Origin of the sequence: Burkholderia sp. Ax-1719 (assembly GCF_011753055.1) — a bacterium.
Classification (GTDB): domain Bacteria; phylum Pseudomonadota; class Gammaproteobacteria; order Burkholderiales; family Burkholderiaceae; genus Paraburkholderia.
Window position 1 is genome coordinate 57672 of the sequence record NZ_VWWJ01000004.1, and the last position, 115343, is coordinate 173014.

The 115343-nt window shown below is 62.6% G+C and carries 102 protein-coding genes (2 of these 102 cut by a window edge); 60 read left to right on the forward strand and 42 right to left on the reverse strand.

Annotated features, from left to right (window positions below):
* A protein-coding gene (locus F3J17_RS09805; RefSeq protein WP_345891160.1) for a hypothetical protein crosses the window boundary here: on the forward strand, window positions 1-741 show its 3' portion. 612 nt of this gene lie to the left of the window's left edge; 741 of the gene's 1353 nt are visible here — the last part of the coding sequence; its start codon lies beyond the left edge, outside the window; the stop codon is at window positions 739-741.
* Between the two features lie 666 nt (window positions 742-1407).
* Window positions 1408-2220 (forward strand): WecB/TagA/CpsF family glycosyltransferase, encoded by an 813-nt coding sequence (locus tag F3J17_RS09810; protein WP_167056785.1) that lies wholly within the window; start codon window positions 1408-1410, stop codon window positions 2218-2220.
* 99 nt (window positions 2221-2319) lie between these two features.
* On the opposite strand, the gene F3J17_RS09815 is transcribed toward F3J17_RS09810, so the two are convergent.
* On the reverse strand, window positions 2320-3732 hold the full coding sequence (locus tag F3J17_RS09815) for an undecaprenyl-phosphate glucose phosphotransferase (protein ID WP_240160885.1): 1413 nt from the start codon (window positions 3730-3732) through the stop codon (window positions 2320-2322).
* A gap of 760 nt (window positions 3733-4492) precedes the next feature.
* Between F3J17_RS09815 and F3J17_RS09820 the strand changes: the two genes are divergently transcribed.
* On the forward strand, window positions 4493-4873 hold the full coding sequence (locus tag F3J17_RS09820; protein ID WP_167056788.1) for a hypothetical protein: 381 nt from the start codon (window positions 4493-4495) through the stop codon (window positions 4871-4873).
* Between the two features lie 100 nt (window positions 4874-4973).
* Here the strand turns inward: F3J17_RS09820 and F3J17_RS09825 are convergent, their stop codons facing one another.
* The gene (locus tag F3J17_RS09825) at window positions 4974-6368 is read right to left on the reverse strand and encodes a 3-deoxy-D-arabino-heptulosonate 7-phosphate synthase (protein WP_167056791.1); all 1395 of its coding nucleotides are present in this window, start codon (window positions 6366-6368) and stop codon (window positions 4974-4976) included.
* A 143-nt stretch (window positions 6369-6511) separates the two neighbouring features.
* Between F3J17_RS09825 and F3J17_RS09830 the strand changes: the two genes are divergently transcribed.
* Complete coding sequence (locus F3J17_RS09830; protein ID WP_167056794.1) at window positions 6512-7009, forward strand: YbaK/EbsC family protein; 498 nt, start codon at window positions 6512-6514, stop codon at window positions 7007-7009.
* A gap of 10 nt (window positions 7010-7019) precedes the next feature.
* Here the strand turns inward: F3J17_RS09830 and F3J17_RS09835 are convergent, their stop codons facing one another.
* On the reverse strand, window positions 7020-8252 hold the full coding sequence (locus F3J17_RS09835; RefSeq protein WP_167056797.1) for an MFS transporter: 1233 nt from the start codon (window positions 8250-8252) through the stop codon (window positions 7020-7022).
* A gap of 312 nt (window positions 8253-8564) precedes the next feature.
* On the opposite strand from F3J17_RS09835, the gene F3J17_RS09840 reads away from it, so the two are divergent.
* Complete coding sequence (locus F3J17_RS09840) at window positions 8565-9716, forward strand: MFS transporter (protein WP_167057740.1); 1152 nt, start codon at window positions 8565-8567, stop codon at window positions 9714-9716.
* Window positions 9717-9753: 37 nt separating this feature from the next.
* Here the strand turns inward: F3J17_RS09840 and F3J17_RS09845 are convergent, their stop codons facing one another.
* The 3 genes from F3J17_RS09845 to F3J17_RS09855 all read right to left on the reverse strand — a co-directional run bounded on the left by F3J17_RS09845 (window position 9754) and on the right by F3J17_RS09855 (window position 13373).
* Window positions 9754-11388, reverse strand: a complete 1635-nt coding sequence (locus F3J17_RS09845; protein ID WP_167056800.1) for a bifunctional 3-(3-hydroxy-phenyl)propionate/3-hydroxycinnamic acid hydroxylase — start codon at window positions 11386-11388, stop codon at window positions 9754-9756.
* Between the two features lie 95 nt (window positions 11389-11483).
* Window positions 11484-12440, reverse strand: a complete 957-nt coding sequence (locus tag F3J17_RS09850) for a VOC family protein (protein ID WP_167056803.1) — start codon at window positions 12438-12440, stop codon at window positions 11484-11486.
* 84 nt (window positions 12441-12524) lie between these two features.
* On the reverse strand, window positions 12525-13373 hold the full coding sequence (locus tag F3J17_RS09855; protein WP_167056805.1) for a fumarylacetoacetate hydrolase family protein: 849 nt from the start codon (window positions 13371-13373) through the stop codon (window positions 12525-12527).
* Window positions 13374-13570: 197 nt separating this feature from the next.
* Here F3J17_RS09855 and F3J17_RS09860 point away from each other — a divergent pair, with 197 nt between their 5' ends.
* From F3J17_RS09860 to F3J17_RS09870, 3 genes are all read left to right on the forward strand, one after another.
* Complete coding sequence (locus F3J17_RS09860) at window positions 13571-14245, forward strand: TetR/AcrR family transcriptional regulator (RefSeq protein ID WP_167056808.1); 675 nt, start codon at window positions 13571-13573, stop codon at window positions 14243-14245.
* 72 nt (window positions 14246-14317) lie between these two features.
* Window positions 14318-14947: a hypothetical protein gene (locus F3J17_RS09865; RefSeq protein ID WP_167056811.1), complete on the forward strand. Its 630-nt coding sequence runs from the start codon at window positions 14318-14320 to the stop codon at window positions 14945-14947.
* A 207-nt stretch (window positions 14948-15154) separates the two neighbouring features.
* A complete protein-coding gene (locus F3J17_RS09870; RefSeq protein WP_167056814.1) occupies window positions 15155-16834 on the forward strand; it encodes an ATP-binding cassette domain-containing protein in 1680 nt (559 codons plus the stop codon).
* 11 nt (window positions 16835-16845) lie between these two features.
* Here F3J17_RS09870 and F3J17_RS09875 read toward each other — a convergent pair whose 3' ends face one another.
* Complete coding sequence (locus tag F3J17_RS09875; RefSeq protein WP_167056817.1) at window positions 16846-17490, reverse strand: glutathione S-transferase family protein; 645 nt, start codon at window positions 17488-17490, stop codon at window positions 16846-16848.
* 140 nt (window positions 17491-17630) lie between these two features.
* On the opposite strand from F3J17_RS09875, the gene F3J17_RS09880 reads away from it, so the two are divergent.
* Window positions 17631-18482, forward strand: coding sequence for a substrate binding domain-containing protein (locus F3J17_RS09880; RefSeq protein WP_345891173.1), 852 nt, complete (start codon window positions 17631-17633; stop codon window positions 18480-18482).
* Window positions 18483-18508: 26 nt separating this feature from the next.
* Here F3J17_RS09880 and F3J17_RS09885 read toward each other — a convergent pair whose 3' ends face one another.
* From F3J17_RS09885 to F3J17_RS09915, 7 genes are all read right to left on the reverse strand, one after another.
* Window positions 18509-19267 carry an amino acid ABC transporter ATP-binding protein gene (locus tag F3J17_RS09885; protein ID WP_167056820.1) on the reverse strand — a complete coding sequence of 253 codons (759 nt, stop codon included), beginning with the start codon at window positions 19265-19267 and terminating at the stop codon, window positions 18509-18511.
* Window positions 19267-19944, reverse strand: coding sequence for an amino acid ABC transporter permease (locus tag F3J17_RS09890; protein WP_167056823.1), 678 nt, complete (start codon window positions 19942-19944; stop codon window positions 19267-19269). Before F3J17_RS09890 ends, F3J17_RS09885 begins: the two co-directional genes overlap by 1 nt.
* A 12-nt stretch (window positions 19945-19956) precedes the next feature.
* Window positions 19957-20736, reverse strand: a complete 780-nt coding sequence (locus tag F3J17_RS09895; protein WP_103705218.1) for an amino acid ABC transporter substrate-binding protein — start codon at window positions 20734-20736, stop codon at window positions 19957-19959.
* Between the two features lie 166 nt (window positions 20737-20902).
* Entirely contained in the window at window positions 20903-22051 is a 1149-nt protein-coding gene (locus tag F3J17_RS09900) for a porin (RefSeq protein ID WP_167056826.1), read from the reverse strand.
* Window positions 22052-22385: 334 nt separating this feature from the next.
* Window positions 22386-22955, reverse strand: a complete 570-nt coding sequence (locus F3J17_RS09905; protein ID WP_167056829.1) for a thioredoxin — start codon at window positions 22953-22955, stop codon at window positions 22386-22388.
* A gap of 72 nt (window positions 22956-23027) precedes the next feature.
* Window positions 23028-24848, reverse strand: a complete 1821-nt coding sequence (locus tag F3J17_RS09910) for a tannase/feruloyl esterase family alpha/beta hydrolase (RefSeq protein WP_167056833.1) — start codon at window positions 24846-24848, stop codon at window positions 23028-23030.
* Between the two features lie 167 nt (window positions 24849-25015).
* On the reverse strand, window positions 25016-25693 hold the full coding sequence (locus F3J17_RS09915; RefSeq protein ID WP_167056835.1) for a TetR/AcrR family transcriptional regulator: 678 nt from the start codon (window positions 25691-25693) through the stop codon (window positions 25016-25018).
* Window positions 25694-26029: 336 nt separating this feature from the next.
* Between F3J17_RS09915 and F3J17_RS09920 the strand changes: the two genes are divergently transcribed.
* From F3J17_RS09920 to katG, 7 genes are all read left to right on the forward strand, one after another.
* Entirely contained in the window at window positions 26030-27586 is a 1557-nt protein-coding gene (locus F3J17_RS09920) for a DHA2 family efflux MFS transporter permease subunit (protein ID WP_167056838.1), read from the forward strand.
* Window positions 27587-27638: 52 nt separating this feature from the next.
* On the forward strand, window positions 27639-29216 hold the full coding sequence (locus F3J17_RS09925) for an efflux transporter outer membrane subunit (protein WP_167056841.1): 1578 nt from the start codon (window positions 27639-27641) through the stop codon (window positions 29214-29216).
* A 26-nt stretch (window positions 29217-29242) separates the two neighbouring features.
* Window positions 29243-30412 carry an EmrA/EmrK family multidrug efflux transporter periplasmic adaptor subunit gene (locus tag F3J17_RS09930; protein ID WP_167056844.1) on the forward strand — a complete coding sequence of 390 codons (1170 nt, stop codon included), beginning with the start codon at window positions 29243-29245 and terminating at the stop codon, window positions 30410-30412.
* A 400-nt stretch (window positions 30413-30812) separates the two neighbouring features.
* A complete protein-coding gene (locus F3J17_RS09935; RefSeq protein WP_240160886.1) occupies window positions 30813-31070 on the forward strand; it encodes a hypothetical protein in 258 nt (85 codons plus the stop codon).
* A 96-nt stretch (window positions 31071-31166) separates the two neighbouring features.
* The gene (locus F3J17_RS09940) at window positions 31167-31325 is read left to right on the forward strand and encodes a hypothetical protein (RefSeq protein WP_167056847.1); all 159 of its coding nucleotides are present in this window, start codon (window positions 31167-31169) and stop codon (window positions 31323-31325) included.
* A 54-nt stretch (window positions 31326-31379) separates the two neighbouring features.
* The gene (locus F3J17_RS09945; protein ID WP_167056850.1) at window positions 31380-31682 is read left to right on the forward strand and encodes a hypothetical protein; all 303 of its coding nucleotides are present in this window, start codon (window positions 31380-31382) and stop codon (window positions 31680-31682) included.
* 100 nt (window positions 31683-31782) lie between these two features.
* The gene (gene katG / locus F3J17_RS09950; protein ID WP_167056853.1) at window positions 31783-33957 is read left to right on the forward strand and encodes a catalase/peroxidase HPI; all 2175 of its coding nucleotides are present in this window, start codon (window positions 31783-31785) and stop codon (window positions 33955-33957) included.
* A 31-nt stretch (window positions 33958-33988) separates the two neighbouring features.
* Here katG and F3J17_RS09955 read toward each other — a convergent pair whose 3' ends face one another.
* From F3J17_RS09955 to F3J17_RS09970, 4 genes are all read right to left on the reverse strand, one after another.
* Complete coding sequence (locus F3J17_RS09955; RefSeq protein WP_167056856.1) at window positions 33989-34477, reverse strand: cupin domain-containing protein; 489 nt, start codon at window positions 34475-34477, stop codon at window positions 33989-33991.
* A gap of 76 nt (window positions 34478-34553) precedes the next feature.
* Window positions 34554-35438, reverse strand: coding sequence for a transglutaminase family protein (locus F3J17_RS09960; RefSeq protein WP_167056859.1), 885 nt, complete (start codon window positions 35436-35438; stop codon window positions 34554-34556).
* The gene (locus F3J17_RS09965; protein WP_167056862.1) at window positions 35435-38122 is read right to left on the reverse strand and encodes a circularly permuted type 2 ATP-grasp protein; all 2688 of its coding nucleotides are present in this window, start codon (window positions 38120-38122) and stop codon (window positions 35435-35437) included. The genes F3J17_RS09960 and F3J17_RS09965 overlap by 4 nt, the downstream gene beginning before the upstream one ends.
* A 62-nt stretch (window positions 38123-38184) precedes the next feature.
* On the reverse strand, window positions 38185-41676 hold the full coding sequence (locus F3J17_RS09970) for a transglutaminase family protein (RefSeq protein WP_167056864.1): 3492 nt from the start codon (window positions 41674-41676) through the stop codon (window positions 38185-38187).
* A gap of 176 nt (window positions 41677-41852) precedes the next feature.
* Here F3J17_RS09970 and F3J17_RS09975 point away from each other — a divergent pair, with 176 nt between their 5' ends.
* Window positions 41853-42938: a putative zinc-binding metallopeptidase gene (locus tag F3J17_RS09975; RefSeq protein WP_167056867.1), complete on the forward strand. Its 1086-nt coding sequence runs from the start codon at window positions 41853-41855 to the stop codon at window positions 42936-42938.
* A 26-nt stretch (window positions 42939-42964) separates the two neighbouring features.
* Here the strand turns inward: F3J17_RS09975 and F3J17_RS09980 are convergent, their stop codons facing one another.
* Window positions 42965-43942 (reverse strand): alpha-E domain-containing protein, encoded by a 978-nt coding sequence (locus F3J17_RS09980; protein ID WP_167056870.1) that lies wholly within the window; start codon window positions 43940-43942, stop codon window positions 42965-42967.
* 67 nt (window positions 43943-44009) lie between these two features.
* The gene (locus F3J17_RS09985; protein ID WP_167056872.1) at window positions 44010-45482 is read right to left on the reverse strand and encodes a circularly permuted type 2 ATP-grasp protein; all 1473 of its coding nucleotides are present in this window, start codon (window positions 45480-45482) and stop codon (window positions 44010-44012) included.
* Window positions 45483-45912: 430 nt separating this feature from the next.
* Here F3J17_RS09985 and F3J17_RS09990 point away from each other — a divergent pair, with 430 nt between their 5' ends.
* Together F3J17_RS09990 and F3J17_RS09995 are read left to right on the forward strand one after the other, a co-directional pair.
* Window positions 45913-46059 carry a hypothetical protein gene (locus F3J17_RS09990; RefSeq protein WP_167056875.1) on the forward strand — a complete coding sequence of 49 codons (147 nt, stop codon included), beginning with the start codon at window positions 45913-45915 and terminating at the stop codon, window positions 46057-46059.
* A 189-nt stretch (window positions 46060-46248) separates the two neighbouring features.
* Complete coding sequence (locus F3J17_RS09995; protein WP_167056879.1) at window positions 46249-47817, forward strand: FAD-dependent monooxygenase; 1569 nt, start codon at window positions 46249-46251, stop codon at window positions 47815-47817.
* Here the strand turns inward: F3J17_RS09995 and F3J17_RS10000 are convergent.
* From F3J17_RS10000 to F3J17_RS10025, 6 genes are all read right to left on the reverse strand, one after another.
* Window positions 47804-48133 carry a DHCW motif cupin fold protein gene (locus F3J17_RS10000; RefSeq protein ID WP_167056882.1) on the reverse strand — a complete coding sequence of 110 codons (330 nt, stop codon included), beginning with the start codon at window positions 48131-48133 and terminating at the stop codon, window positions 47804-47806. The two genes, F3J17_RS09995 and F3J17_RS10000, sit on opposite strands and share 14 nt — an antisense overlap.
* Before the next feature lie 119 nt (window positions 48134-48252).
* Window positions 48253-48663 carry a hypothetical protein gene (locus F3J17_RS10005; RefSeq protein WP_167056884.1) on the reverse strand — a complete coding sequence of 137 codons (411 nt, stop codon included), beginning with the start codon at window positions 48661-48663 and terminating at the stop codon, window positions 48253-48255.
* A 42-nt stretch (window positions 48664-48705) separates the two neighbouring features.
* Window positions 48706-50751 (reverse strand): transketolase, encoded by a 2046-nt coding sequence (gene tkt / locus F3J17_RS10010; RefSeq protein WP_167056886.1) that lies wholly within the window; start codon window positions 50749-50751, stop codon window positions 48706-48708.
* A 123-nt stretch (window positions 50752-50874) separates the two neighbouring features.
* Window positions 50875-51027 (reverse strand): DUF6496 domain-containing protein, encoded by a 153-nt coding sequence (locus F3J17_RS10015; RefSeq protein WP_167056889.1) that lies wholly within the window; start codon window positions 51025-51027, stop codon window positions 50875-50877.
* A 383-nt stretch (window positions 51028-51410) separates the two neighbouring features.
* Complete coding sequence (locus tag F3J17_RS10020; RefSeq protein ID WP_167056891.1) at window positions 51411-53828, reverse strand: GGDEF and EAL domain-containing protein; 2418 nt, start codon at window positions 53826-53828, stop codon at window positions 51411-51413.
* 145 nt (window positions 53829-53973) lie between these two features.
* Complete coding sequence (locus F3J17_RS10025; RefSeq protein WP_167056894.1) at window positions 53974-55275, reverse strand: sensor domain-containing diguanylate cyclase; 1302 nt, start codon at window positions 55273-55275, stop codon at window positions 53974-53976.
* A gap of 195 nt (window positions 55276-55470) precedes the next feature.
* Here F3J17_RS10025 and F3J17_RS10030 point away from each other — a divergent pair, with 195 nt between their 5' ends.
* The 4 genes from F3J17_RS10030 (at window position 55471) to infA (ending at window position 58219) form a co-directional block, all read left to right on the forward strand.
* Complete coding sequence (locus F3J17_RS10030) at window positions 55471-56067, forward strand: TetR family transcriptional regulator (protein ID WP_167056896.1); 597 nt, start codon at window positions 55471-55473, stop codon at window positions 56065-56067.
* 141 nt (window positions 56068-56208) lie between these two features.
* Window positions 56209-57090: an NAD(P)H-binding protein gene (locus tag F3J17_RS10035; RefSeq protein ID WP_167056898.1), complete on the forward strand. Its 882-nt coding sequence runs from the start codon at window positions 56209-56211 to the stop codon at window positions 57088-57090.
* 210 nt (window positions 57091-57300) lie between these two features.
* A complete protein-coding gene (locus tag F3J17_RS10040; RefSeq protein ID WP_167056900.1) occupies window positions 57301-57504 on the forward strand; it encodes a cold-shock protein in 204 nt (67 codons plus the stop codon).
* Window positions 57505-57958: 454 nt separating this feature from the next.
* Window positions 57959-58219: a translation initiation factor IF-1 gene (gene infA, locus F3J17_RS10045; protein WP_167056902.1), complete on the forward strand. Its 261-nt coding sequence runs from the start codon at window positions 57959-57961 to the stop codon at window positions 58217-58219.
* Between the two features lie 163 nt (window positions 58220-58382).
* On the opposite strand, the gene F3J17_RS10050 is transcribed toward infA, so the two are convergent.
* Complete coding sequence (locus tag F3J17_RS10050; protein ID WP_167056905.1) at window positions 58383-59015, reverse strand: GNAT family N-acetyltransferase; 633 nt, start codon at window positions 59013-59015, stop codon at window positions 58383-58385.
* 17 nt (window positions 59016-59032) lie between these two features.
* The gene (locus F3J17_RS36570; RefSeq protein ID WP_345891177.1) at window positions 59033-59257 is read right to left on the reverse strand and encodes a hypothetical protein; all 225 of its coding nucleotides are present in this window, start codon (window positions 59255-59257) and stop codon (window positions 59033-59035) included.
* Here F3J17_RS36570 and F3J17_RS10055 point away from each other — a divergent pair.
* Window positions 59159-60025, forward strand: a complete 867-nt coding sequence (locus tag F3J17_RS10055; protein WP_345891174.1) for a LysR family transcriptional regulator — start codon at window positions 59159-59161, stop codon at window positions 60023-60025. The two genes, F3J17_RS36570 and F3J17_RS10055, sit on opposite strands and share 99 nt — an antisense overlap.
* An 18-nt stretch (window positions 60026-60043) precedes the next feature.
* On the opposite strand, the gene F3J17_RS10060 is transcribed toward F3J17_RS10055, so the two are convergent.
* Window positions 60044-60955, reverse strand: a complete 912-nt coding sequence (locus F3J17_RS10060; protein ID WP_167056911.1) for a LysR family transcriptional regulator — start codon at window positions 60953-60955, stop codon at window positions 60044-60046.
* Between the two features lie 207 nt (window positions 60956-61162).
* On the opposite strand from F3J17_RS10060, the gene F3J17_RS10065 reads away from it, so the two are divergent.
* Complete coding sequence (locus F3J17_RS10065; RefSeq protein ID WP_167056914.1) at window positions 61163-61912, forward strand: SDR family oxidoreductase; 750 nt, start codon at window positions 61163-61165, stop codon at window positions 61910-61912.
* A gap of 224 nt (window positions 61913-62136) precedes the next feature.
* On the opposite strand, the gene F3J17_RS10070 is transcribed toward F3J17_RS10065, so the two are convergent.
* Window positions 62137-62457 carry a hypothetical protein gene (locus F3J17_RS10070; protein WP_167056917.1) on the reverse strand — a complete coding sequence of 107 codons (321 nt, stop codon included), beginning with the start codon at window positions 62455-62457 and terminating at the stop codon, window positions 62137-62139.
* Between the two features lie 338 nt (window positions 62458-62795).
* Here F3J17_RS10070 and F3J17_RS10075 point away from each other — a divergent pair, with 338 nt between their 5' ends.
* The 4 genes from F3J17_RS10075 to mhpT all read left to right on the forward strand — a co-directional run bounded on the left by F3J17_RS10075 (window position 62796) and on the right by mhpT (window position 67449).
* Window positions 62796-63887, forward strand: a complete 1092-nt coding sequence (locus tag F3J17_RS10075) for a porin (protein WP_167056920.1) — start codon at window positions 62796-62798, stop codon at window positions 63885-63887.
* 82 nt (window positions 63888-63969) lie between these two features.
* The gene (locus F3J17_RS10080; protein ID WP_167056923.1) at window positions 63970-65643 is read left to right on the forward strand and encodes a tannase/feruloyl esterase family alpha/beta hydrolase; all 1674 of its coding nucleotides are present in this window, start codon (window positions 63970-63972) and stop codon (window positions 65641-65643) included.
* Window positions 65644-65662: 19 nt separating this feature from the next.
* A complete protein-coding gene (locus tag F3J17_RS10085) occupies window positions 65663-66181 on the forward strand; it encodes a DUF3237 domain-containing protein (protein ID WP_167056926.1) in 519 nt (172 codons plus the stop codon).
* 41 nt (window positions 66182-66222) lie between these two features.
* Complete coding sequence (mhpT, locus tag F3J17_RS10090; protein WP_345891161.1) at window positions 66223-67449, forward strand: 3-(3-hydroxy-phenyl)propionate transporter MhpT; 1227 nt, start codon at window positions 66223-66225, stop codon at window positions 67447-67449.
* A 106-nt stretch (window positions 67450-67555) separates the two neighbouring features.
* Here mhpT and F3J17_RS10095 read toward each other — a convergent pair whose 3' ends face one another.
* From F3J17_RS10095 to F3J17_RS10110, 4 genes are all read right to left on the reverse strand, one after another.
* The gene (locus F3J17_RS10095) at window positions 67556-67969 is read right to left on the reverse strand and encodes a MarR family transcriptional regulator (protein WP_240160887.1); all 414 of its coding nucleotides are present in this window, start codon (window positions 67967-67969) and stop codon (window positions 67556-67558) included.
* A 321-nt stretch (window positions 67970-68290) separates the two neighbouring features.
* Window positions 68291-69634, reverse strand: coding sequence for a sigma-54 dependent transcriptional regulator (locus tag F3J17_RS10100; protein WP_167056932.1), 1344 nt, complete (start codon window positions 69632-69634; stop codon window positions 68291-68293).
* A 188-nt stretch (window positions 69635-69822) separates the two neighbouring features.
* Window positions 69823-70896, reverse strand: coding sequence for a glycosyltransferase family 2 protein (locus F3J17_RS10105; RefSeq protein WP_167056935.1), 1074 nt, complete (start codon window positions 70894-70896; stop codon window positions 69823-69825).
* Window positions 70897-70969: 73 nt separating this feature from the next.
* A complete protein-coding gene (locus tag F3J17_RS10110; protein ID WP_167056938.1) occupies window positions 70970-72226 on the reverse strand; it encodes a glycosyltransferase family 87 protein in 1257 nt (418 codons plus the stop codon).
* A 985-nt stretch (window positions 72227-73211) separates the two neighbouring features.
* Between F3J17_RS10110 and F3J17_RS10115 the strand changes: the two genes are divergently transcribed.
* From F3J17_RS10115 to F3J17_RS10170, 12 genes are all read left to right on the forward strand, one after another.
* Complete coding sequence (locus tag F3J17_RS10115; protein WP_167056941.1) at window positions 73212-73382, forward strand: Flp family type IVb pilin; 171 nt, start codon at window positions 73212-73214, stop codon at window positions 73380-73382.
* Window positions 73383-73469: 87 nt separating this feature from the next.
* Entirely contained in the window at window positions 73470-74012 is a 543-nt protein-coding gene (locus tag F3J17_RS10120; RefSeq protein ID WP_167056944.1) for a prepilin peptidase, read from the forward strand.
* A 26-nt stretch (window positions 74013-74038) separates the two neighbouring features.
* Window positions 74039-74860 (forward strand): Flp pilus assembly protein CpaB, encoded by an 822-nt coding sequence (gene cpaB, locus F3J17_RS10125; RefSeq protein WP_167056946.1) that lies wholly within the window; start codon window positions 74039-74041, stop codon window positions 74858-74860.
* Window positions 74861-74972: 112 nt separating this feature from the next.
* The gene (locus tag F3J17_RS10130; protein ID WP_167056949.1) at window positions 74973-76670 is read left to right on the forward strand and encodes a type II and III secretion system protein family protein; all 1698 of its coding nucleotides are present in this window, start codon (window positions 74973-74975) and stop codon (window positions 76668-76670) included.
* Window positions 76671-76688: 18 nt separating this feature from the next.
* Window positions 76689-76997, forward strand: coding sequence for a hypothetical protein (locus F3J17_RS10135; RefSeq protein WP_167056952.1), 309 nt, complete (start codon window positions 76689-76691; stop codon window positions 76995-76997).
* 71 nt (window positions 76998-77068) lie between these two features.
* Window positions 77069-78280, forward strand: a complete 1212-nt coding sequence (locus F3J17_RS10140; protein WP_167056954.1) for an AAA family ATPase — start codon at window positions 77069-77071, stop codon at window positions 78278-78280.
* Entirely contained in the window at window positions 78267-79631 is a 1365-nt protein-coding gene (locus tag F3J17_RS10145) for a CpaF family protein (protein WP_167056956.1), read from the forward strand. The genes F3J17_RS10140 and F3J17_RS10145 overlap by 14 nt, the downstream gene beginning before the upstream one ends.
* 56 nt (window positions 79632-79687) lie before the next feature.
* Window positions 79688-80665 carry a type II secretion system F family protein gene (locus F3J17_RS10150; RefSeq protein WP_167056958.1) on the forward strand — a complete coding sequence of 326 codons (978 nt, stop codon included), beginning with the start codon at window positions 79688-79690 and terminating at the stop codon, window positions 80663-80665.
* A gap of 33 nt (window positions 80666-80698) precedes the next feature.
* Window positions 80699-81685 carry a type II secretion system F family protein gene (locus F3J17_RS10155; RefSeq protein WP_167056961.1) on the forward strand — a complete coding sequence of 329 codons (987 nt, stop codon included), beginning with the start codon at window positions 80699-80701 and terminating at the stop codon, window positions 81683-81685.
* A gap of 16 nt (window positions 81686-81701) precedes the next feature.
* Window positions 81702-82175: a TadE/TadG family type IV pilus assembly protein gene (locus F3J17_RS10160; RefSeq protein ID WP_167056964.1), complete on the forward strand. Its 474-nt coding sequence runs from the start codon at window positions 81702-81704 to the stop codon at window positions 82173-82175.
* Window positions 82176-82207: 32 nt separating this feature from the next.
* The gene (locus tag F3J17_RS10165) at window positions 82208-82645 is read left to right on the forward strand and encodes a TadE family protein (RefSeq protein WP_167056967.1); all 438 of its coding nucleotides are present in this window, start codon (window positions 82208-82210) and stop codon (window positions 82643-82645) included.
* A gap of 31 nt (window positions 82646-82676) precedes the next feature.
* Window positions 82677-84044 carry a pilus assembly protein TadG-related protein gene (locus F3J17_RS10170; protein WP_167056970.1) on the forward strand — a complete coding sequence of 456 codons (1368 nt, stop codon included), beginning with the start codon at window positions 82677-82679 and terminating at the stop codon, window positions 84042-84044.
* A gap of 42 nt (window positions 84045-84086) precedes the next feature.
* On the opposite strand, the gene F3J17_RS10175 is transcribed toward F3J17_RS10170, so the two are convergent.
* Window positions 84087-85136 (reverse strand): polyamine ABC transporter substrate-binding protein, encoded by a 1050-nt coding sequence (locus F3J17_RS10175; protein WP_240160918.1) that lies wholly within the window; start codon window positions 85134-85136, stop codon window positions 84087-84089.
* A gap of 836 nt (window positions 85137-85972) precedes the next feature.
* Here F3J17_RS10175 and F3J17_RS10180 point away from each other — a divergent pair.
* Entirely contained in the window at window positions 85973-86542 is a 570-nt protein-coding gene (locus F3J17_RS10180) for a hypothetical protein (protein ID WP_167056973.1), read from the forward strand.
* Between the two features lie 47 nt (window positions 86543-86589).
* Window positions 86590-88188, forward strand: a complete 1599-nt coding sequence (locus F3J17_RS10185; RefSeq protein ID WP_167056976.1) for a hypothetical protein — start codon at window positions 86590-86592, stop codon at window positions 88186-88188.
* Here the strand turns inward: F3J17_RS10185 and F3J17_RS10190 are convergent.
* Complete coding sequence (locus F3J17_RS10190; protein ID WP_167056979.1) at window positions 88185-89159, reverse strand: helix-turn-helix domain-containing protein; 975 nt, start codon at window positions 89157-89159, stop codon at window positions 88185-88187. The genes F3J17_RS10185 and F3J17_RS10190 overlap by 4 nt on opposite strands.
* A gap of 208 nt (window positions 89160-89367) precedes the next feature.
* Between F3J17_RS10190 and F3J17_RS10195 the strand changes: the two genes are divergently transcribed.
* The 3 genes from F3J17_RS10195 to F3J17_RS10205 all read left to right on the forward strand — a co-directional run bounded on the left by F3J17_RS10195 (window position 89368) and on the right by F3J17_RS10205 (window position 92760).
* Window positions 89368-90144, forward strand: a complete 777-nt coding sequence (locus F3J17_RS10195; RefSeq protein ID WP_167056982.1) for an SDR family oxidoreductase — start codon at window positions 89368-89370, stop codon at window positions 90142-90144.
* Window positions 90145-90210: 66 nt separating this feature from the next.
* The gene (locus tag F3J17_RS10200) at window positions 90211-91758 is read left to right on the forward strand and encodes an amino acid permease (RefSeq protein ID WP_167056985.1); all 1548 of its coding nucleotides are present in this window, start codon (window positions 90211-90213) and stop codon (window positions 91756-91758) included.
* A 207-nt stretch (window positions 91759-91965) separates the two neighbouring features.
* Entirely contained in the window at window positions 91966-92760 is a 795-nt protein-coding gene (locus F3J17_RS10205) for a metallophosphoesterase (protein ID WP_240160888.1), read from the forward strand.
* Window positions 92761-92788: 28 nt separating this feature from the next.
* Here the strand turns inward: F3J17_RS10205 and F3J17_RS10210 are convergent, their stop codons facing one another.
* Window positions 92789-93499 (reverse strand): FCD domain-containing protein, encoded by a 711-nt coding sequence (locus F3J17_RS10210; RefSeq protein WP_167056988.1) that lies wholly within the window; start codon window positions 93497-93499, stop codon window positions 92789-92791.
* Between the two features lie 259 nt (window positions 93500-93758).
* On the opposite strand from F3J17_RS10210, the gene F3J17_RS10215 reads away from it, so the two are divergent.
* The 3 genes from F3J17_RS10215 to F3J17_RS10225 are packed head-to-tail and all read left to right on the forward strand — an operon-like array spanning window position 93759 to window position 96689.
* Window positions 93759-95093 carry a C4-dicarboxylate transporter DctA gene (locus tag F3J17_RS10215; RefSeq protein ID WP_167056991.1) on the forward strand — a complete coding sequence of 445 codons (1335 nt, stop codon included), beginning with the start codon at window positions 93759-93761 and terminating at the stop codon, window positions 95091-95093.
* 38 nt (window positions 95094-95131) lie between these two features.
* The gene (gene alc / locus F3J17_RS10220; RefSeq protein ID WP_167056994.1) at window positions 95132-96151 is read left to right on the forward strand and encodes an allantoicase; all 1020 of its coding nucleotides are present in this window, start codon (window positions 95132-95134) and stop codon (window positions 96149-96151) included.
* A gap of 13 nt (window positions 96152-96164) precedes the next feature.
* Window positions 96165-96689, forward strand: coding sequence for an ureidoglycolate lyase (locus tag F3J17_RS10225; protein ID WP_240160889.1), 525 nt, complete (start codon window positions 96165-96167; stop codon window positions 96687-96689).
* A 27-nt stretch (window positions 96690-96716) separates the two neighbouring features.
* Here the strand turns inward: F3J17_RS10225 and F3J17_RS10230 are convergent, their stop codons facing one another.
* Complete coding sequence (locus tag F3J17_RS10230; RefSeq protein WP_167057000.1) at window positions 96717-97499, reverse strand: substrate-binding domain-containing protein; 783 nt, start codon at window positions 97497-97499, stop codon at window positions 96717-96719.
* 263 nt (window positions 97500-97762) lie between these two features.
* On the opposite strand from F3J17_RS10230, the gene F3J17_RS10235 reads away from it, so the two are divergent.
* The 4 genes from F3J17_RS10235 to dsdA all read left to right on the forward strand — a co-directional run bounded on the left by F3J17_RS10235 (window position 97763) and on the right by dsdA (window position 103027).
* The gene (locus tag F3J17_RS10235) at window positions 97763-99034 is read left to right on the forward strand and encodes an MFS transporter (RefSeq protein WP_240160890.1); all 1272 of its coding nucleotides are present in this window, start codon (window positions 97763-97765) and stop codon (window positions 99032-99034) included.
* A 61-nt stretch (window positions 99035-99095) separates the two neighbouring features.
* Complete coding sequence (locus F3J17_RS10240) at window positions 99096-100013, forward strand: LysR family transcriptional regulator (RefSeq protein ID WP_240160891.1); 918 nt, start codon at window positions 99096-99098, stop codon at window positions 100011-100013.
* Between the two features lie 115 nt (window positions 100014-100128).
* Window positions 100129-101658: an amidase family protein gene (locus F3J17_RS10245; RefSeq protein WP_167057006.1), complete on the forward strand. Its 1530-nt coding sequence runs from the start codon at window positions 100129-100131 to the stop codon at window positions 101656-101658.
* Between the two features lie 7 nt (window positions 101659-101665).
* Window positions 101666-103027 (forward strand): D-serine ammonia-lyase, encoded by a 1362-nt coding sequence (dsdA, locus tag F3J17_RS10250; RefSeq protein ID WP_167057011.1) that lies wholly within the window; start codon window positions 101666-101668, stop codon window positions 103025-103027.
* 24 nt (window positions 103028-103051) lie between these two features.
* Here dsdA and F3J17_RS10255 read toward each other — a convergent pair whose 3' ends face one another.
* A complete protein-coding gene (locus F3J17_RS10255) occupies window positions 103052-104614 on the reverse strand; it encodes a methyl-accepting chemotaxis protein (RefSeq protein WP_240160920.1) in 1563 nt (520 codons plus the stop codon).
* 410 nt (window positions 104615-105024) lie between these two features.
* Here F3J17_RS10255 and F3J17_RS10260 point away from each other — a divergent pair, with 410 nt between their 5' ends.
* The 4 genes from F3J17_RS10260 (at window position 105025) to F3J17_RS10275 (ending at window position 108031) form a co-directional block, all read left to right on the forward strand.
* Window positions 105025-105627, forward strand: a complete 603-nt coding sequence (locus tag F3J17_RS10260; protein ID WP_167057017.1) for a DUF1326 domain-containing protein — start codon at window positions 105025-105027, stop codon at window positions 105625-105627.
* Window positions 105628-105667: 40 nt separating this feature from the next.
* The gene (locus F3J17_RS10265) at window positions 105668-106459 is read left to right on the forward strand and encodes a DUF2182 domain-containing protein (protein WP_167057020.1); all 792 of its coding nucleotides are present in this window, start codon (window positions 105668-105670) and stop codon (window positions 106457-106459) included.
* A gap of 17 nt (window positions 106460-106476) precedes the next feature.
* A complete protein-coding gene (locus F3J17_RS10270; RefSeq protein ID WP_167057023.1) occupies window positions 106477-107394 on the forward strand; it encodes a DMT family transporter in 918 nt (305 codons plus the stop codon).
* A 190-nt stretch (window positions 107395-107584) separates the two neighbouring features.
* Window positions 107585-108031 carry a hypothetical protein gene (locus F3J17_RS10275; RefSeq protein WP_205194721.1) on the forward strand — a complete coding sequence of 149 codons (447 nt, stop codon included), beginning with the start codon at window positions 107585-107587 and terminating at the stop codon, window positions 108029-108031.
* Here the strand turns inward: F3J17_RS10275 and F3J17_RS10280 are convergent.
* Window positions 108028-111225: an EAL domain-containing protein gene (locus F3J17_RS10280; RefSeq protein WP_167057029.1), complete on the reverse strand. Its 3198-nt coding sequence runs from the start codon at window positions 111223-111225 to the stop codon at window positions 108028-108030. The genes F3J17_RS10275 and F3J17_RS10280 overlap by 4 nt on opposite strands.
* Before the next feature lie 377 nt (window positions 111226-111602).
* On the opposite strand from F3J17_RS10280, the gene F3J17_RS10285 reads away from it, so the two are divergent.
* From F3J17_RS10285 to F3J17_RS10295, 3 genes are all read left to right on the forward strand, one after another.
* Entirely contained in the window at window positions 111603-112751 is a 1149-nt protein-coding gene (locus F3J17_RS10285) for a ParB/Srx family N-terminal domain-containing protein (protein WP_167057032.1), read from the forward strand.
* A 124-nt stretch (window positions 112752-112875) separates the two neighbouring features.
* Entirely contained in the window at window positions 112876-113763 is an 888-nt protein-coding gene (locus F3J17_RS10290) for an EamA family transporter (RefSeq protein ID WP_345891162.1), read from the forward strand.
* Window positions 113764-113832: 69 nt separating this feature from the next.
* A complete protein-coding gene (locus F3J17_RS10295; protein ID WP_167057035.1) occupies window positions 113833-114054 on the forward strand; it encodes a hypothetical protein in 222 nt (73 codons plus the stop codon).
* Window positions 114055-114078: 24 nt separating this feature from the next.
* Here F3J17_RS10295 and F3J17_RS10300 read toward each other — a convergent pair whose 3' ends face one another.
* Window positions 114079-114879, reverse strand: coding sequence for a PhzF family phenazine biosynthesis protein (locus tag F3J17_RS10300; RefSeq protein WP_167057038.1), 801 nt, complete (start codon window positions 114877-114879; stop codon window positions 114079-114081).
* A gap of 142 nt (window positions 114880-115021) precedes the next feature.
* Window positions 115022-115343, reverse strand: partial view of a helix-turn-helix domain-containing protein gene (locus F3J17_RS10305; protein WP_167057041.1) — the end only. Its footprint extends 617 nt past the window's final position; only the last 322 of its 939 coding nucleotides appear in the window; the start codon falls outside the window, past its right edge; the stop codon is at window positions 115022-115024.

Sequence of the window (115343 nt, forward strand, 5' to 3'; positions counted from 1 at the left end):
GTGGTGGGGGGCGTGCTGCTCAAGCGCGCGCTTGCCGTCGTGCCCGCGGGCAGTCCCTCTGCCAGCGACGTTCCGCACCTCGTCAAGCCGGGGCTTTCGCTGTTCGCACTGGAATTCACCAAGCTGCTGATCACGTCCGCGCCCGCTATCGTGCTGGGCATCGTCGCGACGTCGCGCGAGACGGGGCTGTTCGCGCTCGCATGGCGGCTCGCGCTGGTCGTCAATCTGTTGATCAGCGGCGTGACGGGCATGGCTGCGCCGCGTTTCGCGAGCCTCTTTGCGCGTCAGGATATCGAAGGCCTGCAGCGTAGCGCGGCGCAGGCGGTAGGTATCGTGCTGTGCCTCGCGTTGCCGTTTACGGCCTGCATGCTGGTGTTTCCGGAGCGCCTGCTCGCGCTGTTTGGCGCAGGTTACGGCGCGGGCGCGACCGCGCTGCGCGTGCTCGCGCTCGGTCAACTGGCGGCCGCCTGTTTCACCGCGATGCCGGAGTTGCTCGGCATGACGGCGCACACGTCCGTGCTGTACCGCATCAACTTCTATTCGGTGACCGTGCTGCTGATTGGTCTTGCGGTGCTCGCGCCGCTGGGCGGCAGCGTGGGCGCGGCGGCTGCGGCGTCGCTCGCCCTGGCCGTGAATGGCGCGATTGCCGCGTGGGCCGCCCATCGGCTGCTGGGCGTCGCACCGTTGGCGGCGTTGTGGCGCAAGCTCAGCGCCCGGCTGAAACCGGCAGCGGGTAACTGATCGAATACGGAAGTCGCGGTGCAATCCGGCTCTTTCATCGAGCCAGGTCGCACCGCGCAACTGGGCAGTAATTGAAGCGCACACCAAAGAAAAAAGCGATTTTATTGTGCGCGCAAACGTTAGCGAGTTTGCTTTATTCGGATATTAAGGCGGATCGGTCGATATTGCCGGATTTACCTTGCGCCGCCCCGACGTTTTAAATTGCGCTAATCGTTTACGTGTAGCCAACACGATAGGGAAACTCCCTTACCGAACATTTCGCGGCAGCAGCGAAGTTAGCCGTCTCGCGCTTCGAATGCGCTGCGCGCGCCGGGCACGCTGGTTTTTCAGGGGTTTTACGTATTTTTCTCTGCGTGCCCAGAACGATTGTCGCGCGCTTCTTCTGTTTCCTCTGATGAATTGAAATATGACCCGTCATGTTTCAATCGCGCACGCCCGTCTTTTCTTTTAAGTTTGTCGCTGAAAAAACACGACAGGCCGCGCGCATTTTGAGATGCGCTGGTACTATTCGTTTGCAGATTTTTTGCGAATAAAACCAAACGCTTCTTGGCATCGCCAGGAGACCAAACAACATCACGTCGGACGAATCGCGCTTTATGTCGCGAGCCCGCTTTGCGGGCGCGCGTGCGTGTCGCATCCGGGCGGGAAGTCGGGGCTACAAAAACAATGAGCACTGCGCTCTATCAGACGGCGGCGCCAGAGGCGGCCGCGCGGGCGGATTCCCTGCCCAGTATCGCGTTGTTCGGACTTGATATCGCTGCGGTCTCGTTCGACACCGCGCTCGACGTGTTGTGCGACGCTGCGCTCAAACGCGATGGCCGCGCGCGCGTGGCGGTGACGCCGAACGTCGACCACCTCGTGCGCCTCGACCAGCAACCCGACCTCAAGACGCTTTATCGCACCGCCGACTTTCTGTTCGCCGACGGCATGCCCGTGGTGTGGGCGAGCCGCATGTTCGGCATGCCGTTGCCGGGTCGCGTGACGGGTGCGGACCTGTTGCCGGGTTTGTGCGAACGTGCGCGCGTGAATGGCTGGAAAGTGGTCGTCGTAGGCGGTATGCCGGGGCACGAGCAGACGCTGATCGACGGGATCGCCGCGCATTATCCCGGCCTCGATATGCAAGTCATCGCGCCTTCAATGAATTTCGATCCGACCGGCGCGGAAGGCGATGCGATTGCGGAACGCGTGCGCGAGATGGCGCCCGATATCATTTTCGTATGCATCGGCATGCCGAAGCAGGAGCGTTGGGCGCTGCGTCACGCAGCGTCGATGCCCGGCGGCCTGATGCTGTGCGCGGGCGCGGCGATTGAATTCGCGGCCGGTCTGCAAAAGCGCGCGCCGGTCTGGATGCAGCGTACGGGCGTCGAATGGTGCTGGCGCATCATGCAGGACCCGGCGCGTCTGTGGCGCCGCTATCTGGTCGACGATCGTCGCTTTATTCGCATCTGCTGGCGTCAATGGCGTCTGGGCCGCTCCTGATCGCGGCTTGCTCCGTCAGCGCGTAACAAAAAACGCCGGTGCCTTTTCAGGCACCGGCGTTTTGTATTTGAGGCCGTGTTTCAGGCCTCGTTCCATCCATCAGATGGCGTTGCGACCGGAGATGATCTCGGGAATCGTGCGCATCAGGATCTGCAGATCGAGCCACAACGACCAGTGCGTGATGTAGTAGCGGTCGTATTCGACGCGGCGCTGCATCTTGTCGGGCGTGTCGGTGATGCCGCGCAGGCCATTGATCTGCGCCCAGCCGGTGATGCCGGGCTTTACGCTATGACGCAGCATGTAGCCGGGAATCAGGCGTCGATACAGTTCGTTGTGCTCGGCCGCATGCGGGCGCGGGCCGACCAGACTCATCGAACCGCCCAGCACGTTGAGGAATTGCGGCAGTTCGTCGAGCGAACTGCGGCGCAAAAAGCGGCCGATCGACGTGATGCGGTCGTCGCCCGCGACGGCCTGATGCACGACACCCTCATTGGCCGCTTCTTCGTCGTGCGTGAAGACGCGCATCGAACGAAACTTGTGCACCACGATCGGTTCGCCGCGTTCGCCGTAGCGCAACTGGCGGAACAGGATCGGGCCCGGCGAATCAAGGCGGATCAGGATCGCGATAACGATCATGACCGGCGAAAGCAGCAGCAACATGACGATGGCGCCGATGAGGTCGACCGTGCGCTTGAGCATGCGCGAGAGGCCGAGGATCGGCATGTCGTGCAGGGCGAGCAGCGGTACGCCGGCCAGATCCGTGCTGTAAGTCGCGAGATCTTCGACAAAGCGCGATTCGGGCACGAAGTAGATCGCCGCCGTGGAATCGTAGAGTTGCTGGACGATCTCGTTGGTGATGTTTTCGGCGTCGAGCTTGCCGGTGGCAATAAATACCACTTCGAAATCGTTGGCCTGAATACGGGCGGTGGCGTCGGCGAAGCGGCCCAGATACGGCGGCAGCGTTTCACCGGCGCGCGGCACCACGGGCGCGTCGTTGTAATAGCCGATCACGCGCACGCCGAGAATCGGCGAACGGCGCAGGCGCAGGTTCAGCTTGCGCGCTTCGCTGCCCATGCCGAAGAACACGGCGTCGCGCTGGTTTCCGGGTGCATTGTTGATGCTATGGGCTGCGCCGCGCAGCACCGCGAGGCCGACCAGTTGCAGGGGCAACGCAATCACGGCCCATTTGGCGAGCAGCACGAGACCGTTTTCGCCGCCCAGACGCGCGAGAAGCGCAAGCAAGGCGATGGCCACGAACAGGCGCGCCCAGCGCAGCGCGCCGCGGCCGAGCATCCACCACAGATCGCGTGCGCTGGACAGCAGGTGAAAGCGCGCGAACAGGATGAACGCGGCAACGGCCAGCAGGCCCGCAAGCACGCGTAAATAGAGCAGCTCGCCGCCAGCAACGTGCGGCGGCAACAAGGCGAGCAAGGCGCCCGCATTGAGGGTCGCGCTTAGGCCGCCGGCCAGCGCCATGAAAAGGCGATGATGGTGGCTAGACTGGGTGGACATGGCGGCTTCGGCTGGTTCGTGCAGCTAACGACTCGACAGCGTTCATCGGGCCCGGCAACGAAACCGTAGCCGGGGCTCAAGTGGTGCATGGGGAGTACGTCTGCGCGAAGCAATCGCCAGATGCCGCAAGCGGTGGCAGGGCGGTTAGCCTGCACAACACAGCTTGAGCCTGAACGACTTGCGCTCGGATGTATGTTGCGAACGGGCGCACTCTTTTGAATGGCGCGCCTTGTGTTCTCGCATACGGGCGGATGGCCTTTCCCCGATGGCCGATGGCGCATGCTGTTCTATCCGGCAACCCGAGTGGTCTGGATTCGGGCCGATATTCCGGAGCAGCACACTGCCATCCAATATTCGCGCTCATCTTACCAGCGACTTATGTATTTTGCTTAGCTCAATTGGAAGCTGCGATAAAAAGATCAGTATGTGTCGCCAATTCGTCACGACGTGTCATCGCGCGTAATTTCAGCGCGCGGAAATCGGAATGCGCGCGTGTCGTTTTTTTGAAAACGACTGCGCGGTTTGGGACGAATCATTAAGCCGTTCGAGCATGCGCAAACGTTTTTCTTTCAAATCCAAAGCGTTTTATTCCGACGAATGTTTTTGCGCCGGATTCCAGATGCGCCAGGCTCGCACGAGGTCGCCATGCGTGCGGAAGAAAGGGCTCAAGTTACAATGCCACGCGCCGTTATTAGAGGCGTCGTCCATCTGAATAATCTGCGGGCCGTCATGTTGACGCGCCCCTTTGCCGGAGCCGTAATTGAAGCGTATCGCACTGAGTCTTTGCATGGCCGTCATGGCCTGCGTTTCGACGGCGAACGCCGCGGCGCCCGACGCGCCTGCCGTTTGTTCGGGTAGCCACGTGATTCAGGATTGCATCGACGAATCCGGCAATAATTACACGGTGCAGCATTTCGGTAATACCACGCCAATCAATGAAAAACCGCCGAGGACGGGCGCTCAGTCCGACGGCATGCCGACCACGGCTGGCAGCACCTCATTCCTTAGCGGCGTGACGCCCGATGGCGCGCTCTGGAACGAAACCGTAACCGATTACGGCAACGGCACGCGCACGATTTCCGGCATGGCTGGCAATGGCGTGGTTTATACCCACTATTGCACGTCAATGGGTTGTAATTGATGGCCGGGTCAATCGGGCGAAGGGTTCGCGCTGCAATATAAGTAAAGGCGGATTGAAACGATCAGGCTTGCCATGTTTCGCATTCCTGTGTGAAACGCGTTTAGGGCAATGAGCGGATCGCCGCCATCAGATCGTCGGTGTGGACCATGAGGTCGCGGACCTGACCCAGCATCGGGTATTGATGCAGCACCGAATGCCAGTGCGGCGACTCCAGCAGCGCCTGCCAGATTGGCGCGAGCGCGTGGGCATTGGCGCTGCGGTGCTCGGCCAGCGCATTGGCGAAGCCGACGCTCGGGTGCGCCGATAAAAGCTGCATGCGGCTGGCGGCGCCCAGCAGGCGCGGCGGCGTTTCGGCGGGCGCGTCACAGCAATAGAGCACGGCGTGGCGCAAGGCGGCGTCGTCGGTCGATAGGGCGTGCAGCGACGCCCCGTTTAGTTTGACGTGGCCTTGCTGCGTTTCGAATCCGTAGAACCGGTCCACATCGGCGTGTGCAAGCAGACGCAGGCCGCGCAGCAGACGAGGCAGATCGGTCGTCGCCGCATCGACGGAGGCCTTGGCTTCCAGCAACAGGCGGATGTTCCAGACTTCTTCGCCCGCATGGGCGGCGGCGGCCGGCGCGCGTTCGAGCAGCACGGCGTCCCACTCGGTCTTGGCGCGTTCGTGGCTGCCCGGAATGGCGGAGGGCACGCGCATCGAGGTCACCACGCGATAGGGCGGCCCGGCCGGATCGGCGGCGTTCAGGCGCTGGGCGAGCGCATCGAGCGCCTGCATGGCAAGCATTTCGACGGCCGCGCCGCGCTGCTGCGAACGCGTGCCTTGTGCGATGGCCTGCGCGCTGCCGGGCCGTGGGCCGTTGCGATCGAGCAAGGCGCGGTACTGGCGCACGCGCTCGTTGGCGGCGAGCGTATCGAGCCGCAGCAGATGGGCGAGCGCCGGTTGTGCCGCAAGTTTGGCGATATCGCGCGCGAGCGTAGGGGACGCGGCGATTTCAGGGCTTGCGTGCAGCGTGGCCAGTTCGCGTTTCAGTTCCGGCCACGCGGCGGACGATGCCGCCGCCTGCAGGCGCGCGAGCGCATCGCGCTGTGCGCCGGGAGGCTGGCGTTCCAGTTTGGCCGGATGGGCGATCGCATTGACCGACGCATGGATCGTGCGCCGGTCCTGATCGGCGCTGGCGGCGAGTTCGGCGTATTCGCGCACCTGCGCTTCGCGGTGGCGCAGCACCGTGGCCTGCAGCATGGCGTCGCCGCCGTCTTCGCGCATCGCCTGGCGGATCATCTGCGCGAGGGCATCGACGAACAGCCGTTCGAGCGCCGCATCCGGTACATGGGCGCTGGCCACCGCCTTGCGGGCCGCTTCGATTGCGACGGCGAGCTTCGTGGCCGGGGTGTCGGCGTCGGTTAGCGATGCGGGCGCAGCGAGCGGCGGCAGGCGATAGCGCCGCTCGACGCGGAGCAGCGTTTCAGCGAGCAACAGAGGCGGCGGAGGCAGCGTCATGCGGGTGCGCACGTAAAGACCGGCGTTTCGCGAAGCCGGCGATGCATCGATGGTATAAGAATTGCAAGATTCAAGCGGCTGAATCTGCGCCCGCTTTCAAGGTTACCGCAGATGCGGCGCGCCAACCTGGAGCGACTTCATCGATGTTGAACACCGCGGACCTGCTCGACCTGCTCAATACCTGCGGCGACCCGATCGACGTGCGCACGCACCGCGCCGTATTCAGCGTCGACGAATTCCATGCGCTGGCGTCGGGGCTGGCCGGGGCGATCTGCAAGAATCTGCTGATCCGCGATCGAAACGGGTTGTACCTGCTCGTTGTTCCCGCAAGCAAAAGCGTCGATTTAAAGGCTTTGGCGCGCCATCTGGAATCGTCGCGGCTGTCGTTTGCCGACGCCGCGCATCTGGAGGCAAAGCTTGGCACATGGTCGGGCGCGCTCAGCCCGCTCGCGCTGGCCAATGACACGGACGAGGAGATCGCGCTGGTGATCGACACGGCCTTGCAGGCCGAGGAACGCGTGCTGTTTCATCCGCTCGACAATGCGGTGACCGTGTCGCTCACACGGCGCACGCTGGAGACTTTTTGCCAGCGCGTCGGGCACGCGATCCGCTGGATCGATGTGCCGGCGCGACAAAACTGAGCGCCAGCGCTTATTGCACCTGCCCGGCGCGGTCTTCCAGAAACCCCTGGCGCGTCGCCGCGAAACCCGCGATGCCGATCAGCACGCCAGTGGCCGCCATCAGCCAGCAGGGCACGAGCCAGCCGCCACTTAGTGCATACAGCTTGCCGGTCATCCACGGTCCCGCCGAAGCGATCAGATAGCCGATCGCCTGCATGACGCCGCTAAGCGCCGTGGTGCCGCTTTCGGTGCGGCTGCGCAGATTGATGAGCGTAAGGCCGATGGTGATCGCCATCGCGCCCAGTCCCGCCGGAATCACCCACAGCAGCGCCAGCTGCGGGCAATACGCCAGGCCCAGCGTGCCGGTCACCGTGCAAGCTGCCGCGACGATCACCACGCGCTCGGGTCGCCGTGTCGTGGCGAGCAGATTCGGCACTACGAGGTTATGCGCAAGCCCCACGAGGCTATACAGCGCGAGCATCGCGCCCGCGTGAGCCGGGGCGACGTGGGCCGTTTGCACCAGCATCGTGGGCAGCCAGGCGAGCAGGGCGTACATCACCCATGCGCCGCCTGCGAATACGACCACCAGCGCCCATGTTTGCGGCCAGCGCAGCGCAAGCCGCGTGAGTCCGCCATCGCGTGCGCCGGGTGCAGTGGTTTGCGGCCGGTGCAGCAGGAGCCAGGGCAGCGCCGCCGCCACGGCCAGCAGCGACCAGGCGCCCACCGAGACGCGCCAGCCGAACAGATGCGCGACGGGCACCGCGAGCAGCGAGGGCGCCGCCGCGCCGATGGCCGACATGATGCAGTAGGCCGCCGTCATCGCGCCGACGCGCTGCGGCAGATAGCGCTTGATCGTGGCGGGCAGCAGGACATTGGCCATGCCCATGCCGCCGAGCGCCATCAGCGAAAACACGCCCAGGCTCCAGACTGACCCAGACAGCCAGGCGCGGCCCACGTCGCCCACGCAGACCAGCAGCATGGCCAGCGCGATGCCGCGCTCCAGGCCGAGCCGCCGGTTGATCGCCGGCGCACAGCAGCCGAACACCGAAAACGCCAGCGCCGGCAGCGAGCCAAGCACGCCCTGGGCTTGCGGCGAGACCAGATAGCTCTTGCAGATGAGATCGTAGATCGGCGAGAGCGCGGCGACCGCTGCGCGCAGATTCGCGGCAACCAGCAGGATGCCGATGATGGCGAGCACGCTGTGGGTCGTGTGCCGTGTGGGCGCGGCAGTTTGCGCCCGGGGCGGGAAGAGGCGGGTATTCATCGTAGGTCTTGCTTTGCCGCGGCGTGACGCCGCAGCTTCCGTACTGAAGCCCGCAGTGTATGAAATTAACCAAGTAGTTACCGATAGGGGTTTACGTGAGTGCTTTTTCTTCGTTTTAAATGCCGCAATGGAGCATTGCAAAAGCGGTAATAAACGCGAATTTTCAAAGGGTTGGCCATCTCGTTTCGGTGCTCGTTGAATGGCTAGAATTAACCATTTGGTAACCTTTGAGATCGAAAAAGGGTCGCTTCGACAAGGCTCGCTGCGGTGCCTGCTAAGCTGCTGGCTTTCTCCCTCGACCGGTTCGCTCCCGTGCGCCCTTTCAACGCTCTGTTCATGCTCGTTGGTGTGCTGCTGGCTTCGGCCGGCTATGGGGCGACGTTTCTGTTTTCGATGCGTGTGCGCCTGCTGGGCGGCACGGATTTTCAGACTGGCGTGACGCTGGCAGGCGCGGCGCTAGGCACGTTGATCGGTGTGCCGCTTACCGGCTGGGCCGTCCGCCACATCGGCGCGGCGCGCATGGCGGCGCTCGCGGCGCTGGCGGTGGGAGCGGGCGTGGCGAGTTTCGCGGCGGCGGGGCGCGTAGGCGATGTCGATGCGTTGCCGGGTTTTCTGGTCGGCTTCGGCTGGGGCGCGTTTTGCCTCGCCGCGCCCATGGCGCTCGCCGAGCGCACGAACGACGCCGATCGCGGCCTGTGGTTCCTGCGTTACGCGACCGTGCAGATGACGGGCATTGGCGGCTGTCCGGCGCTGGCCGCCTTCGCGATTCGCTGGTGGCGCGTGCCGCTCGATGGCGTGCTGTACGGCATTGGCGCGTTGTGTGTGATCGCGGCGGTGTCGCTCGAAGCCTTCGGCCGGCGTGCCCGCGTGCAACCGCAGCGCGATAGCTGGTTGCAGAGCATCGGCGCAGTGGCCCGCACGCGCGTGGTGTATCCCGTCATCATCATCGCGCTGGGCGGCTGCGTGTTCTCGGGGCTGATGACGTTTCAAGGTTCGCTCGTGAACGGCACGCACGCGCAGGCGGGCACGTTTTTCAGCGTCTATACGGTAACGGTCGTGGCCACGCGCTGGCTGCTCTCGCGCCTCGTCATCAAACTGCGTTCCGCGACCGCGACCAAGGTGTTACTGGCGATGATGGTGCTGGGCAGCGCAGCGATGTTCGCGGTGCCGTATCACGCGGGATTTCAGGCGGCGTCGGCGGTGTTGCTCGGCACGGGCTATGGGCTGGCGTATCCGATCGTCCAGTTGCAGGCTGTCAACGATTCGATCGCCGAACATCGGCGCGCGGCGCTGACGTGGTTCGTCGCCGCGTATTTCGTGGGGGCGTTCGGTTTTCCCGCGCTGGGCGGCTGGGTGCTCGTGCACGGCGGCAAGGGAGCGCTGCTCGTGCTGATCGCCGCGTGTGGATTGCTGGCGCTTGGTTTGTCGGTGTTGCGCGATCGGCGGTTCGGGGCGATGGCGTGAGGCATCGGGCGGCGCGTTACGCCGCCCGGTTCAAACATCAGGCGAGCGCGCTTTCGCGTGATGCGGATTCCGTCTCAGCCTGATCAAGCCCGATGCCTGCGATCAATGCAGCCACCAGCGCATTCGCTTCTTCCGGCGTGCGCGCCGCGCCGAACACATAGTAGTCCGGCCGTACGATCACGATCTTCGCATCGTGTTGCGCGAAGAACCGCTGATACTTGCCGCTGACGTCGTAGAGCACGCGGTTCGCCGCGGCTTTCGACGCATCGTGCGTCACGCCGATCGTCTGCGCGCCCAGTCTGTCCAGTGCGCTGCGCGCCGCGTCATCCAGCCATGCGTGCGGATCGACATCGAGCCCGATCACCTGGAAGCCGGTCGGCACCGCTTCGTCGTAACGCATCGTTGCGCCGTTGTTTTGCACCTGACCGTGCACGCTCAATTGCCCGGCGATGCCGCCATCGGCGCTATTTTGTGCGTGAACGATCAGACCGTCGGTGAGTCCAGGGAAGGGCGGCAGCGGCGGCACGTCGCCGGCCAGATACGCGGCGTCGCGCGCGGCGGCCTTCAGCGGGTCCGACGTGCAGACGACCTGTCCCATCGCAATCGACGCATCGATCACCGCGCGCACCTGCGGACGGCGCTCGGGCGTGTAGCCGTCGAGCAGCGCGGGCGGGGCGATATCGCGCAACACCAGATCGAAACGCCAGGCGAGATTCCAGGCGTCGCGCAGGCCGGAACACATGCCCTGGCCCATGAACGGCGGCATCTGGTGCGCCGCATCGCCGGCGATCAGCACGCGACCCTTGCGCCAGTTGTCCGCGATCAGCGAGCGGAAGGTGTAGAGCGCGTAACGCACGAGCGTCGCCTGATCGGGGCCAACCCAGGGCGAAAGCAGTTCCCAGACCTTGTCGGGCCGCTGCATGTCCTCGCGCGTCTCATGCGGCAGGCGCATGAATTCCCAGCGACGATAACCCGGGCCGCCCGGCACCATCGTGGTCGGGCGCGCGGGATTGCACCACTGGCCGATGTCGGGCACATCGAGCTTCACGCCTTCATGCGGTTTCAGGTCGATGACGAGCCAGTCCTCCTGGAAGCCCAGATCCTCGAAGGCGATGTTGCACGACTTGCGCACGAAACTGTTGGCGCCATCCGCGCCGATCACATATTTCGCCTTGACGGTTTGCGTTTCGCCGCTGCGCGTGACCTTGCCATCCTGCATCGTGACGCGTTCGAGCGTCAGCTCGCAATGATCGGCGCGCTCGTGCAGTTCGATCGCTTCCCAGCCCTGATGAACGGCAACCGTCGGCAATGACTTTGCCTTTTTGTCGAGCAAAGCTTCAAGCGAGGGCTGATTGAACAGATAACCGACCGGCCCATCGCTGATCGACTCTGACGACCAGTCGATTTCAACCAGCGTTTTCCAGTCCGCGTTGAACCATTGATAAGTGGCGGACGGCTGCGAAATCGATTCGACATCCTGACCAATCCCCATAGCATGAAACACGCGGCGAATTTCGTGATCGTGGAAGACCGCACGCGGCAACGGGTAGAGCGATGGCCAGCGATCGTACACCGCAACCTGATAGCCGCGCTGCCCGAGCAGAATGGAAAGCGTCTGGCCGACCGGGCCATAACCCACGACGACGACATCGAGAATGTTCTGGGAAACCATGTTATTCACCTTCGAACGAACGAGTGATGCCCTGGCCGCCGGCGAGGCCGGCAGCCATGAATCTGTGTTTGTGAGACGTGTTTGACCGCGTGGCGCTAGACGGGCGCTTCGGTGTTTCTGATGAAGTTTTCGGGGACGGCGGGACCCCAGAGATAGAGCGAGTCTTCGGGATCGTAATCGCCTGCCGGCCATTGCGAGCCCGCCGAAACGAAGTCGATATCGGCGGAATACTCGCAGAACGAGCCCCATGGATCTTCTACGTAGTGGAAGTAGTTCGAGCCGAGCACATGGCGGCCCGTGCCCCAGCCCTTCGCGTAGCCCGCAGCCGCCATCTGCGACGCGCCTTCGCCCACCATGTTGACGTTATCGACGTCCCATGCCGCGTGATGCCAGCCACGCGCGGCGCTTTTGGCGAACGCCACGAGATGATGGTCGCTGCCGTGCGGCGCATGCGTGAAAGCAATGATGTCGCGCGACTTGTCCGAGAGGCGCAACCCCAGCGCGGCGTGATAGAAGTCCAGCGCGCGCAGCACGTCGGGCGTAAACAGCAGCACATGCGAAAGGCGACGCGGATGCACGATCAGCGCCTGCGAACGCGTATGCGAGCCGCGCGTATCCGCCGCGCTGCCGGAAAGCTGGAACGGCATCTTGACCGACGGGCTGGTCTTCCTGCCGACCTTCACTTGCACGAGATTGCCGTCCGGATCGTGAAACCAGAAGCCGTCGCTGCCGTGATCCTGCAATACCGCGCAGCCGGTGGCGGCCACCTGGGCGCGCAGGGCGTCGAGATCGTCGGCGTAGCAGTTGAAGGCGAGCCAGGCGAGCGACTTGTGATCGGCTGGCAGAATGCGCGCCCAGCGATGCCCGTCCGCCGCGTAAAGCGCAAGTTCCGGCGAGGGCCCGCCGTTGCGCTCGACCCGCAAGCCGAAGCTGTCGAAGAAGCGCGCAGCTTCATCGAGCGAGGGCACGTTAAGCGCGAAATGGTCGATGGAATGGATGCTCGCGGGATCGTGATGCGCGTTGCTTGCCTGGGTATCCTGACTTGTGGTCATGACTGTCTCCTGCAGGTGGCCCGCTCGGGTGGCGGGCTGTCTTGCGACCTGTTTGCGGTTTTGCTTCGTTGTGACGCTCGCGGCCTAGCGGGCCGCCTCGTCAGCGATGACGTTGCGCAGCGTGCCGATTTTCTCGACGCTGACTTCGCACACGTCGCCCGCCTTCATCAGCAGCTTCGGCTCGCGCGCCCAGCCGATGCCCGAAGGCGTGCCCGACACGATCACATCGCCGGCTTCGAGCGTGATGGCTTCGCTGATGATGCTGATGAGACTTTCGACGTCGAAAACCATCTCATCGGTGCTGGCGGATTGCACCACCTGACCGTTGAGGCGTGTTTCCAGGCGCAGCCCCTTTGCACCGGGCGGCAGTTCGTCGGCGGTGACGAGATCGGGACCGAAGGCGCCGGTGCCGTCGAAGTTTTTGCCCACCGTCCACTGCGGCGTCTTGAACTGATACTCGCGAACCGAACCATCGTTGAAGAGCGAATAACCGGCCACATGCGACAGCGCCTCGGCGCGCGCGATATGACGGCCGCCCTTGCCGATCACCACGGCGATTTCACCCTCGTAATCGAGGCCCGCGGAATCCGTCACGCTCGGACGGATCATCGGCTGATCGTGGGCGATCAGACTCGTCGCGACGCGGAAGAACAGCGTGGGGTAGTCGGGCTGCGCGTAGTTGCTCTCCGACGTGTGATCCGAGAAATTCAGGCCGACGCAAATGATTTTGGGCGGCCGCGAAAGCGGCGGAAGCAGCTTGACGTCGGCGATGGCGACACGCTTGTCGGTGGCGTTCTGGCGCGCGTATTCGACCAGATCCACGCCGCGCGCGAGCACGGATTCCAGCGTTTCATTGCCGATGATCGTGATGTGATCGGCCTCGCGGACGCCGATTGCCGTCTTGCCATTGAGCTCAAAACTTACCAGTCGCATGTGTGTCTCCGGACGTTGCTGGGTTCGTTCAGGGCGTCGAATCTGCTTCGATTCCCTTTGAATTGACGAATTTGTCAGTTCGTATACTAGGCGTTTTGACAAAATCGTCAACTAGATTCGATTCAGGACAAACCCTAGAATGGCGGGAGACAAAGCACAGGCCGATCGGGCTGCAAGCCGCCGCCAACAGGATGCAAATGGACGCAACAGAAGAGAACTATCAGAGCCGCGTGGGCGCCGCGCGGCGGGAGAAGACGCGCAACCGCCTGATCGAGACGGCGCTGGGCGTGTTCGCCGAAAAAGGCCCGGATCTGCCGATCATCGACGACTTCATTGCCGCGGCCGGGGTCGCGCGCGGGACCTTCTACAACTACTTCCGCACGACCGGCGAGTTGCTGGTGGCGGTCGCAGGTGAAAGCAGCGACCAGGTGCTGGGTGTGATCGATCCGCTGGTGCTGGCCGAGGCCGATCCGGTGCGGCGGCTGGTGGTGGGCTCGCGCCTGTATATGACGATGGCGGCGCGCTACCCGCTGTGGGGCGCGTTTATCACGCGGGTGGGAACGCGGCGCGGGTCGCGCGGGCGCCTGCTCGATGAGTATCTGACGCGGGATCTGCAACTGGCGATCGATGCGGGGCGGTTTCGCATCGGCCACGTGAGCGTGGCGCGGGATATCTCGCTGGGCGCGATCATGTATGGGATCGAGACGCTGCTTTCAGGGGAAGCGCCGCAGGATTACACCGAAGAGGTGATGTACACGCTTTTGCTGGGGTTTGGGGTGCAGCACACGGAGGCGCACGCGCTGGCGTTTGCGCCCATTGCGGATTGTGGGGAGCCGCAGGGGGCGGTTTTTGAGCGGGGAGTGGGTCAATAGGTCAGAGCGACGGGTGGCGTTAAGCCTCGCCTATTGAAGTGAAAACAGCCAAAAATCTATTTAGGGCGGGATATGAACACTGCGGGCGAAGAAAAAGCCACTTCCAGATATCTATTTGGAGAAAGCCTGCTATGGATCGCAGTTTTCGTTGCGCTAGCCTTGTCTATTGCTATTTGGGTTTCCCTGGTGTTAATCGACTTAGTTCACGGAAACCCAAACCGGTCAAAGGGTAATGCCGTGATGATGATGGCTTTGATCCCCCTGTTAATCGGCCTCATTGCCCCGCTGGGTGTATTCGTTGTGTTTTCCTCATCCCAGTTAATCCAGGGGGTGATGATGCGTGTTCTTCACCCGTGGATCGGCCGGTACGCGTATATTTTCATCGGGCTGTCGGTGCCCGTGATTTCGATGGTGACATGGTACTGCTACGATTACCTCACGCCTTCGAATTTCAATCTGGGAATAAATGAAGGGGCTGACTGGGTGCCGTACCAGCACGGGATCAATCTCGACAGATATCTGGCGACGCTAGCCATACAAGGCCTGGTAACCGTTTTCACGTTACTGTATTTTGAAGCGGTGACTTATTATCGCTCCAGAAAAACAGTCATTCGGGGTGCGTTGCTCTTCGTAGTTGCCGTCGGAGTCTTGTTGGGTTATCGAGAAGCGGTAAATCAAATCCATTTCATTTCCGTTGCTTGATAATCGACGGGAGATACGCGTGACACACGCAGCACGCATAAGCCCCTATTCGGGACTTCACCGCTCACTCATCAACAGTCCTGACCCCGCATTCGCAACGCCCTGAGCGCCTGCGTCCACCCCCTCTTCGCACCTGTTTCACCCAGAAAAACCCAACCCTCGCCGCCCAGTGGGCTATCATGCGGGTCCTCTCCGAAGTAGCCCCTTATGATTTCCGTCCGTAACGTCACCCTGCGCCGCGGCGTCAATGTCGTCCTCGACAACGCGTCCGTCACCTTCACCCCCGGCGAAAAGATCGGCCTGGTTGGCCGCAACGGTGCCGGCAAGTCGTCGTTCTTCGGCCTGCTCAACGGCACGCTGCACGAAGATAGCGGCGAGTTCTCGATTCCCGACGCGTGGAAGATGGGTCAGGTCGCGCAGGACATGCCGGAGACGGAGCAGAGCGCGACCGACTTCGTCATCGAGGGTGACACCGTCATGCTGGCCGCACAGGCCGAAGTCGCCGCCGCCGAGGCCAGCGACGACGGCATGCGCATGGCGCACGCCTATATGGCGCTGCACGACGCCGGCGCGCATGACGCCACCGCACGCGCCCAGGCGCTGATCCTGGGCCTGGGCTTTAGCGCCGCGCAGCTCGACCAGCCGGTCAACAGTTTCTCGGGCGGCTGGCGTATGCGTCTGCAACTGGCGCGCGCGCTCATGTGCCCGTCCGACCTGCTGTTGCTCGACGAACCGACCAACCACTTGGACCTCGACGCGCTGGTGTGGCTCGAAGCCTGGCTCAAGCGCTATCAGGGCACCATGGTCGTGATCAGCCACGATCGCGAATTCCTCGACGCGGTGACGCAGGTGACGGTGCACGTCGATAACGCCAAGCTCGTGCGTTACGGCGGCAACTACAGCAAGTTCGAAGACATGCGCGCCGAGCAGATGGCGCTGCAACAGGCCTCGATGGCCCGTCAGGCGGACAAGATCGCCCACCTGCAGAAGTTTATCGACCGCTTCAAGGCCACGGCCTCGAAGGCGAAGCAGGCGCAGAGCCGGGTCAAGGCGCTCGAACGCATGGAGAAGATCGCCCCCGTGCTGGCCGATGCGGAGTTCAGCTTCGAGTTCAAGGAGCCGCTCAACACGCCGAACCCGCTGTTGTCGATGCTGGACGCAAGCTTCGGCTACCCGGCGCCGGCCGACGCACCCGAGGGCACGCCGCCGACGGTCATCGTGCGCGGCATCAACCGGTCCGTGCTGGCGGGGCAGCGCATCGGCATTCTCGGCGCCAATGGTCAGGGCAAGTCCACGCTCGTGAAGACGGTGGCGCACGAACTGAAGGCGATTGGCGGCGAGATCAGCGAAGGCAAGGGCCTGAACATCGGCTACTTCGCGCAGCAGGAACTTGACGTGTTGCGTCCGCTCGACACGCCGATGGAACACATGATCCGCCTCGCCAAGGACACGCCGCCGAGCATGCGCGCGCCTGGCCAGAGCGGCACCGAGCAATCGCTGCGTACGTTCCTGGGCACTTTCAACTTCAGCGGCGACATGGTCCATCAGGCGGTCGGCACGATGAGCGGCGGCGAAAAGGCGCGCCTCGTGTTGTGCATGATCGTCTGGCAACGGCCCAACCTGCTGGTGCTCGACGAGCCGACCAACCACCTGGACCTCTCTACACGGGAAGCGCTGGGTGTGGCGCTCAACGAATTCGAAGGCACCGTGTTGCTGGTCAGTCACGACCGCTCCCTGTTGCGCGCGGTGTGTGACGAGTTCTGGCTCGTTACCAAAGGTGGCGTCGAGCCCTTCGACGGCGATCTGGACGACTACCAGCAGTTCCTGCGCGAAGAGGCCCGCCGCATGCGCGAACAGGCTGCTGGCGAGCAGAAGGTTAGCGCCTGAGCCGAGCGCGCTTACACCCAGGGATAGTCCAGCGCCTCGGTCTTCAACGCGCGCTGGACCGCCGGTCGCTCAAGCACACGCTGTAGATACGCGCCAAGCAGGGGCCGCGTGCGCGCAGGCCTCGCGAACTGGCGCGTCCATCGGCAGAGCATCAGTGCATAGGGGTCCAGCACCGTATAGTGGTGCCCGAGCAGCCACGGGCCACCGCTTGCCTCCAGCTGACTTTCGAGTTGATCGAGCAAACTGCCGATTTTCCACTCCGCGTGAGCCTTCACTTGCTCCGCGCCTGAAGCGTTGCCGCTATCCACCCAGCGTTCCGGATAGAAATACGCCAGCAACGTAGCCTGCAGCGTGTTGGTCAACCACATCAACCAGGTATAAAAGCGCGAGCGTTCCGGCGTGCCCAAAGCCGGCGCGAGATTCATCTCCGGATGCGCATCGGCGAGATGCAGACAAATCGCGGCGGTCTCGTACAGCACGAGATCGCCGTCGACCAATACCGGAATCAATCCATTCGGATTGAGCTTGAGATAGTCGGCGGATTTGTGTGCTTCCTGGTCGCGATCGACGAATACCAGCTCAAATGGCAGCCCGATTTCTTCAAGCACGAAATGAGGCGCCATGCTTGCGTTGCCGGGAAAGTAGAACAGCTTCATCGTCGATTCCTTTTATGTCCGCCACGATCCCGGCGAGCCAGGGAGAGTGTTCTGCTGCGTGAATCCGGATTCGCATTCTAATCTCTGCCTGGCGGGCCCGAGATGGCTACTCAACCGGCATTGGCCTCCATCAAGGTCGGATAGTCCGTATAAAACTTTTCCGTGCCGCCAAAAAAGCCCTCCCGACGCGCTTCGTTCATCGGCGCATTCGTCTTGATGCGTTCGACGAAATCCGGATTCGCGAGCACCATCGCGCCGTAGGATTCGAGATCGGCGATACGCGTAGCGATGTCCGCGCCGACCTGGTCGCGCGCTCTGCCGGGACGATTCAGCATCAACGTGCCCGTCCACAGCTTGGCGAGATGCTCGCGCAGCCCAGCGGCGTGCTGCGCGTGTCGATGCCGGTGGACTTTGGCGTCACTTATCTCGCGCCGCTCATGGTGGAGTTTGCCGAGCTTTATCCCGGCATCAGCTTCGATCTGGATCTCACCTCACGGCGTATCGATCTGGTGAGCGAACGATTTGACGTGGCGCTGCGGATCGGCGAATCGGAAGACTCGCAATTGATTGCGCGGCCCCTGGCTTGCCTCACGCCGTATCTTTTCGCTTCGCCCGGTTATTTAAAGCGCTCAGGCGAACCCGCGAAGCCCGCTGATCTCGTCCATCACGAATGCCTGACGATTCTTAAGGCATCCGAATGGACGATGCATGCCGATAAGCCTGCCAACAGGCGCTCGATGACGGTGCCTGTGAGCGGGCGCTTCGCGCTCAACAGCGTTGGCATGATTCGCCGTCTGGCGGTCCTCGATAGAGGCATCGTGCTGATGCCGCAGGAAGTCGTCGCGGACGATCTGGCGAGTGGCGCGTTGCTTCCCGTGCTGCCGGGTTGGCACGGTGACGCCGTACCGATCTACGCGATCACGGAGACCCGGCTTTTACCCGCGAAGGTTCAACGCTTTATCGAATTTCTGCAGGCGCGCCTGGCGAGCTAGGCGCGCAGGCGTTCATGAAAAAGCGCTCACGACAGCGTAATCGTCTGTGTCAGCGTAGAAACAAATCGCGCCGTGCGCGCATCGCGCGGCCGCGCAAACAGTTCGCCAGATGGCCCGGCTTCAACGATCGCGCCATCCTTGAGAAACACGGCATCGTGCGCAATCGAAGCCGCGAGGCGCAGATCGTGCGTTGCCATCAACATCGTCGTGCCTTCCTGCGCCAATTGCCGGAGTACATCCACGACTTCGGCGGAGAGTTCCGGATCGAGCGCGGAAGTTGGCTCATCGCACAGCAGTACCTGAGGCGAGGGCGCCAATGCGCGCGCGATGGCCACGCGCTGTTGCTGGCCGCCCGAGAGCGTCGAAGGCCACGCATCGGCCTTGCTGGCAATGCCGACTTTTTCCAGTAATGCCGCCGCCCGTTCGCGCGCTCGCGCGCGGTCCCACTTGAGCACGGTGACGAGGCCTTCCATGACGTTCTCGATCACCGTGAGATGCGGAAAGAGCTGGAAATTCTGGAACACCATGCCTGTGTGTCGACGCACGGCGGCGATTTCCGCGCGCGCCACGCTGCGGCCCGGTGTGAAACCGATACGCGCATCGCCGATGGCGAGCGAGCCCTCGTCCGGCATTTCGAGCAGATTGATGCAGCGGAGCAGGGTGCTTTTGCCGCTGCCGGAAGGACCGATCAACGCCGTGACGCTGCCCGCTGCGAGCGTCAGATCGATTGCGTTCAGCACGCGATGCTCGCCGAACGATTTGCCGAGATGTTCGAGCCGGATCATCACCGCCCCGCAGAAAACAGTGCATGCCGACCAAAGCGCGCTTCGAGCTTCACTTGGGCATGCGAGAGTACCGAACTGAAAACCAGGTAAATCAATGCGGCCTCGGAGTAAAGAATCAGCGGCTCGTAGGTGACAGCGGCGATGCGCTGCGCGGCCTGAAAAATTTCGGGAACGGTGAGCACTGCCGCAAGCGACGTGTCCTTCACGAGCGAAATAAACGAATTCGACAGCGCGGGCAGCGCCACGCGCGTGGCCTGCGGAAGAATCACGCGGCGCAGCGCCTGGGCGCGCGTCATGTTCATCGAATAGGCGGCTTCCCATTGTCCGCGCGGTATCGACTCGATCACGCCGCGAATCACCTCGGCGTTATAGGCGCCTACGTTGAGCGAAAATCCGATGATCGCCGCCGTGAGCGGATCGAGCACGATGCCAACATTAGGTAGTCCGTAGAATATGACGAACAACTGAACGAGCAGCGGCGAGCCGCGAAACAGCCAGATATAGAAGCGTACGATCGCCACGGCCCAGCGCGGCCCGAACAGGCGCGTGAGCGCTGCGAAGAATGCCAGCACGATCCCGAGTGCGAACGATGCCAGGGTAAGCGGGACGGTGAAGACCAGTCCCGCGTAAAGCAGGGGCCAAAGCGATTGCCCCATCAGATGCAGCCATGCCGGCATCGTTCACCCGCCTTATTGCGAAACGTCTTTGCCGAAGTACTTCTGCGAGATGCGCGCGTAGGTGCCGTCGGCCTTGATGTCGGCGAGCGCCTTGTCGATGGCTTCGCGCAGCGCCGGGCTGCCCTTGCGGATCAGCACGCCCGACTGGTCGTCGGCGGTGCTGGTGTCGCTGGCGGCGATCTTCAGCTTCGCGTCCGGCTTGTGCTTCTGGAAGTCGAGGAAGGAGAGCGAGTCATTCACCGTGGCGTCGACGCGGCCCGAGGTCAGCAGATCGATCGATTCATTGAAGCCCTGCACCGGCACGACATCCGCGCCATGCGAAGCGGCGAGCTTGCCGAAGTTGCTGGTCAGCGTATTGGCCGACTTCTTGCCCTTCAGATCGTCGAAGGAATGAATCGTCGTATTGTCCGATCGCACGATCAGCACGGCATGCGTGGCGATATACGGCGTCGAGAAATCGTATTTGGCCTTGCGCGCATCGGTGATCGAGACTTCATTGATGACGGCGTCGTAGCGGTTTACGTCGAGGCCCGCAATCAGACCGTCCCACTTGCCTTCGACGAATTGCGGCTTGACGCCCAGGCGCTGCGCGATGGCGGAGGCGATATCCACATCAAAGCCGGTCAGTTTGCCGGTTTCGTCGTGATAGGTGAAGGGTGCGTACGTGCCTTCAGTGCCGACACGGAACACGCCGGACGACTTGATCTGGGCGAGTTCATCGGCGGCGAATGCCGGCGCGGCGGCAACCGCCGACAGGAGTGCGGCGAGCAGTACTGAGCGAATGGCTTTCATGGTCGAAACTCGCGAGTGGGTTGACGTTTGGGCTCGTTTAACGAGTCGTCAGATTCTACTGATCGCGCGTCAAGGCACAAAAGCGATGATTCGCTATAGATATACACGGGTGGAATATAACGGCGAAAACGTCGCCCCTGCGAAGGGCGACGTTGTAAGTCATGTATTAAAAGCGCGAGCGCAGCCCCACGGTCGCGACAACCTGATTGGCGGTGGAGGACGCACCGCCAGCCGTGTCGATGAAGGCCACGTAGTGATGGCCAGTGACATGCTGATAGATGCCTTCGAGATAGACATCGGTGCGGCGCGAGAACGAATACACGAGTTGCGTATCGACCTGCTGCCATTTCGGATCGGCGGAATATGTTCGGGTATCCGAAGCATGGCCGTCCGTATAGACATACGCGAGACCCAGAGAAAGGTGACGCGCGAGCGGATATTGGCCGCTGAGTTCGTAGTTGTCGAAACTCACGTTGCCGCCGGTCGAGCCAAACGATGTACTGCCTTCGAACTGGCTGTGCGAGTACACGAAGGCCAGCGACGCGCCTTTCACTTCATAGCGGATCGCGGCTGCCGCGACGCGCTGCACGTCGGCGGCAAGCGTGAAGCCGCCGACGCCATTCGCCGACGATTCGGTGATATCGATCGCGCCGTTGCCGGTCGATCCACCCGCATGGTCGATTTGCAGATAGCCCGCGCCCAGGCTCAATGGCCCGTTCGCGTAACTCGCGCCCGCGCTCCATGCGCGATTTTCGCTAAAGCCGGTGCTGTTCGAGAACGCGTAAAGACCGCCAAACTGCAGGCCTGCAAAACTCGGGCTCGCATATTTGACGGCATTGCTGATCCGCAGCGAATCCGCAAGATTGTCGTTGTCGAACGGGTGAGCAAAACTCGATTTGCCGAATGAGCCCGCTTCCGCAGAAAGCGGCGCGACGTAATCGACAACCGAGTCGTACTGTCGGCCCACCGCGGCAAAGCCATAACGATCGCTCGTGAGGCCAACCCATGCTTCGCGGCCAAAGAGCCGGTTGTCCTGACCGAGCTTGCCGTTCTGCACATTGAAGCCGTTCTCCAGCACGAAGACGGCATTGAGCCCATCGCCGAGCGCTTCGCGCCCGCGAATGCCAAAGCGGCTGCCGTTGATGTTGCCGCTCGTGGCCTGGAATAGCGCGCCGTGTGCGCCGCTCTTGCTCACGTTGTTGGTGTACATGAGGCCAGCATCGATCATGCCGTACAGCGTGACGGAGTTCTGTGCGAAAGCGGAGGACGAGAGCAGCGCGGCGGTCAATGCGCCGAGCAATGTGGTTGTTTTCAAGCGAAACCCCTGTATGCGTGTATCAAACCTGCGATGTGCGAGGTTCGACCGATGCTAGGGAGGGGCTTGCGTTTCTCTAACGGAGCGTTTGCGAAAAGCTCAGCGCGTGCTCACTGCTTTACTTTCCACTCCGGCGGGAAAGGGCGTTTCGCGGTGAAAGCCGTTTGAGCGGCTTGTGAATAAAGCGTTAAGGATCAGCGATTTCGATGCACTGACGTCGTATGCGAGAAACCCATGAACGACGTCGGCGCATCACACCGCGCGCGCATTATTTGGCTTCGCGGAAGATTAAATTCCACTTCATGCGTGGCGAAATAAGCACGTTCACGCGCCTTTAGCGCAAACGCGCGACCCATGCCGCCACTTCATCGCCGCTGCCGATTTTCGGATCGACGATACCGTCGATCATGAAGGTCGGCGACACGTGAATGCCGTTCTGGCGCGCGTACTTCGCATGCCATTTCACTTCGCTGTCGAGGCCGGGAATCGCAAACGCTTCGCGCAAGGCCAGCCCGCTATAGCGCTCGATACGCGCGATGATGTCGTTGGGCGTCGCGTCCAGATTCGGGCCGCCGCAATGGCGCTCGAACTCGAATTCCTCCCGATGGGCCGCCACGGCGGCCATCACCGCTTTTGCGCTGTCCTTGCCGCCGGGCAGTGTCGAAGCCGCGAGAATGCAGCGCACGATCACGCCTGAATACATGTGCCACGGCTGCGATTGCAGGCGGATCTTGACGGTGACACGGTCGGCGCCAGCGGTTTCCAGCAGCGCGTCGAGCTTGCCGAATGCGCGCACCGAGAACGGGCAGGTCGGTTCCAGAAAGACTTCGAAAACGTGCGGGCCGTGGCCCCACGTGAGGGGATCGGCGCGCCAGGCGGGCGTGGTGGAGTCGGATTGGGTCATGGTGTTTTCGGGTGTGGGATCGCTAGTAGGGGCGAGGGCACGCAATGAGCGTGCCCTTGCGGATTTCAGTGTTTATTGCGGCAACGGAAAGATCTGATCGTCGCGCACCACGTATTGCTTCTGGAAACCGGGGCGCAGCATGAAGACGCCGAACCAGTCGATTTTCGCGGGCTCTTTCAAGGGGCTGGGGGCGCTCACGTAGCTCGACGCCTTAGCCGGATCACCCTTGCCTGAATAATGCGCGATCTGCGGAAACGGATAGATCGGCCGGCTCGCAAGCGCGGGCTGATTTGGAATCGCAACGGGCGGCAGCGCCGCGTGTGCGCCGATGCCGCCGGATTGGCCACCACCGCGGCCATCGCTACCGCCTTGCGGACCCGCGCCTGGGTGACCTTGCACTGGCGCGACGCGCTGAGCGTTCAAACTCGCCGGTGCCGCGCCGTGCTCGACCCACGTCATCAGCGGGCTGAGCGTGTCGACCTGCGCGAAGCCATCGCCGCCGCCGCAATGGCCGACACCAGGAATCATGAAGAGGCGCAGGAAGCGGTCTGTCGCGGCGCTGCCCATCTCCGCCTGAACGGCGCGATAGTAGGCCACGGAAATCATCGGCGCGATGGAAAAGTCGGCCCAGCCGTGCCACACGATGAGCTTGCCGCCACGCGCCGCGAACGCGCGCAGATCGGGATTGGTGGCGTCATTGAGGCCGTGGAGTTCCTGCATGCGCGTGAATTGCGCGGTCGTGAACGGGAACGTCGCGGCGGCCGCTTCGGCTTGCGAGGGCACGAGATTGACCACCGGCACCATGCTGCTGTAGAGCGATTCGGACATCACGTGCGCGTTCGCCTCGCGCGGCACGAACGAACTCCACATCAGCTCGGAGCCGGGTTCGAGGCCGCCAGGCAGGAAGCGATGGCCCTCGGCGTCGGTCGGGCCAGTGTAGATTTTTTGCGCCACGCTCCATTCAGCCGGCGTGAGGCAGTGTTGCGTATCGCTCGCGCCCGGTTTGCAGGCCACCCAGCTCGCCTGCACATGGCACGCGCGCGGGTCGCTCAGCAGGCCGTCCTTGACGCCGTCGAGCGTGTCGCAATGCGCGATCACCGCGTCATGCAGCACGTGCAGCTTCGGCGCGAGCAGAATCGGCTGGCCGTTGCTGCCGCGATTGGCCGCGACTGTCCACGCATGGAAGAAGGAATTCTGGATCTGGAACAGCATCGCGGGTGCGCCCGCCGAAATGCCGTCGAAGTCGTCGGGATAGCGCTGCGCTTCCATCAAGGCTTCGCGGCCGCCGTCCGAACAGCCCGAGAAATAGGCGTAGCGCGGCGCGACGCCGTAGAACGTACGCATCAGCGCCTTTGCTGCGAGCGCCGTAAGGTGGTTGGCGCGATAAGCGAAATCGATACGCTTTTGCGGATCGGCGACGAACGCGCCGGCATCGGCTGCGCCCATGCTGCCGGTGTGCCCCATATCGGTAGCCGCGACCGCGAATTCGCCGTCCAGCGCGGGACGGCAATCGCCTGCGTTGCCGATGCTGGCGTTGATCATGCCGCACAGGCCGCCGCAACCGGCCTGGAGATAGCGTTGAGTCCACTTGGTCGTGGGCAGATCGAGCTTGAAGCCGATCGCGGGTGCGATCGTGCCGCTCACTTCGCAGAACTCGCCTTGGGGCGTGTTCAGGCGCTTCGTTTCAATCGAAACGGGTGCACCCACGGCGGCATCGAGTTTTGCTTGCGCAAGGGCCTCGCAGCTTTGCACCGGGGCGATCACGGGCAGCGCCGCGCCGGTATCGGCGAACGCGGGCGCAGCGCGCAGCAGCGCGAGCACGGCGAGCATGAAGAGCGCAACGGCCAGCGAAGCCGTGCGCCGGGTAAGGCAAAAGAAGGATTGGGCGTTCATCGGAAGAACCGGGCTGGAGAAGGGCGGCGAATCTGCCGCGAGCTTCGGGAACCCTGTTCTTAGCATCTTTTTCGCTCGATTGGCCTTCGGCGGCCCTGACGATCAACGAAACAGATGGCTCGATAAACAGAAGGCATGGCTGGACTGACGCGTGCGGTCAAGCGCGTTCAGTTTGCCTCGGGTCGCTTCACGAAGGCGCTCACGAACGTATGCACCGCCGCTTCCACCCAGCGGTCGATTTGTGCAGCTGACGGCCGGGCATCTGGGTGCGTGAGGCATTCCAGTTGTGCTTCGCCGCGCACGATGCCGATGAAGAGTTTGGCTGCCGTCGTATAACCCACGGCTTGCACGTCGATCTGGCCGCGCGCAGCGGCGCGCTCCAGAAATTGACCAACGATGCCCGCGACCACCTCCGGCCCGGCGGCAAAGAACGTGCGCCCCAGCTCGGGAAAGCGCGGCGTTTCCGCGACGATCACGCGATACAGCGCGAGCCCCATCGGCGAAACAATCAGATTCAGATAGGCGCGCGCCAACGTGGTGAGCGAGCGCGTGATGTCGTCCGACTCGAATTCCATATGGCGCAGCGAATGCGCGAACTGACCACATTCGCGCTGGACCACGGCGGCGAACAGCGCTTCCTTCGTTGGCCACGCCGCGTAGACGGTGGACTTGGAGACGCGCGCCTCGCGCTGGATCATGTCGGTCGTGGCGGCGCTGAAGCCGTGCGCCAGAAATATGGTGCGGGCCGCGTTCAGAATCGTGTCTGCGCGGCTTGAGGCGGGGGATGCGGTGTCGTTGTCGCGAGCGGGGCCTGCCGGTGCGCCGGTTTCCTTGTGCGTCGCCATGTCTTTCGATTGGATTGCAATAACGGTGTCGCGGGATCGTAACACAGCGCGACCGCGCATTTCCGCGTCTTACCCAGCGCTGGCGGGCGCAGTACCGATCGGTTCGATTTTAGTTGACTCGGCAGGAATCCGCTCTTATTATCCAGTACCGCTCGGTACTCTCTACCCGGGTTGATCTTTCCCCTATTGGTGAAGGGCCGCTGTGCGAACCCGAGCAGCGCGTACGTCCGTTTTTCGCGCCGCACGGGCACAGAGATCAGGCTGATGAGCACATCAAGTTAATCAGGATTGCAAAATGACTATGGACCAGCGAACGAAACGCATCAGGGGTGCGCGATGAGCGGGCCGTCCGCAGCCGGCGCGCCCGCGCCGCTGACCGGCGGCAAGCTCGCGCTCGGCACGCTTGCTGTTGCGCTTGCGACATTCATGAATGTGCTCGATTCGTCGATCGCAAACGTCGCCATTCCGACCTTGTCTGGCAGCCTGGGCGTATCGGTGGACGAGGGCACGTGGGTCATCACCGTGTTCGCAGCGGCCAATGCCGTGTCCATCCCGCTGACCGGCTGGCTCACGCAGCGGCTCGGCCAGATTCGTCTCTTTGTCGGTGCGATCGTGCTGTTTACCATCGCGTCATGGCTATGCGGCATGGCGCCGAATCTGCCGGTACTGCTGGCCGCGCGGGTGTTCCAGGGCTTGACCGCTGGGCCGCTGATTCCGATGTCACAGGCAATCCTGCTCAGTTCCTGGCCGAAGAAAAAGTCTTCGACAGCGCTGGCGCTCTGGGCGATGACTGCAACCGTGGGCCCGATCGCGGGACCTTCGCTGGGCGGCTGGATCACCGATAGCTATAGCTGGACGTGGATCTTCTACATCAATATTCCCGTAGGCATTTTTGCGGCGATCACGACGTGGATGATCTACCGCTCGCGCGAAACGCCGACGCGCAAGCCGCCGATCGATCTGGTGGGGCTGGGCCTGCTGGTCGCGTGGGTGGGCACCTTGCAGGTCATGCTCGACAAGGGCAAGGATCTCGACTGGTTCCATTCGCCGGTGATCGTCGGGCTGACGATTGCTGCAGCGGTCAGCTTCGTGGCCTTTGTAATCTGGGAGCTGACCGAGGAACACCCGATCGTCGATCTGCGTCTGTTCGGCCAGCGCAATTTTCTGGGCGGCACGATTGCGATTTCGATTGCGTATGGCGTGTTCTTCGGCAATCTCGTGCTGCTGCCGCAATGGATGCAGGAGTATCTGGGTTATCGCGCGGTGGATGCGGGGCTCGTGATTGCGCCGATCGGCATTTTCACGGTGCTGCTTTCGCCGGTGATTGCGAAGGTGTTGCCGCGCTCGGATGCGCGCCTGATCGCGACGCTGGCGTTTATCGGTTTTGCGGTGGTGTTCTGGATGCGCTCGAACTACATCGTCGATATAGACACGTATCACCTCGTTGTGCCGACCCTGCTGCAAGGCATCCCGATGGCGATGTTCTTCGTGCCACTGACCGCGATCATTCTGGCGGGGCAGTCGCCGCAACGCATTCCGGCAGCGGCAGGTCTTTCGAATTTCGTGCGGGTGTTTTGCGGGGCGGTGGGCACATCGCTGGGCGCGAACGAATGGTATGACCGCACCGTCGTGCATCACGCGCGGCTGACCGAACAGGCGACGCCGGAGAATCCCGCGTTCACGCAATTTCTCGACTTTCTCTCGAAGACGGCGCATCTGGATACGTCGGCGTCTCATTCGGTGTTTGGACAACTCGTCGATACCCAGGCCGCCATGCTGGGCCTGAATGACGTGTTCTGGATTTCGGCGGTGATATTCATCGCGATCATTCCGCTCATCTGGATCACGCGCGCTGGAAAAGCAGAGGGCGGCGCCGATTCGGCTGCGCATTGAGTGCAAGCTGGAAGCGACAGTGTTACCGCATCATCAGGATCATCAGGAAAACATGACTAGCGTTTCAATTCTTCGCCCGCGCGCGACGCCGCGTGCATTGGCGGTTTTAGTTGCTGGCGCAACGGTCGCACTGATGGCCGGTTGCGCGAACTACGCCGGTATCAAAAGCGACAAGACCATCGCGCAGCCGCAACAGTTCGAGACCTCGCAGAGCATCCCCGCGCAAGGCGGCCAGTGGCCCACCCTCGACTGGGCGCAGCAGTTCGGCGACCCGCAACTGCCCAAGCTGATCGACGAAGCGCTCGAAGGCAACCCGAGCATCGCCCAGGCGCAGGCGCGCATCGCCAAGGCCTCGTCGTATATCGATACGTCGAAAGCGGCGCTCGCACCCAAGGTCAACGCCAGCTATTCGTGGACGCGCGAGCTGTATTCGTCGAATGCGCTTTATCCGACTCCCTATGGCGGCAACTGGTACAGCGAAAATAATGCGCTCGCCAGCGCATCGTGGGATCTGGATCTGTGGGGCAAGAATCGCCAGCGGCTCGCACAGGCTGTCTCGCAACAGCGCGCCGCGCAGGCCGATATGGAACAGGCGCGCATCACGCTCGCGGCTTCGGTTGCGCGCACGTACAACCAGCTTGCGCAACTGTATGCGCAGCGTGACATCGCCGCGCGTGAAATCGATAACCGCAAGACCATCGGCACGATCACCAATGGTCGCGTGGTCGCGGGACTCGACACCAACGTCGAGCGCCAGACCGCCAACGGCAACATTGCGACGAGCCAGGCGAACCTCACGCAGATCGACGGCCAGATCGAGACCGTGCGCTATCAACTGGGCGCGTTGCTCGGCAAGGGCCCGGATCGCGGCCTGCAGATCGCCAATCCGGTCCTGAACCCGGTGGCGCAGATCGCCTTGCCCGACAACCTGCCCGCTGACCTCGTGGCGCGCCGCCCGGACATCGTGTCTGCGCGCTGGCAGGTCGAAGCCGCGATGCACGACGTCAAGGAAGCTAAGGCCGAGTTTTACCCCGACGTGAACCTCGCCGCAGGCTTTGGTTTCGATGCATTCGGCTGGGGCAGATTCCTCAACTTCACGAGCCGGCAGATGAACATTGGCCCGGCCGTGCATCTGCCGATCTTCGATGCGGGCGCGTTGCGCGCACAGTTGAAGGGCCGCTATGCCGACTTCGATCTGGACGTGGCGAACTACAACCAGACGTTGATCGGCGCGTTCCAGGATGTGGCGACCACGGTGTCGTCGATCCGCTCGGCGGACAAGCAGCTGGTCGATGCGCAGAACGCGCTCGATGCGTCGACCAAGGCATATCAGCTCGCCGTGATCCGCTACAAGGCGGGCCTTTCGGAGCAGTTGCAGGTGCTCAACGCCGACCAGAATCGCCTGGGCGCCGAGCAGTCGGTCGTGGACCTGAAAGCGCAGCGCCGCGACCAGCAGATGGCGCTCATCAAGGCGCTGGGCGGCGGCTTCGATGCCCACAATGCGCACGACGTGAACCTCGTGCCACCTGAGCAGATCGGCAGCGACGCGAAGGGCGCGAACGGTGCGCCGTGGAATGGCGCAAGCGTACCGCCCACGACGACGACCGCTGCCAGCGCACCGCAACGATAAGACAAACCGTAAAAGAGAACCCAGAAATGAACACCGCACAACGGCCTGTTGCAGAAGAGCAGGATACCGAACAAAACGGCAAGCGCAAACGCATGATGACGCTGCTGGTCCTCGTGATCGTGATTGCCGCGATTGCCTATGGCCTGTACTACTTCCTCGTCGCACGCTTCAGTGAGGACACCGACGACGCCTACGTCAACGGCAACGTCGTGCAGATCACCCCGCAGGTGACCGGCACGGTGATCGCCGTGAACGCCGACGACACGCAGACCGTCAAGGCGGGCGAGCCGCTGGTGCAACTCGACCCGGCTGACTCGCGCATTGCGCTTCAGCAGGCCGAAGCCAATCTCGGCCAGACCGTGCGCCAGGTGCGCGGTCTGTTCGCCGACGACAGCCAGTACCAGGCACAGGTAGCCGTGCGTCAGGCGGATCTTTCGCGCGCACGGGACGATCTGCGCCGCCGTATGCAGGTTGCACAAACGGGTGCGGTTTCGCAGGAAGAAATTTCGCATGCGAGCGATACCGTGAAGAGCGCCGAGGCTTCGCTTGCAGCCGCGCAACAGCAACTCGCCGCGAACCGCGCGCTGACCGCCAACACGACCCTCTCCGATCATCCTAACGTGATGGCCGCCGCCGCGAAGGTGCGTGACGCCTACCTCACCAACGCCCGCAACACGCTGCCCGCGCCGGTCACGGGCTACGTTGCGAAGCGTTCGGTGCAGGTTGGCCAGCGTGTTTCGCCGGGTACGCCGCTGATGTCGGTGGTGCCGCTGAACGCCGTGTGGGTCGACGCCAATTTCAAGGAAGTGCAGCTCAAGCACATGCGCATCGGCCAGCCCGTCGAGATGACGGCCGACGTGTACGGCTCGTCGGTGGTTTATCACGGCAAGGTGGTGGGCTTCTCGGCAGGCACGGGTTCGGCTTTCTCGCTGCTGCCGGCGCAGAACGCTACGGGCAACTGGATCAAGGTGGTGCAGCGCCTGCCGGTGCGAGTCGCGCTCGATCCGGCGGAGCTGGAGAAGCATCCGCTGCGCATTGGCCTGTCGATGCAGGTGGACGTGAACATCAAGGATGACACGGGCAGCCAGCTCGGCAACGCGCAGAACACGGTCTACCAGACCAACGTGTTCGAAAAATACGGCGACGAAGCCGACGCGGAAATCGCCCGCATCATCGCGGAGAACGCAGGGAAGTAACCCGCCGCGCACGCGTTTTCGCCCCTTCGCGTCAGTTCGACGCCCGAACATCCGGTGCTTTTTCGACCGGATGTTCTTCTTTCTGTAGCTAAAACGTGTGCATCAGCCCGTATCCCTGACACGCTCAGGAAACCCTGACAGAACATTGGGGAAACTCCTGGCTAGGGGGTCATAAAAACTGAGATTTAACAAAGTTAGAATGAAATCTCTAGATCGGCGCAGGTGTCGTTCGGAAGCTGGGTAAGCGGGCAGGAAGCGGACAAAACGCAGATTCCCCCCCGCTTATGAACGACGCATGCCGGTCATTGGCCGCAGTGGCAGCGGCCACGTGTTGACGACTCCCCTGGAGCCTAATCATGAGTAATCCTGATCAAAATCACTCTGCCACCTTGCACGATGCATGGCTTTCCATGCACACGATTGCTGGCGCAGCGCGCTCGATGTTGGCGAAGGTGACGCCATGCTGAGCCATCACGAACTTTCCACTCTGCTGCTGCTCAAGGATGCGACCGAGCATATCGAGCCTGACTGTCTCGAACTGGGCGCGCTGCGCGATCTGCAACTGGTCGAGGTCGAACCGCCTGAGTCGGGCCAGCCGCTGCTGCGCGTGACCCAGCGCGGTTATGCCGTGCTGCGCGCATTCGCTCGCGCCGCCTGATCGCGTTGCCTGATATCCCTGTTGCGGTGAGTGCAAACCGTGGCAGCGGACTCGCATAACCGACCGATAACCGACGGATAACCCGAGGAGGCTGAAGTGGAACAGTCCTGGCTGGGTATGAGCGTGGGCACGATCGTGCTTTTTATCGCGACAGTCGGCGTGGTCGCGCATTATCGCCGCGAGCGTCGGCGAGCCGATCTTTTACGCAATCTCGATCATCACGATTGGTTGCAGTGGTCGCGCTCGCGTCGTTAAGGCGCTGAATTAAATCGGCATCAGTCAATCGATACCAACAACGGGGAATCCATCGTGAGCTTTGAATTTGCAGAGCGCGATCTGCTGCACATCCGCAATGTTCTCGGCTATCTCGAACGCTCGGCCGACTTCGTGCGACAAACCGAAGTCAACGCTGTGGTCAGTCTGGGCTACTGGCGCGCGCGAGTGCGGGCGATTCAGGTCATGCCGCAATTGCCGATGCATATCGACAAACAGGCGAAGGAACTGCTGCGCCGTCTCGATCACCTCGAAAGCACCCGCAAGGAAAGCAAGCCGGCTTCAAACGAGAAGCGCCACGCAGCGCCCGAACCGCGCTCACTGGCTTCGATGTATTAAGGGTCTGGCGTGCGCCTATCGCTCGGATACAGACGTTCAATTGGGGCCAATCTTCCGTAACGGATATATTAGGGCGTTTCCCCACGCGAATGGAGTACACATGAGCACGCCCATCGATACACCCACGCCCGATGAAGCCAAATGCCCGTTCCATGCCGCTGCCAAGCCGATTGCCGGCGGCGGCACTGCGAACCTCGACTGGTGGCCTAACCAGCTGCGCGTCGATTTGCTCAACCAGCATTCCAACCGTTCGAATCCGCTCGGCGAAGATTTCGATTACCGCGCGGAATTCAAGAAGCTCGATTACAGCGCACTGAAGGCCGATCTGCGCCAGGTGCTGACCGACTCGCAGGAATGGTGGCCGGCCGACTGGGGCAGCTACGCGGGTCTCTTTATCCGCATGGCCTGGCATAGCGCCGGCACTTACCGCATGGCCGATGGCCGTGGCGGCGCGGGCCGCGGGCAGCAGCGCTTCGCGCCGCTCAATTCCTGGCCCGATAACGTCAGCCTCGACAAGGCGCGCCGCCTGCTGTGGCCGCTCAAGCAGAAGTACGGCCAGAAGATTTCCTGGGCCGACCTGATCGTGCTGGCCGGCAATGTCGCGCTGGAAAACGCGGGCTTCCGCACCTTCGGCTTCGCGGCTGGCCGCGAAGACGTTTGGGAACCGGACATGGATGTGAACTGGGGCACGGAAAAGAAGTGGCTCACCCACCGCAATCCGGAAACGCTCGCGAAGAACCCGCTCTCGGCCACGGAAATGGGCCTGATCTACGTGAACCCGGAAGGTCCGAACGCCAGCGGCGACCCGGCATCGGCGGCGCCCGCGATTCGCGCGACCTTCGGCAACATGGCGATGGACGATGAGGAAATCGTCGCGCTGATCGCCGGTGGCCACACGCTCGGCAAGACCCACGGCGCCGGTTCGGCAGAGAACGTGGGCACGGATCCGGAAGCCTCGCCGCTCGAAGCGCAGGGCCTCGGCTGGCATAGCGGTTATGGTTCGGGTGCGGGCGCGGATGCGATCACCTCGGGCCTCGAAGTGGTCTGGACGCAGACGCCCACGCAGTGGAGCAACTACTTCTTCGAAAACCTTTTCAAGTACGAATGGACGCAGACGCGCAGCCCCGCGGGCGCGATCCAGTTCGAAGCCAAGGACGCACCGGAAATCATCCCCGATCCGTTCGACCCGTCGAAGAAGCGCAAGCCGACCATGCTTGTCACCGACCTGACGCTGCGTTTCGATCCGGAATTCGAGAAGATTTCGCGTCGCTTCCTCAACGATCCGCAGGCCTTTAGCGAAGCGTTCGCGCGTGCATGGTTCAAGCTCACGCACCGCGATATGGGCCCGAAGGCGCGTTACCTCGGCCCGGAAGTGCCGTCGCAAGACCTGCTCTGGCAAGATCCGCTGCCCGCGCCGATCCATCACCCGAGCGCGGCCGATATCGCCGATCTGAAGGCGAAGATCGCGGAAGCCGGTATTCCGGTGAGCGATCTGGTGTCGGTGGCGTGGGCGTCGGCATCGACGTTCCGTGGCGGCGACAAGCGCGGCGGCGCAAACGGCGCACGCATTGCGCTCGCGCCGCAGAAGGACTGGGCCGTCAACAAGGCCGCAGTGGCCGTGCTGCCGAAGCTGCAAGCCATTCAGCAGGCGTCGGGCAAGGCGTCGCTCGCTGACGTGATCGTGCTGGCCGGCGTGGTCGGTATCGAGCAGGCTGCGCAGGCGGCGGGCGTGAAGGTGTCGGTGCCGTTCGTGGCGGGCCGCGTCGATGCGCGCCAGGACCAGACCGATGTGGAATCGGTCGACGTGCTCGAACCGAAGGCCGACGGCTTCCGCAACTATCGCGCCGTGCAGGATGGCCCGTCGACGGAAACGCTGCTGATCGACAAGGCGCAGCAACTCACGCTGACCGCGCCGGAACTGACCGTGCTGATCGGCGGCCTGCGCGTGCTGGGTGCGAATGCCGACGGCAGCAAGGACGGCGTGCTCACCGACAAGCCGGGCGTGCTCAGCAACGACTTCTTCGTCAACCTGCTGGATATGGGTACGGCGTGGAAGGCGGCGGACGGTTCGCAGGAACGCTTCGAAGGACGCGACCGCAAGAGCGGCGAGGTGAAGTACACCGGCACGCGCGCGGATCTGGTGTTCGGTTCGAACGCGGTGCTGCGCGCGCTCGCGGAAGTCTATGCGAGCGCGGATGCGAAAGAGAAGTTCGTGAAGGACTTCGTTGCCGCCTGGACCAAGGTGATGAATCTCGATCGCTTCGATCTGGCTTAAGCACGCGCTTTAGCGAAGGTCGATCGCTGAATTAATCGACCTTCGCCTTGCCATCATGTGGACCGATTGGCCTGTCCGGCCAATCGGTCCATTTATCTTTGCGCGTCGCTTCGTAAGCCGTGTTGAGCGGATAGCGAATGCGGTTCTCGTCCTTCGATTTTTCGCCGATCACGATCAGGCGGACTTCGTCGCTCGTGTTGTTCAGGAACGTGTGGCAGATGCCGGTGCCCGCGGGAAACCCCACGGAATCGCCGGGCTGAAGGCGGTGCAGATGCCCGTCGATCCACACATCGGGCGTGCCCTCGACTACATATGCGAATTCTTCTTCCGCGCTTTCCGCGTGCGGGTAGGAGGTTCTGCGGCCGGGCAGCAGGCGCACATGATGAATGCCGATGCGCGTGAGGCCCAGCTTTTCGGCCAGCGGCGCGCCAAGGCCCATCAATTCCGTGTCGCCTGTGTAGTGGCCGGCTTCCGGGTTCTCTAGCTCGGTCCAATGCTTGATAAAGCTGGGGCGTTGCATGCGCTCGTCTCCGGTGGGGGCGGTGGGCCAGTATGGCATAGGCTTTGCCGCCGCACTTTGCGCCGCGTTTCGCGCCTTATTCCGCTTTGACCTGCACCGCCACCTCCACCTGATGCGCGCCGCCGCCCAGGATCACACCGCGCAATAGCGAGACATCGGTGTAATCGCGGCCAATCGCCAGCGTCACATGCCCTTGATCGGCGAGCACGTCATTGGTCGGATCGAGATCGACCCAGCCCACCGTCGGCACAAAGAGCGACACCCACGCATGCGAGGCATCCGCGCCGATCATCGGCGGTGCGCCCGCAGGCGGATCGTTGCGCAGATACCCGCTGACATAGCGCGCCGCCAGGCCGAGCGAGCGCAGGCAGCCGATCATCACCTGAGCGAAATCCTGGCACACGCCGTGGCGCAATTCGAAGGCGCGCGATGCGGGCGTGTCGAAGGCCGTTGCAGTCGGCTTGTAGTCGAAATCCGCGTGAATGCGATGCATCAGATCGATCGCCCCTTCCAGCACGCTGGCGTCAGGCGCGAAGCTTTCGAGCGCATACGCGCGCAACGCGGGCAGCAAGGCAATATTCGGTGACGCGAAACAAAATTCGGACTCCGGATGAAACGCGCCGCCCGCTTCATAACGCAGCGCGTGCGCCACGCTTTCCCAGGCGGGCGTAGCGGCGGCATCGAGCGCTTCATAGCGCGGCGTCAGCAGCACGGTGGTATCGCTCGTCATCTGCAGGTCGCTATGCGGCGCGTCGAACGAGAAATACAGCACTTCGTTGCCGAACGCATCGCTGCGGCTCGTCTGATACGAGGGCGCGGGCTCGATGGCCGAGCGATGCGCCAGCACGCTTTGCCACGGCAATTCGAGCGGCGTGATGGTGGCCAGATGCTGGGCCGTCTCCACAGGCGTGGAATAGCGATAGGTCGTACGGTGCGTGACCGTCAGGCGCGTATCGCTCATGACCACACCTGCGCGGCGGGCGGCGTGGCGTGGCTGAACCAGCGCGCGCTGATTTCGTTCGAGGTGGCCGCCATGCGCTCGGAGAGGTTGTCACAGAGCGCGACGAGCGCGGGATAGCGGTCGTCGTCGCCCGGCTCGCAGAGTGCTTCGAGTGAGGGCAGCGCTTCGACGGGCGCGAGTTGCGAGGCAAACGGCTCGCGGCGCGGGCCGCCCGCCGCCTGGGCGATTTCATCCAGGCGCGTGCGCAGGCGTCCATACACGCCATAGAGTCCGCGTGGATTGGTGGGATCGGTCACGATCAGGTCAAGCAAGGCGGGCACTTCCAGGCGTCCAGGGTAGAGCGAGCGATAGGTGAGCGTGCTGTCGAATAGTTGCAGCATGACGTCGAAACCGGCGGGCGTGGCGAGCGTGCGTTCCTGCGCGGCAATGCGCAGCATCGTGGCCATTGCGGCGACGCGCTCGATATGGCGGCCCGCAAACAGCAGACGCCACGCTTCGTCGCGGGTCATGCGGTCGCCCTGACAGCCGCTGATCGCGCTCAGTTGCGTGGTGAGCGTGTCGAGCGCGCGGATCAGCGCCATGCGGTCATAGGGCGAGGGGCGACGCAGCGGCGTCACGGCGTCGGCGCGAGCGGAGGTCGATGCCGGGGCGGGCGAAAGCGACAAGGCCGCCAGCGCATCGCGGAAGTCGTTGCGCGAGGCCAGTACGTTGCGCCAGTGGTCGCTCGACAGACGGCCGCGAATCTCCCCGCACGCATACGCCTGACCCGCGAGCGTCTGGCCGATGCTCGCGTTGCCGCCATTACCCGCGCTCTCATGCAGATTCGCCACCAGCACGCGCTCGAAGGCATCGAGTCCGCGCCGCACGTCACCGCTTGCCGATGGCACGAGGCCGCTGGCGGCGGCCAGTTCGATGAAGGTGCCGGACAGTTCGCCTGCGTCGCTGCCTTCCAGCGAGCCGAGTATCAGGCGGCACAGGCGCACGCCGTTTTCGGCGCGCTCGCCGTAGCGGCCCGCCCAGAACAGGTTTTCAGCGGCGCGGCTGGGCACGCGGCGTTGTTCGCGGCGCAGGTCGCCGGGCTGCATCGGCCTGGGCAGCAGGGAGAACGCCGAGCCGGGCTGGCTCGACAGCACCCAGGTATCGACGCTGCTGCCGCCCGCCTGCATCGATACCGATTCTTGATGTTGCCCCGTCTGTTGCCCGGTCTGTTCTGCCGCGAGGCGCGTGAAGCCGCCCGGCAGCACGCGCCAGCCGCACTCCGGATCGGCGATGGCGTAGACGCGCAGCACGGCGGGCCGCGCGCCCAGCATGCCCGCGCCGCTCTCGTAGCGCGGCGTGTAGCTGTAGCGCAGCGGCTGCTGGATCGTGAAGGCGTCGGGCAACTGCTCGATGCGCTCGCGCCAGGCGTCGAGCGATTGCGGCCCGGCGACGAGACCCGGCGGCGCGTTGGTCGCGCCCGCCTGGCCACGCGGCCAGGTCGGCAGGAGCAGGGCGTCGCTCAATTGCGTCTGCGCGTCGCGCCGGGCGGCGTCTTCGCCGCACCACCAGGTCGACACGCCCGGCAGCGCGAGCGGTTCGCCCAGCAGCGCCTGCGCCATCGCGGGCATGAAACCGTGCAGCGCCGGCGATTCGGCAAAGCCCGCGCCCGGCACGTTGGACACCATCACGTTGCCCGCGCGCATCACCTGCAGCAGGCCAGGCACGCCGATGGTCGAATCGGCGCGCAGTTCGACCGGGTCGCAGAAGGTGTCGTCCAGACGCCGCAGTACCGCATGCACGCGCTCCAGGCCGCCGAGCGTCTTCAGATACAGCATGTCGTTGCGCACGGTCAGGTCCTTGCCCTCGACCAGCGTCAGACCCAGATAGCGCGCGAGGAAGACGTGCTCGAAATAGGTCTCGCTGTACGGCCCCGGCGTGAGCAGCACGATATGCGGCGAGGCATTGGCACCGCGTCCGTCGTCGGGGCCGTTGCGCATGAGCGTGCGCGCCGCCGCCGCAAGCGTGGCGACCAGTTGCGAATACGTGGGCGCGAGCCGGTGCACGCGCATGGCGCGAAACGGCTCGGCGAACAGGCTGGAAACGATCAGCCGGTTTTCGAGCAGATAGCCGAGGCCCGAAGGCGCTTCCGTGCGATGCGACACCACCGTCCACTGGCCTTCGGGCGAGCGCGCGAGATCCAGTGCGACGATCTGCAGATATTGCCGGTCAGGCGGGACGAAGCCTTTCACGGCGCGCAGATAGCCCGGATGGCCGAACACCAGCGCGGGCGGCAGCAGACCGCGCGCCAGCAGGGTCTGCGGCCCATAGACATCGGCGACGATCTCGTTGAGCAGGCGCGCGCGCTGCGCCACTCCGCGCTCGATCAGCGCCCATTCGTCCTCGCCGATCAGAAGCGGCAGCACGTCGAGCGCCCACGGACGCGGGCCGCCGCGATCGGCATAGACGTTGTAGGTGATGTCGTTTTCGCGGACCTGGCGCGCCACCGACGCCGCCGCGCCATCCAGACCCGCCACGCCGTCCTTGTCGAGCAGGCCGAAGAACTGCTGCCACGGCTCGCGCAGACCGCCGTCCGGCGCGCTCAGTTCGTCCCAATGCCCGCTGCGCACCGGCAGGGTGCGCAGCGGCGCGCGGCCCTCTTCGTCATGGGCGGCGGCATCGAACGGCAGGGTGGTCTGGATCGGCAAGATGAGGTGACGCGCCCGTCTTCCGGGCGCGTTCGCAGTGGGGCTAAATGATTGAAGCGGTGTTAAGGCTGCCGCAAATCCAGCGTGAACGGAAATTCGAGGCTGCGCGTGGGCGGCGCGGCATCGACCTCACCCGGCGTGTGCCCGCTCGTGAAGAAGCGCGCACGCCGCCGGCTTTCCGCCTCGTAGGCATTGACCGGAAACGTCTGATAATTGCGGCCGCCCGGATGCGCAACATGATACTGGCATCCGCCGATCGCGCGGCCACTCCAGCTATCGACGATATCGATCGTGAGCGGCGCATGCACGCCGATGGTCGGATGCAGCGACGCCGCCTGCTGCCACGCGCGATAGCGCACGCCCGCCACGCTCTCGCCCGCGCGGCCGGTCGGTTGCAGCGGCAGCGCGCGCCCGTTGACGGTGACGAGATGGCGGCTTTCGTTGATGCCCAGCACGCTCACCTCCAGCCGCTCCACCGACGAATCGACATAACGCACCGTCCCGCCCGCCGAGCCTTCCTCGCCCATCACGTGCCACGGTTCGAGCGCGTGACGCAGCGTGAGCGCGATGCCGCCCGTGTGCAGCTCGCCAACCAGCGGGAAGCGGAATTCGAAGTGCGGCGCGAACCAGGCGGGATCGAGCGCAAAGCCCGCTGCAGTGGTTTCCGCTAGCACGTCGTCGAAATCCATTTTCACGAAGGTCGAGAGCATGAAGCGGTCGTGCAGCGCGGTGCCCCAGCGCGTGAGGCGCTGCGTGTACGGCCTGGCCCAGAAACGCGCCACCAGCGCGCGTAGCAGCAGTTGCTGCGCGAGGCTCATGCGCGCATGCGGCGGCATTTCGAAGCCGCGTAGCTCCAGCAGGCCCAGACGGCCCGTGGGGCCATCGGGCGAATAGAGCTTGTCGATGCAGAACTCGGCGCGGTGCGTGTTGCCCGTCACGTCGATCAGGATGTTGCGCAGCGCCCGGTCGATCAACCAGGGCGGCACGCGGGCGGCGCTATCGTTTTCAACCGCGCCTTCACCCGTTGCTTCGCCATAGCCGCGCAGCAGATCGACCTGGCGCTGGATTTCGGCGAAGGCGATGTCGAGTTCGTAGACCTGGTCGTTGCGCGCCTCGTCCACGCGCGGCGCCTGGCTGGTCGGGCCGATAAAGAGACCCGAAAACAGGTAGGACAGTGACGGATGGTTATGCCAGTAGGCCACCAGGCTCGCGAGCAGGTCGGGGCGGCGCAGGAACGGACTGTCGGCGGGCGTCGCGCCGCCCAGCACCAGGTGATTGCCGCCGCCGGTGCCGGTGTGGCGGCCATCGATCATGAACTTTTCGGTGGACAGCGCGGTTTCGTGCGCGGCCTGGTAGAGGAATTCGGTGCGCTCGACCAGTTCGTCCCAGTTCGACGACGGGTGAATGTTCACCTCGATCACGCCAGGATCGGGCGTCACCTGCAGCATTTTCAGACGCGGATCGCGCGGCGGCGGATAGCCTTCGATCACCACGGGCAGTGCGAGATCGGCAGCGGTGGCTTCCACAGCGGCGAGCAGGTCGAGGTAGTCGTCCAGTGCGGCGAGCGGCGGCATGAAGACGTGAAGCTGGCCTTGCTGCGCGCCGAAGGAAGCGTTTTCGACTTGCGGGCCGGCGGCGCGAGCCGGGTTGCGCACCTCAACGCACACCGCCGTGCGATGGACCCAGGAGGCCGATTCGCCGCGGGCGGGCAGGCGGGAGGCGTCAAGCGCGTCCGACGCGTAGGCCGAGGTCGAATCGGCCAAAGCAGCGGAATCAGAGAAACCCGAGAAACCCGCGAAACCCGCCGCAGCGCTCACTTCCCGATACTGCGTGCGCAATTGCGCCGCGCTGCGCAAGGGCACGGGCGCGGCGAACGGGTCGTGTGCATGCTGCCAGGGGTAATCGGCGGCCGAAACCCACGGCAGCGAATCGAGCGGCAGCCGGTAGCCCATCGGCGAATCGCCGGGGATCAGGTACATGCGCTCGTCGCGGAAGAACCAGGGGCCGCTGACCCAGCGCGGGCCTTGCAGTGCGGGCTGCGGATGATGCTCGCGCGCGAGCGGCAGCACGTAGCCGGTGACCGTATCGAGCCCCGCATCGAACACGCGGCGCAGGCGCACGCGCTCCATTTCGTCGTCCAGGCGCGAGTCGAACGGATCGACGTTCACCGGCAGGCGGCGCTCGCGCCACAGGTAGTACCACGTGTCCTCGTAGCCGGGCTGGACGTGCTTCGGATCGACGGCGAGCTTCGCGGCGAGGTGGCTGAGGAAGCGTTGCGCGTCGGCGGCCGTGTGGTGGGTGCTGCTGCGCTCGTCGGCGAACAGTGACGGATCGTGCCAGCACGCCTCGCCATCCGCGCGCCAGTAAAGCGAGAGCGCCCAGCGCGGCAGTTGCTCGCCCGGATACCACTTGCCCTGGCCGATGTGCAGGAAACCGAGCGCGCCGTACTGCGTGCGCAGCTTGTCCATCAGCGAAATGGCGTAGCGGCGTTTGGTGGGGCCGAGTGCGTCGGTGTTCCACTCGGACGCGTCTCGGTCGTTCGCGGCCACGAAAGTGGGCTCGCCGCCCATCGTCAGGCGCACGTCGCCCGCTTCGAGCGCGGCGTCCACCTGCGCGCCCATCGCCTGCATCTGCGCCCATTGCTCGTCGGTGTAGGGCAGGGTGACGCGCGGCGTTTCCTGTACGCGGGCGATCGTCATCGAGTGCGAAAACTCGACTTCGCAATCGTCCAGCGAACCGGAAATCGGCGCGGCGCTGCCTGGCTCCGGCGTGCAGGCCACGGGAATATGGCCTTCGCCCGCGAGCAGCCCGGAGGTGGGGTCGAGGCCGATCCAGCCCGCGCCCGGCAGATAGACTTCGCACCAGGCATGCAGATCGGTGAAATCCGCTTCGGCGCCTTGCGGGCCGTCGATCGCCTTGACGTCGGGCGTAAGCTGCAGCAGATAGCCCGACACGAAACGCGCCGCCAGGCCCAGTTGCCGCAGCGTCTGCACCAGCAGCCAGCCGGAATCGCGGCAGGAACCCGAACCCTTTTCCAGCGTTTCCTCGGGCGTCTGTACGCCCGGCTCCATGCGGATGAGGTAGCCAATGTCACGCTGCAGCCGCTGGTTCAGCTCGACCAGAAAATCCACCGTAGCGCGCGGCGAGCGGTCGATACTTTCGACGAAGGCGGCGAAGCGCGGCGTCGGCGCGCTGTGCACCAGATAGGGCGCGAGTTCGGTGGCCAGTTCCGGCGCGTAGGCGAAGGGGAACTGCTCGGCGCTCGGATCGAGGAAGAAGTCGAACGGGTTGTAGACCGCCATTTCCGCGACCAGATCGATCGTGACGCGGAATTCGCGCGTCGGCTCCGGAAAGGCGAGTCGTGCCTGATAGTTGGCGAACGGGTCCTGCTGCCAGTTCACAAAATGATCGGCGGGCTCCACGCGCATCGAATACGAGAGGATCGGCGTGCGGCAGTGCGGCGCGGGGCGCAGGCGCACCACATGGGGCGCGAGATGCACGAGCCGGTCATAGCGATACTGCGTGACATGGTTTAACGCGACACGGATGGACACACCCGACTCCTCGTTCGACAGGGATGGAATGAAAAACTGGACGCGCGCTCATGATGCGCACGCCGCGAGTGGTGGTGATGACAGCCGCCAATGCGATGGCGAAGGTGACCACGAAAGCGCGGCACGCGGCGTGCTGTACTGCGCGCGCCGATCACGGTAATCACAGGACAGCGCTCATGAAGACGTTTCACTGCGACCATTGCAATCAACTGGTGTTCTTCGAAAACGAACGCTGCGAGCGCTGCGATTCGCGCCTTGGCTATGTGCCGCAGAGCGGCGAGATGCACGCTTTCGAGGACGCGGGCGATGGGCGCTGGCGCAGCCTGAACGCGCAGGCGCAGGGTGCGCTGTTCCGGCAGTGTCATAACTACGCGGCTGAAAACGTCTGCAACGGCATGATTCCCGACGACGAGGCGCACGCCGCCGACACGCTCTGCCGCGCCTGCCAGTTCACCCGCACGATCCCCAATCTCACGCGGCCCGAAAACCGGCTCTACTGGTATCGGCTGGAAGTGGCGAAGCGCCGTCTGCTTTACACGCTGGGTGCGCTGGGCCTGCCGCTGGCCACACGCGCGGAAGATCCCGACCACGGCCTGCAATTCGAGTTTCTCGAAGAACTGGGCGACGGCCAGCACGTGCTGACCGGGCACGATCACGGCCTCATCACCATGAACATCGCGGAAGCCGACGACGCGCATCGCGAAAGCACGCGCGTGTCGCTGCACGAGCCGTACCGCACCTTGCTGGGGCATTTCCGGCACGAGGTCGGCCATTATTATTTCGACCGTCTCGTCGCTGACGAGGCCGGCGGAGACGCGCGCTGGATCGAGCCGTTTCGCGCGCTGTTTGGCGATGAGCGCGCCGATTACGCCGCCGCGCTCGCCGCGCATTACGCCGAAGGTCCCGCGCCAGACTGGGCCGAGCGCCACGTGAGCGCCTATGCGTCGGTGCATCCGTGGGAGGATTGGGCGGAAACCTGGGCGCACTATCTGCACCTGGTCGATACGCTCGACACGGCGGCGGCCTGCGGCGTGGCGCTCCTGCCCGACAGCCCCGACGAACCGGTGCTGCTCGACCAGACGCCCGTCGACGAAGCAAGCTTCGATAGCCTGATGGCGCGCTGGTTTGCGCTGACCTATGCGCTCAACAGTCTGAACCGCAGCCTGGGCATGCCGGACGGTTATCCGTTCACGCTGGCCCCGCCCGTCATCGACAAATTGCGTTTCGTTCATCGCGTGATCTCGGCGGCGGCGCGGCCCTGATTGCCTTGTTCTTCCGGACGCGCGCGTCAGGCGGCGGCCGCAACCGGCTCGGGAATCGCCGGGCGCACCAGATCGCGGCCCACGCGGCGCGCCAGTTCGTTCACGCGCGCAATCAGGGCGTTGAGCCAGGCGCGCAGGGCGCCGCTGCCTTGCGCAGTCGCGAACCATTCCTGCAGCGGTGCTTGACGCACTTCTTCGCACAACTGCACGGCGAGCCGCTCGGTCTGCGCCGATTGGCCGTTGCGCAGCCGCACGCTCAGGCGGCGGATATCTTCGAGGCTGGCGGCAAGCGAACCCGGCCAATCCTGGCACTGGATCAGCAATGCGGCGATGCGCGCGGGCGAGATGGCGTCGTGATAGATCTCGCGATAGGCGTCGTGTGCGGATACGGCGCGCAGCAGCGCGTTCGCGCCGTGGTAGTCGAACGCGTGCGCCGGTCCAAGCGTGTCGCAATGCGCTTCGAGCGTGCGCGCCAGCTGATCCGCGCGTTCCACGCAGCCGCCCAGTTGCAGGAAGGCGGCTGTTTCGTTCTGCACGGGCGCGGCCAGTTGCACGCCGCGCGCGAGATGCAGGCGCTGCTTGACCCATTCGAAGAGGGCGTAGGGATCGTGCTCGTGCACACCGTCCGCGACGAGGCGCTGCAGATCGAGCCAGGTGGCGTTAAGCGATTCCCACAATTCGCTGCTCAGACAGCCACGCACCGCGCGCGCATTTTCGCGTGCGAATCGCAGGCTGCTGACGATCGACGACGGATTCGCCGCGTCGGCGGCGAGAAAGGCAATCACTTCGCGCGGCTCGATGCCGTGGTGCGAAAGCCGGTAGTGATCGGCGAGCCCCACGGTCGAGAGGATCGTGAGCCAGCCGTTTGCCGCCGGTTGCGCGGCGTCGTCGGGCGCGGGCAGCAGCGAGCGCTGATAACAGGCGTCCAGCAGCCGCGCGAGATGGTCGGCACGCGCGGTATGACGGGTCATCCAGAACAGATGTTCGGCAGTGCGGCTCAGCATGAGGCCTCCGGAGTGGCGCGTGCGTTTTGGCGTATTTCGGATTGCTTATCGTGTCAATGGGCGGCGTCTAGCGCTCGAGCACCCAGGTGTCCTTGGTGCCGCCGCCCTGCGATGAATTGACGACTAGCGATCCTTCGCGCAGCGCCACGCGCGTGAGGCCGCCCGGCACCATGCGCACCTCCTGGCCCGACAGGACGAACGGCCGCAGATCGATATGGCGCGGGGCGATGCCGCTTTCGACCCAGGTGGGGCAAGTGGACAGCGAAAGCGTTGGCTGTGCGATGTATTTATCCGGATTCGCCACCAGCACCGCGCGGAAGTCCTCGATTTCGGCGCGCGTTGCAGCCGGGCCGATCAGCATGCCGTAGCCGCCCGCGCCATGCGTCTCCTTGACGACGAGCTCAGGCAGATGGTCCAGCACGTAGCGCAAATCGTCGGGCTTGCGGCACATCCACGTGGGCACGTTGTTCAGCAGCGGTTCTTCGCCCAGATAGAAGCGCACCATGTCGGGCACATAGGGATAGATCGACTTGTCGTCGGCGACGCCGGTGCCTACGGCATTGCACAGCGTGACGTTGCCCTTGCGATAGACATTCATCAGGCCCGCCGCGCCGAGCGTCGAATCGGCGCGGAACGCGAGCGGATCGAGAAAATCGTCGTCGACGCGCCGGTAGATCACGTCCACGCGCTGCGGCCCCTGGGTCGTGCGCATGTAGAGATGATCGTTTTCCACGAACAGATCCTGGCCTTCGACCAGTTCGATACCCATCTGTTGCGCCAGAAACGCGTGCTCGAAATACGCCGAGTTGTACATGCCCGGCGTGAGCAGCACGACCGTGGGATTGTCGCTGCCCGAGGGCGCGGCGGCGCGCAGCGTGTCGAGCAGCAGATCGGGATAATGAGCAACAGGCGCGATGCGGTTGCGCACGAACAGATCGGGAAAGAGCCGCATCATCATCTTGCGGTTTTCCAGCATGTACGACACGCCCGAGGGCACGCGCAGATTGTCTTCGAGTACGTAGAATTCGCCCTCGCCGGCGCGCACGATATCGATACCGGCGATGTGGGCGTAAATGTCGCGCGCGACGTTCACGCCCTGCATTTCAGGGCGATATTGCGCGTTGCGCAGAATCTGGTCGGCCGGAACGATGCCCGCGCGCACGATATCCTGGCCGTGATAGATGTCGTGAATGAAGCGGTTGAGCGCGTTCACGCGCTGGCGCAACCCGCGTTCGAGTTTCGTCCATTCCTCGCGCTGGAAGATGCGCGGAATCACGTCGAAGGGAATCGTGCGCTCGGTGCCCGCGCCGGTGACGTCTTTCTCGCCATATACGGCGAAGGTGATGCCCACGCGCCGGAAGATCGTGTCCGCTTCCGCGCGCTTTTTGTGCATCTGCTGCTCGCTCTGCGCGCGCATCCACGCGAGGAATTCGCGGTAGTGCACGCGCGGCTCGCCGGTTTCAGCGAAGGCCGTGGCGGCTACGCCCCGCACATCGAATTCCCCGTACTCGAACATCTCGTTGAAGAATGTTTGCGTCATATCCGTCTTCCGTCCGCGGCTCTCGTTCGCCGCGCCTGGCAGGTTTGCGCTGCCAGGCGTCGGCTTGTTGTGCGCAAGCGTGCTGCTCTCGATCGGTGACGCCAGATTCCGCCGACGCGGACTTCAATCGCTACGTCGACGGTTTCGCCTGATCGAACTATGGCGCAGGCGTGACGACTGGCACGCCATGCGCGTTGCAGCAATTCGCTACGCTGGGTGATCGGGCAGGAAGGGTCAATGCAACTTCCATGCCGATGCGCGACGCATCGAAGCGATGGGCCTCACGAGCGCTCAGCGCACGCGAAGCACTAAATCGATGCGCGATGTTGCGGTGGGAGCGAGAGTAGGCGGACTGCCATGCGCGAAGATGGTGCGCGCGGACACGCCGGTCGAGGGGCAGATGGAACGGATCGGAATCGCAGGAGCGTTCATGAGTGGCAGGAAATCGAATAAGCGGCGCGATGGCTGGCGCCCGATATGCGCGATCGTTGGCCTCGATGCGCGTTTTGTTGTCGACTTGAATAAAGCGCGCAAACTGTTTCAGCGTGATGACAAGACCGTGGCCGTGATGTTATAAAGCCGTGTCGGAAAAGGCAGACTTGGTTTGCTAAGCCCAAGTCCTTTCGGTAACGAAAGCTCTGGTCTTTGGCCTCGCGCATGAGATCCCCACGACGAACAGCGGACACTAGCCACGCGTCCAGTCGTTCGTCCGTGCGGCTCCAGGTGGGGAACGCTCCGGTCGAACATCGACAACCAGGAGCCGTTCATGCCCCAATCTCATTCCGATCATTCCTCTATTTTTGACGTCGTCATCGCCGGTGCCGGTCCCGTCGGCCTGTTTCTCGCGTGCGAATTGCGTTTGTTCGGCCTTTCGGTTCTCGTGCTGGAACAGGCGCACGATCCACACTCGCCGTTGAAGCGCCTGCCTTTTGGCATGCGCGGCCTGAACGCGCCGACGCTCGACGCGCTCGATCGCCGCGGCTTGCTGGATGCGCTGATTGCGGCGCACGAAGCCGCGCGACAGCCCGCGCCCGCAGCACACTGGATGCAGCAGGCGCGTCGCCCGGCAGGGCATTTCGCGGGGATCGCGTTCTATCGGGATCAGATCGACGCTTCAAAATGGGCGTATCGATTGCCGGGGCCGGCCGGGACCACCATGGCGGTAGCGCTGGAAACGCTCGAAACCGTGCTGGTGCAGCGGGCGGTGGCGATGGGCGTGCAGATTCTGCGCGGCTTGAGCGTTGAAACGTTCGTGGAAGCGGCGCCTGAGGTGGCGGTTCATGCTGGCGGGCGTGTTTTTCGCGGGCGTTGGCTGGTGGGTTGCGATGGCGGCCGGAGCGCCGTACGCAAGGCCGGCGGCTTTGCCTTCTCCGGCACCGATCCCGAGTTCACCGGCTATTCCGTCGAGGTCGAACTGGCCGACTCGCAGGCGCTGCAACCGGGGCGGCATTACACGCCCACGGGAATGTTCACCTTCGCGGAGCCCGGCACGATCGCGATGGTCGACTTCGACGGTGGAGCGTGTCATCGTCGTGAGCCGCTCACGCTGGAGCATGTGCAAGCGGTCGTGCGCCGTATCTCTGGCGTCGACGTCATCGTGAAACGGCTTCTGCTTGCGACCACCTGGACGGATCGTGCGTTTCAGGCGACGACGTATCGCCGCGGGCGCGTCCTGCTGGCGGGCGACGCCGCGCATATTCACTCGCCGCTGGGCGGTCAGGGGCTCAACCTTGGCCTCGCGGATGCCATGAATCTGGGCTGGAAACTGGCGGCCACGATACGCGGCGAAGCGCCGGAAACGTTGCTCGACAGCTATGAGCGCGAGCGTCATCCGGCTGGCGCGCGCGTGCTCGACTGGTCGCGTGCGCAGGTGGCGCTCATGCGGCCGACGCCGGCCACGCGTGCGCTGGCGGACATCATCGGCGATCTGATGGACACGCGCGATGGCGCGACGTATTTTGCCGGCCGTGTTTGGGGCGTGGAGCCTGCCTGCGACGCCGATGATGCCGCGCTGGGGCATCCGCTAACGGGTCGCGGTACGCCGGATTTCGAATTCGTCGATGGACGGCGAGTCGGCGCTTTGCTACGCGAAGGACGCGCGTTGCTGCTGGATTTCGAGCGATGCGCCGTTCTTGAGACGCTAGCGGAACGCTGGCGCGAGCGCGTTTCCTATGTGGCGGGCGATGTGAGGGAGCGCCTGGGCATGAGCGCTGTTCTGGTGCGCCCGGACGGCATTGTCGCCTGGGCAAGCGCGGGTGAACCGGATGCTGGCGAAGCAGAGCATGCCTTCGAGAGATGGTTCGGACACCCTGGCGATACGCTCAATCGACGATGAATAACGTGGCGCCCTGCGGCGAAGACGAACGATGCGCTTCTGCCTTATCTCCGACCTGATAGCTCGTGCCGGGCGTGAGCGTAAAGCGACGTCCATCTGCGAGCTCCGTGATCAGTTTGCCGGAAAGGCAGAGCAGCACATGGCCTTTCGAACACCAGTGATCGGCGAAATAGCCCGCGCTGTATTCGACAAAGCGCACGCGGATATCGCCGAATTGTTGCGTGCGCCACGAAGCGGTTCCGGTTTCGCCCGCGTGCACTGTGCGCTCCACGGTGTCCCACTGGATGACTTCGAAAGGGATGGCAGCGATTTGCATGGCTGTTTTCTGCGTTGTCGATGATCGAGCAGAGAGCTTAGCGATGCCGGGCGCGCGCGTTCAGATGCAGGGACCGGCTTATTCGACCGATACAGGGCGCTCGCCTTCACACGTCACCCTCACACATCACTCAGCGTCACCGCCAACGTTCCGGCCTCACCCTGCACGCCCGCGTAGAGATCGACTTCATGCGCCAGTTGCGACTGGATCGTGTCGCGCAGGCGCGCCATGAACGACGCGCCGAATTGGCCGATCGCCGCCGCCCGCGGCCCGTCGTCTAGCGCTGCTATGGTGCGCAGTTCGTCGGCGGGCAGCGCGACGTAGAGATCGAGCGGGAAGGGCGGTTCGCTGGAGTCGCCGCTTTTTGCACGCGGCTGCGGAGCACGAATGCGCAGGCCAGGTTCAAGATGGGTCGCCAGTTCGAGCGACAACTCGTAGCGCGGCGCGTCCTGCAGCGCCGCGCGTGCCTGATTCAGCAGGACAGGCTCGATCTCCTCGATCTGTGCGATTTCCTTTTCGGTTAATGGCATCGCAATTCTCCTGCAGTCTACCCATCCTGATTCCAGCAAAAATCACACCGCGATCTCTTTCAGGATATCGCGCGCGGCGCGCACGACCGCATCCGTGGTGATGCCGAATTTGTCGTACACGTCCTGGATTTTTCCGGACTCGCCAAAGCTGTGCATGCCGACGAATCTGCCTTCCGGGCCGATATACCGATCCCAGCCCATTTCGACCGCCGCTTCCACCGCCACTCGCACGGGCGATTCGCCCAGCACCTCGTGTTTGTAGGCCTTGTCCTGTTCCTCGAACAGCAGGCGGCACGGCATCGACACGACCGCCGTGGGCACGCCTTCGCCCTGCAACACCTTGCGCGCCTCGACCGCGAGTTGCAGTTCCGAACCAGTTGCCATCAACGTAACCTGACGCGGTCCGCCTTCGGCTTCGTGAAGGACGTAAGCGCCGCGCGCGCTGCGGTTTTCGCCGTCGGCCTCGTTGCGCAGCAGCGGCAAGGGTTGGCGCGAAAGCGCCAGTAACGCGGCGCGTCGCGGCTGCTCCAGAATCAGTTCCCAGCACTCCGCGGTTTCGATCGCATCGCCGGGCCGAAAGACCGCAAGCTGCGGAATCGCGCGCAAGGCGGCCAGATGCTCGACCGGTTGGTGCGTTGGCCCATCTTCACCAAGGCCGATCGAGTCGTGCGTCATCACGTAGATCGTGCGCACGCGCATCATTGCGCTCAGGCGGATCGCCGGGCGGCAATAGTCGGAAAAGCACAGGAACGTGCCGCCGTAAGGGATCAGACCGCCGTGCAGCGCGATGCCGTTCATCGCGGCGGCCATGCCGTGTTCGCGCACGCCGTAATGGACGTAAGAGCCCGCGTATTGGCCCGGTTTGATTTCGACTTGCTGCTTTGTTTTAGTGTTATTCGACGGGGTGAGGTCCGCGGAGCCTCCCAGCAACTCGGGGATCGCGTCGAACAGATGATCGAGCACATCGCCACTGGCTTTGCGTGTGGCGGTGGGTTTGCCGTCGGCGACAAAGGCTTGCCGTGCGGCCACAATCGCCTTTTTCCAGCCTTCGGGAAGTTTGCCCGACGTGCGGCGCTCGAATTCGCTGCGCAGTTCCTGAGGTGCCTGCTCGACGCGTTTGGCCCATGCGAGCCGCGCGTCGCGTCCGCGCGCGCCCACTGCGCGCCACGCCTGCAACAGATCGTCGGGAATTTCAAAGGGCGGCGAAGACCAGTCGAGAATCTTGCGCGCGCCCGCGATTTCGGCCTCGCCGGGCGCGTCGCTATGCGCCTTCTGCGTGCCCGCTTTGGTCGGAAAGCCGAAGCCGATAATGGTCTTGCAGGCGATCAGCGTCGGACGATCTTCTGTGGCGCGTGCGGTTTCGATGGCCTGGCGGATCGCATCGGTGTCGTGGCCGTCAATTTCAAGTACGTGCCAGCCCGAAGCGTGAAAGCGTTCGATTTCGTTGTCGGAGACCGCGAGGCTGGTCGCGCCGTCGATTGAAATCGAATTGTTGTCCCAGAATGCGATCAGGCGCCCGAGTTTGAGATGCCCGGCCAGCGAAATGGCTTCCTGGCTGATGCCTTCCATCAGGCAGCCATCGCCGAGGAAGACGTAGGTATGGTGACTGACCAGATCGTCGCCAAAATGCGCGTTCATGATGCGTTCGGCCAGCGCCATGCCAACCGATTCCGCAATGCCTTGACCGAGCGGTCCGGTGGTCAGCTCGATTCCTTCGGCATGCGAATATTCCGGGTGACCTGCTGTCTTGCTGCCCACCTGGCGAAAGCGTTTGATCTGGTCGATGGTCATGTCCTGATAGCCGGTCAGATAGAGCAGGCTATAGAGCAGCATCGAAGCATGCCCATTGGACAGCACAAAGCGGTCGCGATCGAGCCAATGCGGATCGGACGCATCGAATTGCATGAAGTCCTTGAAGAGGACGGTTGCTACATCGGCGAGGCCCATCGGCGCGCCGGGGTGGCCGCTATTGGCTTGCTGCACCGCGTCCATCGAAAGAAAGCGGATACAGTTCGCCATTGCACGCAGGTGCGGGTCGCGTGGCGCCGGGACGGCGTGCGAGGGCGCGGGTGTGGCTTGCTCGGTCATGGGGCTTCCTTTTCCGTGTCTGTGGTCGGCGGGCGGAGAAACCATCTGTGCAATTTCTATACCCTTTTGCAGCAGAAGAAAAGGAGACTGACCGAATCCGGGGCAGGGCGAGACCAGCCTGGTTCACTTCGAATGCTTCTTTGGAATTTTCGCGCCGGACTTGCGCGCTTCGTTCAACGCAATCGCTACGGCCTGCTTTTGCGGCTTGCCGTGCTTGATCTCGGTCTTGACGTTCTTTGAAATCGTTTCGCGTGACTTTCCCTTGCTGAGCGGCATGATCGTTCTCCCATGTGAAAGACGTCTACGCCTGCGCAGTGCGCGTGCCCATGGCATTCATGGGCTATTTTGCTGTTGCGGCGCTGGCAGGTTCGCTGCGGATCATGCTGTCGTGAGTGGGCTGCGCCGGCTTGCGGACTGGCATGTTGTCTGGGTTGGTCGCGCTGGCGGCCCCGGATGCCGCAGCGGGTGGCTTGACCATCGGCGAGGCTGGCGGCGTCTCCTGTGGTTGCGACTGAGCGAGCACAGGCGTAGCCGCGCTACACGCAGCAAGCAACGTAAGACGCATCAGATTGTTGGCCGCACGGAATTGAAGCGCCTTCATGGCTGTCTCCGGTTCGCTGCACGTTGGCGTGCACGCGATTCCCGTGCCTGAACCGCAATCAAGCTGGCAGTACTGCCCGATATCGTGCTGCACCTGCTGCGATAGCTTCGATTTCGCTCGCGCTTACTGCGCGGCTATACAGAAAGCCTTGCGCCTGCGTGCAGCCGTTTTGCAGCAGGAAGTCTCGATGTTCTATGGTTTCGACGCCTTCGGCGATCAGTTCGAAATCGAGCGCCTTGGCCACTGCAATGACGGCGAGCGTGATAGCCTGGGTTTCGGTATCCTGACCAATCTCACGCACGAATTCGCGGTCGATCTTGAGGCGGTCGACGCGAAAGCGCTTCAGATAAGCCAGGCTCGAATAGCCCGTGCCGAAGTCGTCAATGGCGATGCGCACGCCCATCTCGCGCAACGCTGCCAGCGTGCGCGCGGCGAGGTCGGGATGGCGCATGAGCGCGCCTTCGGTCACCTCCAGTTCGAGCAATTCGGGCGCAAGCCCCGATTCGCCCAGCGCATCCTTGACCTGCGCGATCAGACTGCCGTGTTCGAGCTGCAACGGCGAAACGTTGACCGATACGCGCGTGCGCCGCGTTGAGTCGCGATTCCATTGCGCCGCCTCGCGGCACGCTTCGCGCAGCACCCATTCGCCGATGCCGCGAATCAGCCCGGTTTCTTCCGCGATGGGAATGAACAGTGCTGGCGAGACGCTGCCGAGTTCTGCATCGGTCCAGCGCAGCAGCGCTTCGGCGCCGATCATCGCGCCCGATGCCATGTCGTATTGCGGTTGATAGAGGACGTTCAGCGCGCCGTTTCTGAATGCCTGGCGCAGACGCGTCGACATACGCAAACGCGAGGTGGCCGCCTGGCTCAATTCGGGCCGATAAAACTGGTACTGATTGCGGCCGTTTTCTTTCGCCAGATACATGGCCGCATCGGCGTTGCGCACGAGCGTTTCGGCGTCGTCGCCATCGACGGGATACAGGCTGATGCCGATGCTGGCTTCGATAAAAAGCTCATGGCCCAGCACCTGGATGGGCTCCGTCATGGCGCTCAGCAGCGCTTCGAGCACGGGCACGAGCAACGCTCGCGCGCCGTCGCAGACCATCATGAATTCGTCGCCGCCATAGCGCGCCACGGTGCCGCTGTCGCCGACCACGCGTTCGATGCGCCGTGCGATATGCGCGAGCAACGCATCGCCCACCCGATGGCCCAAGGAATCGTTGACCTCCTTGAAATTGTCGAGGTCGAGGAATACCACCGCGAGGGTCTTGCCCGTCTGCCCGGCTTGCTGCAGCGCCAGCGCGATGCATTCGTCGAAACGCTTGCGGTTCGACAGGCCGGTGAGCGCGTCGTATTCGGCGCGATGCTGCAGCTCTGCCTGAGCCGCCAGTTGCGTGGTGACGTCTTCCATCACGCACAGCGTCGCGCTGCGGTCGTCGAAATCCGTTTGCAGATGAAACACGTTCATCGAACGCAATTCGCCGCTTTGAGTGCGATGTTCCCAGATGGCCGTGCCATTGTCCTGCGCGTGCGACGAGGCGAGCGACGCGCCGTGCAGCGCCGTTTCGTCCATGCGCAGATCGGTCAGCGTGAGATCCAGCATTTCGCTGGCGCTATAGCCCATGGCTTTCACCGCCATGTCGTTGACGGCGACGAGGCGCGAGGTGGCGTCGTCGACGATCCAGATCGGCAAGGGATTGCGCTGGAACAGGCGCTGGTATTTCTGGCGATTGTTGTCGGCGGTGCGCAGCGCTACGCGCAGCGATTGCGTGATGCGCGCATTGCGAAACAGCAACGCAAGCAGCAGGCAGGCCGCCGCCAGGCCGGAGCCGAGCAGCAGCGCGAAGGTGCGCTGGGTGTCGCGCGACGCCTGTGCCGCGGACTTCTCCAGATGCGCGTCTTCGTCCATGCGGATTTCGCCGATCTTTTGCATGGCCTGGAAAAAGCGCGCATCGAGCTCGCCGAGCGACGGCGTTGCCACGGTCACGCTGCCGGGCGCAAGCATCGCGCGCATCGCCAGTTCGTTGCTTAGCCGGCCCAGACGATCGATCATGTCCTTCAACTCGTCGAGCAGCGCGAGACAACGCTCGCGGCCTTCGCAGGTCTGCTGCGCCGCGTTGGCGTGATCGATGAGCGCCGGCAGCGGATAGATATACGCCGCGCGCCGATAGAAAGGCCGCGTGCCGATGACGGTGTAGAGCTGTTCGTGTTCGTCGAGCAGCGTGTTCTGCAGTTCGTCGAGATTCTGCTTGACCGATTCGACGGCGTGCTGCTGCGCGAGCGCATGGCGCTGTTCATGCGCCTGCATCAAGGCGATGGCGGTATTGAGCGCGATGGCCGCAAGAATCGCGACGACGGCGACGGGCGCAACCAGTCGGGCGCGCCATGCAGCGGCCAGCCCTTCGAAAACCGGACTCCTCCTTGTCTTGGCCGTCTGTGTGTCCGTCTGTGTTTCCGTCATTGGACTGCGTGTCATCGTGCGTCCCACCCTCAGTGCCCAAGGAATATCGACAGATCGGCATGCAAACTTGAGGGATGTCCGACGCGGGTGAGCGGTTTTATTCGGGCTTTCATCTGGGGCGTATTACGGCAACATTGCGCTTTATTTCATCTTGTAAGTTCTAGCCGGTTTCGACGCGGTTGCGACCGGATTTTTTCGCCCGATAAAGCGCGCGATCTGCGCGTTTCATCAACGCTTCCACGTCGTGCTCGCCGGCTTCGCGCGTGACAACGCCAATGCTGACCGTGAAATGAATCGGCTTGAGACGCCAGTCGTGTTCGAAATCGTGACGCTCGAAGCGCTGGCGCAGTCGCTCCGCGATGGCGTGGGCCTGCGCGGCATCGGCGCCCGGCAGCGCCGCGACGAATTCCTCGCCGCCCCAGCGGGCGAACAGGCTGGGTTCGCCGGTCTGGCTGACGCCCACGTTCGCGAGCACGCACAGCACTTCGTCGCCGACGTGGTGACCGTAGTTGTCGTTGATTTCCTTGAAGTGATCGATGTCGAGAATGAACACCGATAGCGCAGCCTGCGTGCGCTGCATCTTGTCGACGAACTCAAGGAACTCGCGGCGATTCGGCAGCCCGGTCAATGCATCCGTGACGGCCTGCTTTTTCAGGCTATCCATCAGTTGTGCGCGATCGGTGATATCGCGCACGACCGCTGTGAATTCGGTATGACCGTCGACATCGATTTTGGATATCGCGATCTCGACCGGAATGATCGAACCGTCGCGATGCCGCCCGAATACGCTATTGCTCGCGTCCATGCGCGGCGGACTCATCTGGCGCAGTTCCGTGAGCGGCGAATCGGCGAATTGCCGGACGTTTCTGGAATGGTGCGCGCGCACCGTTTCTGGCAGGAGGGTTTCGATGCGCTGGCCCACTATTTCGGCGGCTGAATAGCCAAACAGATTCTCCGCCGCGCGATTGAATAGCGTGATGTTGTGCGATTGATCGATCGTGACGATTGCATCGTAGGCCGAATCAACGACCGCGCGATAACGCGAAGCATGGGTGGATTGTTCAGCGACGCCACCGGGCGACGGTGGCGCGATGGCGACGGTGGTGATGAGCATTTCCAGCGGCGTCGCGCTGACGTTCGAGTTGACCACCGGCGTGAGCGAATAGCGCCAGCTTTGGGTGCTCGTATGGGCGGTGCCGACGTGTTCGGTGGCGTCTGTGGCGGTAGAGGTGAAGCACGCCTGGAGTGTGTCGTGAATGCCTGGCCACAAGGCGGGCGGCACCCGTGTTTTGAGCGGCGCCGGGAACGAGGCAAGCCCGGTTTGCTGCGTCGGCAACGGGTTGAAGAAGTGCCGGTTCGCCGCAGTAGCGATGAGCTCGCCGCGCCCGTCGCGCCGGACGATGGCGACGCCGATGGCGCTGCTTTCCACGTGTTGGAGCGATGTGAGGGGCGGTTCAGTCATGCGCTAACCCTACAAAAGCGTTACACGGCATTCGTCAGACGTTCCTGGCGCATTGTTGCACAGCCTGGCGGCGAGCACCTTTCGGGCCTGAACGGCCTGCAAATTTATCCGCGGATTTTCTGCACCTCGTCCTTGCATTCCAATTAGATGATGACTACCATCTAATTAAGGTCGAACCACGGAGCGTTGCCTGTCATGAGGAAGTCGAAAGTCGAAACCGCCGAAACGCATCGCCGCATCGTGGAGGTCGCGGCCGCAATGTTCCGCGCCAACGGGATTCATGCGACGGGGCTGGCCGACATCATGGCGGCAGCAGGGCTGTCGCACGGTGGCTTCTACCGTCATTTCGAATCGAAAGACCAACTGGTGGCCGAGGCTTGCGAGGCGGGCACCGCAGGCATTCTGGCGTCGCTCGAAGCGGCCGCTGGAGAGCGGGTGGGGCCGGACGGCTTTCGCGCCATTGTCGATGCCTATCTTTCTCCCGCTCATCGCGATGCCGCCGCTAGAGGTTGTCCGCTTGCCGGGATGGGCAGCGAACTCGCGCGCAGCGACGACGGCACGCGGGCCGCGGCCTCTCGCAGCGCGGATGAGCTGATTGCGTTGCTCGCCGGGCGCATCGGCGGCACAGATGAGGGTGACGATGCGCAGCGCGAAGCGAGCCGTGCACGCGCTGTTTTCGCGCTCTCGACGATGATCGGCGCGCTGACGCTGGCGCGCATTGCGACCGATCCGCAGGCGTCCGCAGCTGTGCTGGCCGACGTTCGCCAGCAACTCGCCGCGATCGAAGTTTAAAAGGAGGGCCAGACAGGCCCTCGTAGTTCGCTCGTAAAAGTGCATGTGCACATATTGGCGCGGAGCTATCTGGCCGGACGAAATGGCCGCGCTTGACCCACCCAATGCAGTTCCTCTGAACCCATGTAACGGAGAATCGACATGCAACAGCGCAAATACCTCATCACCGGCGCCACGGGCAAGACCGGCGTTCATACCGTCAAGAATCTGCTCGCCGCCGGACATGCCGTGCGCGCCATGGTGCGCAAGGAAGACGCGCGCAGCGCTGCTCTGCGTGCGGCGGGCGCTGAAGTCGTGGTGGGCGATCTGCTCGATCACGATGACCTGATTCGCGCCACTTCGGGGATGACGGGGGCATATCTCTGCTACCCGGTGCGGCCCGGTTTCATTCAGGGCACCGCCTACTTCGCCGATGCCGCGCGCCGCGCCGGTCTGGAGGTGGTCGTGGAGATGTCGCAGATCTCGGCCCGCGAGGACGCGAAGAGCCACGCCGCGCGCGATCACTGGATCGCCGAACGGGTGCTCGACTGGTCGGGCGTGCCGACCATCCATATCCGGCCGACTTTCTTTTCCGAATGGCTGATCTTCCCGTGGGTGCGCGACACCATCGTCAAGGAGGGCAAGATCGCGCTGCCTTTTGGCGAAGGGCGCCACGCGCCGATTTCCGCCCAGGATCAGGCGCGCTTCATCGCCGCCGTGCTGATGCAGCCGCAGGGTCATATCGGCAAAGCTTATGAGCTGTGCGGGCCGGAGGAAATGGACTATCACGGGATCGCGGACGAAGTCAGCAAGGTGATCGGCAGGAAGATCGTCTATAGTCCGGCCACGCTCGACGCATACCGGGCGCATCTGCAACACTACGATCTGCCCGAATTCACGATCCAGCACTTCCTTGAAGTGGCCGTGGACTATCAAAATGGCGTGTTCGAGGGGAAGGATCACGTGATCGGCGAGGTAACGGGCAAGCCGCCGCAGACGGTCGCTGAATTCGTGCAGGCTTATCGCGCACTTTTTGGGGCCTGATTGATCGATAGAATGACCGGATACGGGACCAGCTGGAACGAAAGTACTTGACGCGTTGCCAAATAGCGCGTAAGTTCAACCTGCTAATTTTCCAGCTGTGTCTGCTCATCAATTGCTGCATTTTGTGGCATTCGTTGACCTCTCCCGCTCGATTTTTGTATTCGCCCACTCCTGGGCGCGTGTGTTTTTATTCGTTTTGAGGATTTTTTAGTGGAAACCGGTACCGTCAAATGGTTTAACGACAGCAAGGGCTTTGGCTTCATCACTCCGGACAAGGGTGGCGACGATCTGTTCGCTCACTTCTCGGAAGTGCGCGGCACGGGTTTCAAGACCCTCGCTGAAGGCCAGAAGGTCAGCTACGAAGTCAAGAAGGGCCCGAAGGGTCTTCAGGCTTCGAACATCACCCCGCTGTAAGCTGTTTGCAGCGCTGCCGTCCTTGGGTTGGTTTTCGGACTGATCCCTTGGCGGCGCGAATGCTCTGTCTCATACCGTGGCAGTCGTATGCCACGCGTATCTCGTGTGCCCCGCATTGGTGTTCACTGCGCTCGCAGACCGGACACCCTGCGGGCATGCGCGTTCGATGTTCGTCTTTGCGGATTGACTCAGGCGAACGCCGACGATCCGTGTCCCCGGTTGGCTCATCAAGAGCACGCATTGTCCTGTGCATTGGCACATTGCTTGTCGCGGTGTCGGATCGCCTGACTCTGGCGCGCCTAGGGCTACGTCGTTTCCTGCTCCCGACTGTCGCGGCTGATGCCGGCCCTCAGGGTCGCCGGTGGTGCGTCAGGATCTGGCCGATGGCGTTTGCACGGGGTCACTATCTGCGCTGCGCGTAAGCGCGGCATTGTGTATTTCAGGAGGATTGGATTTGGCGAAGGAAGAACTGCTTGAACTCGACGGCGTCGTCGACGAAGTGCTGCCGGACAGCAAGTATCGCGTGACGCTGGAGAATGGCGTTGTCGTGAACGCGTATGCATCGGGCCGCATGCGCAAGAACCACATCCGTATTATCGCTGGCGACCGGGTTACGCTCGAGTTGTCGGTCTACGACCTGACCAAAGGCCGTATCAACTTCCGGCACAAGGATGCGAGCGGCTCGGCTCCGCGCCCCGCCATGCGCCGCAAGTAAAGCAGGCGTCCGGCTGGATTGCTCACGGATGCGCCCGGGCGCGCCACTCAGGTGCCGCTGCGCGCCGCGCACCGTGACCTTCAGCCTGACCGGCGCACGAAGCGGATCGCGATGATCCGCGTTGTGTGCAGGATCGTTCGCCCGTCGTTGGCCTGTGACTGTTTCAGGCGTTGCGGCGGATCATGATCCAGTAGGGGCTGCCCGTTATCGCCTCCCGGCAAGGCATCTCCGGTTCGAATCCCAGCCGCTGATAAAACGGCAGGCTCAGGGGATTAAACGTCTCCAGAAAGCAGGTTGCGCCGACCCGGTCGGCACGGCCTAGCGTCAATTGCAGCAGATCGTGCGCAAGCCGCCGTCCTCTCGCTGCCGGCTGTATTCCCAGAATCGACAGATACCACGCATCGTCCAGATGCGCGGGCACGTTGTGCGCCATTGCTTCGCAGATCCCGCTGTAGTTTGCATAGCCGCGCGCGCCAAGCAGCGCTTCGAGCGCCTTGCTGCGCGCCTGACCGTGCCGGGCGATCGCTTCGTGTCCCGCCTCGGGCGTGACCCAGATCGCTGCGCCATCGTTGCCCGCATAGTGGACTTCGCCGATGGCGCGCGCTTCCTCGATCGCCAGCTCGCAATAGCGGGCCAGCATCTGCAACCGTTGTGCTTCGTCGGCCTGCGCTTCGACTGTGACGGCCAGATAGAACGGATCTTCAATCAGAGCTAGCGCGAGTGCGCGAGACACGGCTGCGGTCGCGGCGGGATCGTAGGGCGTGGTGTGGGGCAGGGAGGCGGTGGTGCTCATCATTCGAGAACAAAGGCGGATTAATCGAGCCGCCATGCTACCGAAAACATCAAATGCCGGCGCTGCATTCTGTTCAGACTATACTGCAGCGCATGCACGATACCTTGCGTCGACTCGATTTGAATCTGCTGCTGGTTTTTGACGCCATTTATCGTCGGCGTAGCGTCGTTGCTGCCGCCGACGAACTGGCGATGAGCCCGTCGGCCTGCAGTCACGCTCTGGGACGCTTGCGAGATGCCTGGCATGACGAACTATTCATTCGAGCGGGTGCGGGCATGCAGCCAACGCCTCACGCCGATCTGATCGCTGAAGGTGTCGCCGAGGCGCTGGGCGTGCTGTCTGAGCGTCTGGGCGAAACCGAGCGCTTCGATCCGGCCAGCACCACGCGCACGGTCACGTTTGCGGCCACTGATTTCACGGCGTTCGCCCTCTTGCCCGTTATCGTGAGCCGACTCGAACAGCGTGCGCCCAACCTGTGCGTCAAGGTCGTGCCGTCGGAAAGCTGCGAGGCGCAGGACGATCTCAACGCCGGGCGCGCCGATTTCGTGCTGGGTTTCTCCGATGAATTCCATCCGCCCGCTGAAGGCATTGAAGCGCTCGACGCGGGCGAGGACGACTATGTCGTGGTCGCGCGCAGCCGGCATCCGCGCATTCGCGCGCCGCTCACGCTGAGCGCCTATCTGGCCGAGCGTCATGTGGTGGTCGCGCCGTGGCCCGGGGAGCGCAGTGTGATCGATATGTCGCTTGCGAAGCTGGGCGTTGCGCGCAAGGTGGCTGTCGAGCTTCCCGACGTGATGGCCGCGCCGTTTATCGTGGCCAGCTCCGATCTGCTCATCACGTTCCCGCGCCGGGCGGCGCGCCAGCTCGCCGTCGCCGCGCGGCTGGCGGTCTACGACGCGCCGTTCGACACGCCGCGCTTCACCTTCCGGATCTTCTTCCAGCGTCGCAATCTGCATAGCCCGTGGCATCGCTGGATGAGAGAACAGATCAAGGCTGCGATGCAACGTCCTTAGATGAGCGAACGAGGCGCGCTAGCCGATGCCGCGAACCCTGGCGGGAAAGCATTCGAGCAGCCAGTCGATAAAAACGCGTAGACGATGCGTCACGTAGCGGTTCTGCGGATACACCACATGAAACGGATAGGGCGGCGGCCGCCACTTCTTCAGGATTTCCACGAGCGATCCATCCTGAAGCGCCGCATTGGCCGCGTGCGCAAAGGTTTGAACAATGCCAAGCCCTGCGATGCAGGCGGCAAGATGCGCGTTGCTCTCGTTGATGCCTATGCGGTGTTCGACTTTTATTTCGCTTCGCTCGCCTTTGTGCTCGAATCGCAGGGGCACGGCTCTGCCGGTCTGCGTCGAAACATAGCCAACCAGGCGATGGCCGTTTTTCAGTTCGTCCGGATAAGCGGGCACGCCGTATTGCTTGAGATACGCGGGCGTGGCGCACGTCACCATCACGGCGTCGCCAATGCTGCGTGCGACCAGCGATGAGTTGTCGAGTTGGCCGCCGCGAATGACACAGTCGACGTTATCGCCGATCAGATCCACTGCGCGGTCGGCGACGCCCAGATCGATGCGGATGTCCGGATAGCGGGCCATGAAATCCGGCAGCAGCGGAATCAGCACTTCCCGCGCGGTCAGCCCACCGATATCGATGCGCAGATTGCCACGCGGATTGCCGCGCGCGACGCTGAACGAAGAATCGATATCTTCGAGGTCGCGCAGCACACGCGTTGCTTTTGCATAGTAATCCTGACCTTCTGGCGTCACGGTGACTCTGCGTGTGGTGCGCTGGAGCAACTTGACGCCGAGGTGCGCCTCCAGTTCCTGCACCAGCTTGCTCATGGTGGCATTGGGCATATCCAGCGATTCCGCGGCGCGCGTAAAGCTGCCTGCCTCCACCACGCGAGCGAATGCGCGCATTGCCAGCAACTGATCCATTGCGAAGCGGCTCCTGAAGATCGACCTGAAAAAAGCTCGGTTGATTATACATGTGTGTGGATAGTCATTTATTTAATTCAATATTTATCAATAAATGGCGGCCCACTACAGTGTTGTTCATGCGATGCACGACGGACTTGGCAAGCGCTGGCCACCAGGTTCGACGCATGAATACAACCCCTTCAGGTAACGAAAACGGAGCAAATCATGAGCAAGCAACTCGATGGAAAGATCGCACTCGTCACGGGCGGCAGCACTGGCATCGGCCTGGCCGCAGCGCAGGAACTGGCGAAGCAGGGCGCACGCGTGTTCATCACCGGCCGCCGTCAGGCGGAACTCGATGCCGCCGTCGAGTCGATCGGACCGGCCGCAACGGGCATTCGCGCCGACGCCTCGGTGCTGGCCGATCTCGACGAGGTCTATGCGCGGATCGCGCGTACCGCCGGCAAGCTGGACATTCTCTTTGCAAATGCAGGCGGCGGCGACATGATGCCGCTCGGCGCGATCACCGAAGAGCATTTCGACCGCATTTTCGGCACCAATGTGCGCGGTGTGTTGTTCACTGTCCAGAAGGCGCTGCCGCTGCTGGTCGACGGTGCGTCGATCGTGCTGACTTCGTCCACCACATCGATCCAGGGGACGGCGAGCTTCAGCGTCTATAGCGCGAGCAAGGCGGCCGTCCGCAATTTCGTGCGCTCGTGGGCGCTCGATCTGAAAGACCGTCGTATCCGCGTGAATGTCGTGAGCCCAGGCCCGATCCGTACGCCGGGTCTTGGTGGTCTCGTGCCTGAAGAGGCGCGACAAGGTTTGTTCGATGCGCTGGCTGCGCAAGTTCCGCTGGGTCGAATCGGCGAGCCGGAGGAAATCGGCCGGGCAGTGACCTTCCTTGCCTCCGACGCCGCAAGTTTCATCAACGGCATTGAACTGTTCGTCGATGGCGGGATGGCGCAGGTGTAAGGCAATACGCTGGGAGCCTGAATGCTCCTTCGTCTGAAACGCTACTAACTGTCAATTATGGTCGGCGCATTCGACTTAACGCTTTCGCACCAGAACCTGGTTTTGCAGCGTTACTGTTGAAGGTCTCCACCACAGCAAGGCGGGCCGCTACTCGAAAGAGCAGCGGCCCTTTGTTAATTGAGTCAGGACGTTAGCGAAATACCCGTTCCACGTCGGTTCGCAAATCAGTGCCCCACCGGCGACACCACGGACGGGGTCGCAAGCGTGTTATTCGTCTTCGGCGCAGGCGTCGGTGTCGAGCTATTGTTCGGTCCGTTCTGCTGGCTCGAATTGGGCGTCGCGCTGCCCATGCCGGCATCGGAATTCGTGCCGCCAGGCATGCCATAGCCGCTCGACGTATCGTTCATCTGGTTCATCGCCGGGTTAGACGTGCTGCCGTGGCTCGAACCACCGCTGCTCGTGCCACCGCTCGTCTGGGCGAAAGCGCTGCCGGACAGCGCGAGTGCGGCGACAGCCGCGATCAATGTGCTGGTTGTCTTGATCATGATCTGTTCCTCCATGAATGGACTGGAATATCGACGCAAGCGATTACCGCATGCTCGACTCAATTAGCGCATCGCGCGTGCCACACACATCTCTTCATTGCATCGGGCGAACGAACGTTCGACTGGCCGCTGTAGGTGTTTGCACGTAAACGCAGTTTCGCCGATTGCAAATCAGGTTACCTGATAATAAGATTGCTAAAAATCTGAACTCTGGCGCTTACGCTGCGCGTCTCTCACGTTGCCTTTGCCCTAAGGTCGCTGCAGCGCGCTCAAGAGGCGAACGAGGCTTGGTCATACCTCGTAATAAAGTAGGAATACTGATTAAAAACGGAGATCCAATGAAGAAGATTGCCTGTATGGCGGCATGCGCAGTTGGCGCCAGTATTGCGCACGCCCAAAGCAGCGTTACGCTCTATGGCCTTGTTGACGCAAGTCTCTTGTATCAGAACAAGAACGGCGGCCCTGGCGCCGGCGGCCCATCGCCGCACAGCAACTTTCTTTTCAGCTCGGGCGGCAACAGCAGTAACCGTTGGGGCTTGCTGGGTCTGGAGGATCTGGGCGGCGGCGTGCGTGCGGGCTTTCAGCTCGAAGGTCAATTCAGCATCGGCAGCGGTGCAATGTCGCCGTCCAATACGATCTTCGGGCACTACGCCAATGTGTTCGTGCGCTCGAGCTACGGTCAGATCACTGCGGGTCTTCAGCAGGATCCTGCGTACTACGCTTTTGGCCGCGCCGATCCGCGCTCGCTCAAACAGGCCTTCAGTGCCGCGGGCTACTGGAACTTCCTGGAAGGCAAAAGCACGACATCAGGCGTGACGGTGTATGAAGCCAACTCGGTTGGCTACACCTATAAAACCGATACCGTTTATCTTGGCGCGCTTTATCACTTTGGCAATGAAGCGGGCAGTCTCGCGCAGGGCAGAACTGTTTCGCTTGGCGCGGCGTATGAAGACGCACACTTCATTGGCGAAGGCGCATTTGTGCAGAAGAACGATCAGTACGGTAATCGCGATCTGACCGTATGGTCGCTGGGCGGAGGATACAAGTTTGGGCCGGTCACATTCAAGGCGGCGTGGACTGATTACAACCAGCCCGAGGGCAATGCGATTACCCAGTTCGGCGTGACGGGTCCGTCGGATATTCGCGTCATTCAGGCAGGCGCGAACTGGTACGTCACACCGGCCAGCATGCTCACTTTCGCTTACTACTGGGCCGAAGATCGCAAGGACACGCAGAACGCCACCAGCGCCTATGTGCTGAGCGAAGACTATTTCCTGTCCAAGTCCACCGAACTCTACGGATTCGTTGGCCTGATGAACGCCAAAAAGAAGGCGAATGGCCTGACCAACCTGATGACGGCGTCGCTTACGGGCGGCATGCCGGACACCAACACCGTTGCGGTCGGCGTGGGCATTTCCCATCGCTTTTAAGGCCTTTTTCCAGAATCTGCGCCCATTTCATACGAACGCGCCTGACCCGCGCGCATGCATTCCTCTCGCAGGAGACATTCGATTGTCGCCCTTCAATCAACGAAAAATTCGACCTGGCGAATGCGCAGCGGTGTTGCTGCTCGCTTTCGCGGTTTGCCCGCAGGCGCATGCAGCCGACGCCAGCAGTTGCGCGCGTCTCGCCGAACTACCTATAACGGGTGGCATCGTGACTTCGGCGAAATGGCAGGAAGCCGATGCAACGAACCCGGGCAAGACACTGCCGGCACACTGCCTTGTCGAAGGCGTGCTGGACCGACGCACCGGACAGCCAGCGCCGACCAGCGGCACGGGACCTGCAGCGTCGAACGATCAATACGCCATTCATTTCGAATTGCGTCTGCCGCAGGAATGGGCGGGACGTTTCTTCTATCAAGGTGGTGGCGGCAGCGATGGCATCGTCAATCCGGCGACTGGTGTGACCCCATCGTGGCGTGATGGGCCGCGAGCATTGTCGCGTGGCTTCGCTGTCGTCAGCTCAGACGCGGGCCATACGCAGGACCAGAACGCGGGCTTTGGCGTCGATCCCAAAGCGCGTATCGACTATGGCTACGCGTCAATCGGCCGGGTTGCGGAAGTCGCGAAGCACGTGATTCGCAACTTCTACGGCGAGCCGCCTAAATGGTCATATTTCGCCGGCTGTTCAAAAGGTGGCCAGGAAGCATTGCAGGCGATGCAGCGGTACGGCTCCGAATTCGACGGCATCATCTCCGGCGATCCCGGTTACCGGCTTCCGCATGCCGCCATTGCGCAGGTGGCGGACACGCAGGCCTTTAGCCGTGCCGCGCCGAACTCCGCCGACGGACGCGTACAACTGGCGCGCGCCTTCTCGCAGCAAGATCTCGATCTGGTGGCCGACGCCGTGCGTCATCAATGCGGCACGGCGGACGGCACGGACGATGGCTTCAATTACCGCCCGGACGTCTGCAAATTCGACCCCTTGGTTCTGCAATGCCAATCCGGCAAGACCGATGCGTGCCTGAGCGCCAACCAGGTGCAGGCCTTGCACGCGGTGTTCGATGGCGCGAGAACGCCCGACGGCCACACGCTCTACACGCCGTGGCCCTACGACAGCGGCATTGCGAGCGCGAACTGGCGCGAATGGAAACTCGGCGACGAGAAGCATCCATCGCGTGCCGAGACGCTAGGCGCGGGCTCGATGCAGTACGTATTTTCGACGCCACCGCGCAGCGCGTTCGACATCTACACGGTATCGCTTGGCGATCTCGAACAGTCGATTGACAGAAAGACCGCGGAATACGGCCAGTCTGCCGCCGAATTCATGGATGCCGATTCAGTTGACCTGGCGGCTTTCAGATCGCACGGCGGCAAGCTGCTGATTTACCACGGCGGCAGCGACCCGGTGTTTTCGGTTCTCGACACGATCCATTACTTCAAGCGCCTGCAAAGTGCCTACGGCAGGCATACCGCCGATTTCGCACGCCTTTACGTCGTGCCTGGGATGAATCATTGCTCCGGCGGGGACTACGCGCTCGATAGTTTCGATTCGCTCGATGCGATGGTGAAGTGGGTGGAACACGGCCAGGCGCCGCAAGCCATCGTAGCGCATGCCGGAGCCTCGTCTGGATCGAAACTGCCCACTGGCATGACGCGTCCGCTTTGTCCTTATCCGCAAGGCGCGAAATACCTGAAGGGCGACAAGAACGATGCGGCAAGCTTTGCCTGTGCCCGTCAATGAATCTCCATGGAGACGCGTAATGAAGATCAGTAATCCTATGAAGTGCATTGTGGCAGCGTTACCCGTCGTTCTAGCCAGCGTCACGGGATCGGCAGCCGAAGCGCCCGCGCAGCATGTCCCCACAGCGCAACTCGTGATGGAAATTACGTGCGATCTTGCGCCGACGATGTCGCTCGGCACGTCGCCGATTGGCGAAAGGCGCATGGTGCCGATCGTCGGCGGGAGCTTCTCCGGTCCCGACATCCACGGCGTAGTGCTGGCTGGCGGCGCCGACCGTCAACTCGTGCGGCAGGACGGCTTCAAACAGTTGAGCGCGACCTACGAGTTGAAGACGGACGATGGCGCGGTCATCAGCGTCTCGAATCATGTGCTGGCGCCCGCACAGCGCGCGCCGGGGCAGGCGGTGTTTTCGAATATCGATCTCGTTGCGCCGCAAGGCAAATACGGCTGGATCAATAACGACGTTTATGTCGGGACGCTCGACAGTCTGAAGCCGGGGCGCGATGCCGTTCTTATCCGTATCTACAAGCTGCAGTAATCCGCAGTGCGTGCGGCGAATAGAAAAACCAAGGAGATATCGTGTCGTCATCGACAACTCAGGTGCCGTCCAGCCGGACGGCGGGTACGGCGTGGGTGCTCGGACTTTGTCTGGTGGTCGCGGTGCTGGAAGGTCTCGATCTGCAGTCCACGGGCGTTGCTGCACCGCGCATGGCGCGTGAATTTGGGCTTTCCGTGCGTCAATTGGGCATTGCGTTTAGCGCGGGCATGTTTGGACTGCTGCCGGGCGCGATGCTGGGCGGGCGTCTTGCCGACCTCATTGGCCGCAAGCGCGTGCTGCTGATTTCGATGGTGGCGTTTGGCGCGTTCTCGCTGCTCACCGCGCAAACGTCCACGTTTGCGACCTTGCTGATTGCTCGCCTGCTGACGGGGCTGGGGCTGGGCGGCGCGATGCCGAACCTGATCGCGCTTTCAGCGGAGGCCGTGCCGGAGCGGTTACGCAATACCGCCGTGAGCATCATGTATTGCGGCATGCCGCTGGGCGGCGCGCTGGCGGCGTTGATCGGCGTACTCAGCGCGGGCGATACCGAATGGCGTCATATTTTCTACGCTGGCGGCTTTGGGCCGCTCGTTATCGCACCGGCAATTCTTGCCTGGCTGCCCGAGTCGCGCGCGTATGCTGCCGCCAGTTCGAACGCGCAGGCCATGCATGGCGGACCACCGTCGACACTGCGGGTACTCTTCGGCGAGGGACGCGCCGCTGTGACGGCGCAGATCTGGGTCAGCTTTTTCTGCACGCTGATCGTGCTGTATTTTCTGCTGAACTGGCTGCCTTCGCTGATCGTGAGCCGCGGCTTGACGCGCAGCCAGGCGGGTGTGACGCAGATACTGTTCAACGCTGGCAGTGTGATTGGCGTGCTTGCAACCGGCACGCTGATGGACCGCGTGCGTCCGATGCGTGTCGTGGGCGCTGTCTACGCGGGCATCGCTGTTTCGCTGTTCATGCTGGCGGGCGCGAGCAATATGGTGTGGCTTTCCTTGTCGGTGTTGCTGGCCGGAATGGGCGTAGTGGGAGCGCAATCGATGCTTTATGCGCTGTCCGCCACGAGCTACGAAACCGTCATGCGCGGGACGGGTGTTGGCGCGGCGGTTGCGGCGGGCCGTATCGGGTCGATCGTCGGCCCGCTCGCGGCAGGGCAGCTTCTGGCGGGCGGAGCCAGCGCAACCACGGTGATCGCCGCAAGTATTCCGGTTACGGTAGCGGCCGCGATTGGTGCATTGCTCGCGGTATCTCGCTCAAAAACGTAGAAGTGCTGACTATTGTGGCCTGAGTGATTGACGTGTTCCTGGTATCAAAACCCATCGCAACGCTTGCGATGCGATGGGTGCTTCGTATTGTTCGACTGGAAGCCTGCTAGACCGCGCGCAGATTGCGCACGCAGGTATGTAGCAAGGTCTGAAGCGTCTGCGCGGTAGCGGGCGCGACGTCGTCGAGCATCGCGCGCTCCACCTGATCGACCGCCTGATCGCAGGCATCGAGCAGCGTCTTTCCTTCATCGGTCAGCGAGAGCAGCACCACACGACGGTTCATCGGGTCGGGTTCGCGCGCGACCCAGCCGCTGGCTTCCATCGTCTTCACCACCTCATTGGCTGATTGCGGCGTGATGAACGAACGCTCGGCAATCTGCGCATTCGACGAGCGTCCACGTGCACGTAGCACCGACAGGGCGGTGTATTGCGGCAGCGTCAGACCATGCATGACGAGCGCTTCGGTAAGCCGGCGCGAGATGACGCGGTCGAGTTGCCCAATCAGATAACTCAGGCGCATGGGCGGTACAGCGCGCTGCGTTCCATCGGCGCCTGGCGATTCTGGTTTATTTGCTGGCGTGGTTGCGGCTTCGATGGTGGAGGTTTTTCTGGCCATTGGCGATCAAAGGCGATTTAGGAGTAGGGAGACGTCATCGCGTATTCTACTTTATATGTCAGGGAACCTGATTCTCAGTGAAAGGCAAACGGTGGCCACAGTGACGCTATCGTGATCGGACATGGGGGAACCTAGCGAGCCAAAGCCCAAAAGCCGCGAACGCGGCTTGCGGGGTTTCGCGGCCGAGCCGCGGCAGCGGGCGAAAGATCGAGCGAAACCTGCTTTCTAGGCGTGCGCGGGCGACCCGGAGCGCGCAGGCTTCTTCGCGTTGCTTGCTGCTTCCGTTGCGGTCGTTGTAGCCGCGTGCGTTTGCGCGTGGGCCACATCTATTACATCGCCCAGCGAGTCGGGCATCGCGTTCAAACCCAGATCGGCGGCGGTGATGATCGGGCTTTCGGCCATGACGAGGGTGCGGCGAATGCAATTGAAGAGTTCGCGCACATTGCCGGGCCAGTCGTATTGACGCAATGCGGCCAGCGCATCGGTAGAAAAGCCGCGAATCTTCTGCTGTGCTTCCTTTTTGTAGAGCGCAAGGGCGTGCTGGGCGAGCAATTCGATATCGGTTCCGCGCTCGCGTAGCGGCGGCTTGGTGACTTTCAGCACGCAAAGCCGGTGATAAAGATCGGCGCGAAACTTTCCTTGCGCCACGGCCGCTTCGAGATCCACGTGCGTCGCCGAAATAATGCGCACGTCCACCTTGATGGGCGTATTGCTGCCAAGGCGCTCGAACGTCCCTTCCTGCAGAAAACGCAGCAGCACCGCCTGGCACGAATAAGGCATATCGCCGATTTCGTCGAGAAATAACGTACCGTGAGCGGCCGATTCAATGCGGCCGATTTTCTGCTGCAATGCGCCCGTAAATGCACCGCGTTCGTGGCCAAATAATTCGGCTTGCAACAGCGTGGTGGGAATGGCCGCGCAATTGATCGCCACATAAGGCAGACGCGCACGCGACGAGCGATTATGAATTGCACGCGCGGCGAGTTCCTTGCCCGTGCCCGATTCACCGCAGATAAACACCGGCGCAGGCGTGCGTGCGCACTTTTGAATGCCGCGGTAAAGCTCCTGCATGGCGTCGCATTCGCCGATCATGTCGAACTGCCCTTGAGCGCGTCGGCTGCTGATGCGACGGGGTTCGTCCTGGGCGGGCGACGATGCGTCGCGCAGCGTCGCCAGTCCATAAGCGTGCCCGATTGCGAATAGCAGGCTTTGCTCGGGGTAGGGCGACGTAATGAAGTCGTAGCAGTGATCGACGATAAATTGCCGGGCGGCGCCATCGGCCTGGCCAGGCTGAACCAGCGCGATCCACGTGATTTTCGCGCGGCGCACGGACTTTTGCAGTGCGCTGAGTTGCTCCGGCGTGGCGTTCTGCGGCAACTCGATCAGGCCCACGCGTGGCGCGACTTTCATGGCCGCGTCGGGAGCGGCTTCCGTGTCCGTTGTTACCACAACCTGCCATGCAGCCGCCGAAAGCAATTCGACGATTCGGGGCGAAGGATTGCCCGACACATAAAGCACCTGACGTTCCGCCGCTGATGAAGCCGCTGATTCCGCCGCTAAGGTATTCATGTTTCCTCCCAGAAACACACTTGGCCTGCGCCATCAGGAATCCACCGTGTTTACCCGGTGATAGCCCAAATGGTGCGGTGCCACAGAACTACCTTAATGCATGGGTGGCGCACTTTCAATCAGATCAAAACCGTATCAAGTTTTCAGCTAGCGTTTTTGGCGCACGGATTGTTGAGTTGGCACTTAATTCACATGCGCCCATGCGCCGCCGCTGTGCGTACGCGCGAGGCCGAGCGTCGGCGCGCGAAGTCCAGTTTGACGACCTGAGCGCTGCGCGTGCCCGAGCGCCGGACCGGCAGCGCGCTCACCTTGTTGCTTGCCTGATAGCGCCGCCGCACCAGATACACGGGGCGGCCCTTGGTCTCGTGGTAAATGCGCCCGACATATTCGCCCACGACGCCTATGCCGATCAGTTCAATGCCGCCCATGAACAGCAGCACCGTCAGCAGTGATGCATAGCCCGGCACTGGATTACCGAACAGCATGGTGCGTCCGACGATGAAACCGCCATACAGGAAGGCCCCCGCAGCGATGCTCAGGCCGATGTAGGTCCAACTGCGCAGCGGCACGGTGCTGAAACTCGTGATGCCTTCCAGCGCGAAATTCCACAAGCGCCAGCCGGAGAACTTCGAATGTCCGGCGCTGCGCGCCTCGCGCTCGTAATCGACGATCACGGTGCGGTAACCGAGCCACGCGAACAGGCCTTTCATGAAGCGCCGGCGTTCGGGAAGCCGCCGCAGCGCGTTGACGACTTCGCGATCCATCAAGCGGAAGTCGCCGACATTCTCGGGCAGCTTGACGTCCGAGAGCGCGTTGTGCACCCGGTAATAAAGACCGGCCGCCGTGCGCTTGCTCCAGGTATCGCAGGCGCGGTTGGTTCGCCGCGCGGCGACGACGTCGGCACCCGCGCGCCAATGCTCGATCATCACCGGGATGAGGCTGGGCGGGTCCTGGAGATCGGCATCGATGGGAATCACAGCATCGCCGAAAGCCTCGTCGATACCGGCGGTCAAGGCGGCTTCCTTGCCGAAGTTGCGCGTCAGATCGATCACGCGGATACGGCTGTCTTTGGCGCGCGCGGCTACGAGCCGGTCGAGCGTGTCATCGCCGCTGCCGTCGTTGATGCAGACGATCTCGAAACGGATCGACGCGATGTCTTCCAGCACCGGCACGATCACTTCAAAAAAGCGCTCGACGGCATCGCCTTCGTTGTAGAACGGCGCCACGATCGAGACCAATGGCTTGTTGTTACGTGTAGTCATGGTAAGTCCCCCGGTTCAGCCTGCGCGGCGCGAAGCCACGTCTTTACTGCTGGATAGCGCTTTTTTGAATCGATCAAACGGCCGCTCGTGACACTTCGAACTCGCCTGGTTCGCGCACGCGACGCAAGATAATCAGCAACACGAGCAGCAGCACGATCGGACCGATTTGTGGCAACACCGTGAAGCGATTAAACAGTTCGAAGAGCGGCAACAGCCACGCAAGCACGATGACCGTTTGTTCTCCGCGCAACCACCCGGCGCGTAGTCCCGTGGCCAGCAGCCACGCGAGCGTGATGCCCAGCCAGGCCAGTTCGTAGTGCCACACATACGGGTTGGCGATCAGCGTGGCGAGCGCGAGGATGGCGGCGCGCGCGCCGGCGTTACGCGTCTTGCGCCAGACATGGCAGGCCGATGCAATTGCCAGCGCGGCAACCGTGCCCTGGAGCAGATACGCCAGCTGCAGCGGCACGTCGCCCAGGCGCAGCGCAGCGAACGAAGTGGGCGAAGCGAGCCAGAAGGCCGAGCTATGTTCGAGGATGAGACTACGCGCGAGATCTGCTGCAAGAAACGAGAGCTTGATCGTATGCAACCCGCACACGGCAATGCTCAGGCCCGCGCAGACGAGCGCGGTTGCCGCGGCGCTGGCGAATGCGCGCCACGCGCGCGTCGCGATCAGTACGAATGGGAAAACCATCGCCATCTGCGGCTTGATGCATAGCAGTCCGATGCAGATGCCGGCGCGCACGGGATAACGCTCGACCCAGCGCACGGCGAAGGCGGCAAGCGAAGCCGTAAGCAGCGAATTCTGCCCGAACAGCGCGGCGACGAACACGCAGGGGGAGGTTGCCAGCAAGACCATAGCGAGCCGCGCGTTGCCGCTCCAGCGAGCCAGTCGTGAAACGGCCAGCGCGCCCTTGATATACGCGTAAAGGCTCGCAGAGACAAAGAGCGCGTACGAAAGCAGAAAGGGCAACAGCGCGAACGGCGTGACCAGCACCAGGAAGGTCGGCGGATAAAGCCACGGCAGAAACGAGTCTTTTACGAAGCTGCCCGAAAGCGCTCGTTCCGCGGCTGAGAACGACGTGAAGTTATAGACCTGCGCTGCCGTGCCGTGGAGCATGACGTGCGACGCGCTCCAGAAGACCGCGAAGTCGCCGGCCGGTTTGGCCGTTTCAGCCGCGAGAAAGCCGTGCGTGACGCGCGCCCACATCCCAAGAAAGGCGACGTAGAGGATGCACATCGTCACGCTGTAGAGGACGAATCGTTCGTGCGTCAGCCAGCCTCGCACGCGATTCCCGGCGCTGCGCGCCGCTTCAAGTGGTAAATCCATGGCCCTGCCCCCGAATGGTCTGCCGATCCGCAGCGCGGTGTGGGCTGTGGTCGTGCGACTTGTTTAGCGTTGCTATTGCTTTATCGACTAATCGTGCGAATGCAAACAGGCGAAGGGTTTCGTCATTTTGAATCAGTCACTGAACCGATAACCGTTACGCATACGCGTGCTCTCGATTGATTATGTGTGGAAATCGAGCCGCCTTACAACCCGGCATATTCCATCAGCTTCGACGCCTGGCTCGGGCGAAGCAGTTTTTACCCCAATCATCAGTTCAAAACGGGCGCGATGTTTCAGTGTTGTATCAACCGCAGACGGCTTTCCAGCAGGGTGTCCTGGAACGCTCGAAACAGCAGCGCGAATAGAGCCCAGGGAAAGTCCTGATCAGTCGGTCGCAAGCCCTTTATCTACAAGGCCGGAGCCGTTCGAACGCCTAATCATGGCCGCCAGACGCATGTATCAGATCAGCAACATTTTTAGTTGACAGCCTCAGGCATGAAAATCTTACCGAATTGCCTCGAGGCCAGTATTGACGGGCCTGGCGCAGAGCTGGCCCGTACCTTGCCTATGACTAGTTACGCAAGTCGAGCGGTATCGAGATCGCAACAGGTTCCGCAGGCTTGACGCACAGCACCGGCGAAGACCGGATGAAAAGAAAGACGGGGTAAATCGGGGTATAAAAAATGAGCTACGGGGCTTTTATTCGTTTCATCTTTTCCTGCCGTTGCGTGCCAGCACGTAGCACGCTGGCCGCACGGCGGACCATACACCTTCACACATCCATCGGCAGGGCGTTTCATTTGACGCCCGCCGTTGCGATGTGCGCCATTCCGGCAGCCGCGATCGCATCGTCCGGCTGCCCGCGCAGGACCGCTCTGCCGCATTAAACCTGATCGGTCAGGCCCACCCAGTCACTTGAAGTCGTTCACCCCCTCACGCCAATTCCGGCAAGGGGATTTATGTAGTCATCCTAATGGAGTCAATCATGAAGAACATCATCGCCAAGGCAAGCCAGTTCATCCGTGACGAAGACGGCATCAGCGCCATCGAATATGCACTGCTCGGTTCGCTGATCGCGCTCGCCATCATTGCGGCCGTTTCGGGTCTCGCCACGAAGATTTCGACCGCTTTCAACACGATCGGCGATTCGATCTGAGTTGTGAGGCGGCGGACGAATCGCCGCTCGCGATTCGTCCGCTCCTCCAGCGCTTTCATGTCAACACGACAAGAGAAGAGGGCCGCGATGTTTGTCGAGCACCTTCCACCGCAACCCATTCCGCTGTGCGTGGTTCTGCTGGTCATCGTGACGGCCAGCACGGACCTCGTCGCGCGGCGTATTCCCAATCGCATCGTTCTGGGCGGCTTGATCGTCGCACTGCTTGCGCAATGCTGGCTGTTCGGCCTGTACAAGGGCGGCTCGGCCTGGCTCGAAGGCGCGCTGGCGGGGTTCGCGCTCTTGTTGCCGTTTTATCTGGTGCGCGGCATGGCCGCCGGCGACGTCAAGCTGATGATGACGATAGGCGCCTGGGTCGGTCCTGTTTTCGCATTGCACATCGTACTTGTGGCGCTTTTGATCGGCGGCCTGTGGTCGGTCGTGGTGATTCTGAAGCGCGGCAAGTCAAGAGATCTGGTGCGGTTGATCCGCAATCAATGCGCGCGCTGGCTGCCCGGCGTGGCCTGGGCCGGGAACGCGTCACGCGCGCAGACGGTCCCGTTGGGCACCTTGCCTTATGGCGTAGCGATTGCGGGCGCAACGATCGGCGTGTTGTTCGCCGCCGTCTACTAGCTGGCGAGATAACGAGGAGCTTTGCCATGAAGAACAGTCGCGCAGTGGTCATGTTTGTGGTCGCCCTCGCGGCGGGACTGGCAGCCGCGCTTTCGGCGTCCCGCTGGCTGGTGCAGACCTCGACGAGCGGCGTGACGTCGGTCGCGGTCGCCAACCAGGATTTGAGCCTCGGCGAGCCGATCGAACCGAACATGATCCATACGATCAGCTGGCCTGCTGGCAGCGTGCCAGCCGGGGCCTTCAGCGACGCGAAGCTGCTAGAAGGGCGCGTCGTGCGTTCGAGCGTATCGAAGGGTGAACCGGTGATCGAGTCGCAGCTTGCGCCCGCCGGCACCAAGGGCGGCCTCTCCGCCGTCATCGCCGATGGCAAGCGGGCGATTACCGTGCGCGTCAACGACGTGGTCGGTGTGGCGGGGTTCGCACTGCCTGGCAATTACGTCGATGTGATCGTCAACACGCAGGCGCCAGGCCATACCGATCAACTGAGCATCTCCAAAACGGTGCTCGAAAAGATTCTGGTGCTGGCAGTCGCGCAGCAGGTGAGCCGTGAAGACACTGCGCCGAAGGTGGTGGACGCCGTCACGCTGGAAGTGACGCCGCAACAGGCCGAAAAACTCGATCTGGCGCGCAGCGTGGGCACTTTATCGCTCGTGTTGCGCAACCAGATCGACGAGAAGCGGCTGACGACGGACGGCGCGACCAAGGACACGTTGCTAGGTATCGCCGCGCCGGTGGCAGCCCCGGCACCGGTAAAAACCACGCGTGTTCGCTACGCGGAGCACCACGCGCCGAAGCGCGATTGTATCGGCGTGATCTCCGGCGTCACCAGCACGCAGGAGTGCTTCTGAGCGCGGCAGCAGAACAAGGAAAAAATGAAGGCGTGCGACCGGGCACGCAAGCAAGAAGCACGACAAGCAATAAACAAATAGACAAACAGACACGAAGCGGGGGCATTCCGTCATGAATACAGCATCGCAACACGCATCGCGGCACCGTGCCTTGCGTCGCACACCGCTTGCTATGGCCGTCACGGCCTGGGTGAGCGCCGGGCTGCTGATCGCCCAAACGGCACGCGCAACGGATGGGGACGAGAACGTCCAGACCGCGAAAACCGCCGCTGCGCCCGCATCGCTCGGGCACGGCCCGATGCAGATGACCATCAGCATGACGCCGGTTCTCGCCAACCCGAGCGCGCCGTCGGCCTCGCCCACGGGGCCGCTGCGCGGGCCGAACTGCACTGGCCCAATCCGCGGCGAAAACACGGTGGTGGTGCCATTGGGCAAATCGGTGCTCGTGCCGCTTGATGAACCGGTACTCAATCGCACACTCGGCAATCCAACCGTTGCGCAGGCAACCATGCTCTCGCCGCGCACGCTCTATCTGGTGGGACAGTCGGTCGGCACGACCAATATGATCGTGCAGGGCCGGGGCGGCTCGTGCCAGATCATCGATGTCGTTGTCAATGCCGATGCCGGTGGGCTGATGTCGTCGCTCGCGCAATTGCTGCCGAATGAGCACGACGTGCGTGTGTCGACGGCGGGCGACAACCTCGTGCTGTCCGGCCGCGTATCGACCGCACAGGCCGCACAACAGATCGTCGAGATTGCAAAGGTCTACAGTGCGCACGCTACAGGCGGTGACGGCAAGAGCGGCGGCGGTGGCGTGCTCAATATGCTGAGCGTCGATTCGCCCCAGCAGGTCATGCTCGAAGTGAAGGTCGCGGAGGTGGACAAGACGCTGATCGATCAACTGGGCGCGGCGGTCAACATCCAGGGCGGCTTTGGCTCATGGACCGGCGCGCTCGTGAGCAACCTGCTGGCGGGCGTGTCGAGCGCCATCGGCCTGAGCAAGGCCAATAACAAGCCCTTGTCGATAGCCGTCGATGCGCAAAAGACCGACAGCCTCGTCAAGATTCTCGCCGAGCCGAACCTGGTCACCATCAGCGGCCAGGAGGCAACGTTCCTCGCCGGCGGAGAAGTGTTTATTCCGGTGCCGCAAAGCGTGGGGGGAACCTCCAGCTCCATCATCCTGCAGCAAGAGGAATTCGGTATCGGCCTGAAGTTTACGCCGACCGTGCTGGGCAACGGCAAGATCAATCTGCGCGTCGCGCCGGAAGTCTCCGAGCTTTCTTCGACCGGCGTCACGCTGAGCGCCGCCAACGCGGGCAGCGTGTCGATTTTGCCGCTCATTACCACACGCCGTGCGTCTACGACCGTGCAGATGAACGATGGCGAATCCTTCGCGATCGGCGGTCTCATCAAGAACAACGTGACCGGCTCGCTGAAGGCTGTACCGGGGTTAGGCGAAGTGCCGGTGCTTGGCGCACTGTTGCGCAGCACGTCGTTCCAGCAGGACCGCACGGAACTCGTGTTCGTCATCACGCCACATCTCGTCAAGCCGCTGCCCAACTCGAATCCGCCATTGCCGACCGATAGCTTCGTGCAACCCAATGAAGCCGATGTCTACGCGACCGGCAACATGGAAGGACGCGGTGCGCCGCGTAGCAATGCGACGCCTGCCGCTCCCGCTACTCCCGCCGCGCCGCTCACACCGGTCACACCCGCGCCCGCACAGGGCTCGCAACCGTCCGCCACCATCGGCGCAACGGCCAACGTAGCGGGCGCCGCCGCGCAAGCTGACGCCGCCATCAAGCAGTGACGGGACAAGGGGAATCTCATGAAACTCGAAAACCTTCGCATCGCTCGCTCACTCGTGCCGCTGGCAGCGGCGTGTAGCCTGCTGGGCGGTTGCATGACCAGCACGCCGGTCTGGGATGCGCACTTCGGCGAGGCCGTGCGCACCGTCACGCAGGCGCAGATCATCGACCCGCATGCCGCCGAACACAACCCATCGACACAGGGCGTGGACGGCCAATCGGCAGTCTCGGCGATGACGCAATACGACAAACTGTTCTCGGCGCCGCCGGTTTCGTCGAACCCTTACACGATTGGCGTAAGCAGCGGGGTAGGTTCGGCTGGTCAGTAATGCAAATCAATGTGATCGCGCCGTTACATCTGACCGTTGAAAGACGCAGCATCTGAACAAAGGTACACGCCATGATCGACATTCTTACCCTCTCGACGGATGCCGCCAGGCTCGCGCAGATCATGAATCTGGTCGCCGGGTGCGGCAACTATCGCACCACGCGCGTAGTGGGCGACGCTTCTGTGCTGCTCGAACGCGGAGACAGCCTGGATCTGTTCGATATGCTGATTGTCGACGCGGCGTCGATCGACGACTCTTCGCTCGATTCCACCGCGCGCCTGTGCCGCGAACACAAACATCTGACCTGCATCCTGATCGCGCCGGACGCATCGCAGGACACTTTGATCGCTGCGATGCGCGCGGGCTTTCGCGACGTGCTCAGCTGGCCGCTGGAGCGTCGCTCGCTGGAAGAGGCGCTATTGCGTGCGCAAACGCAGCACAGCCAGCGCAACGCGCGCGAAACGCAGGTCGTATCGTTTGTTTCGTGCAAGGGGGGCGTGGGCACGAGTTTCATCGCCAGCAACGTGGCGCATGCGCTCTCGACACAGCGCGGCAAACGCGTGCTGCTAGTCGATTTGTGTCAGCTTTTCGGCGACGCCGCTTTCCTCGTGACAGATGAAACGCCGCCTTCCACGCTGCCGCAAATGTGCGCGCAGGTCGAACGCATGGACGGCGCGTTCTTCGGCGCAAGCGTCGTGCATGTGAGCGAAAGCTTCGACATTCTTGCGGGCGCGGGCGACCCGGTGAAAGCCGCCGATATCAAGGTCGACCGGCTCGAATGGATTCTTGGTCTCGCCGTGCCGCGTTATGACTTCGTGATAATCGATGTCGGGCAAACGCTCAATCCGCTGTCGATCCTCGCGCTGGATCGCAGCACGCAAATTCACCTCGTCCTGCAGGCCACGATGCCAGGCGTGCGAGCCGCGCGGCGCTTGCAGGAAATGCTGGTATCGCTGGGATACGCGCCGAGCCAGTTGCGCCTGCTGCTGAACCGCTTTACGCGCCAGGACGAGCGCACGCGCGCCGCGCTCGAACAGATGCTGGGCATGCGGGCGCACCACGTGATTCCGGAAGATGCACGCGCCGTGCTGGCGGCCGTGAATCAGGGGATGCCGATTGCGAAGGCCGGGAACGGACCCGTCGCGCGCAGCATCAAGGAGATCGCCGCGCAGATTGCAGGCAATGGCGCTGTTCAAGCGCGCGAGCAACCCAAGGGCAGATCCCTGTTCGCGCGTTTGCGCGGTGACGTCGTTCAGTCAGGAGCCAGTCATGTCGCTTCGTGATCACCTCAGCGCGCAACACGCACCGCACATTGAGCGTACCGAATCCCAGCACGGTTCGGCCGGTCTGCTGCGAGCAGCGTATCAGAAGCTCAAGCGGGATATTCATCAGGCGGTGCTGGATCGCGTCGAACTGGAGCGCCTGGCGCGCCTGCCTGCCGACCAGGTGCGCCAGGAGATCGCCACGCTGATCGCGCGCATTCTGGAAGATCAGAAAGCGCCCGCTAACGATCTCGAACGACGCCAACTCGTGAGCGACGTCTACGACGAAATGTTTGGCTTTGGCCCGCTCGAAGTGTTGCTGCGCGATCCCACGATTTCGGACATTCTCGTCAACACCGGCAGCCAGATCTATATCGAGCGCAAAGGGCGGCTCGAATTGAGCGACGTGACCTTCTACGACGATGCGCACCTGATGAAGGTGATCGAAAAGATCGTCTCGCGCGTAGGCCGCCGTATCGACGAATCGAGCCCGATGGTCGATGCGCGTCTGCCCGACGGATCGCGGCTGAACGCGATCATCCCGCCGGCCGCCGTCGATGGACCGCTGATTTCCATTCGCCGTTTTTCGGCCACGCCGTTGCAGGTCTCCGACCTGATCGCGCTGCAAACGCTCACGCCGCCGATGGCGGAGGTGCTCGACGGGCTCGCGCGCGCGAAGATCAATATTCTGGTGTCGGGCGGCACGGGTAGCGGCAAGACCACCTTGCTCAATCTGCTTTCGGGCTTTATTCCCGCCGATGAACGTATTGTGACGATCGAAGATGCGGCGGAACTGCAATTGCGCCAGCCGCATGTATTGCGGCTCGAAACACGCCCGGAGAATATCGAGGGGCGCGGCGAGATCACCCAGCGCACGCTCGTCAAGAACGCCCTGCGGATGCGGCCCGACCGCATCATCCTGGGCGAAGTGCGCGGCGCTGAAGCGCTTGACATGCTCAATGCGATGAATACGGGCCACGAAGGGTCGCTCGCCACCATCCACGCGAATACGCCGCGCGACGCACTCACGCGCCTCGAAAACATGATTGGCATGGGGGGGCTGGCGCTGCCGCCCAAGACGATGCGCCAACAGATTGCCTCGGCAATTACGGTGGTGGTGCAGGTAGCGCGTCTGACCGATGGGCGGCGCAAGATCATCAGCCTTTCGGAGCTGACCGGCATGGAAGGCGACATGATCAATATGCAGGAGATCTTCACCTTCCGGCGCAGCGGCGTCGATACGAACGGCAACGTGCGTGGCGCGTTCCAGGCGACCGGCGTACGTCCGAAGTTCTCCGAACGATTAGATGCCTTTGGCGTGCGTCTGGCCGACGCGACTTACGATCCTGCACGGCGCTTCGAAGCCGCCTGAACGGCACCTGTGCGAACGTCCTTGAACCCGTTATCGCTATGTGAGCGGAGACCTGCATGAGTCCGATTTTCTACGCGAGCATCATTCTGCTCTTCGTCGCTGTCGTGATGGCGATGGAGGGCGCGTATATCTGGTGGAACAGTCGTCATGGTCCGCTTGCGCGTCGCCTTGAATCGCGTATCCGCACGATTTCCGCAGGCGCGACGGCCAGCAGCGAGCGGCTGTCGATCCTCAAGCAGCGCCAGCTTGGCGATGCGACGCCGCTTGAACGCGCGTTGAAGTTGTTGCCGCGCGTGCAGGGCATCGAGCAGTTCCTGCAGCAAGCCGGCGTGCCATGGTCGGTCGCTCGCCTCGTGACGACGTGCGCGGTGATTCCGCCGGTGGTCTTTTCGCTCGCGATGTTTTCGTCGGCGCCGCTGCCCGTGATTGCGATGCTCGCGCTGCTTTCAGCGTCGCTGCCGGTGCTCTATGTGCGCCGCCGTCGTGCGAAGCGTCTGCGTCAGCTCGAAAAGCAGTTGCCGGAAGCGTGCGACATGCTGGCGCGTGCACTTCGCTCGGGGCACGCATTCAGCCTCGCGATCGACATGGTTGGCACCGAATTCGCCGATCCAATGGGCAGCGAATTTCGTACTACTTTCGACGAGATCAATTACGGTGTTTCGCTAAACGAAGCGCTCACCAATCTGGCGGCGCGCGTGCCGATCCGCGATCTGCGTTATTTCGTGATCGCCGTGCTGATCCAGCGCGAAACCGGCGGCAATCTCGCTGAAGTGCTCGACGGCATCACCGCGCTGATCCGCGAGCGTTTCAAACTGTTCGACAAGGTTCGCGTGCTCTCCGCCGAGGGCAGGCTGTCCGCATGGGTGCTTGGCTTGTTGCCGTTCATCGTCGGCACCTTGATGTTGTTTCTGAACCCCGGCTTTCTGCAGGTGCTCTGGCAGGACCCGATGGGACTGAAGATGATGGTGGCGGCGCTCTCCAGCATGGCGGTAGGCGTGGTGTGGATGTCGCGCGTCGTGGCGTTGCGCGTGTAACGGAACGAGAGACCGGGGAACAAAGGAGTGGCCATGCAAGCGCTGAACATGACCCAAATCGCGATGCTGACCGGCATATTCGCCGTGGTCTTTCTGATGGTGCTGGCGGCGATGCATGCGTTTTCATCGAAGGAGCGGCGTCGCCGTATCGATCAGCTCGGCGCTTCGCGGGTTCATCCGTCGAACGCAGCGGCCGACGCCAGCCAGTCCGCAGCCGGACAGGGCAACAAATGGCTCGAAACCATCGCCGAAATCTCGCAGCCCATCTCGAAGCTGTCGATTCCAAAGGAAGGCTGGGAGGGCTCGGTTGCGCGGCTGAAACTCGTCAACGCGGGCTGGCGCTCGCCTAATGCGGTGGCGATATTCTTTGCCGCGAAGACCGTGCTCGCGCTGGCGTTGCCCCTGCCTGCGCTCGTCTGGCTCGTTGGCACTTCGGTTGAAACCAGCACCACCGTGTTCTGGATGATTCTGGTTGCGCTCGCGTCGTTTGGCTTTTATCTGCCCAATCTGGTGCTGTCGCGCAGGGTCGCAAGCCGGCAGCGTGCGATCTTCGAAGATTTCCCGGATGCACTCGACCTGCTGACGGTATGCGTAGAAGCCGGTCTCGGCCTCGACGCAGCACTGATGCGGGTGGCGAAGGAGATCCAGCTTGGCAGCCCGATAGTCGCGAGCGAACTGGAGTTGATGTTGCTGGAATTGCGCTCGGGTTTTGCCAAAGCCACGGCGTTGCGCAATTTTTCGCTTCGCACCGGCGTTGAGGATATCGAATCGTTCAGTACCTTGCTGATTCAGGCCGATCGATTTGGCACGGGCATTGGCGCGTCGCTGCGTGTGCTGTCTGACACGCTGCGCACACGGCGGCGCATGCGGGCCGAGGAGCAGGCCGCGAAAATCGCGCTCAAGTTACTGGTGCCGTTGCTTTTCTGCATTTTCCCTGCGCTGATGGTCGTGCTCGCCGGGCCGGCGTTTATCAATATCTATCGCACGTTGCTGCCAAGTCTGCCGGGTGCGGGCGGATAAGGACGAGGAGCGCGACATGAAAGCGAAGCGTCAACGAGGGACGGCAGTGGTGGAGTTTGCGCTTGGCTTGCCGGTGCTGCTGTTCATGATGTTTTCCATCGTGCAGGCTGGATGGTGGATGAGCAACTATGTTGTCCTGAACAATGCGGCTTCGGCTGGAGCACGTTTGCTCGCATCGGAGCGCGGCTTTGCAACGCCCTATACGGATACTGCGGGCGCGGTGTCATCGGCAACGGGAAGTTTGTCGGGCACCCAGACCGTCACGGTCGCGGTCGTCTCATCGGGCGTCACTACGACTTGCAGCGGAAAAACTGCCGACGTCAGTTGCGCGACGGCGCTAGGTACGCTCAGCCAGCCACCGGCAGCGGGAACGCTGGCGAGCGTGTCGATCAGCTATCAATTTGCCGCGCCCTTTGGCGGATCGCTTTTCAGCCTGGGTTCAATCATGCCGTCGAGTATCAGTGCGAACGCTTCGGTGGTTGTGCAATGAGGCGCGGCCCTGAATGCAAGCGGGAGGGTGCCATGCGACGCAACAAGCAGAAAGGCGTGGTGGCAGTGGAACTGGCGCTTGCCGCGCCCGTGCTGATTGCCATTGTGCTGGGCATTGCGCAGTTCGGCTGGCTGTTGGGCAATTCCGTGATGGTTGCGAGCGCCGCTTCGGCCGCTGCGCAGAATTTCGCCTTCCAGCGCGGCACGACCACGCCGTATAGCTCGACGCAGACACAAATGACTTCGTCGTCGTCCTGGCTCAAATCGCAGAATCTTTCGCTGACGACGATGGTCAACGGTACGCAGTGCAGCAGCGATACCTCGTGCGCGACGGCGCTGACCAATGGCACCGGTCAAGCCGTCGCTGTGACGGTTGCCTACACGTTCACGCCTTTGTTGCGCGGCTCGATATTTGGAATCTCCGCGATGCCGTCCACGCTGAGCACCACGGCCGTCGCGCGCGTGCAGTGAAACAAAAAACATATCTATGTCGGGGGACATCATGAACAGAACGTCGGGCCGATATTCGCGGCGTCAAGCGCAACGTGGCGCGGTTTCCGTGATGGTTGCGTTGTCATTGATCGTGTTGCTTGGCTTCGCCGCGCTGTCGATCGATATCGGCTACATCGCTTTTAGCCAGCGCCGTCTGCAGGCAGGCACCGACGCCGCCGCAATGGCGGGCGCGATGGACTTGTGGAAGAGCGCATCGTCGACGGCCTTCGCAGACGCCCGGGCCTACGCGGCGGGACAGGGCAACAACACGTTGCCCAATGGCGTGACGGTCACGAGCACCTCGATTCAGGGCCTTTCGCTGAGCGCGAGCAGCGTGCCGTTGCCAGCGTCCCAGGCCGTATCGACTTACAACGGCATCCAGGTCACGCAACAGGCGAGCGTGCCGTTGTTTTTTGCGCGCATTTTCGGCATCACCAGCAAGACGATTTCCGCGACCTCGAAAGCGGGCGCGGGTTTTGGCGCCGTACCGTACAACGTCATGATCGTGCTGGATACGACCCGTTCGATGGCGACGACAACCGATAGCAATTGCAAGAATTCGAGCGGCGTAGCGCTGACCCGCCTGGCCTGCGCTGAGGCAGGCGCGCTTCAACTGCTGACCGGCCTTTCGCTCGCGGGCGACAATGTCGGCCTGATGGTGTTCCCGCCGATCAGCCCGTCCGCGTCGGGATATAGCTTCTCGTGCTCGTCAACGGAGCCGGCGGTGGTTTCGACTGGCCAGAACGGCTATTCGGCCGTGGGGGTTTCTGGGTCGAACGCGACTTATCAGATTTCGCCGCTGGGCGGCGGCTATCTCAGCGGCGGGGCGCTGAGTACGACTTCGGGCGTGGTGCAGGCGCTGGGCGGCGCGTCCAGCAAATGCGGCGGTATTAGCGCGCCAGGCGGCCTGGGCACGTTTTACGCGCAGGCCATCACCGCAGCCAATGCGGCGCTGACGACTTTCTCCCAGAGCCAGAGCCCGGCAGGCAAGAACGCCATCGTGCTGCTGAGCGACGGCATCGCAACGGCCGACACGACGCAACTCGGCAACGTCTACGGGAAATCCGGCGGATCGAGCTATGTGTACGGCACCGAATGCCAGGCCGCTATCAACGCGTCGACAAGCGCGAAGAGCGGCGGTACGACGGTCTACACCGTGGCCTATCTGGGCGGAGAGGGCGCGAGCGCGCCCTCCTGCAGCGACGGTTCAGATGCGCTCACGGCCTGCGGCACCATGCAGTCGATCGCCACCAATCAATCCGATTTCTTTTCGGATACCTGCACGAATGCGAGCAGCACGCAAAGCCTGAACCAGATATTTTCGAGTATCGCCTACAGCTTGACCAAGGCGCGCCTGATTCCGCCCAACGCGACGTGATGGCAGCGTCGCGCGGGCGAAATATTGGGCACGCCAGGCCGCTCAAACGCCTGATTTAAGCTGAGCCCACAAGCGGTTCTGCAAGCGCATGATGGCGGGCGGTTGCGGGCGCATGACCGTCATCTTGTCGAGCGCTTCGTCGGACGGGAACGTGGCGGGATCTTTCGTGATCGCTGTCTGAACGAGCGGTAGCGACGCCCGGTTCGCGGTCGGATAGAACACTTCGTTGGTAATGGCCGCGCTCGTTTTGGGATCTTCGATGTAATTGATCCATTTGAGCGCGGCTTCCGGGTGCGGCGCGTCTTTGGGAATCGCCATCATGTCGAACCAGACGAGGCCGCCTTCCTGCGGGTTCACGAACTGGATCTGGTAGCTGCGCTTCGCTTCCACTGCGCGTCTACGCGCAATTCCCGCATCGCCTGAATACGCCACGGCCACGCACATATCGTTGTTCGCAAGATCGTTGATATAACCCGACGAATTGAATTGCGTGATATAGGGCCGGACTTTCTTCAAGACCTCATACGCGGCCATATAGTCGGCGGGATTCGTGCTGTTGGGGTTGCGGTGCAGGTATTGCAGCACGGCGGGAAAGACATCGGACGCGGAATCGAGGAACGACACGCCACAGCTCTTAAGCTTCGAGAGATTCTCGGGATCGAATACCAGCGCCCATGAATCGGCGGGCAGCGCGCCGCCCAGCGCCTTCTGCACCTCCTGCGTGTTGTACGCAATGCCATCCGTACCCCACGCCCACGGTACGCCGTATTGATTGCCGGGGTCGGCGTCGCTCACCAGTTTCATGAGGTGAGGGTCGAGATTGGCGAGGTTCGGCAATTGCGATTTATCGAGCTTTCGATAAACACCCGCTTCGATCTGTCTGGCCAGATAGGCGGACGATGGCACGACCACGTCATAGCCCGAACTGCCGGAGAGCAGCTTGGCCTGCAAGGTGTCGTCGCTATCGTAACTGTCGTAGCGCACCTTGATGCCGGTCTGTTTCTCGAAGGTGGGGATGGTGTCGTGCGCGATATAGTCGGACCAGTTATAGACGTTGACCTGATCGTCCTGCGCGAGCGCGGTCTGCGCCATGAGGACGGTGATAACTGAAACGGCCGCGATGTACTGCATTTTCTGATGGAGTTTCATCCTGCTTCCCATTGAGTTGGTTGGGGACGGCATGCGCGTCCCCGCGCCCGGCGTCTGTCGCAACAGACGAGGCGTACTGGGTTGCCGCTCGACGACAACGGGCATGCCGCGCACCGGTTGAGAACCGGTGTGACGTGGCGTTAAGCGGCGCGAGGGGAAAGAAGCAGACTAGGGCTTGGGCAGCAAGGAGGCGATTTCATCCTTGCGAACGCCGATGAAATCGCACGTCATGGCCGAGTTGTGGCGGCGCACGGAGCGAATCGAGAGCACAGTGTCGATCGAGAAATAACTGCAAGGCCGGGCGGATATACACGAGCCAGAAGAAATGGCGCTGCGCATGGCGAGAAACCCGCCATGTCCTCGATCGTACTGTATCAAGGGGCCACGAAATTTCATGATCTAAGGCGCACGGTATGAAGCATATGAGCGTCAGACTGTTGGAAAGGGTGTCGGCTCCATGCCGTCCGGCAAAAGCTGGCATCCAAGGCTGACGATTTCATGGTACCCGCGCCAATATGCGTGTCAATGGGTATCCACCTGAGCGCAGCAGCAGAGCAGCGGCTTGGGTGGATACCGCTATTCGATCCAAAAGACGGGCGTATTCGTTGAATGTCGTTGGTGTGCAAATCGATTATTCATAATGAATATGTTCAATTTTATCGGTATTGGTTTTGCATGATTTGCGCCTGATGATTGAGTTATTGAAATGACTGTAGAATCCTGCGTCTAGCACTATTCAAAATATGTCGAATCGGCTAAATGTCAGGCCGCTCAACGTTATGTCTCAACTACTCACTGTTGCGTTGTTCTTCATTGTGTCGTACCTGTGGGACGATTCGCGTCATGCAGCAGGACTGGCGAAGTATCTGTGGATCGTTCGAGCCATTGCTGCGTTGTGCATTGTGCTGGGTGTTCTCGAAGGCATCGCGCGCCTGACCAGAAGGGGCAAGGATGAGCCCACAGCGCCTGTCGACGCGGCTCCAGACGTTACCCCCGAGCCCAGCGCTGATACATTGATTCCCGTCGGCCCGGAACTCGCCCACGCCGTTGCCGATCGGCTCGATGCCGGCGATGAACTTGTGTTTCATCATCCCTATTATTGCGGTATGGGCTTCACCAGATATGGCGATGCGTATGTCTATGCCAGCGTGCAAGATGGTGAAATCATCACGCCGAAGTGGGGAGACGAGGCGTTCAAGTATGAGGTGCGCGACGGAGGAAAACTGTTTGAATCGCGGGTTCAATTTATCGAGTGGCTGACCGTGCAAACCGATTATTCGCTTCACGGTGACGGCAACCAGCGTATTACGCTGGCCAGGCTGCGGTCGTTTGTTTCGGGCGATCAATGACGATCCGCGATTGAAATTCAATGCGAAACTGGTTAGCAGGAGTCTGTGTGCGTTACGACCCGTCATGTCATGTTCATATCGACTGGAAAGTCGGTGGTCTGGAATGGCTCGCGCTGCTGCGCGATGAATTCCCGGCAGTCGACGCATTGCAAGGGAAAGCATTCGAAGCGTTACTCGATGAACTCGCGCACGAGGAGGTCGAGTCGTGTCTGCAGACACTTGCGAATCGGCTGCACGCGCACAATTACGAAGTCTGGAATCTCGACGTTGGCGCGGATGATTTTCGTGTCGCGCTGGTGCCGGCAAGCAAACGCGCCGCGTTCGAGCGGTATTGGAAAAAGCATAAGCCCGTGGATTTCGATGACGACGAGGAAGTCGATATCGAACTGAAGCGAATCGCACCGGAAGAAGTCAACGAATCCGAACAGGCGTCGCATGACAGAGCGCGAAAGAGCCGCAAAAAGAAGCCCGACTGGTTGGCCGAGACAAAGGGATTCAAGTCGTTCAGCGTGAACAGGCTCGACGTTCATCATGGGCGAGTTCTGGCCAGCCGCGGTGGCGAAATGGACGAAGATAGACGCGTTCGTGACTGGTGGTTCTGGCAACTGGACCTGCGGGAATGGCCTCCCACGTTCGAACTGCTGCACAAGCAGGAGCGCGACGATCCGGATCGCGGATTTCCGCATCTACTGGCTGCCGATGCCGAAGCCACATTCTGGCAATGGGACGCTATCGGCGAAGGCAACAGGCTTCAGCCGCTATGGATGCGCTGCGAGCGCAAGTGGACCGCGTTAGGGCCGCCTGACACCCGGTACGCTGAACCATCTGGCAGCCTGAACAGCGAGGACAGTCATCTCTGGCAGGACGGCTGGCTCTGGTGTGTACGTAACGTCGACATCGGCGAGGAACGTCGCTGGCAAGTTTCGCGCACCTCCGCGACAGCGACGGAGATTCTTTACGAGGCCCCGACCTTTCCCGGCCATCTGCACGCCCTCGGTTCAGACAGCGTGCTGCTGGTCGTGGAGAATCGCTATCGGATCTGGAACGGGCAGGAGTTTGACGAGGTCCGACCGCTACCCGCAGCGACGCGCGCACCGCATGCCGTAGCATGGCTGGGGGGCGACGAAATCCTGTTCTTCGATCATTTTCAGCGCGATATTGTGCCGCCATGGTGGCGCGACGACGTATTGCGGATGTGGCGCTTCGATGTTGTGACCGGCACGTGCCGCTGTGTCGAAATGGAAGGATTCGGCATTCAGTACAACGCAATGCCGTTGGAGATCGACGGCGCCGTGAAGAAGCGCAAGTCGATGTCTGCCTCGCCGCACGGTTTGCACCTCGCGCGCGGTCACGGCGACTGGTGGGTCATCAACTACAACGCTAATGTGCTGGGTGTGCGCACGATCGCATGGTTCTGGAATGCTGTGAGCAACGAGGTCATCAAGATCACCAGCAAGGACATTCCGCGCTGGACGCCCACCATCGTCTACATCGCGGCGATGGATCGCTATCTTGGACTGGACGAAGTTGGCATGATCCGCCTGCCGGAGTTCGAAACGATCCGCGCAGCGAATGGCGGCGAGTTTCTGGAGTGGCAGGACCCTCCCGCGCAGCCGGTGGAGGATTCAGATCCGCACGATGATTAGGCCCGATTCCTGCGCCACGTTTCACTCGGCAACTCGCCGAATTGCTCGCGATACTCACTGGCGAAATTGCCGAAATGCCAGAAGCCCCAGCGCGTCGCGACCTCTGTCACGGTCGCGGCGTGTACGAGGTCCTGGCGAACTCTCGCAAGCCTGATTGCGCGCATATAGGCCAATGGGCTGATTCCCGTTGTTTCCTCGAAAGCATATTGCAAGGTCCGGCGACTCGCGTGCATGCGCGCGCACAATTCGGCGACGGAAAGCGGACAATCGGGCGACCCTTCGACGATGTCTCGCACGCTGCGAACCAGTTGCCAGTTTCTCGCGATGCGGGCTTCGCCGCGCTCCAGCTGTGGGACATGTGGAAAGTCGGCAAGCGCTTCGTTTAGCCCATAAACGATGGACTTTTCGAAGGAGACGACGCTCGCGTGATCGCCGAGCACGTGCGGCGCGCTGGCCACGTGATCGAGCAATATTCTCAACACCTCGCGAAACGGCTCCAGCTGTGTGGGCGCGATATTCACCACGCCCGATCTCACGCCAATGCGTGCAACGATCGATTCCAGTTGCGCGCGCGTGATGGGGTCTGCGACAGCCGCCGGTTCGATTTCGAGGTTGACGAAGACATGCTGGTCCGGCGAGAGGAATTCGAAGCCGTCTTTGCCCGAGAAAACGTGCAGCGCGTCGAGATGGCTGGTCTGCCCCGACAGCAGCGAATGCCCTTCCAGGTGGAAGGGAATACCCACTGCAAACTTGCGTGTGTCGACATGGCCACGCTGGTAGACGGTGCGGTTGAGTTTCTCCACCAGCACCTTCACCGCGCCCGCCATGAATGAGGTCACCGAGCCGTCGAAAAGGCCACGCGAGAGCTGGCAGTAGCTCTGGTTCCATGTGTCGAGCAGCGCCGCCTGTTCGTCGACGCTGCGGCAGCTTCGAAACTGTATGGCCTCGTGCGGCCAGTGGCCCGCTTCCATTAAGTCTCCCTGGAAAACCTCGAAAGCGCGATTGGGCAGTACCCCTCGCGTTCGTGCATCGCAACACTACCGCTCGCTATCTTCGCGATTCCTGATTTTTACGGCAATTTTATTTTTTTGCCAAATTTGGATAGTTGCCCTTTTTTGACGCACCTAATTTGTGCATACGGTGGGAACGCACAGGCGCGCAGGCGCACAGGAGCCAGAGATGAGTGAAAGGGCTAGAAAGCTGGAAGGCAAGGTCGCGATCGTATCGGGCGGCGCGACGGGCGCGGGTGGGGCGTCGTCGCTGCTGTTTGCCCGCGAAGGCGCGCAGGTGGCAGTTGTCGACGTCAATCGCGGTGCGGGCGAAGAGATCGTCGCACGTATCCGCGCGGAAGGCGGCGTGGCGGAGCTGTTTGTCGCGGACGTTTCGCAACGCTCGGCGGTGGAGGACGCGGTGGCGGGCATCATCGCGCGGTTTGGCCGTATCGATACCTTGTTCAACCACGCGGGCAGCATCGTGGTAAAGCCGTTTCTGGACACCAGCGACGAAGAGTACGACTGGCTCATGAACGTCAACGTGAAGAGCATGTTCATGATGACTCGCGCGGTGTTGCCGCATATGCTCGCGGCGGGCCACGGCTCGATCGTGTGCACCGCGTCGATTTCCTCGGTGGCCGCAACGCCGCTGGAAGTGCTCTATTGCACGACCAAGGGCGCCTGTGCGATGTTCGCACGCGCAATTGCGGTGGAGTATCGCGATCGCGGCATACGCTGCAACGCCGTGTGCCCCGGCTTTATCAACACGCCTCATGGGCAGCGCGAAATCAGCGCGCTCGCCCAATACGGCTTCGATGCCAGCGAAGCGGCGCTATCGCTTCAGCAAGGCCGTCTGTGCAAGCCGGAAGAGGTGGCGCAGGCCGCCTTGTTCCTCGCCAGCGACGACGCGAGTTTTATCAACGGCGCGCATCTCTACGTCGACAACTGTTTTACCGCTGCGTGATACGGAATCCTTAGCATAAGGATAGCCAGTTCGACGCTTCAACTACCTCGCTTGAAGGAACGTCAAATGGACGCGAATACACTCGAACCAGCGGCTGAGCAAACCGCGCATGCCGACCATGATGTCTCGCTATTGCACAAGATGGGCTACGCGCAGGAGCTTTCGCGTCGCATGGGCGCATTCTCCAATTTCGCGGTGTCGTTTTCGCTGATCTGCATTTTGTCTGGCGGCATTACCTCGTTCCAGATGGGTTTTTCCGCGGCGGGCGGTGCATCAATCGGGCTAGGCTGGCCGCTCGGCTCGCTGTTTGCGCTGGTGGTGGCCGCAGCGATGGCGCAGATCGCATCGTCGTATCCGACTGCCGGCGGCCTGTATCACTGGGGCTCGATTCTAGGCGGTAAAACGTGGGGCTGGCTCACCGCGTGGCTGAATCTGCTGGGCCTCGTCTTTGTGGTGGCTGCGATCAATTACGGCACGTACGACCCGTTCTTTCGCACGCTGATTGCGCCGATGTTCGGCGTTAAGCCTGATTCGCTGGGCTGGTGGGATCAGACGATCTTTCTCACGCTCATTACGGCATCCCAGGCGTTTTTGAATCATCGTGGCATTCGCATCACCAGCAAGATCACCGATCTCTCCGGCTATCTGATTTTTGTCGTCACGGTGGTGCTGGTGGTCTCGCTGCTCGCGTATTCGCCGGTCAAGATCGATCTTTCGCGCCTCTACACGTTCACAAACTTTACCGGCACCGACGGCGGCGCATGGCCCAAGCAGACCATGGCGATGGCGTTCCTTTCCGGCCTGTTGCTGACCGCGTACACGATCACCGGGTTCGACGCTTCCGCGCACACCTCGGAAGAAACGCATCAGGCAGCGCGCAATGTGCCGCGCGGCATCGTCGGTTCGGTTTTCTGGTCGACGACGTTTGGTTACGTGATGGTTTGTGCGTTCGTGCTGGTGATGCCGGATCTGGGTGCTGCCGTCAAGCAGGGCACAGGATTTTTCGAGGCGATTCTCGCGCCGATTCCCACGCCCCTGCGCATTACCATCGAACTGCTGATGTTCTTCATCAACTACGCGTGCGGGCTGGCGGCGGTGACGTCGACCTCGCGCATGATGTTTGCCTTCGCACGTGACGGCGGTCTGCCGGGATCGAAGTGGCTTCGCAAGGTCAATCCGGCGCATCGCACGCCGGGCGCCGCGATCTGGACGTCGGCGGTTCTCGCTATCGCCGCAACGCTCTACGGCGATGCTTTCACGGTGCTCAGCGCCGGCAGTGCGGTGTTTCTGTTCGTCTCATACGCGATGCCGATTGCAGCAGGCATCTTCGCCGAAGGCCGCACCTGGACGGAGAAGGGGCCGTTCCAGTTGGGCAAGCTGTCGAAGCCGTTTGCGATTGCGGCCGTCGTGGGCGCGCTGATTCTGGCTTACGTGGGCATTCAGCCGCCGAACGAGAAAGTGCTGTATCTCATCGGCGGGCTGCTGGTCGTGCTGCTGGCCATCTGGTATCTGGGCGGTGTTCGCAACCGCTTCGCCGGGCCGCCGATTGCGCAATCTTCGCGTGAACGCGAACAGCGTTTGAGCCTCGCCGAACGGGAAATCGGCGTGGAATGAGTTAGTGACGAAAACGCTGCGATAGCGCTGCATGATGGAGGTTAATTGTCGTTCAATCATGCAGCGCGAGCGGTGAAATGCAGACGCATGGTGCCCGTAAGCCAATTGCTTGCACGTCCTTACCACTGGTTACACATATAACAAGTTCGCCCTCATTTTCGGGCGGCAGCTGAAATATGATGGGCCGATTGTCGACGAGAGACGAGAATGGGTCCGAACAGTCATCATCAGCCACTCCTGAAGCGCCTGGGTTTTCGCGGCATGCATGCCCTGCAGCAGGGAGCAGCGCGTGCCGGCGCAGCGTATCCGGATTCGTCGGAATCCGAGGTCGCGCACCACGACGCGAACGCGCACGGCCGCGATTTCGTGGTCGGCGATATTCATGGCTGCATGACGGCGTTCGACCAATTGCTCACTGAAATCGATTTCGATCCGCAACGCGACCGCATGTTTTCCGTCGGCGACCTGGTTGATCGCGGCGAACAAAGCGAACGTGCTTTGGGCTTGCTGGAAAACGACTGGTTTTATCCGGTGCTCGGCAATCACGAAGAAGCGCTGTGCGCGGTCGTGGATGGACGCTTGCCGCGCCATCGCTGGTATGAGCTGGGCGGTGAATGGGCGCAATCGCTATCCGATGGCGAACTCGCCGATTACGCCGCAAAGCTCGGCAATTTGCCGCTCGTGCGTATCGTGGGCGAAGGCCCGCAACGCTTCAACGTCTTGCACGCTGAATTTCGCGGCAACGACGAACAACTCTCCGCAGGCAACTTCGAAGCCGCAGTGCGTCGCCGGATGCTGTGGGGCCGCGATCTGGCTTTTAGCGTGTCGCCATCACAGCAAGATCTGTCGATCACGTATTGCGGCCACACGACGATGCGTGAAGTCCGCCAGATTGGCGCGCATATGTATATCGACACCGGCGCGTGCAACGCGGGCGGCAAACTCACACTGGTCGAACCCGCGACCGGACGTCTCTGGTCGAGCATCACGCTCAGCGCGTAATTGCCGCGCGACTAGCGCGGAACTCCCCTCACACCTGATCGACCGCCGCGCGCCCCGGCACCGGAAAATGCACGCCCGCGCGCTGCGCAGCCGCTGTAATGTGCGCCTCGATTGCCTCGCCCGCGACAGCCGGATCGCGCGTCCTGAGCGCCGCCACGATGGCGCTGTGTTCCCGATAAGTCGATAAAACCAGTTCACGCCGATAAAACGGCATGCGCTGGCTTTCCTTCATGATGTCCGCGCTGCTGCGCAGAATCGATTCAATCGCCGCGTTGCCCGCGAGCGTCACGATGCGCATATGGAAATCGAAGTCCAGCTGTGAGGCTTCATCGAGTTCATCGTTGCTGAGCGCCGCGTGCAAGGCCTCCACATTCGCCTCGAACCAGGCCAGGTCGGCGTCGCCAATCGCCAGCGCGGCCATGCGCGCGGCAAAGCCTTCGAGCGCATAGCGCATCTGGTAGGTATCGGGCAGCGAGGTCTGGTCGGCGAATCGCCACGGATGCGCGCTGGCGGCCTGGGCGCTTGTCACGTACACGCCTTTGCCCGCGCGGATCGTCAGCATGCCGAGCGCTTCGAGCGTCGATAACGCCTCGCGCAGCGACGCGCGGCTGATCTCCAGTTCCTCGGAAAGCTGGCGCTGGGCGGGCAGCAGGCTGCCGACCGGATACAGGCCGTCTTCGATCCGTGCGCGGATCGTGGCGATGGCGGCGTCGGTGACGGTATGCGGAACGTTCTTCATTGGGTGGCGGGGCGCTCGCGTGGTCTGACCGGTATTGTAGTCCGCCTCAAGACGGTGCACGCGCCGTCTGTCTCATGTCGCCCAACCCGCCAAGGGTAAACACGGTTTTTTGACGCCTTGACTCCACTATATCGGCTTCCTACTATCCGCTATAACAACACTGGTCAGACCAGTCCGAACAGTTAGCCACTCCCTGCGGCTGTGCATGGGACGGGGCAAGGCGCTCAAACGTCGCGTCCCATCGACAAAGGAGAAAGTCGTGACGAAGTTCTTCAATTCGCTGTTTGGCCGGGTGGTGATTGCGCTCGTCGTGGGCATTGCCGTCGGGGCGATCTTCCCCCATTTCGCCCAGTCGCTCAGACCGCTAGGCGATGGCTTTCTCAAGCTCATCAAGATGGTGATCGGGCCGATTGTGTTCTGCGTGGTCGTGAGCGGCATGGCGCACGCGGGCGATCTCAAGAAGGTCGGACGGGTGGGCCTGAAATCGGTGATTTACTTCGAGGCGATGACGACGGTTGCGCTCGTGATCGGCGCGGTGCTGGCGTATGCGACGCGACCGGGCGCGGGCATGAACGTGAATCTGCATTCGCTCGACGCAGCCTCGCTGGCCACCTACACCGAGAACGCCAAGAGCCTCAAGGACACGGCCGCTTTCCTGCTGAAGATCATTCCGGATACCGCGTTCGACGCGTTCGCAAAGGGCGACATCCTGCAGATTCTGGTGTTTTCCGTGCTGTTTGGCAGCGCGCTTTCGCTGCTCGGCCCGAAGGCGCAGCGCGTGAACAGCATCATCGACGAACTCGCGCAGGTGTTCTTCCGCGTGATGGGCTTCATCATCAAGCTCGCGCCGTTCGGCGTGCTGGGTGCGATCGCCTTCACGACGGGTACGTACGGCGTGGCCTCGCTCAAGCAGCTCGGCCTGCTGGTGATCGTGTTCTACGCCAGCTGCATCGTGTTCGTTGCGGTGGTGCTGGGCGTGGTGATGCGCCTCGCGGGCTTCAACGTTTTCAAGCTGATTCGCTACCTGCGCGAGGAACTGTCGATCGTGCTGGGCACGGCATCGTCGGACGCCGTGCTGCCGCAGGTGATGCGCAAACTCGAATTCATGGGCGTGAAGGACTCGACCGTGGGCCTTGTGATTCCCACCGGCTATTCGTTCAATCTGGACGGCTTTTCGATCTACCTCACGCTGGCCGTGATCTTTATCGCCCAGGCGACCAACACGCCGCTTTCGCTGCATGACCTGATCGTGGTCGTACTGGTCTCGCTCGTGACCTCGAAGGGCGCGCACGGCATTCCGGGTTCGGCGATTGTGATTCTTGCCGCCACGCTCTCCGCCATTCCCGCGATTCCCGTGCTGGGGCTCGTGCTGATTCTGCCGGTGGACTGGTTCGTCGGCATCGCTCGCGCCATCACGAACCTGATCGGCAACTGCGTTGCCACGGTGGTGGTCGCGGTGTGGGAACACGATATCGACAAGGCTCGCGCCAAACGCGTGCTGAATTTCGACGAAGGTTATCTCTACGTGCCGGGCGGCGACGAAGACGCTGCCGCACATGACGGCGTGCTTGGCGGCAATCCCGCGCACGCTTGATTCGAACCCCTGAACAACTCTCTTTGCACTGGACCATCATGGCTATTCCGACACTCGATCCCAATGCACCGGCCTTCACGCGCCGCTATATGAATCTCGCGGACTCGCGACTGGGCGCGCAGGCCCTGCTTGCAAGCGACGAATTCTTCGCACCCAAGGAACGCATGCTGGAGCCGCAGTCCGCCGTTTTTATCCCCGGCAAGTACGACGATCACGGCAAATGGATGGATGGCTGGGAAACGCGCCGCAAGCGCACGACGGGCCACGACTTCTGTATCGTGCGTCTGGCGCGTCCCGGCGTAATCTATGGCGTCGATCTCGATACCAGCCACTTCACCGGCAACTTCCCGCCGGCCGCTTCGATCGAAGCCTGCTACGCGGATACCGCAGGCGACAACGTGCCGCCTGAGAATGCCGACTGGCAGACCGTTGTACCCGCAACGACATTGCAGGGAAACCAGCACCATTACATCGAAGTGAGCGATACACGCGCCTTCACCCATCTGCGCGTGAATCTGTTTCCGGACGGCGGCCTCGCGCGCCTGCGCGTATATGGCCAGCCTAAACGCGACTGGAGCCGTGTGGAGAAGGGGAGTCTCGTCGATCTCGCGGCGGTCGAAAACGGCGCGTATCTGGTGGCGGCGAACAATCAGCACTTCGGCATGGCGTCGACGCTGCTCATGCCTGGTCGTGGCGTGAACATGGGCGACGGCTGGGAAACGCGCCGCCGCCGCGAGCCGGGCAACGACTGGGCCATCGTGGCGCTTGCGCGTCCCGGCATCATTCACAAGATCGAAGTGGACACGGCGCACTTCAAGGGCAATTTCCCCGACCGCTGCTCGCTGCAGGCCGCGACCGTCACGGGCGGCACTGACGATTCGCTCGTCACGCAGGCGATGTTCTGGCCCACGCTACTCGGCGAACAGAAACTGGAAATGGACAAGCAGCACATCTTCGAAAGCGGTCTCGCAGCGCTGGGGCCGGTCACGCATGTGCGCTTCAATATTTATCCCGACGGCGGCGTTTCGCGTCTGCGTCTGTGGGGCGAACTCGCCTGAACGGAGGATGGCGATGGATACCACGCTTAGCATGCATTGCCTGACGCTGGAACCGCTCACGCGCGAAGCGTTCGCGCCGTTTGGCGACGTGATCGAACTTGACGGTGCGCGCCACTTTCCGATCAACGGCGGCACGACCGAGCGCTTTCACGACCTCGCCAACATCGACGTGTGCGAGGCGGGCGGCAAGCCGCTCGTCAATGTGTTTCGCGCACAGCCACGCGCGTGGCCCGTGCCAATTGCGATGATGGAGCGGCATCCGCACGGCAGCCAGGCATTCGTGCCGCTGGGCAGCGCGCGCTACGCCGTGGTGGTTGCGCCTGCAGGTGAGTTCGATCCAGCGCGCTTGCGCGCGTTCTGGGTGGACGGCACGCAGGGCGTCAACTATGCGAGAGGCGTCTGGCACCATCCCTTGCTGGCGTTCGATCGTGTGAGCGATTTTCTCGTCATCGACCGCGGCGGTGTTCAGCCGAATTGCGATGAGATCGAACTGGAGATTGCGCTGGAACTGCACGAACCGCTAGCGCCTGCGAACTGAGGCGCTAGCGGCGGCGTGGATTATCGATCAGTGTGCAGGAACGGAATCGAGCCCCGTCGACTGCACAACGCCTTGAGCACCCGGAGAAGCCATGTAGTCCAGCAGCGCCCTGGCTTCTGCGGGATGCTTCGCCTCGACCGGAATGCCCGCGGCGTAACGCGTGACCGACTGCACCGACTCGGGAATCTTGCCGACGAACGTCGCGCCCTTCACCGGCAGCAATTCGCTGACCTGCTGAAAGCCAATTTCGTATTCGCCATTCGCCACGACCGAGGCAACGGGGATGCGCGGCACCATCTTCGCTTTCGGCTTCACCTGATCCTCGACGCCCAGTCGCTTGAACAACTCGCGCTCGATATAGACGCCGCTCGCGCTATCCGAATACGCGATCGACTTCGCGTTCAGCAGCGTTTGCCTGAGCGCGTCGACGCTGCCGATATCGGGCTTGGGCGCGCCTTCGCGCACGACCATGCCGATGCGTGAATCCGCGAGTTCCACGCGCGAGTCTGCGCGCACCTTACCCTGCTTGATCAGATCGTCGAGCGCATAGCCGACCATGATCACCACGTCCGCCGGCTCGCCGCGCGCGAGCCGTTGGGGAATTGCTTCGGGCGATTTGCCCATGGACGGCCCGAGCGTCGTGTCGAGCGTGTTGCCCGTGCTTGCCGCGAATTTGGGGCCGAGCAGCTTGTAGGCCGCCGTGAAACCGCCGGAGGTCATGACGTGAAGCTCTTCGGCATAGGCGTTGGACGCAAGCACGGCGCTGGCGGCCAGGGTCAGCGCAATCAGTTTGGGCAGAAGCGATTTCATGGTCGTGTCGATGCGATGGCGAGCGAGGGGTGATATAGGGCCTTTGATTATCGACCAACACGCGCGCCTGCGGCTAGCGTCATGACGCAGTCGCCGAAGCGCGTGTGCTACCGTTTCCGATGACTTTTCGCGAATGCAGGCATCGGAATATGTCACTTGTCGCCCTATTTGTGGCTACTTAGGATCAAACCGACTAGTCGCAGTGGGAGCGCCCGGCATAGCCGACGCGGGCCCGGTCCTTACTCTCTCGGCAGGTGCTCAGCATGATCGACCCCAATAAAAGCAGGCGCGCCAGCTTCGCGGTTTTCGCGCTGCTCTATTTCGGCTACTGCATTTCGTATATCGATCGCTCGGCGATCGCGCTCTCGCTCGTGGCGATCGGCAAGGAATTCCATGTGGGTTCGGCGGCGCTTGGCGTCGTCATGAGCACGTTCTATATCAGCTACGCCGCCATGCAGATTCCCGGCGGCTGGATCGCCGATCGTTGGGGCAGCAAGAAGGTGATCGTTGTTTCGGTGGCGTTCTGGTCGGTGTTTACGCTGATGACGGGGCTTGCGTGGTCGCTGGCCTCGCTGATCGCGATCCGTTTTATCTTCGGTCTGGGCGAGGGCGGTTATCCGGGCGCGGCGGTCAAGGGCGTCACCGAATCGGTGGCGCGTGCGGATCGTCCGAAAATGTCCGCGCTGCTGATGTCGTCGAATTATGTCGGCAGCTTTATTGCGCCGCTGGCGATTGCGCCGCTGATCCTGCTGCTGGGCTGGCGGCATGCCTTCGTGGTGGCGGGTTGCGCGGGTCTCGTGTTCGCACTGTTCTATCTGTTCGCGGTAAAAGACACGCACCAGAAGCGCGATTCGACGGGCCGCTCCTCGCGCATCGATGGCGCGGCCACGCGCGCGCTGCTCAAGATGCCGCTAATGTGGAAAATCCTGCTGACCTGGTTCGGCATGGGCATCGTCAACAAGGGGCTCGACGCGTGGATGCCTGCGTATCTGCTCACCGAACGTCATCTCGACCTCAAGGCCGTTGGCATGCTCACGCCGTTGCCCTTCGTCGCGGCGAGCATCTCGACCGCGCTGGGTGGCTGGATTCTCACGCGCTGGTTCGATGGCCGCGAGAAATGGCTGATGGCGGCATGCTGCGCGATTTCCGGCTTCTTCCTCTACGAGATGTACACGGCGCAAACCGTAACGGGCGTGATTGCGTATCAGTCGATCGTCTACTTCTTCAAATCCTTCGTGTTTGCAGGGGTGTTTGCGCTGCCGGCTAAATTCCTGCCGCAAAAACTCATCGGCACGGGGGCGGGGATGGTCAACTTTGGCGGGCAGGTGGCAGGATTCGTTGCGCCCGCAGTCATCGGCGTGCTGGTGTCGGTCACGGGCAATTACAACGCAGTGTTTGGCTTCCTGATCGTGGCGACGGTGTTTGCGCTCTTGACCAGCCTCTCGATCCGTCTCGTGCCGGAAGCCGATGCGGCCGATGCGGCCGATGCGGCCGATTTAGCGGATCCACAACTGGGCGCACCGCGCAAAGCCTGAGCGCTTGATTCGCTGAACAGGCGCTATGATGGAGCATTACGCGTCTTCCCATCGACCCATCATGAGCGCCCGTATTCTTCAGGAAGCCGCCGTCCGTTACTTCCTCGAAGTGGTCAACACCGGTTCTGTCGCCGATGCCGCCACACGTCTGAATGTGGTGCCATCGGCGGTGAGCCGGCAGATTGCGCGGCTGGAGAGCGAACTCGGCACGCCGCTATTTGTGCGGCAATCGCGCGGCATGGTGCCCAGTAAAGCGGGCGAAATGCTTGCCGCCTATGCGCGCCGCTCCCAGCTCGACGCCGAACAGATCTCGCTGGAAATCGACGCGCTGCGCGGCGAAGCCGAACGTACGATCCGCATCGCCTGCACGGAAGGTTTCGCGGCCACCTTTCTGCCGCGCGCCATGGCGGATTTTCGCCGCACCGTTGTGCCCGCATCGTTCGAGGTGGTCGTCGATACGGCTGCAGGCGTGACGCAGCGCGTGCGTGAAGCCGAATGTGACATCGGCCTCACGTTCAGCTTTGGGCCCGAAAAAGACATTCATACGGCGTTTTCCGCGCCTTCACCCATCTTCGCCATCGTCGCGTCGACCCATCCGCTTGCGCAGTCCGCGCAGGTCTCGTTCCGCGAATTGCTGGCGTATCCACTCGCCTTGCCTGGCGTGCATTCGACGCTGCACAAGCTGATCGATATCTATTGCAGCCGCGAGGGCGTGGCCTGCAAGAGCGTGCTGAGCAGCGCCACACTGGAAACCCTGCTGGGTTTTACGCTTGCAAGCGATGCCGTGACTTTCAGCGGCGAACTGTTCGTGCGCCCGCGCCTGGCGTCCGGCGAACTGGTTGCGCTTCCTGTGCCGGAACTCACGACAAGCGAACGCGCTGTCGAAATTCAGACGCTCGCGCGGCGCGCCTTGCCGCCGCTGCTGCAGTCGTTTATCGAACGCTTGAGCGCCGAGCTTTCACCGACTGAATCGCGCTGATTAAAGCGGTGAGCAAAAGTGAATTCACGTTTCGATAATCATCACTAGTCGCGGCTTTTCTCGTCGTCTACATTGGGCGCACATGTTGCCTGTTTGATGCTTAAAGGACTGCCCGATGAACGACCGTCACGAACTCACCCGTCATAGTGCCGTTGCGTTGCGCACGCTATTGCAGGCGCGCGAAATCTCCGCTGTCGAATTGCTTGATGCCTGCATCGCGCGAATCGAAACGCTCAATCCGTATGTCAACGCCATCACGGCGACGAGTTTCGAACGGGCGCGTCTTGAAGCGCGCGCCGCCGACGCCGCACTGGCACGCGGCGATGCCGTGGGCGTCTTGCACGGCTTGCCCATCGGCATCAAGGACCTGGAAGAGACTGAAGGTCTGCTGACCACGTATGGCTCGCCGCTTTACCGCGCGAACGTACCGTCGCAGGACAATACGCTGGTGCGCCGCCTGCGCGCAGCGGGCGCGATTGTCGTCGGTAAAACCAATGTGCCGGAAATGGGCGCGGGCGCGAACAGCTTCAATCCCGTGTGGGGCGCGACCGGCAATCCGTTCGATCCGCGTTTGAATGCGGGCGGCTCGTCGGGCGGCTCGGCTGCGGCGCTTGCGCTCGATATGGTGCCGCTCGCCAGCGGCTCGGACACGGGCGGCTCGCTGCGCATTCCGGCGGCCAAATGCGGCGTGGTGGGGTTGCGCACGTCGCCGGGACTCGTGCCGAGCGATCGCAAGCCGCTAGGCTGGACGCCGATTGCCGTGGTGGGACCGATGGGCCGCAACGTTGAAGACACCTGGCTGCAACTCGCGGCAACGGTGGGGCAATCGGGCAGCGATCCGCTGGGCTATCCGTTCGCCATGAACGCGACGATGGATGGCCGCGCGTCCACGGATCTGTCGAAACTGCGCGTTGGCTATACGGAAGATTTCGGCGTTTGCGAAGTCGACAACGATATTCGCGCCGTGTTTCGCCGCAAGATCGATTTTCTGCGCGGCCAGGTGGCGGTCTGCGAGCCGATCGAAGTGGACTTCGCCGGCGCACACGAATGCTTCGATGTGCTGCGCGCCGAAGCCTTCGTCGCGGGCCTGCAAAAAGCCTATGAAACCGACCCCGATCTGCTCGGGCCGAATCCGCGCGCAAACTACGAAATGGGCATCAACCTGGGCCTCGCCGATTGCGTGCGCGCCCATGCCGACCAGACGCGCCTGTTCCGCCGTTTCCAGACGCTGTTCGACCGCTACGACGTGATTCTTTCGCCCACCACGCCGGTTTCGCCGTTCCCGTGGACGCAGCCGTATCTGAAATCCGTGAATGGCGTAGCGCTGGAAAATTACTATCGCTGGCTGTCGCTCACCTATGTGGTGACGCTGGCGACGAATCCGGCCTTGTCGCTGCCGTGCGGCGTCGATCATCGCGGCATGCCGTTCGGCTTGCAGATGATCGGCGCGTTCCGTGGCGATCTTGCGCTGCTCGACGCGGCACGCGCGTTCGAAACGCTGTTCGAGTCGTCGGACGAAACGCGCCGCCCGATTCCCGATGTCGCGAAACTGCGCGCATCGAATGTGGATCTCAAGTCCATCGTCACGCATCCGCCCGTGCTCGATGCCGTGGCGTCTCCCCATACTTCCGCATCCGCTGTCTGATCAGAAAATGACCGATTCCCTCTACGGCAAGCCGCTCGAAACGTGGCTGCACGACTATCCGCTTCTGCGTGCGCTGATGGCGCTCGAACCCGTCGAGTGGTTCAACCCGGCCGTCGCGCCGTTGCACGTAGCGCTCAACGACATTGCGCTCGACGCGTCGGATATCGCCGATGCCAGCGCGCGCCTGCAACGCTTTGCGCCGCTGCTCGCCGAGTCCTTCGCCGATGTGCGCGAGGCGGGCGGCATCATCGAATCGCCGCTGACCGAAGTCCCCGCGTTCGCCGCTGCGGTGAGCCAACGCTACGACGCAGCAACGCCACCACGCCTGCTGCTCAAGCAGGACAGCCATCTGCCGATCTCCGGCTCGATCAAGGCGCGCGGCGGCATTTATGAAGTGCTTTTTCACGCGGAGCAACTGGCGCTGCGCCACGGCCTGCTCAAAGAGGGCGACGATTATCGCGTGCTGGCCAGCGACGCGTGCCGCGCGCTGTTTCGCGAGCACAGCATCGCAGTGGGATCGACGGGCAATCTGGGCATGTCGATTGGCATTGCGAGCGCGACGCTGGGTTTCACCACGACCGTGCATATGTCCGCCGACGCGCGCCAATGGAAGAAGGACCGCCTGCGCGCGCACGGTGTGACGGTGGTGGAGTACGCGGGCGACTACGGCGAAGCGATCGAAAGCGGGCGACGTCTGGCCCAAAACGATCCGAAGTGTCATTTCGTCGACGATGAAAACTCGACGACGCTGTTCCTTGGCTATGCGGTTGCGGGCGAACGTCTCAAGCGTCAGCTTGACGCCGCAAATGTTCGTGTGGACGCGCAGCATCCCTTGTTTGTGTATCTGCCGTGCGGCGTGGGCGGCGGTCCTGGCGGCGTAGCATTCGGCTTGAAGCTGGCATTCGGCGACGCGGTGCGCTGCATTTTTGCGGAGCCCACGCACTCGCCGTGCATGCTGATGGGCGTGCTGACCGGATTGCACGAACAACTCGCTGTGCAGGACTTCGGCATCGATAACTTCACGGCCGCCGACGGCCTGGCGGTGGGGCGTCCCTCCGGTTTCGTGGGGCGCGCAATGCAACGCATGATCGACGGCTATTACACGGTTGAGGATGGCGAACTTTATGCGCTGCTTGCGCTGATGGCGCAAACGCAGGATATCCGTCTGGAGCCGTCAGCGCTGGCGGGCGCGCCGGGCTTCGCGCGCGTCACGAAAGAGCAGCAGGGCTATCGCACGCGCATGAATCTCGACGATGCGGCCATGCGCCACGCCACCCATATCATCTGGGCGACGGGCGGGGGCATGGTGCCGCAAGCGGAAATGAGTGCGTATCTGGAAGCGGGCAGGCAAGCGCTGGCGAAAGCCTGATCGCGCTTGCACGCCCCAGGTGGATCAGGCCGAAAACACCGCCACCGCGCCTTGCAGACGCATCGCCTGTTCGTCGAGCGCATGCGCGGCAGCGGCGGCCTCTTCCACGAGCGCCGCGTTTTGCTGCGTCACCTGATCCATCTGCGAAATGGCCTGATTGACCTGTTCGAGACCGCGGCTCTGCTCGTTTGAGGCCTGCGCAATGGCCTCGAATACCTGTTTTGCCGAAGCGATATCGGCGCGCAGACGCACCATGGTCGCGCCGACATCATGCGCGCGCGTCACGCCGCCTGAAATCGACGCCGTCGAATGCTCGATCAGTTCCTTGATCTCCTTCGCGGCCGTGGAGGAGCGCTGCGCGAGCGAGCGCACTTCCGACGCGACCACCGCAAAGCCGCGTCCTTCCGTGCCCGCTCGCGCCGCTTCCACGGCGGCGTTCAGCGCGAGGATATTGGTCTGGAACGCGATGCCTTCGATGATCGCCGTGATGGACGCGATCTTCTCCGCGCTGCCGGACGCCTCGTTCATCGTCTCGATCATTTGCGCCGACATGGTGTTGCCGGCATTCACGGCGTCCATCGCGCGCACGATCACCTCGCAGGCGTGGCGCGCGTTGTCGGCATTCTGGCGCACGGCTTCGGTCAGTTCGTGTGTGGTCGCGGACGTTTCTTCGAGTGCGGCGGCCTGCTGCTCGGTGCGTGAAGAAAGATCCGTATTGCCCGCCGCGATCTGCGCGGCGCCCACCTTGACGGCTTCCACGCCATGCGTGACCGAGCCGACGATGGTTTGCAACGACGTCTGCATTGCGTCCATGGCGGCCAGCAGGCGGCCGGTTTCATCGGTGCGGTCGCGCTCGATGCGGCTGTCCAGACGGCCCGCAGCGATGGCCTGCGCGGTTTCGACGGCGCGCGCGAGCGGATCGCGAATCGCGCCCACCAGCCAGCGGCCGGCCAGCGCCGCGCACAACACGGCCAGCGCTGCTGCAAGCGCGACGCTCGCGTAGATCGTGTGACGCAGCGAAGCGAGATCAGCGGTGCGCGTATCGATGCGCTCGCGCTCGGCCTTATCGAGCGCATCGACGGCGGAAATCATGTCGCCTGTGCCCAGAAAACTGCCGAAACCCTCGGTGAGCGCGCTCAACTGCGCGATGGTGGCGCTGCCCTCGTTGACGTGCGTGCGCATCGACAGCATCGGATCGACGACTTTCGCTTCCCACGCGTCGTACTGCGCGACCGCCGTATCGACGAGTTGATTGCGCGCGGTGTCGCTGGCGTCGAGCGCCTTGATGGCGTCCATGCGCTTGCGGAAGTCGCCGATGTGATCGACTTTCCACTTCAGGTGACCGGGCTGGCCGTCGAGGTTATAGGCCAACACCGCCCAGATGATGTTGAGGTAATCGGCGCTCGCGTCCTTGACGAGCAGTTGCGCCTGCACGGATACGGCGTTTTGCTGCTGCTTCTGGTCGATGGCGTTGAGGCCGTACCAGCACACGGCCGAACTCACGAGAAAGACTGCGATGACGACGCAGAACGCCGTGGTCAACTTCTTGCCGATCGAGAGGTTCTGCATCTGGTTCTGCACCTTCATGGTCACGTCGAAATCGTGGAAATGCCACGCGCATCCGCCCTGCGGGATTGTGGTTGTAATACGGTATACCAACATAATGATGCGGACAAGCGCAATTGGTATATGGAATACCACTATGGTCGGGGGAGGGATTTGGAGGGATTTGTCGTCCGAAAGGACGGTCATGACGGAATGGGGGAGCCACGGTAAGTCGCAACCCAGGCACGAACAATGCGCCTTGCATACCCCTGGCTGCTCTCTACAATAAAGATCGACACGCAGTTTTCGCATTGGCAGCGCTTTCCGGTATTCATCCGATCCGTTCTCCGCACGCCTTTTCCCTTCCCGCCACCCTTTCGCTGTCAAGTGCTGCCCGGCGCTACCCATTTGCGGTAGCCGGCCTTGATCGACCGTGTCCAACGGAGGCAATGATGAGCTACCACCTTGAAGGCCGTCTGCTAGAGGTTTGCAACTGTCGCGTGCTGTGTCCCTGCTGGATCGGCGAAGATCCCGATTTCGGCACTTGCCAGTCCATCGTTTCATGGCACTTCGACAAGGGCACGATCGACGGCGTGGATGTCGCGGGCAACACGCTCGCCGCCGTTTGCCAGATCCCCGGCAACGTCCTGAAAGGCGACTGGTCGGTGGCGATCTACCTCAGCGACCACGCCACCGATGAACAGGAGGCGGCGCTTCTCAAGGTCTACACAGGGCAGGCGGGCGGCCCGGTCGCCGATCTCGCCAAGTTGATCGGCAATGTGGTTTCAGTCGAGCGCGCGCCGATCCAGTTCGATGTCAATGGCGGCAAAGGCACGCTCAAGATCGGCCAGGACTACCACGCCGATCTTGAGCCGTACACGGGACCCAATGGCGCGACCACGACCTTGACCGACACCGTGTTTTCCACGGTTCCCGGCGCGCCGGTGTTTGTCGGCAAGGCGCCGGTCTATCGCGCGATGAACAAGGCACTGGGCATCGACGTGAGCCTGAAGGATCACAACGCGCTGCAGAGCACGTTCCGCTTCGACGCCTGACGCGGCTCGCTCGCTTGTACTGGCGACGCACGAGTCGACCATGCCTGCTGCCGCGCGTCATCGGCGCATCTTCGTGCCCGTGCTCGGCGCTATGGTGCTGCTCGCGTGGATCACCTTGTGGCTGTGGGCGCGCAGTCCCTACGGGCGTTATCTGGATCATGGCGACGCGCTGTCGTCGGGGCCGGGCGCGGGCTTGTGCCGCGCCATTCCTGGTGGATCGCCGGTTCTGCAGGTGCTGCTCTACGCGCTCTCATGGACGCTCATGATCATGGCGATGATGCTGCCCACCACGCTTTCGCTCTTTAGCGTGGTCGAGCGCATCGTCACCGGGCGGCCCGATCGATTGCGTCTGCTGTGGTTGCTGTTTGTCGGCTATGTCGCGGTGTGGAGCGCATTCGGTTTGCTCGCGCATGGGTTGCACACGCTGCTGCTGGACGGCATCGCGCGGGTGCCCGCGATGATCGGCTATGGATGGTTGATCGGCGCGGCGACGCTGGCGCTGGCGGGCGCGTTCCAGTTCAGCAAACTCAAGTACCGATGCTTGGAGCAATGCCGCACGCCGTTGAGTTTCGTGATCGGCCATTGGCGTGGCCGCGCGCCGGGTCGTGAGGCGTTCGTTCTGGGCCTGCGCCATGGGCTCCTTTGCGTTGGATGCTGCTGGGCGCTGATGCTGCTGATGTTCGTCGTCGGTGCGGGCAGTCTCGGCTGGATGCTGGTGCTCGCGTGCGTGATGGCCGTCGAGAAAAATATCGCGTGGGGACGGCGCTTGAGCGCGCCGCTAGGCGCAGCTTTGCTGGTGTGGTCCGCTCTGCTGGTTGCAACTCACGCCTGATTCGCTTGCGAGTCCGAATGAATGCGCGTACGGATCGTTTGCCGCCGCCCGTCGCCCGCACGGTGCTGCTTACATGCATAGCAATGGTGGCGTTCGCGTCCAATTCGTTGCTATGCCGGCTGGCCTTGCAGCATGCGAGCATTGATGCGGCGAGTTTCGCCAGCATCCGGCTGGTGTGCGGCGCGGCCATGTTGAGCATGCTCGTGCGTCTGGGTCATGGCCGTGCGCAGCAGCCGAAGGCGGACTGGCTCGCGGCAACGATGCTGTTCGCCTATGTCGCGTTCTTCTCGTTCGCCTACCTGAGCGTGAGTGCGGCGACGGGCGCGTTGATCCTGTTCGGCGCGGTCCAGTTGACGATGTTCGCGTCGGGCCTGCGCGCGGGCGAGCAGTTCGCGCCGCTTGCATGGCTCGGTCTCGCGCTGGCGCTCGCGGGACTGCTCTATCTGGTTTCGCCCGGCCTCACCGCGCCGCAACCGTGGGGCGCGGTCCTGATGAGCGCGGCGGGCGTCGCATGGGGCGTTTACTCATTGCGCGGGCGAGGCGTCGCCGATCCGCTGGCGGCCACGGCGGCCAACTTCCTGCGTGCCGCTCCGATGGCGTTGATCCTGAGCCTGCTGTTGCATGGCCGCTTTCACGTCGCGCCAGCCGGCATTGCGCTGGCGATGACATCGGGCGCGCTGACGTCGGGCATCGGCTACGTGATCTGGTATGCGGCGCTCAAGGGCCTCTCCGCGATGCGCGCCGCGACCGTACAACTCTCGGTGCCGCCGATCGCGGCGTTCGGGGCCGTGGCGTTTTTGTCGGAAGGGATTTCCATGCGGCTGGTGAGTGCGTCGATCGCGATTCTTGGCGGCATTGCACTTGCGCTGGCGGGGCGAATGCAGGTTGAGCGCGTTCTGCCCGCTTCCGTTGAGGAGCACAAGCGCGGGCATTAGGCTATGGATCGCCGAGACAGCCCAGCGCACCCGCAACCCCGCATCGCCTGCTTTGCCACTCGCCTTTAAATGTGTTCACGATTTATGATGGCCGGATTGGCTCTGTCCCCACTGAGCGTAGGCGCGTTCCCACGAATTCGAGGAGAAGCGTTACGCTTGAGAGTACGACGCCGAACCCCATTTATCTTTCGTGAACCAGCGAATCCGTCCCCCTTTGCCCCCGGCATGGCCATTTCCGCCGAGTCGCGACGTTACCGGTCGCGCCTTTGGCGATCTCGTTGCGCTGCAATATCGCGGCGCGAACGTGTGGCTCTGGAAGTGCCGCTGCGGTTCGCATCTGAGCGCAACGCTCGCCGAGGTGGAGAGCGGGCAGACGCGCGATTGCGGCTGCGGTGAGCAGCGCCGCGTCTGGCGCTCGCGGCCCGGCTCGCCGTCGCTCAAGGGCGGGGAAGTCTTCGGCCAGTTGACGACCGAACGCTACGCCGGCGATGGGCTGTGGGTGTGCCGCTGCGAATGCGGCAATGAAGTGAGCGTGAGCGCCGGACGCCTGCGTCTCGGCCAGGCGCGTTCGTGCGGGCGCTGCTTTGGCGCTTCTAACGGCGCTTCTAATGGCACTCCGAACGCTTCGACAAGCTAGACCGCTTCGTCCACGCAGGCGTCGGCGCGCGATTGCAGCCAGTCCGCAAGCGCTTCGTGCGGCAACGGTCTCGCATAGAGAAAGCCCTGCAATTCGTCGCAGCCAATCCGCCTGAGCGCCTCGGCCTCGTGTGCCTGCTCGACGCCTTCGGCCACCACCCGCAAACCCAGTTCGTGGCCAAGTTCGACGATGGCGCGGATCACCGCCAGATCGGCGCTGGCTTCCAGCCGGCCATTCACAAAAGCGCGATCGATCTTGAGCCGGTCGAGCGGAAAGCGATGCAGATAGCTCAGGCTCGAATAGCCCGTGCCGAAATCATCGAGCGACAGCTTGACACCTAGCGCGCGAATCTCGTTGACCACGCCCAGATAGCGGTCGACGCTCTCCATCAGCACCGTTTCCGTGATTTCGAGTTCGAGACTGCCCGCTTCGACGCGATGGGCCGCGAGGCTGTCGCGCAGTCGGTTCACCAGTTGCGCATCGTCGCGCAATTGCACCACCGAAAGATTGATCGACACGCGTATTTCTGGCAGTCCCGCCGCGCGCCAGCGCGCGATCTGGCGGCACGCTTCGTCGATCACCCACGCGCCAATCGGCACAATGAGCCGCGTGTCTTCCGCGATCGGAATGAAGTCCGCTGGCGGCACCGGTCCCAGATGCGGATGCTGCCAGCGCAGCAGCGCTTCCACGCTCATCAGTTCGCCGCTCGCGGCATGCACGCAGGGCTGATACGCGAGCCATAGCTCGTCGCGCTCGATCGCCGTGCGCAGATGCGTTTCCAGTTCCAGCCGATGGCGCGTGCTTTCCGCCATTTCGCGCGAGAAGAATTTGACCAGATTACGCCCGGCCGATTTCGCGCGATACATGGCGGCATCGGCGTTCTGCATCAGCGTTTCGATATCGTCGCCGTCGTCGGGATACAGCGCGATGCCGATGCTGCACGCCACCTGCAAGGTACTGCCGCCGATCATGTGCGGTTCGCGCATCAGCGGCAGAAGGCGCTCGTCGATCAAGCGCGCGACATCGCTGGCTTCGCCCGCATCGCCGAGCAGCACTGTGAATTCGTCGCCGCCCAGACGGCTGACCGTATCGCCCGCCCGCACCGATTGCAGCAGCCGCCGCGAAACCGAGCGCAGCAGGCCGTCGCCCGCGTGGTGGCCGAAGGTGTCGTTGATGTCCTTGAAGCGATCGAGGTCGATAAAGAGCACGGCAACGCGCCCGCGCGTGAGCCGCGCCTGTTCGATGGCGCCGCCCACGCGCTTCGTGAAGAGCGCGCGATTGGGCAGTTCGGTGAGCACGTCGTGCTCGGCGAGGAACTGGATGCGCGCTTCGCTTTTCTTGCGGTCGGTGATGTCGATCAGCGTGCAGATGTAGTGCGAGACGTTGCCGCGCTTGTCGCGCACGGCGCTGATCATGAGCCACGCGGGATAGTCGCCGCCCGCGCGTCGGCGCACCACGGCTTCGCCGTTCCAGACACTGGCGATATCGACCAGCGCAGTCAGTTGGGCCATCAACGGTTCGCCGTTGCCGCTGGCGACGATGAATTGCGGCAGCTTCCCGCTGATGATGCCCGCGCGATACCCGGTTGCGCGATAGAACGAGGCGTTGGCGGTCAACAGGCGGCGCTCGCTGTCGAGAATGAGGATGGCTTCCGACGACGCCTCGAACACCTTGGCCCACAGTTCCAGACGCTGCTCCATCAGTTTGATCTGGTTGATCGGCGTGAAGGCGGTGAGTACGGCGTCGCGGCCCTGGAAAGTGAGGCGGCGCGCGGAGAGCATGGCCCACGTCGGTTCGACGCTGGCCATCCAGCGCACTTCGAATTCGTCGATGGCGCCGCGATCCGAAAGCTGCTGGAAAAAGCGCGCCCGCACCGCCGAATCGAGTCCGTATGCCCACGGGTCGGACGTGCAGCCATTGAGCCAGTACAGCGCGGGATGGTTGGCGTGCAGCACTTCGTGGCCCGGCACGGCCGTGACCATCATCGGCACCGGCGTGGCTTCCACCAGCGCGTGCTGGGCTTCCGAGGCGCGCGCCGTGGCGGCGAGCTCCTTTTGTACGTCGCGTTCGTGATCGAGCTGCGCCAGCATGTCGTTGAAGCCGCTCACGAGCTGGCCGATTTCATCCTGGCTGTGCCACGTTGCGCGTTGGCGGTGATCGCCCGTGCGCCGCACGGTATCCATCACGCGTGCGAGATGACGCAGTGGCCGCGAGATCTGCTGCGCGACCAGATAGACCATCGAGAGAATGCCGCACAGCAGGAACAGGGCCGTGCCCAGATGCAGCCACATGCGCGAAAAGAGGCCGCTCACGCGTGTTTGCAGCAGTGTGTCGAGTTCCGCGCCGGTGGCGCGCCAGGCATCGCCCACGCGCGCGACCAACGCCTGTTGGGCCGCATCTGCCGCCGCGCGCGTGGCATCGTCCGCGCCACCGTTGGCGACCGCAAGACGCGCCGCGCCACGATACGTTTCGATTGCAGCAAGCAATTGCGCGACCGGCATGGCGAGTGCCAGCTTCACGTCTTCGTTCGCCGCGCCCGCTTCGGCGAAGTCGGAGCGTAGCCCTTGCGCAACGGCGTCGAGCTGGCCTTCGAGTACGAGATAGCGCGTGCTCAGTTCGCGCTGTTGCTGCGCATCGCGGCTGCCCTCGTGCAGACGATGGCCGATGCCGTCCACGGCGTCGAGGAGGGCGGGGTAGCGCAGGATCGACAGCGACATCGAGTAATAGCTGTCGAGATCCGGATCGAGAATGAGGTTCGACTGATTACCCACGCGCGTGATCAGATCGCGGCAGGCTTCGAGCGCATCGCGCACGGCGGTGGATTGCGCCGCGCGCGGTGCATGCGAGAGCGCATCGAGCGCGCTGCGCAAGCGTGTATTCAACTCGCCGCTTTGCATGTTGGCGCCGTATTGCTGCTCGGCGCGGGCGAGCGCAGTGCGGGTCTGCTCGATGTGCTTCGTGTCGAAACTGCCGCCCGCGCCGCGCAGGGCGACATCGACCAGCGTTTCGCGCACCGTCGCCAGATAGGTATTGCCGATGATTTCCTTTTGCGAGAAATCGATCGAAATATATTTTTCGTGAATCAGGATGCTGCTGATATAGACGACCGCGCTCAGATCGAGCAGATAGATCAGCAGCAGCTTGCGGCCCACGCGCAAGCGCCCGAGCAGTCGGATAAACGGATTGTGCTTCATCGCATGCGCCAGGATGACACGAAGGGTTACGCCGCATTCTGAACGGTAAATCGACGTGGCCAATATCAGTGCCACGTTTTAGAGCGCGGCTTACTACTGCGTAACGGCAAGGCTGTGCGCGTGCTTGAGCGGGATAGTTTCAATTCACCGTGCTGGCGTGCAGATTCTTCACGTTGGTGCGGTGGCGCACTGACATGGCGCGACTTCGAAGTGCAAGCGCGAACCTGATCCGTTGCTTGCGCAACAAGCTGTCATGACTTGCCGTGCGGGCAGGCATCGCGCCCAATCGTTGCGCATGCATTAATCTTTCACATAACTTTCATTATTGCCCGGCACACTGCGAATTCATTACGATTCTTTCATTTGCCGGGCTTTTCATGACAATCACTTCCAGCAGGCACGCGCTGGCGGCTTCGCTTATTTCTCTCGTTTCGGTCTTTGCACTCACGGCCTGCGGCGGCGATCCCGCTTCCACGGCCAAAGCCGCCACGGCGGATTCGGCCACGTCTTCGAGCGGCGCTTCGGATGCCGCGACTACGCCCGCCACCACGCCCGACACCGCTTCGCAACCCGCCGCGACGACGCCCGGCAAGTGGCAGGCCGCAGCGGCAGGCCAGGTGATCGACGTGACGCTGGGCGATCTGCATCCAACGCAAGCGTCGCTGGGCTACGACCAGATCTACTACAAGCTCGGCCGCTATGAAGCCGACATGACCAAGGAGTTCGACGATTTCTGCGCGGACGAAGGCCTCACGGGTCTGGCGAGCAACGGCTCGACGTCGACTTCGACGCTCACCGATGCCACCTCCTATACCTGCACGGTCACGGATACGAGCCAGCGCGACACGTCGGTGCTCAATCCCGTCGTGATCGGGCCGAACGGCGACACGCTGTATCTGACCGATGGACACCACGGCTCGTCGACGTACTACGAAGTGCCCAACGGCGGCCCCACCGTGCACGTTCACGTGGTGGTCAAGGACAATCTCAGCGCCTATTCGGGCAGCACTTTCTGGGCGGAGATGCAAAGCCGCGGCTATACGCGGCTCAAGGACGCCAACGGCGCGGCCATCACGCCCGACCAGTTGCCGACGGGGCTGGGCCTGAAGCTCGGCATGCAGAACGATGTCTATCGCTCGCTGGTCTATTTCACGCGCGATATCGGCTATAGCAAGCCGACGCCCTCGACCGATTTCCTTGAGTTCTACTGGGCCGACTGGCTGCGCACGACGTTCCCGCTCACCGGCTATACGCTGACGAAGGCGGGCACGACCGACCCTGATCCCGCTACCGCCGACACGGGTTATCTGAACGCGGTGTGGAATGCGTCGGTGAAGATGGTGGCCTCGACCGACGGCGAGATTTCCGGCTTCACGGGGGCGCAACTCGGCCGTCTTGCGCAGGTGAACGCGGGCAAGGCCTATACAAAGGGCAATTTCGGCGATCTGATCAAGCCGATTAGCGCTTCGAAGCCGGGCAAGATCGCCTACGCGCTCGACTACAAGACGCGTCACGGCATCCAGTAAGGCCGGCGTCGATGCCGCCGGGCTGCGCGCCCGGCGGCATTCCACATTCCACACCACGCTGAAACATCGACCAGCGGGCGATTGCATACTTTCGAACAAGCGCATTCGCAAAGGTGCAATCGAAGTGATCAGCACACGACATCCCGTCACGCTCGACCTGGTTTTGCTGCTGACGCTATCGATACTGTGGGGCGCGTCGTACACGCTCATCAGGGTTGGCGTCGCCACTATTCCGCCGATCACCTTTATTGCGGCAAGAACGCTGATTGCTGGAGCGTTGCTGCTGCTCTGGATGAGACTTCATCGCGTGCCTCTGCCGCGCGAAACCAAGGTGTGGCGAAGCTTCTTCGTACAGGCGTTGTTGAACAGCGTGATGCCATTCACGCTGATCGCCTGGGCGGAGCGTTCGGTGGAAGCGGGTCTCGCCACCATCCTCAATTCAGCGTCACCTGTGCTGGCCTTTCTCGGCGCATGGCTCATTACCCGACACGAGCCTGTGACCCGGCGTCAGTTGTTTGGCGTGGCGCTGGGGCTGGGCGGGACCTGCCTGGTGGTGGGCGTGAGCGCACTGCGAGGGTTAGGGCGGCAACTCGTGCCGCAACTGGCGATCGTCGCGGCGACCGTCTGCTATGCGGCGGCAGCGATTTACGGACGGCGTTTCAAGGGGCTTGCGCCTGCCGCGCCTGCTGCGGGGTCGCTCCTGATCGGCGCGCTGCTGCTGGTTCCGCTCAGCCTGTGTGTCGAGCAGCCGTGGACGTTGCGGCCTTCGTCGGCATCGTTGATGGCCTTGCTGGCGCTGGCGATCTTCTCCACAGCGCTGGCGCTCGTGATCTATTTCCGGCTCGTGCAGACGCTTGGATCGGTTGGCACGACGGCGCAGGCCTATCTACGGGTGCCGATTGGTGTGGCGATCAGCATGGTATTTCTGCGCGAGTCTCTATCCGCTTCGGCGTGGCTCGGGATGGCATGCGTGGTTGCGGGCGTCGCCGCGATGACGTTGCCGTCGCGGTAAATGCAAGGGCGGTGCTTCCGCGGGTGATAGACTTCGGCGATTGAATCAACCGCGAATCGGCAACACAGGATGGACGAAGCAAAAACAGACGCCCCGGCAGACGGCGAATACCTGGCGATTTGCCGCGAAAACAACCCGCTCTCGGCCGCCGCGAATGGCCACGATCAGGTCTTCCCGCGCGCGCAAATGACCGTGAAAGATGGCTGGGCGACTTTCTACCGAGACGGTCAGGAGGTCTGGAACTGCAACGCGCGCTACGCGGCGGCGAATTTCGTGCTGCAGAAGGTCTAGGCGCGGCTGCGGATCACGTCGCGTCTACGCATCCGGGACTTCGATCGTCCCCTCCAGATATTGAACTGCGTGGCCCGAAATATGCACGCGGTCGGCCTCCACGCGGCAGTAGAGCACGCCACCGCGATGCGACGCCTGCATCGCCACAAGATCGGCTTTACCCAGTCGCTGCGACCATAACGGCGCGAGCGCCGCGTGGATCGATCCGGTGACGGGGTCTTCATCGCCGCCATTGGCGGGCCAGAAATAGCGCGAGACAAAATCGTGCGCATCGCCGGGAGCGGTGACGACGACATCGAGTGGTCCCAATGTTTTCAGTCGGTCAAGTGCGGGCACGACCGATCGCACCTCCTGCTCTGAGCCATAGACCGCCACATAGGCTTGCTGGTTGATCAGCACTTCCAGCGGCTTGATTGACAATCCTTGCAGCAGATTGGCCGGGATTTCGGTCAGCCGTTCAGGGCGTCGCTGCGGGAAGCTCATTTCGATCAGGCCGTCTTTTGTGCGGCACACCGTGAGCCGACCGACTGCCGCCGCCACGAATTCGATCACTTCCAGATCGGGATTGCGCTTGAAGATCGCGTATGCGCTAGCCAGCGTGGCATGCCCGCAAAAGGCGATTTCGGTGAGCGGCGAGAACCAGCGGATTTCGAAGGCACCGTTGGCATTCCTGATGAAAAACGCCGTTTCGGAAAGATTGTTCTCTGCCGCGATGGCCTGCATCAAATAGTCGGGCAGCCAGCGTTCGAGCGGGACGACTGCTGCGTAGTTGCCTTTGAAGACTTCGTCCGCAAATGCATCAATCTGATAGATCGGCAGTTTCATGTGACGTGCGCCCGTTTAACGAAGAAGGTAGGCCCGCGGCTGGCAGCGGTATTCGTCACACACGATATCAATGCGATACGCCGATGCACATGTACAGTTTGCGATGATCGAAAGCCGGAATTGGCTTGTCAGTTGCGGTCGTTCACACCCATAAGCGATAGACCCAGAACGATTCGTCCTCGGCGAAGCGCCGCGCGAATTCGTTGGGCGAGAAGCCGGTGCTGCGCTTGACGGCGCGGCTTAAATGCGCCTGATCGGCAAAACCCTCGTCGTGCGCGATGGCGGCCCAGTCCAGCGTTTCGCCGGCTTCGTATTGCGCGCGCACGTTAAAGAACAGCCCCTCCGTTTTGACGAGCGATTGCCATTCACGCAACGAGCGTCCGCTATATGCCTTGATACGCCGTTCGACATGACGCGGGCTATGCGAGCGCCGCCATTCATGCGCCTGCCAGGCGAGCCGCTTG

Bases quoted from the DNA above. Each gene is read 5' to 3' on its own strand.
- F3J17_RS09810 (WP_167056785.1), top strand. From the start codon at position 1,408: ATGAGCACTGCGCTCTATCAGACGGCGGCGCCAGAGGCGGCCGCGCGG.
- F3J17_RS09815 (WP_240160885.1), bottom strand. From the start codon at position 3,732: ATGTCCACCCAGTCTAGCCACCATCATCGCCTTTTCATGGCGCTGGCC.
- F3J17_RS09825 (WP_167056791.1), bottom strand. From the start codon at position 6,368: ATGACGCTGCCTCCGCCGCCTCTGTTGCTCGCTGAAACGCTGCTCCGC.
- F3J17_RS09830 (WP_167056794.1), top strand. From the start codon at position 6,512: ATGTTGAACACCGCGGACCTGCTCGACCTGCTCAATACCTGCGGCGAC.
- F3J17_RS09835 (WP_167056797.1), bottom strand. From the start codon at position 8,252: ATGAATACCCGCCTCTTCCCGCCCCGGGCGCAAACTGCCGCGCCCACA.
- F3J17_RS09845 (WP_167056800.1), bottom strand. From the start codon at position 11,388: ATGGTTTCCCAGAACATTCTCGATGTCGTCGTCGTGGGTTATGGCCCG.
- F3J17_RS09850 (WP_167056803.1), bottom strand. From the start codon at position 12,440: ATGACCACAAGTCAGGATACCCAGGCAAGCAACGCGCATCACGATCCC.
- F3J17_RS09855 (WP_167056805.1), bottom strand. From the start codon at position 13,373: ATGCGACTGGTAAGTTTTGAGCTCAATGGCAAGACGGCAATCGGCGTC.
- F3J17_RS09860 (WP_167056808.1), top strand. From the start codon at position 13,571: ATGGACGCAACAGAAGAGAACTATCAGAGCCGCGTGGGCGCCGCGCGG.
- F3J17_RS09865 (WP_167056811.1), top strand. From the start codon at position 14,318: ATGAACACTGCGGGCGAAGAAAAAGCCACTTCCAGATATCTATTTGGA.
- F3J17_RS09870 (WP_167056814.1), top strand. From the start codon at position 15,155: ATGATTTCCGTCCGTAACGTCACCCTGCGCCGCGGCGTCAATGTCGTC.
- F3J17_RS09875 (WP_167056817.1), bottom strand. From the start codon at position 17,490: ATGAAGCTGTTCTACTTTCCCGGCAACGCAAGCATGGCGCCTCATTTC.
- F3J17_RS09885 (WP_167056820.1), bottom strand. From the start codon at position 19,267: ATGATCCGGCTCGAACATCTCGGCAAATCGTTCGGCGAGCATCGCGTG.
- F3J17_RS09890 (WP_167056823.1), bottom strand. From the start codon at position 19,944: ATGCCGGCATGGCTGCATCTGATGGGGCAATCGCTTTGGCCCCTGCTT.
- F3J17_RS09895 (WP_103705218.1), bottom strand. From the start codon at position 20,736: ATGAAAGCCATTCGCTCAGTACTGCTCGCCGCACTCCTGTCGGCGGTT.
- F3J17_RS09905 (WP_167056829.1), bottom strand. From the start codon at position 22,955: ATGACCCAATCCGACTCCACCACGCCCGCCTGGCGCGCCGATCCCCTC.
- F3J17_RS09910 (WP_167056833.1), bottom strand. From the start codon at position 24,848: ATGAACGCCCAATCCTTCTTTTGCCTTACCCGGCGCACGGCTTCGCTG.
- F3J17_RS09915 (WP_167056835.1), bottom strand. From the start codon at position 25,693: ATGGCGACGCACAAGGAAACCGGCGCACCGGCAGGCCCCGCTCGCGAC.
- F3J17_RS09920 (WP_167056838.1), top strand. From the start codon at position 26,030: ATGAGCGGGCCGTCCGCAGCCGGCGCGCCCGCGCCGCTGACCGGCGGC.
- F3J17_RS09925 (WP_167056841.1), top strand. From the start codon at position 27,639: ATGACTAGCGTTTCAATTCTTCGCCCGCGCGCGACGCCGCGTGCATTG.
- F3J17_RS09930 (WP_167056844.1), top strand. From the start codon at position 29,243: ATGAACACCGCACAACGGCCTGTTGCAGAAGAGCAGGATACCGAACAA.
- F3J17_RS09935 (WP_240160886.1), top strand. From the start codon at position 30,813: ATGGCTTTCCATGCACACGATTGCTGGCGCAGCGCGCTCGATGTTGGC.
- katG (WP_167056853.1), top strand. From the start codon at position 31,783: ATGAGCACGCCCATCGATACACCCACGCCCGATGAAGCCAAATGCCCG.
- F3J17_RS09955 (WP_167056856.1), bottom strand. From the start codon at position 34,477: ATGCAACGCCCCAGCTTTATCAAGCATTGGACCGAGCTAGAGAACCCG.
- F3J17_RS09960 (WP_167056859.1), bottom strand. From the start codon at position 35,438: ATGAGCGATACGCGCCTGACGGTCACGCACCGTACGACCTATCGCTAT.
- F3J17_RS09975 (WP_167056867.1), top strand. From the start codon at position 41,853: ATGAAGACGTTTCACTGCGACCATTGCAATCAACTGGTGTTCTTCGAA.
- F3J17_RS09980 (WP_167056870.1), bottom strand. From the start codon at position 43,942: ATGCTGAGCCGCACTGCCGAACATCTGTTCTGGATGACCCGTCATACC.
- F3J17_RS09985 (WP_167056872.1), bottom strand. From the start codon at position 45,482: ATGACGCAAACATTCTTCAACGAGATGTTCGAGTACGGGGAATTCGAT.
- F3J17_RS09990 (WP_167056875.1), top strand. From the start codon at position 45,913: ATGAGTGGCAGGAAATCGAATAAGCGGCGCGATGGCTGGCGCCCGATA.
- F3J17_RS09995 (WP_167056879.1), top strand. From the start codon at position 46,249: ATGCCCCAATCTCATTCCGATCATTCCTCTATTTTTGACGTCGTCATC.
- F3J17_RS10000 (WP_167056882.1), bottom strand. From the start codon at position 48,133: ATGCAAATCGCTGCCATCCCTTTCGAAGTCATCCAGTGGGACACCGTG.
- F3J17_RS10005 (WP_167056884.1), bottom strand. From the start codon at position 48,663: ATGCCATTAACCGAAAAGGAAATCGCACAGATCGAGGAGATCGAGCCT.
- tkt (WP_167056886.1), bottom strand. From the start codon at position 50,751: ATGACCGAGCAAGCCACACCCGCGCCCTCGCACGCCGTCCCGGCGCCA.
- F3J17_RS10015 (WP_167056889.1), bottom strand. From the start codon at position 51,027: ATGCCGCTCAGCAAGGGAAAGTCACGCGAAACGATTTCAAAGAACGTC.
- F3J17_RS10020 (WP_167056891.1), bottom strand. From the start codon at position 53,828: ATGACACGCAGTCCAATGACGGAAACACAGACGGACACACAGACGGCC.
- F3J17_RS10025 (WP_167056894.1), bottom strand. From the start codon at position 55,275: ATGACTGAACCGCCCCTCACATCGCTCCAACACGTGGAAAGCAGCGCC.
- F3J17_RS10030 (WP_167056896.1), top strand. From the start codon at position 55,471: ATGAGGAAGTCGAAAGTCGAAACCGCCGAAACGCATCGCCGCATCGTG.
- F3J17_RS10035 (WP_167056898.1), top strand. From the start codon at position 56,209: ATGCAACAGCGCAAATACCTCATCACCGGCGCCACGGGCAAGACCGGC.
- F3J17_RS10050 (WP_167056905.1), bottom strand. From the start codon at position 59,015: ATGATGAGCACCACCGCCTCCCTGCCCCACACCACGCCCTACGATCCC.
- F3J17_RS36570 (WP_345891177.1), bottom strand. From the start codon at position 59,257: ATGCCAGGCATCTCGCAAGCGTCCCAGAGCGTGACTGCAGGCCGACGG.
- F3J17_RS10060 (WP_167056911.1), bottom strand. From the start codon at position 60,955: ATGGATCAGTTGCTGGCAATGCGCGCATTCGCTCGCGTGGTGGAGGCA.
- F3J17_RS10065 (WP_167056914.1), top strand. From the start codon at position 61,163: ATGAGCAAGCAACTCGATGGAAAGATCGCACTCGTCACGGGCGGCAGC.
- F3J17_RS10070 (WP_167056917.1), bottom strand. From the start codon at position 62,457: ATGATCAAGACAACCAGCACATTGATCGCGGCTGTCGCCGCACTCGCG.
- F3J17_RS10075 (WP_167056920.1), top strand. From the start codon at position 62,796: ATGAAGAAGATTGCCTGTATGGCGGCATGCGCAGTTGGCGCCAGTATT.
- F3J17_RS10085 (WP_167056926.1), top strand. From the start codon at position 65,663: ATGAAGATCAGTAATCCTATGAAGTGCATTGTGGCAGCGTTACCCGTC.
- F3J17_RS10095 (WP_240160887.1), bottom strand. From the start codon at position 67,969: ATGCGCCTGAGTTATCTGATTGGGCAACTCGACCGCGTCATCTCGCGC.
- F3J17_RS10100 (WP_167056932.1), bottom strand. From the start codon at position 69,634: ATGAATACCTTAGCGGCGGAATCAGCGGCTTCATCAGCGGCGGAACGT.
- F3J17_RS10105 (WP_167056935.1), bottom strand. From the start codon at position 70,896: ATGACTACACGTAACAACAAGCCATTGGTCTCGATCGTGGCGCCGTTC.
- F3J17_RS10110 (WP_167056938.1), bottom strand. From the start codon at position 72,226: ATGGATTTACCACTTGAAGCGGCGCGCAGCGCCGGGAATCGCGTGCGA.
- F3J17_RS10115 (WP_167056941.1), top strand. From the start codon at position 73,212: ATGAAGAACATCATCGCCAAGGCAAGCCAGTTCATCCGTGACGAAGAC.
- F3J17_RS10120 (WP_167056944.1), top strand. From the start codon at position 73,470: ATGTTTGTCGAGCACCTTCCACCGCAACCCATTCCGCTGTGCGTGGTT.
- cpaB (WP_167056946.1), top strand. From the start codon at position 74,039: ATGAAGAACAGTCGCGCAGTGGTCATGTTTGTGGTCGCCCTCGCGGCG.
- F3J17_RS10130 (WP_167056949.1), top strand. From the start codon at position 74,973: ATGAATACAGCATCGCAACACGCATCGCGGCACCGTGCCTTGCGTCGC.
- F3J17_RS10135 (WP_167056952.1), top strand. From the start codon at position 76,689: ATGAAACTCGAAAACCTTCGCATCGCTCGCTCACTCGTGCCGCTGGCA.
- F3J17_RS10140 (WP_167056954.1), top strand. From the start codon at position 77,069: ATGATCGACATTCTTACCCTCTCGACGGATGCCGCCAGGCTCGCGCAG.
- F3J17_RS10145 (WP_167056956.1), top strand. From the start codon at position 78,267: ATGTCGCTTCGTGATCACCTCAGCGCGCAACACGCACCGCACATTGAG.
- F3J17_RS10150 (WP_167056958.1), top strand. From the start codon at position 79,688: ATGAGTCCGATTTTCTACGCGAGCATCATTCTGCTCTTCGTCGCTGTC.
- F3J17_RS10155 (WP_167056961.1), top strand. From the start codon at position 80,699: ATGCAAGCGCTGAACATGACCCAAATCGCGATGCTGACCGGCATATTC.
- F3J17_RS10160 (WP_167056964.1), top strand. From the start codon at position 81,702: ATGAAAGCGAAGCGTCAACGAGGGACGGCAGTGGTGGAGTTTGCGCTT.
- F3J17_RS10165 (WP_167056967.1), top strand. From the start codon at position 82,208: ATGCGACGCAACAAGCAGAAAGGCGTGGTGGCAGTGGAACTGGCGCTT.
- F3J17_RS10170 (WP_167056970.1), top strand. From the start codon at position 82,677: ATGAACAGAACGTCGGGCCGATATTCGCGGCGTCAAGCGCAACGTGGC.
- F3J17_RS10175 (WP_240160918.1), bottom strand. From the start codon at position 85,136: ATGGCGCAGACCGCGCTCGCGCAGGACGATCAGGTCAACGTCTATAAC.
- F3J17_RS10180 (WP_167056973.1), top strand. From the start codon at position 85,973: ATGTCTCAACTACTCACTGTTGCGTTGTTCTTCATTGTGTCGTACCTG.
- F3J17_RS10190 (WP_167056979.1), bottom strand. From the start codon at position 89,159: ATGGAAGCGGGCCACTGGCCGCACGAGGCCATACAGTTTCGAAGCTGC.
- F3J17_RS10195 (WP_167056982.1), top strand. From the start codon at position 89,368: ATGAGTGAAAGGGCTAGAAAGCTGGAAGGCAAGGTCGCGATCGTATCG.
- F3J17_RS10200 (WP_167056985.1), top strand. From the start codon at position 90,211: ATGGACGCGAATACACTCGAACCAGCGGCTGAGCAAACCGCGCATGCC.
- F3J17_RS10205 (WP_240160888.1), top strand. From the start codon at position 91,966: ATGGGTCCGAACAGTCATCATCAGCCACTCCTGAAGCGCCTGGGTTTT.
- F3J17_RS10210 (WP_167056988.1), bottom strand. From the start codon at position 93,499: ATGAAGAACGTTCCGCATACCGTCACCGACGCCGCCATCGCCACGATC.
- alc (WP_167056994.1), top strand. From the start codon at position 95,132: ATGGCTATTCCGACACTCGATCCCAATGCACCGGCCTTCACGCGCCGC.
- F3J17_RS10225 (WP_240160889.1), top strand. From the start codon at position 96,165: ATGGATACCACGCTTAGCATGCATTGCCTGACGCTGGAACCGCTCACG.
- F3J17_RS10230 (WP_167057000.1), bottom strand. From the start codon at position 97,499: ATGAAATCGCTTCTGCCCAAACTGATTGCGCTGACCCTGGCCGCCAGC.
- F3J17_RS10235 (WP_240160890.1), top strand. From the start codon at position 97,763: ATGATCGACCCCAATAAAAGCAGGCGCGCCAGCTTCGCGGTTTTCGCG.
- F3J17_RS10240 (WP_240160891.1), top strand. From the start codon at position 99,096: ATGAGCGCCCGTATTCTTCAGGAAGCCGCCGTCCGTTACTTCCTCGAA.
- F3J17_RS10245 (WP_167057006.1), top strand. From the start codon at position 100,129: ATGAACGACCGTCACGAACTCACCCGTCATAGTGCCGTTGCGTTGCGC.
- dsdA (WP_167057011.1), top strand. From the start codon at position 101,666: ATGACCGATTCCCTCTACGGCAAGCCGCTCGAAACGTGGCTGCACGAC.
- F3J17_RS10255 (WP_240160920.1), bottom strand. From the start codon at position 104,614: ATGAAGGTGCAGAACCAGATGCAGAACCTCTCGATCGGCAAGAAGTTG.
- F3J17_RS10260 (WP_167057017.1), top strand. From the start codon at position 105,025: ATGAGCTACCACCTTGAAGGCCGTCTGCTAGAGGTTTGCAACTGTCGC.
- F3J17_RS10265 (WP_167057020.1), top strand. From the start codon at position 105,668: ATGCCTGCTGCCGCGCGTCATCGGCGCATCTTCGTGCCCGTGCTCGGC.
- F3J17_RS10270 (WP_167057023.1), top strand. From the start codon at position 106,477: ATGAATGCGCGTACGGATCGTTTGCCGCCGCCCGTCGCCCGCACGGTG.
- F3J17_RS10280 (WP_167057029.1), bottom strand. From the start codon at position 111,225: ATGAAGCACAATCCGTTTATCCGACTGCTCGGGCGCTTGCGCGTGGGC.
- F3J17_RS10285 (WP_167057032.1), top strand. From the start codon at position 111,603: ATGACAATCACTTCCAGCAGGCACGCGCTGGCGGCTTCGCTTATTTCT.
- F3J17_RS10295 (WP_167057035.1), top strand. From the start codon at position 113,833: ATGGACGAAGCAAAAACAGACGCCCCGGCAGACGGCGAATACCTGGCG.
- F3J17_RS10300 (WP_167057038.1), bottom strand. From the start codon at position 114,879: ATGAAACTGCCGATCTATCAGATTGATGCATTTGCGGACGAAGTCTTC.